General features: G+C 67.5%; 80 protein-coding genes and 1 pseudogene. 34 read left to right on the forward strand and 47 right to left on the reverse strand.

Translation table 11 applies throughout. The annotated features are described in order from the left end of the window. Nucleotides 1–212 precede the first annotated feature (212 nt). On the forward strand, nt 213–593 hold the full coding sequence (locus ACIGHN_RS25645) for a DUF779 domain-containing protein (RefSeq protein ID WP_056171337.1): 381 nt from the start codon (nt 213–215) through the stop codon (nt 591–593). A 56-nt stretch (nt 594–649) separates the two neighbouring features. Here ACIGHN_RS25645 and ACIGHN_RS25650 read toward each other — a convergent pair whose 3' ends face one another. Beyond that, the gene (locus ACIGHN_RS25650; protein WP_396506967.1) at nt 650–2,635 is read right to left on the reverse strand and encodes a methyl-accepting chemotaxis protein; all 1,986 of its coding nucleotides are present in this window, start codon (nt 2,633–2,635) and stop codon (nt 650–652) included. A 293-nt stretch (nt 2,636–2,928) separates the two neighbouring features. On the opposite strand from ACIGHN_RS25650, the gene ACIGHN_RS25655 reads away from it, so the two are divergent. Both ACIGHN_RS25655 and ACIGHN_RS25660 read left to right on the forward strand, forming a co-directional pair. Further along, nucleotides 2,929–3,369, forward strand: a complete 441-nt coding sequence (locus ACIGHN_RS25655) for an acyl-CoA thioesterase (RefSeq protein ID WP_056411072.1) — start codon at nt 2,929–2,931, stop codon at nt 3,367–3,369. Next, nucleotides 3,366–4,316 carry an EamA family transporter gene (locus ACIGHN_RS25660; RefSeq protein ID WP_396506969.1) on the forward strand — a complete coding sequence of 317 codons (951 nt, stop codon included), beginning with the start codon at nt 3,366–3,368 and terminating at the stop codon, nt 4,314–4,316. The genes ACIGHN_RS25655 and ACIGHN_RS25660 overlap by 4 nt, the downstream gene beginning before the upstream one ends. Nucleotides 4,317–4,430: 114 nt before the next feature. Here ACIGHN_RS25660 and ACIGHN_RS25665 read toward each other — a convergent pair whose 3' ends face one another. From ACIGHN_RS25665 to def, 13 genes are all read right to left on the reverse strand, one after another. Next, nucleotides 4,431–5,555: an ABC transporter substrate-binding protein gene (locus tag ACIGHN_RS25665; protein ID WP_396506970.1), complete on the reverse strand. Its 1,125-nt coding sequence runs from the start codon at nt 5,553–5,555 to the stop codon at nt 4,431–4,433. Nucleotides 5,556–5,806: 251 nt separating this feature from the next. After that, the gene (locus tag ACIGHN_RS25670; protein ID WP_396506971.1) at nt 5,807–6,817 is read right to left on the reverse strand and encodes a succinylglutamate desuccinylase/aspartoacylase family protein; all 1,011 of its coding nucleotides are present in this window, start codon (nt 6,815–6,817) and stop codon (nt 5,807–5,809) included. After that, complete coding sequence (locus tag ACIGHN_RS25675; protein ID WP_056411084.1) at nt 6,814–7,803, reverse strand: tripartite tricarboxylate transporter substrate binding protein; 990 nt, start codon at nt 7,801–7,803, stop codon at nt 6,814–6,816. The genes ACIGHN_RS25670 and ACIGHN_RS25675 overlap by 4 nt, the downstream gene beginning before the upstream one ends. Before the next feature lie 310 nt (nt 7,804–8,113). Beyond that, nucleotides 8,114–9,016, reverse strand: coding sequence for a LysR family transcriptional regulator (locus ACIGHN_RS25680; protein WP_396506973.1), 903 nt, complete (start codon nt 9,014–9,016; stop codon nt 8,114–8,116). A 69-nt stretch (nt 9,017–9,085) separates the two neighbouring features. After that, entirely contained in the window at nt 9,086–9,913 is an 828-nt protein-coding gene (gene pyrF, locus ACIGHN_RS25685) for an orotidine-5'-phosphate decarboxylase (protein ID WP_396506975.1), read from the reverse strand. Between the two features lie 147 nt (nt 9,914–10,060). After that, the gene (locus ACIGHN_RS25690) at nt 10,061–10,618 is read right to left on the reverse strand and encodes a FlgO family outer membrane protein (protein ID WP_056411090.1); all 558 of its coding nucleotides are present in this window, start codon (nt 10,616–10,618) and stop codon (nt 10,061–10,063) included. Beyond that, nucleotides 10,615–11,304: a hypothetical protein gene (locus tag ACIGHN_RS25695; RefSeq protein WP_056411093.1), complete on the reverse strand. Its 690-nt coding sequence runs from the start codon at nt 11,302–11,304 to the stop codon at nt 10,615–10,617. The genes ACIGHN_RS25690 and ACIGHN_RS25695 overlap by 4 nt, the downstream gene beginning before the upstream one ends. A 209-nt stretch (nt 11,305–11,513) precedes the next feature. After that, complete coding sequence (locus ACIGHN_RS25700; RefSeq protein ID WP_396506977.1) at nt 11,514–12,713, reverse strand: phosphoglycerate kinase; 1,200 nt, start codon at nt 12,711–12,713, stop codon at nt 11,514–11,516. 163 nt (nt 12,714–12,876) lie between these two features. After that, the gene (locus ACIGHN_RS25705; protein ID WP_056411097.1) at nt 12,877–13,212 is read right to left on the reverse strand and encodes an AzlD domain-containing protein; all 336 of its coding nucleotides are present in this window, start codon (nt 13,210–13,212) and stop codon (nt 12,877–12,879) included. After that, the gene (locus ACIGHN_RS25710; RefSeq protein WP_396507059.1) at nt 13,209–13,976 is read right to left on the reverse strand and encodes an AzlC family ABC transporter permease; all 768 of its coding nucleotides are present in this window, start codon (nt 13,974–13,976) and stop codon (nt 13,209–13,211) included. The genes ACIGHN_RS25705 and ACIGHN_RS25710 overlap by 4 nt, the downstream gene beginning before the upstream one ends. A gap of 53 nt (nt 13,977–14,029) precedes the next feature. Continuing rightward, nucleotides 14,030–15,025, reverse strand: a complete 996-nt coding sequence (gene fmt, locus ACIGHN_RS25715; RefSeq protein WP_396506979.1) for a methionyl-tRNA formyltransferase — start codon at nt 15,023–15,025, stop codon at nt 14,030–14,032. 41 nt (nt 15,026–15,066) lie between these two features. Next, a complete protein-coding gene (locus ACIGHN_RS25720) occupies nt 15,067–15,567 on the reverse strand; it encodes a hypothetical protein (protein WP_056411102.1) in 501 nt (166 codons plus the stop codon). After that, entirely contained in the window at nt 15,564–16,073 is a 510-nt protein-coding gene (gene def / locus ACIGHN_RS25725; protein WP_056411104.1) for a peptide deformylase, read from the reverse strand. The genes ACIGHN_RS25720 and def overlap by 4 nt, the downstream gene beginning before the upstream one ends. A 199-nt stretch (nt 16,074–16,272) precedes the next feature. Between def and ACIGHN_RS25730 the strand changes: the two genes are divergently transcribed. Together ACIGHN_RS25730 and dprA are read left to right on the forward strand one after the other, a co-directional pair. Continuing rightward, on the forward strand, nt 16,273–17,490 hold the full coding sequence (locus tag ACIGHN_RS25730) for a LysM peptidoglycan-binding domain-containing protein (RefSeq protein ID WP_396506981.1): 1,218 nt from the start codon (nt 16,273–16,275) through the stop codon (nt 17,488–17,490). A 78-nt stretch (nt 17,491–17,568) separates the two neighbouring features. Further along, complete coding sequence (gene dprA, locus ACIGHN_RS25735; protein WP_396506983.1) at nt 17,569–18,795, forward strand: DNA-processing protein DprA; 1,227 nt, start codon at nt 17,569–17,571, stop codon at nt 18,793–18,795. Between the two features lie 117 nt (nt 18,796–18,912). On the opposite strand, the gene ACIGHN_RS25740 is transcribed toward dprA, so the two are convergent. The 5 genes from ACIGHN_RS25740 to ACIGHN_RS25760 form a co-directional block, all read right to left on the reverse strand. Next, the gene (locus ACIGHN_RS25740; RefSeq protein WP_396506984.1) at nt 18,913–21,330 is read right to left on the reverse strand and encodes a DUF1631 family protein; all 2,418 of its coding nucleotides are present in this window, start codon (nt 21,328–21,330) and stop codon (nt 18,913–18,915) included. 17 nt (nt 21,331–21,347) lie between these two features. Next, nucleotides 21,348–22,298, reverse strand: a complete 951-nt coding sequence (gene secF, locus ACIGHN_RS25745) for a protein translocase subunit SecF (RefSeq protein WP_056411112.1) — start codon at nt 22,296–22,298, stop codon at nt 21,348–21,350. Between the two features lie 11 nt (nt 22,299–22,309). After that, the gene (secD, locus tag ACIGHN_RS25750; RefSeq protein ID WP_396506986.1) at nt 22,310–24,193 is read right to left on the reverse strand and encodes a protein translocase subunit SecD; all 1,884 of its coding nucleotides are present in this window, start codon (nt 24,191–24,193) and stop codon (nt 22,310–22,312) included. A gap of 185 nt (nt 24,194–24,378) precedes the next feature. Continuing rightward, nucleotides 24,379–24,714: a preprotein translocase subunit YajC gene (yajC, locus tag ACIGHN_RS25755; protein WP_056171299.1), complete on the reverse strand. Its 336-nt coding sequence runs from the start codon at nt 24,712–24,714 to the stop codon at nt 24,379–24,381. 299 nt (nt 24,715–25,013) lie between these two features. Beyond that, nucleotides 25,014–28,589, reverse strand: a complete 3,576-nt coding sequence (locus ACIGHN_RS25760; RefSeq protein WP_396506987.1) for an indolepyruvate ferredoxin oxidoreductase family protein — start codon at nt 28,587–28,589, stop codon at nt 25,014–25,016. A gap of 168 nt (nt 28,590–28,757) precedes the next feature. On the opposite strand from ACIGHN_RS25760, the gene ACIGHN_RS25765 reads away from it, so the two are divergent. From ACIGHN_RS25765 to ACIGHN_RS25790, 6 genes are all read left to right on the forward strand, one after another. Continuing rightward, nucleotides 28,758–29,240, forward strand: a complete 483-nt coding sequence (locus ACIGHN_RS25765; protein ID WP_056171295.1) for an Lrp/AsnC family transcriptional regulator — start codon at nt 28,758–28,760, stop codon at nt 29,238–29,240. Nucleotides 29,241–29,632: 392 nt separating this feature from the next. After that, a complete protein-coding gene (locus tag ACIGHN_RS25770) occupies nt 29,633–32,644 on the forward strand; it encodes a DUF2339 domain-containing protein (RefSeq protein WP_396506989.1) in 3,012 nt (1,003 codons plus the stop codon). Next, nucleotides 32,641–34,161, forward strand: a complete 1,521-nt coding sequence (locus ACIGHN_RS25775) for a DUF3999 domain-containing protein (RefSeq protein ID WP_396506991.1) — start codon at nt 32,641–32,643, stop codon at nt 34,159–34,161. The genes ACIGHN_RS25770 and ACIGHN_RS25775 overlap by 4 nt, the downstream gene beginning before the upstream one ends. Before the next feature lie 94 nt (nt 34,162–34,255). Beyond that, nucleotides 34,256–36,022, forward strand: a complete 1,767-nt coding sequence (locus ACIGHN_RS25780) for an MFS transporter (protein ID WP_396507061.1) — start codon at nt 34,256–34,258, stop codon at nt 36,020–36,022. Nucleotides 36,023–36,122: 100 nt separating this feature from the next. Further along, nucleotides 36,123–36,587, forward strand: a complete 465-nt coding sequence (locus tag ACIGHN_RS25785) for a bifunctional diaminohydroxyphosphoribosylaminopyrimidine deaminase/5-amino-6-(5-phosphoribosylamino)uracil reductase RibD (protein ID WP_396506993.1) — start codon at nt 36,123–36,125, stop codon at nt 36,585–36,587. Next, the gene (locus tag ACIGHN_RS25790; RefSeq protein ID WP_396506995.1) at nt 36,584–37,117 is read left to right on the forward strand and encodes a hypothetical protein; all 534 of its coding nucleotides are present in this window, start codon (nt 36,584–36,586) and stop codon (nt 37,115–37,117) included. Before ACIGHN_RS25785 ends, ACIGHN_RS25790 begins: the two co-directional genes overlap by 4 nt. 80 nt (nt 37,118–37,197) lie before the next feature. Here the strand turns inward: ACIGHN_RS25790 and ACIGHN_RS25795 are convergent, their stop codons facing one another. Beyond that, entirely contained in the window at nt 37,198–39,165 is a 1,968-nt protein-coding gene (locus tag ACIGHN_RS25795; RefSeq protein ID WP_396506996.1) for a DUF3482 domain-containing protein, read from the reverse strand. A gap of 63 nt (nt 39,166–39,228) precedes the next feature. Beyond that, nucleotides 39,229–40,461 carry a murein transglycosylase A gene (locus ACIGHN_RS25800; RefSeq protein ID WP_396507063.1) on the reverse strand — a complete coding sequence of 411 codons (1,233 nt, stop codon included), beginning with the start codon at nt 40,459–40,461 and terminating at the stop codon, nt 39,229–39,231. 319 nt (nt 40,462–40,780) lie between these two features. Here ACIGHN_RS25800 and ACIGHN_RS25805 point away from each other — a divergent pair, with 319 nt between their 5' ends. Continuing rightward, on the forward strand, nt 40,781–41,431 hold the full coding sequence (locus ACIGHN_RS25805) for an OmpA family protein (protein WP_056411136.1): 651 nt from the start codon (nt 40,781–40,783) through the stop codon (nt 41,429–41,431). 90 nt (nt 41,432–41,521) lie between these two features. Here the strand turns inward: ACIGHN_RS25805 and ACIGHN_RS25810 are convergent, their stop codons facing one another. From ACIGHN_RS25810 to ACIGHN_RS25825, 4 genes are read right to left on the reverse strand one after another with little or no spacing between them, the layout of a single operon-like run. After that, nucleotides 41,522–42,151 carry a response regulator transcription factor gene (locus tag ACIGHN_RS25810; RefSeq protein WP_056411138.1) on the reverse strand — a complete coding sequence of 210 codons (630 nt, stop codon included), beginning with the start codon at nt 42,149–42,151 and terminating at the stop codon, nt 41,522–41,524. After that, nucleotides 42,151–44,196 (reverse strand): nitrogen regulation protein NR(II), encoded by a 2,046-nt coding sequence (locus ACIGHN_RS25815; protein WP_396506998.1) that lies wholly within the window; start codon nt 44,194–44,196, stop codon nt 42,151–42,153. The genes ACIGHN_RS25810 and ACIGHN_RS25815 overlap by 1 nt, the downstream gene beginning before the upstream one ends. Beyond that, entirely contained in the window at nt 44,193–45,008 is an 816-nt protein-coding gene (locus ACIGHN_RS25820; protein WP_396507065.1) for a carbon-nitrogen hydrolase family protein, read from the reverse strand. The genes ACIGHN_RS25815 and ACIGHN_RS25820 overlap by 4 nt, the downstream gene beginning before the upstream one ends. Further along, nucleotides 45,008–49,246, reverse strand: coding sequence for a YhdP family protein (locus ACIGHN_RS25825; RefSeq protein WP_396507000.1), 4,239 nt, complete (start codon nt 49,244–49,246; stop codon nt 45,008–45,010). Before ACIGHN_RS25825 ends, ACIGHN_RS25820 begins: the two co-directional genes overlap by 1 nt. Before the next feature lie 98 nt (nt 49,247–49,344). Between ACIGHN_RS25825 and glnE the strand changes: the two genes are divergently transcribed. The 15 genes from glnE (at nt 49,345) to ACIGHN_RS25900 (ending at nt 68,515) form a co-directional block, all read left to right on the forward strand. Beyond that, nucleotides 49,345–52,104 carry a bifunctional [glutamate--ammonia ligase]-adenylyl-L-tyrosine phosphorylase/[glutamate--ammonia-ligase] adenylyltransferase gene (gene glnE, locus ACIGHN_RS25830; RefSeq protein WP_396507066.1) on the forward strand — a complete coding sequence of 920 codons (2,760 nt, stop codon included), beginning with the start codon at nt 49,345–49,347 and terminating at the stop codon, nt 52,102–52,104. Nucleotides 52,105–52,235: 131 nt separating this feature from the next. After that, nucleotides 52,236–52,985: a TetR/AcrR family transcriptional regulator gene (locus ACIGHN_RS25835; protein ID WP_396507002.1), complete on the forward strand. Its 750-nt coding sequence runs from the start codon at nt 52,236–52,238 to the stop codon at nt 52,983–52,985. Then, complete coding sequence (locus tag ACIGHN_RS25840) at nt 52,982–54,418, forward strand: efflux transporter outer membrane subunit (protein ID WP_396507004.1); 1,437 nt, start codon at nt 52,982–52,984, stop codon at nt 54,416–54,418. The genes ACIGHN_RS25835 and ACIGHN_RS25840 overlap by 4 nt, the downstream gene beginning before the upstream one ends. A gap of 76 nt (nt 54,419–54,494) precedes the next feature. Then, nucleotides 54,495–55,730 carry an efflux RND transporter periplasmic adaptor subunit gene (locus ACIGHN_RS25845; RefSeq protein WP_396507006.1) on the forward strand — a complete coding sequence of 412 codons (1,236 nt, stop codon included), beginning with the start codon at nt 54,495–54,497 and terminating at the stop codon, nt 55,728–55,730. 12 nt (nt 55,731–55,742) lie between these two features. After that, nucleotides 55,743–58,853, forward strand: a complete 3,111-nt coding sequence (locus ACIGHN_RS25850; RefSeq protein ID WP_396507008.1) for an efflux RND transporter permease subunit — start codon at nt 55,743–55,745, stop codon at nt 58,851–58,853. A gap of 108 nt (nt 58,854–58,961) precedes the next feature. Continuing rightward, nucleotides 58,962–60,167 (forward strand): HD-GYP domain-containing protein, encoded by a 1,206-nt coding sequence (locus ACIGHN_RS25855; RefSeq protein WP_056411150.1) that lies wholly within the window; start codon nt 58,962–58,964, stop codon nt 60,165–60,167. Between the two features lie 309 nt (nt 60,168–60,476). Further along, nucleotides 60,477–61,097, forward strand: a complete 621-nt coding sequence (locus ACIGHN_RS25860; protein ID WP_396507009.1) for a glutathione peroxidase — start codon at nt 60,477–60,479, stop codon at nt 61,095–61,097. 244 nt (nt 61,098–61,341) lie between these two features. Then, nucleotides 61,342–62,649 (forward strand): NAD(P)/FAD-dependent oxidoreductase, encoded by a 1,308-nt coding sequence (locus tag ACIGHN_RS25865; RefSeq protein WP_396507011.1) that lies wholly within the window; start codon nt 61,342–61,344, stop codon nt 62,647–62,649. Further along, nucleotides 62,649–63,482: a DUF1365 domain-containing protein gene (locus tag ACIGHN_RS25870; RefSeq protein ID WP_396507068.1), complete on the forward strand. Its 834-nt coding sequence runs from the start codon at nt 62,649–62,651 to the stop codon at nt 63,480–63,482. The genes ACIGHN_RS25865 and ACIGHN_RS25870 overlap by 1 nt, the downstream gene beginning before the upstream one ends. A gap of 81 nt (nt 63,483–63,563) precedes the next feature. Next, the gene (locus ACIGHN_RS25875; RefSeq protein WP_396507013.1) at nt 63,564–64,793 is read left to right on the forward strand and encodes a class I SAM-dependent methyltransferase; all 1,230 of its coding nucleotides are present in this window, start codon (nt 63,564–63,566) and stop codon (nt 64,791–64,793) included. A 24-nt stretch (nt 64,794–64,817) separates the two neighbouring features. Beyond that, nucleotides 64,818–65,387, forward strand: coding sequence for a chalcone isomerase family protein (locus tag ACIGHN_RS25880; protein WP_396507015.1), 570 nt, complete (start codon nt 64,818–64,820; stop codon nt 65,385–65,387). Beyond that, complete coding sequence (locus ACIGHN_RS25885) at nt 65,384–66,703, forward strand: MFS transporter (RefSeq protein WP_396507017.1); 1,320 nt, start codon at nt 65,384–65,386, stop codon at nt 66,701–66,703. The genes ACIGHN_RS25880 and ACIGHN_RS25885 overlap by 4 nt, the downstream gene beginning before the upstream one ends. Then, nucleotides 66,700–67,251 carry a DUF3833 domain-containing protein gene (locus ACIGHN_RS25890; RefSeq protein WP_396507019.1) on the forward strand — a complete coding sequence of 184 codons (552 nt, stop codon included), beginning with the start codon at nt 66,700–66,702 and terminating at the stop codon, nt 67,249–67,251. The genes ACIGHN_RS25885 and ACIGHN_RS25890 overlap by 4 nt, the downstream gene beginning before the upstream one ends. Beyond that, entirely contained in the window at nt 67,248–68,030 is a 783-nt protein-coding gene (locus tag ACIGHN_RS25895) for an SDR family NAD(P)-dependent oxidoreductase (protein WP_396507021.1), read from the forward strand. The genes ACIGHN_RS25890 and ACIGHN_RS25895 overlap by 4 nt, the downstream gene beginning before the upstream one ends. Next, the gene (locus ACIGHN_RS25900) at nt 68,027–68,515 is read left to right on the forward strand and encodes a nuclear transport factor 2 family protein (RefSeq protein WP_396507023.1); all 489 of its coding nucleotides are present in this window, start codon (nt 68,027–68,029) and stop codon (nt 68,513–68,515) included. Before ACIGHN_RS25895 ends, ACIGHN_RS25900 begins: the two co-directional genes overlap by 4 nt. Nucleotides 68,516–68,661: 146 nt before the next feature. On the opposite strand, the gene ACIGHN_RS25905 is transcribed toward ACIGHN_RS25900, so the two are convergent. The 8 genes from ACIGHN_RS25905 to ACIGHN_RS25940 all read right to left on the reverse strand — a co-directional run bounded on the left by ACIGHN_RS25905 (nt 68,662) and on the right by ACIGHN_RS25940 (nt 76,296). Continuing rightward, a complete protein-coding gene (locus tag ACIGHN_RS25905; protein ID WP_396507025.1) occupies nt 68,662–69,567 on the reverse strand; it encodes a sugar phosphate isomerase/epimerase family protein in 906 nt (301 codons plus the stop codon). Between the two features lie 23 nt (nt 69,568–69,590). Beyond that, entirely contained in the window at nt 69,591–70,502 is a 912-nt protein-coding gene (locus ACIGHN_RS25910) for a 4-hydroxyphenylpyruvate dioxygenase (RefSeq protein WP_396507027.1), read from the reverse strand. Between the two features lie 39 nt (nt 70,503–70,541). Next, nucleotides 70,542–71,450 (reverse strand): shikimate dehydrogenase, encoded by a 909-nt coding sequence (locus ACIGHN_RS25915; protein WP_396507029.1) that lies wholly within the window; start codon nt 71,448–71,450, stop codon nt 70,542–70,544. A gap of 58 nt (nt 71,451–71,508) precedes the next feature. Next, the gene (locus ACIGHN_RS25920) at nt 71,509–72,513 is read right to left on the reverse strand and encodes a TRAP transporter substrate-binding protein (RefSeq protein ID WP_396507031.1); all 1,005 of its coding nucleotides are present in this window, start codon (nt 72,511–72,513) and stop codon (nt 71,509–71,511) included. Between the two features lie 89 nt (nt 72,514–72,602). Further along, entirely contained in the window at nt 72,603–73,883 is a 1,281-nt protein-coding gene (locus ACIGHN_RS25925; protein ID WP_056411165.1) for a TRAP transporter large permease, read from the reverse strand. Nucleotides 73,884–73,929: 46 nt separating this feature from the next. After that, nucleotides 73,930–74,550, reverse strand: a complete 621-nt coding sequence (locus ACIGHN_RS25930; protein WP_056411168.1) for a TRAP transporter small permease — start codon at nt 74,548–74,550, stop codon at nt 73,930–73,932. Between the two features lie 305 nt (nt 74,551–74,855). After that, nucleotides 74,856–75,590 carry a TetR/AcrR family transcriptional regulator gene (locus ACIGHN_RS25935; RefSeq protein WP_056422241.1) on the reverse strand — a complete coding sequence of 245 codons (735 nt, stop codon included), beginning with the start codon at nt 75,588–75,590 and terminating at the stop codon, nt 74,856–74,858. 91 nt (nt 75,591–75,681) lie between these two features. Then, a complete protein-coding gene (locus ACIGHN_RS25940) occupies nt 75,682–76,296 on the reverse strand; it encodes a glutathione S-transferase N-terminal domain-containing protein (protein ID WP_396507034.1) in 615 nt (204 codons plus the stop codon). A gap of 132 nt (nt 76,297–76,428) precedes the next feature. Here ACIGHN_RS25940 and purB point away from each other — a divergent pair, with 132 nt between their 5' ends. From purB to ACIGHN_RS25955, 3 genes are read left to right on the forward strand one after another with little or no spacing between them, the layout of a single operon-like run. Next, complete coding sequence (purB, locus tag ACIGHN_RS25945) at nt 76,429–77,808, forward strand: adenylosuccinate lyase (protein WP_056411172.1); 1,380 nt, start codon at nt 76,429–76,431, stop codon at nt 77,806–77,808. A gap of 46 nt (nt 77,809–77,854) precedes the next feature. Further along, the gene (locus ACIGHN_RS25950) at nt 77,855–79,549 is read left to right on the forward strand and encodes a tetratricopeptide repeat protein (protein ID WP_396507036.1); all 1,695 of its coding nucleotides are present in this window, start codon (nt 77,855–77,857) and stop codon (nt 79,547–79,549) included. Between the two features lie 2 nt (nt 79,550–79,551). Beyond that, nucleotides 79,552–80,112 (forward strand): YaeQ family protein, encoded by a 561-nt coding sequence (locus ACIGHN_RS25955; RefSeq protein WP_396507038.1) that lies wholly within the window; start codon nt 79,552–79,554, stop codon nt 80,110–80,112. A gap of 144 nt (nt 80,113–80,256) precedes the next feature. Here ACIGHN_RS25955 and ACIGHN_RS25960 read toward each other — a convergent pair whose 3' ends face one another. Together ACIGHN_RS25960 and ACIGHN_RS25965 are read right to left on the reverse strand one after the other, a co-directional pair. Beyond that, the gene (locus ACIGHN_RS25960; RefSeq protein WP_396507040.1) at nt 80,257–80,562 is read right to left on the reverse strand and encodes a DUF2007 domain-containing protein; all 306 of its coding nucleotides are present in this window, start codon (nt 80,560–80,562) and stop codon (nt 80,257–80,259) included. A gap of 148 nt (nt 80,563–80,710) precedes the next feature. After that, a complete protein-coding gene (locus tag ACIGHN_RS25965; RefSeq protein ID WP_396507041.1) occupies nt 80,711–81,157 on the reverse strand; it encodes a DUF3717 domain-containing protein in 447 nt (148 codons plus the stop codon). A gap of 493 nt (nt 81,158–81,650) precedes the next feature. Here ACIGHN_RS25965 and ACIGHN_RS25970 point away from each other — a divergent pair, with 493 nt between their 5' ends. From ACIGHN_RS25970 to ACIGHN_RS25980, 3 genes are all read left to right on the forward strand, one after another. After that, nucleotides 81,651–82,385, forward strand: coding sequence for a TerC family protein (locus tag ACIGHN_RS25970; RefSeq protein ID WP_056411178.1), 735 nt, complete (start codon nt 81,651–81,653; stop codon nt 82,383–82,385). Nucleotides 82,386–82,475: 90 nt separating this feature from the next. After that, nucleotides 82,476–82,934: a hypothetical protein gene (locus ACIGHN_RS25975; protein ID WP_056411179.1), complete on the forward strand. Its 459-nt coding sequence runs from the start codon at nt 82,476–82,478 to the stop codon at nt 82,932–82,934. Nucleotides 82,935–83,034: 100 nt separating this feature from the next. Then, nucleotides 83,035–83,388, forward strand: coding sequence for a phage holin family protein (locus ACIGHN_RS25980; protein WP_396507043.1), 354 nt, complete (start codon nt 83,035–83,037; stop codon nt 83,386–83,388). On the opposite strand, the gene ACIGHN_RS25985 is transcribed toward ACIGHN_RS25980, so the two are convergent. Continuing rightward, entirely contained in the window at nt 83,356–84,888 is a 1,533-nt protein-coding gene (locus ACIGHN_RS25985; RefSeq protein ID WP_396507045.1) for a M48 family metalloprotease, read from the reverse strand. The genes ACIGHN_RS25980 and ACIGHN_RS25985 overlap by 33 nt on opposite strands. Before the next feature lie 10 nt (nt 84,889–84,898). Next, complete coding sequence (gene tfpZ / locus ACIGHN_RS25990; protein WP_396507047.1) at nt 84,899–85,657, reverse strand: TfpX/TfpZ family type IV pilin accessory protein; 759 nt, start codon at nt 85,655–85,657, stop codon at nt 84,899–84,901. A 59-nt stretch (nt 85,658–85,716) separates the two neighbouring features. Between tfpZ and moaC the strand changes: the two genes are divergently transcribed. Next, nucleotides 85,717–86,220 carry a cyclic pyranopterin monophosphate synthase MoaC gene (gene moaC / locus ACIGHN_RS25995; protein ID WP_396507049.1) on the forward strand — a complete coding sequence of 168 codons (504 nt, stop codon included), beginning with the start codon at nt 85,717–85,719 and terminating at the stop codon, nt 86,218–86,220. A 51-nt stretch (nt 86,221–86,271) separates the two neighbouring features. On the opposite strand, the gene ACIGHN_RS26000 is transcribed toward moaC, so the two are convergent. The 10 genes and pseudogenes from ACIGHN_RS26000 to sucC form a co-directional block, all read right to left on the reverse strand. Continuing rightward, entirely contained in the window at nt 86,272–87,993 is a 1,722-nt protein-coding gene (locus tag ACIGHN_RS26000; protein WP_396507051.1) for a Wzy polymerase domain-containing protein, read from the reverse strand. 111 nt (nt 87,994–88,104) lie between these two features. Next, nucleotides 88,105–88,602 carry a pilin gene (locus ACIGHN_RS26005; protein ID WP_396507052.1) on the reverse strand — a complete coding sequence of 166 codons (498 nt, stop codon included), beginning with the start codon at nt 88,600–88,602 and terminating at the stop codon, nt 88,105–88,107. A gap of 202 nt (nt 88,603–88,804) precedes the next feature. Next, complete coding sequence (locus tag ACIGHN_RS26010; protein ID WP_396507054.1) at nt 88,805–89,593, reverse strand: MBL fold metallo-hydrolase; 789 nt, start codon at nt 89,591–89,593, stop codon at nt 88,805–88,807. Nucleotides 89,594–89,603: 10 nt separating this feature from the next. After that, a complete protein-coding gene (locus ACIGHN_RS26015; protein ID WP_396507055.1) occupies nt 89,604–91,865 on the reverse strand; it encodes a CHASE2 domain-containing protein in 2,262 nt (753 codons plus the stop codon). Nucleotides 91,866–91,955: 90 nt separating this feature from the next. Continuing rightward, nucleotides 91,956–92,609, reverse strand: a complete 654-nt coding sequence (locus ACIGHN_RS26020; protein WP_056411189.1) for an FHA domain-containing protein — start codon at nt 92,607–92,609, stop codon at nt 91,956–91,958. 44 nt (nt 92,610–92,653) lie between these two features. Continuing rightward, nucleotides 92,654–93,442, reverse strand: a complete 789-nt coding sequence (locus ACIGHN_RS26025) for a Stp1/IreP family PP2C-type Ser/Thr phosphatase (protein WP_082485727.1) — start codon at nt 93,440–93,442, stop codon at nt 92,654–92,656. Between the two features lie 17 nt (nt 93,443–93,459). Next, nucleotides 93,460–96,060 carry a CHASE2 domain-containing serine/threonine-protein kinase gene (locus tag ACIGHN_RS26030; RefSeq protein ID WP_396507057.1) on the reverse strand — a complete coding sequence of 867 codons (2,601 nt, stop codon included), beginning with the start codon at nt 96,058–96,060 and terminating at the stop codon, nt 93,460–93,462. Between the two features lie 260 nt (nt 96,061–96,320). Further along, nucleotides 96,321–97,010 (reverse strand): TerC family protein, encoded by a 690-nt coding sequence (locus ACIGHN_RS26035; protein ID WP_056411194.1) that lies wholly within the window; start codon nt 97,008–97,010, stop codon nt 96,321–96,323. 152 nt (nt 97,011–97,162) lie between these two features. After that, nucleotides 97,163–98,059: a succinate--CoA ligase subunit alpha gene (gene sucD, locus ACIGHN_RS26040; RefSeq protein WP_056411196.1), complete on the reverse strand. Its 897-nt coding sequence runs from the start codon at nt 98,057–98,059 to the stop codon at nt 97,163–97,165. Nucleotides 98,060–98,074: 15 nt separating this feature from the next. After that, a pseudogene (sucC, locus tag ACIGHN_RS26045) lies at nt 98,075–98,195 on the reverse strand (succinate--CoA ligase subunit beta); the annotation flags it as partial.

Raw genomic sequence — 98,195 nt, forward strand, 5'->3', positions numbered from 1 at the left:
TGCGGCGTTGCAAATACTCGCAATAGCTACGGCTATTGCTGCGTTTTGCGCCTTGCACTCCATCCCGATCCGCAGCGCACACTTGGCAGCTCGATCCGTGCAGAGGATCCCTAGCCAGGAACGGTTTGTGAACCGCTGGAGGCGCTGCTGCCGGTCCGCTGTTCCAGCGGGCCGGATCACTGCCATTGATGCTTGTGAATCAGGAGACACCCATGGTCGACAAAGTCATCGCCACACCTGCCGCGCTGGAGCTGGTGGCCTTTCTGCAAGCCAAGCATGGGCCTGCGCTGATGTTCCACCAGTCGGGCGGCTGCTGTGACAACAGTGCGGCCAACTGCTATCTGCCCGGTGAGATCACGATGGGCGCGGGCGATGTGTATCTGGGCGATATCGGCGGCTGCCCTTTCTACATCGGCCGCGCGCAGTACGAGACCTGGAAGCACACGCAGCTCATCATCGACGTGATCGAGGGCACGGGCGGGACGTTTTCGCTGGAGGGGCCCGAGGGCAAGGCGTTCCATACGCGCTCTCGGGTGTTCAGCGATGCGGAGCTGGCTGCGCTGGGCATCGAGCGCGGCGTGGCAGGCGGTTGAGGGGGCGGATTTTAAGGTAAACCGACCTCTACCGCTTGTCTGTAAAGCGCTAGCAGCTATCGAATTCGTAGCGATGGATGTGTGGGCGAGGCGGCCTGCTGGCGCACGCTGTCTTCGTCCCCCAGGCGGAACACCGACACCACCTGCACCAGGTCTTCGGCCTGGAGCTGCAGGCTGCCGGCGGCCGCGGCCATCTCTTCGACCAGCGCGGCGTTCTGCTGCGTGACCTGGTCCATCTGCGTCACGGCCTCGCCCACCTGGGCCACGCCCAGGGACTGTTCGTGGCTGGCGGTGCTGATCTCGCCCACGATGTCCGTCACGCGGCGGATGGCGCTGACCACCTCGTTCATCGTGCTGCCTGCGCGGTCCACCAGGGCGGTGCCGTGCTCCACGCGCTCCACGCTGGCGCTGATGAGGGCCTTGATCTCGCGGGCGGCCCCGGCACTGCGGCCGGCCAGGCTGCGCACTTCGCTGGCCACCACGGCAAAGCCGCGGCCCTGCTCGCCGGCGCGGGCGGCCTCGACCGCGGCATTGAGCGCCAGGATGTTGGTCTGGAACGCGATCGAGTCGATCACGCCGATGATGTCCGAGATCTTCTGCGACGACGCGTTGATGCCCTGCATGGTGTGCACCACCTGGGCCACCACTTCGCCGCCCTGCGCCGCCACGGTACTGGCGCTGTCGGCCAGCTGGCTGGCCTGGCGGGCGCTGTCGGCGTTCTGCCGCACGGTGGAACTCAGCTGCTCCATCGACGCCGCGGTTTCCTCCAGCGCGCTGGCCTGGCTCTCGGTGCGGGCCGACAGGTCGGTGTTGCCCTGCGCGATCTGCACGCTGGCCGTGGCCACGCTTTCGGAGCCGCTGCGCACCTGGCGCACCACCCCGGTGAGCTGCGTGCGCATCTGCAGCAGCGCCTGCAGCAACTGGCCCACTTCGTTCGTGCCGTGGGCGATGGGCGCGCCGCCCAGGTCGCCCTGGGCCACCGCGCGCGCCAGGCCCACGGCCTGCTTCAGGGGCTGCGTCATCGAGCGCACGAACACCAGGGCCATCGCGCAGGTGGCCGACAGCGTCACCGCCAGCGCCACCGCCACCCACAGCAGGCTTTGCTGCAGCCGCGCCACGCGGTCCTGCAGCGCCTGGGCGAGGCTGGCCAACGACTGCGTGTTGAGCGTGTTGAGCGCATCGATGGTGCGCGTGAGCGCGTCGAAGTAGTCCTTGGAGGCCATCTTGAGTTCGGGCGCGTTGATCACCTCGCGCTCGGCCAGCTGCAGCGATTGCTGGATCTGCGCCCGGATGTCCTGCACGCCGCTGCCCAGGGCCTGCCGGAGCGCCGCATCGCCTTGCAGCGCGCGTTCCAGCCCGCCGAAGGTGTCGCCCTGCAGCTCGACCACGCGCTGCTGCAGCACCAGCATCTGGCCCTGGGCCTCGGGGCTGAGCTGGCCGCGGCCGAGCGCGCCCGCGCCCTGCGCGCGCAGCAGGCCCAGCTTTTCGCCGAGCAGCGGCGCCTGGATCAGCGACGACTGGATGAGCGCCTGCGTGGGCGCTTCGGGATCGATCTGCAGGCCGTAGGCGTGCACCAGCGACGCGCTCAGCTGCAGCAGCGAGCCGATGAGCTGCGTGTGCTGCGCCGTGCTCTGCGCGAGCTCGATGCCGCGCGCGGCCACTGCCTGCTCCAGCGCGCGCCAGACCTGCTGTGCGTCCGTCCAGGCCGCAGCCTGGGCCGCGGGCACCTGTGCGCTGGCAAAGCGCTCGGTCACGTCGCGCAGCGCGGCCTCGACCGCCTCGCGCGCAGCGGGGCGGCGTGCCGCCAGCGACTCATCGCCGCCCAGCATGCCGGCCGACAGGCCCCGGTGCACCTGCACCGCCTGCACCAGCCGCGTGACGGCCTGCGCAGGCGGCACGCCGCGGGCCTCCTGCCGGGCGTGGCCGATGCCGCGCAGGGCGTCGGCCACATAGACGTACGTGGGCAGCGCGCTCATCATCAGCCCGAGGGTTCCGAGGATCAGGAATTTTTCGAGCAGGTTCAGTCGGTGAAGCAGTGACATGGCAGGGCGGCACGCCGGGGCGTGCAAGGTGAAAGCCGGCTCTGGCGTGGTCGGCCATCGCCGGTGGGCGGCGCGGCAGGCCGGGGCCGCAGGGTTGCTACGCAATGTAGGCAAGTGCGGCCTGCAGGGTGTTGACTCAGGTCAAGCTGTGGCGCCGGCCCCGGGCCTGCGCACCACCGGCGCTGCACCTACGTTCGCGCGCGGGCTGCACTGACGCGGCGCCCCCTGCAGCGCGCCGGGTGGCTGGTGATAATGGCTTTACACCCCCTGCACCGTTTTGATGGAGCACCCGCATGCAATCGATCACCCTGCGTTTCCTGGCGTCCCAAAGCACCCTGCCGCAGGCCGGCCGCGTGCCCGGCGGGACCGTGCTGCGCTGGGTGGATGAAGCCGGCTTTGCCTGCGCCAGCGCCTGGGCCAAGGGGCCGTGCATCACCGAGTTCGTCGGCGGCGCGCAGTTCATGCACCCCATCCGGCCCGGAGACCTGGTCGAAGTGCATGCCCGCCTGGCGGCGACCACGGACACGGCCATGCAGCTGGCGGTGGAGGTGCGCAGCGGCGGCCTGCACGGCGAGCCGCAGCAAGAGGTGCTGCACTGCGTGGCGGTCTACACCGCGGTGGACTCCGACGAGCAGCCCCGCACCATCGACAAATGGAGCCCCGAGACCCCCGGCGACATCGCGCTGGCGCAGCGCGTGCAGGCCCACATCGACGCGGCCCGCAGCGCGCAGTGACCGCGCACGGCACGGCGCAGGCGGCGCCACCGCTGCGGGCGCGAGACCTGATCATCGCGCTGGTCGTGGTGGTGTTGTGGGGCGTGAACTTCGTGGCCATGAAATGGGGGCTGCGCAGCTTCAGCCCCTTTCAGCTGGGCGTGGCGCGCTATGTGTTTGCGGCGCTGCCGCTGCTGCTGATGATCCGGCCGCCGCGCGTGCACTGGCGCTGGGTGCTGTGGTTCGGTCTGTTCCAGGGCGTGGGGCAATTCGGGTTCTTGTTCATTGCGATGAAGGCGGGCATGACGGCCAGCCTGGCCAGCGTGCTGCTGCAGACCCAGATGTTCTTCACGGCCCTGTTCGCGTTTGCGCTGCTGCGCGAGAAGCCGGGGCGTCCGCTGCTGTGGGGCTTGGCGCTGGCGGCGCTGGGCCTGGCGTGTTTTGCGATGAACCACCTCGGTCACGGCACCGTAGTCAGCGCCGCACAGGCCACCACATTGGCAGGCCTGCTGCTGACGCTGTGCGCTGCTGCGATGTGGGCCGCATCGCACATCGTGGCGCGGCTGGCACAGAACGCGAGCCCGGGTTACGACCCGCTGGCCTTCGTGATCTGGAGCAGCGTGGTACCCATCGTGCCGTTCATCGCACTGTCGGCAGTGTTCGACCCCGACGCCGCGCGCTGGCTGCAGTGGGACACCCTCGCCAGCGTGCCGCTGTCGGGCTGGGCTGCCGTCGCTTACCTGGGCTGGGCGGCCAACACCGTCGGCAATGCGTTGTGGACGAACCTGCTGCAGCGCTACCCCGCCAACCGCGTGGCGCCGTTCAGCCTGGCGGTGCCCGTGGTCGGGCTCACCGCGGGGATGCTGCTGCTGGGCGAAGGCGTGGCGCCCTGGCAGTGGGCGGGCATTGCGCTGATCGTGGCGGCGCTTGCCTGTGTGGTGCTGGGGCCCAGGCTCCAGAGAAGATAGCCCGCTACCGATTCACCGCCCCATTGTTTGCTATTGAAATGGGCGTGCCGTCGTGCCGTCGTGCCGTCGTGCCGTCGTGCCGTCGTGGCGGCGCAACCTGCCCCCGTCCCCCGGTCAGTTGATCGGCCTGCCCTGGCGCCCGATCATGGTCATGTCCACGAAGTCCGAGCCGTTGTGGTTGCCGGGGCTGAAAGTCACTTCGAACCCGCCCACATCCACCTTCATCCGGGACAGCGTCTGCAAAAAGCCCGCGCGCGTCGGTGCCGGACCGGTGCGCTGCAGCGCTGCGCAGAACACCTTGGCGGCGATGAAGCCCTCCAGCGAGATGTAGTCGGGCTGGGCGCCGGCCCCGCTGCTTTTGAGCAGGCGGTTGTACTCCTTGCTCACCTCCACCACCTGCTTGAACGGGTTGGGCACCAGCTGGGTGACCGAGATGCCGAAAGCCTGGTCGCCCAGCTCCTGCGCCAGTTGCCGTGCGCCGACGAGGCTGCGGGCGTAGTACTGCGCCTTGCGGCCGGTGGCGGCCTCGTAGCCTTGGATGAAAGCCACGGCGTCGGTGCCGGACACGCCCAGCAGCACGGCCTGGGTCTCGACGGGCGCGAGCTGGCGGATGGCGTCTTTTGGCTGGGCAGAGTTGTTGGCCATGCTGCCGGTGCCCACCAGGGTGGCGCCGTATTGCTTGAGCAAAGGCTCCAGCTCGGCGAGCAGCTCGTCGCCCGTCTTGCTGGTGTAGCGCACGAACGCAATCCTGCGGATGCCCAGCGTGGTGACGTGCCGGATGATCGCCTCCAGCTCGGCATGGAAGCTCGCGCGCACGGTGAAGACCATGGGGCTGCTGGAGCGGTACACGTCGCTGGCGCCGGTGTACGGCGCAAAGAACGGGACGTTGTACTTCGTCGCCACCGGAATCACCGCGCGGGCCACCGGCGTCCAGGTGTAGTGGGTCAGCGCGAAGGCGCCGTGCTGCTCGATGAGCTGGAGGGTGTTCTCCACCGCCAGCTCGGGCTTGTACTGGTCGTCGAGCGACACCAGGCGGATCTTGCGCCCGTGGATGCCGCCGCGGCGATTCACCTCGTTCAGGTACAGCAGCGCGCCGTCGCGGTACGCCGCCGCCTGGCTGGCAAAACTGCCGGTGAAGGACGCCGACTGGCCCAGGACGATTTCGTCCTTGGACACCTCTTGGGCAGCAGCATTCAAGGGGGCCAGCAGCAGTGCCCAGATCAACAACCAGACTTTCATGGCGATGTCCTTGTATTCGTGGAAAACAGTGGTCCCCATGACGCCGGGCTGTTCATCACAGCGGGTCATGCAGCGGGCATGGGAGGGGGTGAGGTCGCCCGCAGCGTGGGCGCGTGCGGGTGGGTTGGCAGCCGTGCAGTGGGAAGCTGCACGGCGGGCGATGGCGCTGGCCCAGCGTTGCCAGGCGCCAGCCATGGGATGTGCGAGAGCGCCTGTGCGCCCAGGCGCACGGACGGCGCCAAAGGGGCTGGCTAGGTCAGTGCCTTGCGGCGCGCAAAGCGCACCACCGTCACGCCCGCGCGGGCCTGGCGCACCGAGGGCATCACCAGCACGCAGTCGTCGTACGGTGTGGTCACTGGCACGCCGTCGTTGTCGCCGATGACGGTGCCCGCTTTTTCAAACACCTCGAGGCCTGTGTAGGGCGCCACGAACCGGAACGCGCTGCTGGTGGCCACGACCGGGCCGGTCACCTCCAGCGCCCACTGGCGGGGTGCATCGGGCAGGCGCCAGCCGGGTAGCTGCGCTGCCAGCGCGGCGGGACTGATCACGCCGGACTGCTCCAGAAAGCGCACGCACTGGTCCTGCGCCACGGCGCGGCTGGCGGGGTCGCCATGAAAGCCGCATTCGACCAGCAGCGATCGGGTGTCGGCGGCCGCGCCCTCTCCATCGTTGTCGGGCAATCCGAAGCGGCCGTAGTCGCGCATGCGCACGCCGTCCTTGTGGCCCGCGTCGACCACGACGTGCTCGGGTGAGCGCATGGCGCGCGCCAGCGCCAGGTTGCGCGGCTGGATGCCGGTGAGCAGCAGCGGGGCCGAAGGCTCGTGCATGGAGTGGATGTCCAGCAGCCAGTCCGCGCGCGCCACGAAGGGCCGCAGGGCCCCGGCGCGGCGGCGTTCCGCGGTGTCGGCCGCGTCGATGCGCTCGTCGAGCCACTGGCGGTTGAGGTCTTCGTCGGTGAAGCGCGAGGCATCGTGGCTTGCGGCATCGAACCGGTCGAACGCGGCGAGGTTGCAGAACGCGAGCGTGAGCGAGCCGGACTCTGGCCGCACGCCGGCTTCGAGCAGGCCCTGGATCGCCCAGGCGCCGCACAGCTCGTTGCCGTGCACCAGCGCGCTGATCATCACGTGGCGCCCGGGCTGGCCCGAGTCGAAGTGCCACACCCCTTCGGTGCCGGTGTTGCCGGCGCGCCAGGCGCTGATGTCGGGCGCGGGCAGTTCGAACACCAGCGGCTCTGCGGCGGAATGGTTGGCGGTAGGGTTCATTCTTCGATCTTGGCGAATTCAACGATCTTCTTGTACTTGGCCACTTCGGCAGCAAGGTACTGGTCGATGTTCACGTTCGTGGCCGCCACCGTGGAGCCGGTGGCTTCCATCTTCTTTCGGAACTCGGGCGACTGCAGGCTGTCGTTCAGCGCCTTCTTCACCTTGTCGAACACGGGCTTGGGCAGGTTGGCCGGGGCCAGCAGCGCGAACCACACGCCGATGTCCACGTTCTTGAACTGGGGCGACTCGGCCAGGGCCGGGATGTCGGGCGTGGTGGGCGAGCGCTTGGCTTCGGTGGTGCCCAGGGCGATCACCTTGCCGCTCTTGATGTGCGGCAGGCCGCTGGAGAGCACGAACACGCCGAATTCCAGGTTGTTGCCCAAGAGGTCGTTGGTCAGCGGCGCCACGCCGCGGTAGGGTATGTGCGTCATGAACAGCTTGCCCTGCTCCTTGACCATCTCGCCGGCCAGGTGCAGCGACGTGCCCACGCCCGAGCTGCCGTAGCTGAACTTGCCGGGGTTCTTCGACACCTTCTGGGTGAACTCGGCCACGTTCTTCACGCCCGAGCCGGCGGACGCCACCAGCACCAGCGGCTGCGAGGCGATGAGGCCGATGGCGGTGAAGTCCTTCACGTCGTACTTCACCTTCTTGGTCACCAGCTTGTTGATGGCGATCTCGTTGCTGGCGCCCACCAGCAGCGTGTAGCCGTCCGGCGCCGCGCTGGCCACCTTCTGTGCGCCGATGGCACCGCCCGCGCCGCCGATGTTCTCGATCACCACCGGCACGCCCAGCTTGTTGCCCAGCTCGGTCGCCACGGTGCGCGCGGTCAGGTCGGTGCTGCCGCCCGGCGGGTAGCCCACGACGATGGTGATGGGCTTGGAGGGGTAGGCATCCTGCTGCGCCCAAGCCGGGGCGGCGGCCAGGGCCGCCAGGGCGCACAGCAGCGCGGTGCGGCGCAGGGGGGAGGACAAAGACGGATGGTGCATGGTGTGGGTCCGGGTCGGTGGTGTTGTGGGCTGCTGCAAGCCGCCACGGGGTCAGGATTACGCGGCCGCCCAGGGTTGGTGCGGGTGTCGTAAAACTTCCTGCGGCGTAACCCATTGTCGAAAATACGATCTGCTGTGTTGGTGCTGAAACGGCACCAACCGTTGCCAATCCGTACCGGTTGTGCAGGGAAAACCCCTGCGTGATGAATGAATCCACCAATGCATGTGTCGCATCCACGCCGGACCTGAGCAGTACCTGAGCGGCACCTAGGCCGCATCGATGCTGCATTCGTGCTGCATCGGCGGGGCATCACCGCTGTGACAGGGCCTTCCACAGTGCCTCGGCCAGCGGCCCCAGGCGGCGCTTGGGCCGGTACAGGCGCACATCGAAGCGCACCTCCATGCGCGCATCGCCCGCAGGCGCAAGGCGGCGCGCCTTGCAGTCGGCATGCACCATGGACCAGGGCAGCCAGGCCACGCCCAGGCCCTTTTGCACGTATTCGTAGTGCGCGTCGGCCGAGTCGCACTCCACCACCCGCTGCAGGCGCGGGGCGTGCGGGTTGTGCGCCAGGTGGTCCTCCACCAGCCGGCCCAGGGCCAACTGCGGTGCGTAGGCGAGGTAGGGCACGGCATCGGTGGTGCCCTGTGGGCCGAATCGGTACATGGCATGGCCCTGCGCGGTGGCGCGCGACACCGGCACCAGCCGGTCCGAGGCCACGGTCATGTGCAGGAACTGCCGCGCATCGAGCCGGATGGCGAGCGCCGGGTGGTGGTAGACCAGCGAGAAGTCGGCCTCGTTGCGCTCCAGCAGGGCCACGGTGTCGGCCAGCGCGCGGGTGCGGATGCACAGCTCGCCACCTTGCAGCAGCGGCTGCAGGCGCACCAGCCAGTCGGCCACCACGGTGCGCGCCAGCGTGCGGCCCGTGGCCAGCGTCACGGTGCGGGCCTGCCGGCCGGCCAGGCTTTGCAGTTCCTCGTGCGACTGGGCGAGGTTGCGGGCCAGCTGGCCTGCCGTCTCGAGAAAGCTGTGACCGGCCGGCGTGAGCGTGACCGGGCCGCCCGTGCGTTCGACCAGCGGCGTGCCCGCCCAGGCCTCCAGCGCCCGGATGCGGCGGCCGAAGGCCGGGTGGGTGACATGCCGCAGCTCGGCCGCGCGGGTGAAGCTGCGTTCCTGCGCGAGGACGATGAAGTCTTCAAGCCACTTGAGCTGCATGGCAGGAGGGGTGGGGGGCTGGCCGAACGGGTCGTGGCGTTGTGCGTCGGCTGGCGGTACCGCGCCGCCCTAGCGGCTGCGCGAGGCTTCGAGCACGGCGCGGGTGCGCTGCGCCTCGGTGCGCGCTGCGTCCGCAAAGTCGTCGCCCTTGGAGGCGTACAGGATGGAGCGCGACGAGTTCACGATGATCGGCCCGCCGTCGCGCAGCCCTGCACGCACGGTGGCTGCGGCGTCGCCGCCCTGCGCGCCCACGCCGGGGATCAGCAGCGGCAGCGTGGGCGCAATGGCGCGCACGCGCTCGATCTCCTGCGGGTAGGTCGCGCCCACCACCAGGCCGAGCTGGCCGTTCTTGTTCCAGGGCCCCTGCGCCAGGCGCGCCACATGTTCGTACATCAGCGGCTCGCCCTCCACGCTGGCCAGGCGCTGAGTCTGCAGGTCGTCGCCACCCGGGTTGGAGGTGCGGCACAGCAGGAACGCGCCCTTGCCGTGGTAGGCCAGGTAGGGCTCGATGGAGTCAAAGCCCATGAAGGGCGAGAGCGTGACCGCATCGGCGCCGTAGCGCTCGAAGGCCTCCTTGGCGTACTGCTCGGCTGTGGAGCCGATGTCGCCCCGCTTGGCATCCAGGATCACCGGCACGTGCGGTGCGTTGGCCCGCATGTGCTGCATCAGGCGCTCAAGCTGGTCTTCGGCGCCGTGCGCGGCAAAGTAGGCGATCTGTGGCTTGAAGGCGCAGACCAGGTCGGCCGTGGCGTCCACGATGGCGGCGCAAAAATCGTAGATCTTGTGCGCATCGCCCTGCATCCCCGCAGGAAACCGCGTGGGCTCCGGGTCCAGGCCCACGCACAGCAGGGAGTTGTTCTGCGCCGTGGCGTCGCGCAGCATGTCGGTGAAGGTCATGGGGCGTGATTTTAAGTGGGGGGCTGCCCGGTGCCTTCCGGTTTTCTGCTGCTGCAGTGCCTGGGCCGCTGGTGGCCAGCCATGACGGCCTTCGCCGGGGCAATAAAAAAGGCCGTCGAAACGGCCTTGGAGTCGGGAGACTGCAGCTCAGCGCTGCACGGTCAGCAGGCGCTGCACGTCGCGGTCGTTGGGCAGTGCGTAGTCGTAGCCGCGGATGATGCGGCTGTCTTCGGTGCGCACCAGCTTCAGGCTCACGTAGGTGTAGTTGGCGGCAGCCGAGTACGTGCCCACGAGCACCAGCGACGCGTTGTGGTTGCGTGCGATGTCCTTGATCTCGCGCGACAGCAGCAGCTCGCCCGCGCCTTCGCGCACGAACACGTCGCCGCGCAGCTTGATTTCCTTCACATCGAAGCCGGTGGCGGCCATGTGCGAGGCATATTGCTCGGACAAGGTGCGGCCCAGGGGTGCAGAGCGGCTCAGGTCGTTCACGTTGACCACGGTGGCCACGAGGACGGGGCCGGTGCCGGTGGCGGTCAGGTCAAAGCCCGCGGTCAGCTTCGACACAGCGTCGCGGCTGCTGTTGAGGAACTGGTTGTTCGAGGCTTCCTGGTAGGTCGGCTCGTTGCGGATGGTCGTGCCATTGTTGGCGCAGCCGGCCAGCAAAGCTGCTGCGGCCAGCGCGGTCAGAAGTGCAGCGGATTTCATTGCGAGACCACCTTCATGTTGACGTGCTTGTAGTAGGACGGACGCAGGAACAGCGGCGTGTCCGCATTCTCCAGGTAGTAGACGTCGGTCTTGCGGGCCACATACTGGCCGCCGCGCGTGACGGTGGTGGTCAGGATCAGCTCGGTATTGGTCGGGCCGCCCGAGTTGATGCTGGAGCCGTAATCTGCCAGGCCGGTGAAGCCCAGCGTAGCCAGCAGTTGCGTGTCGATGTGCTCGTGGCGCAGGCCATAGGCGGCCATCAGGCCCGCAGCGATCATGGTGAACTGGCCGGGGATGAAGTGGGGGCGTTCGCTGTTGTGACGCACCACCTGGGTGTTGTACGTGACGGTGAGCGTCTGGCCGGGGTCTTGCAGCACGGGCGCGCCGCTTTGCACGAGCTTGGTGATCAGGAAGTCACGGAAAGCCAGGTCGAAGGGGCTGGGGTTGGGCGGCTGGGCCACGAACAGCGCAGTGCCGGGGGCCGTGCCGGCCTTGTCGAGCGTGCTCAGCGTCTGGGCCACCACGTCGTTGGAGAGCAGTTCCCAGTGGCCTGCGGAGCGCACCTTGGGTTGGACCGTCAGCTCAAAGTTCTCTGCGAGAGGGATGGGCGAACGGTAGGCGCACCCTGCCAACGTTGCCACGGCGCCAGCGAGTACCGCCAAGCTGACTGCTTTTGAAAATTTCATGATTCCCTCCTACGGACTTTGAGAGGCGGGGACATGAACAGATACATCCCACGCGATTGAAAAATAATTCTGGGCGGGATACTCAACAAAAACAAGAAAAAATTGAGGTAACTGCGCCCAGCCGCTCGCAATTCGTTGTTTTTGGTCACAGTTGCATGTGACTGCTTACGCGCAGTCGCATGCGCTTGCGACTATATACGTAACAAATATCAACCGGCGGTAACCGCGCGTTTTTCGAGAATGTCGAATGCGGGCAGCGTCTTGCCCTCCAGCACCTCCAGGAAGGCGCCGCCGCCGGTGGAGATGTAACCCACCTGCTTTTCGATGCCGTACTTGGCGATGGCAGCCAGCGTGTCGCCGCCGCCGGCAATGCTGAAGGCGGGGGATTCGCCGATGGCCTTGGCGATCTCGCGGGTGCCGTTTTCAAAGGCCGCAAACTCGAACACGCCCACCGGGCCGTTCCAGACGATGGTGCCGGCCGATTTGAGCTGGGCGGCGAGCCGGGCGGCGGTCTCCGGGCCGATGTCCAGGATGAGGTCGTCCTCGGCCACGTCCTTGGCGGCCTTGACGGTCGCGGGTGCGTCGGCGGAGAACGCCTTGGCAGTGACCACGTCGGTGGGGATCGGCACGTCCGCGCCCCGGGCCTTCATCGCGGCGATCACTTCGCGCGCCGCGTCCAGCAGGTCGGGCTCGGCCAGGCTCTTGCCGATGGGCAGGCCGGCGGCCAGCATGAAGGTGTTGGCAATGCCGCCGCCCACGATGAGCTGGTCGACCTTGTCGGCCAGGCTCTTCAGGATGGTGAGCTTGGTCGATACCTTGGAGCCCGCGACGATGGCGGCCAGGGGGCGCTGGGGCTGCGCCAGGGCCTTGGTCAGGGCGTCGATCTCGGCCGACAGCAGCGGGCCTGCGCAGGCGATGGGCGCGAACTGGGCGATGCCGTAGGTGGTGCCCTCGGCGCGGTGGGCGGTGCCGAACGCGTCGTTCACGAAGATGTCGCACAGGGCGGCCAGCTTCCTGGCCAGGTCTTCCTTGTTCTTCTTTTCGCCCACGTTCAGGCGGCAGTTCTCCAGCAGCACGACCTGGCCGGGCGCCACGGTCACGCCGTCGACCCAGTCGGCCACCAGCGGGACCTCGCGGCCCAGCAGTTCGGACAGGCGTGCAGCCACCGGCGCCAGCGAGTCTTCGGGCTTGAACTCGCCTTCGGTCGGGCGGCCCAGGTGGCTCGTCACCATAACGGCGGCACCGGCGTCCAGCGCCATGCGGATGCAGGGGATCGAGGCGCGGATGCGGGTGTCTTCGGTGATGCGGCCGGCGTCATCCTGCGGCACGTTCATGTCGGCACGGATGAAGACGCGCTGGCCTTGGGCCTTGCCTTGGGCGCACAGATCGGAGAAGCGGAGGATGTTCATGGCAGAGAGGTAGAAGGAGAAAAAGGGCTCGCGGCGGCCATTTTAGTAACCGCGGTGAGGGCGTCAGCTCGCCCATGCCAGTGCACCCGTGGATCTGGCTTTGCCAGGCCACCGGGTGCGTCCCCCTAGGGGAAGTCGCGCAGCGACTCAGGGGGAGCCTATTTCACCAGCCCAACCCGATGTGCAGCGGCAGGTAGATCACCATGCCCACGACGATGGTCCCGAGGATGCCCCGCTTCCAGAAGTAGTAGCCACTGGCGCACAGCACGGCCGGCAGGCGGGCGTCCATGAACGTGTCGATGAACTCACCCTGGGTCATGAGGATCTCGGGCGCGATGACGGCGGCCAGCGCGGCCAGCGGCGCGTACTTGAGTCCGCGCTTGAGCCAGTCGGGCAGGGGCAGCTCGCGGTCCGGGATCATGAAGAATGCGCGCGAGACCAGGGTGATGACCGCAAGGCCCAGGATGGCGATGGCCGGCTCGATCCAGGCAAGGCTCATGGGTGGCGCTCCTCGCGCAGCGGCACGACGTCGCCCGCCTTCACGTGCTCGCGCTCTTCGGGCGGCAGCACGCTGTCGGCTGGCAACAGCACCACTTCGGGTTTGTGGCGGCGGCGGTCCACGGCTTCCATGAGCAGGCCGGCCGCCACGGCCGCCGCAATGGCCACCAGGATGTTGAGCTTGAGCGGCAGGGCGAATGCCGCCACGGCTGCGGTGGCCGCCACCCCTGTCGCCAGCCAGGTGGCGCGGTCGAACAGCAGCGACAACAGCACGCCCAGCAGTGCCAGCACGCCGGCAAACCCCAGGCCCCACGACAGCGGAACGGCGTTGGCCAGCAGGATGCCCGCAATGGACGGCACCTGCCAGGCCAGCCAGTTGGTGCTGGCCGCCCCCCAGAAGTACGGTACTTGCTCAGGTTGCGGGCGGGGCTCTGGAAAGCGCTTCATGAAGCCCACGTAGATCACGTCACCGCTGAAGTAGCCCACCGCCAGCCGCTGGCGCAGCGGCAGGTGGCCGAAGTAGCTGCGCCACATGCTGCTGAAGATCACGAAACGCAGGTTCACGCAGCTGGCCGTGAGCCACACCACCCACAGCGGCGCCCCCACGGCGATCAGCGGGATGACCGCCAGTTGCGCGCTGCCCGCGTAGACCACCAGCGACATGAACAGGGCCATGCCGACGGGCAGCCCGCTCTTGACCATGACGACGCCGGTGACCAGGCCCCAGGCGGCGATGCCCAGCGACGTGCCGGCCATGTCGACCATGGCCAGGCGGAAGGAGGGGTGGCGCAGCGTGTGGCGAATGCGCGCGATGCGGCTCATCCGGGTGCCGCTGCCGCAGCCGCCATAGGCGCCGCGCCCAGCACCATGCCCGGTGTCAATGCGAAACCGCGCAGGAAGTCTGCGGCGGCCAGCCGCTTGCCGCCTGCGCGCTGCAGGGTGGTCAGGCGCAGCGTGCCCTCTCCGCAGGCCACGGTCACACCGTCGTCGCTGACCGACAAAACCTCGCCATGGCGCGCATGGGGTGCGCCCTCGGTGCTATCAATTTTGTAGCCCCAGACCTTGATGGCCTCGCCTGCACAGTCGGTGCTGGCGCCGGGAAACGGGTCAAAGGCACGGATGCGCTGGCCGATCGCCGGCGCTGGCAGCGACCAGTCGATGGTGCTTTCGGATTTTTCGATCTTGTGCGCGTAAGTGACGCCCTCGGCAGGCTGGGGCTCGGCCTGCAGGCCGCCGCAGGCCGCCAGTTCCAGTGCCTCGACGATCATCCGCCCGCCCAGGGCCGCCAGCCGGTCGTGCAACACGGCGGTGGTGTCCGCCGCGCCGATGGGGGTGCGTTCGGTCAGCAGCATGTCGCCGGTGTCCAGGCCTGCGTCCATCTGCATGATGGTGACACCGGTTTCGGCATCGCCTGCCTCGATGGCGCGGTGGATGGGTGCCGCGCCGCGCCAGCGGGGCAGCAGGCTGGCGTGGATGTTGAGGCAGCCTTGGGGCGGAAGGTCCAGCGTCCACTGCGGCAGGATGAGTCCGTAGGCTGCCACCACCATGACATCGGCCCCCACAGCCAGCAGCGCCTCGCGCGCCGCCGCCGCTTCCTCAGGGTACTTGCCGTCGAGCCGCAGGCTGCGCGGCTGCGCCACGGCGATGCCATGCGTCTGGGCGCACTGCTTGACGGGCGAGGCCTGCAGCTTCATGCCGCGGCCGGCCGGGCGGTCCGGCTGGGTGAGGACGAGCGGCACCTGAAAGCCGGCCGCCAGAAGCTGCTCCAGCGCCACGCGGGCGAACTCGGGGGTGCCGGCAAAGATGACTCTCATGGAAACAAGGGTGTCGTGATCACGGGTGCCGCTGGGCGCCGTCAGTCGCGTGTGTTGTCGAAGTTGGGCAGTTCGTCGGTGAACATCACCATCCGCACCACACCCTGGCGGTCCAGGTGTACGTGGGCCAGGCGCGGGTCGGAGTTCTGCCGGAAGCGGTACGTCCAGATGTCGCCGTCAAAGCGTGCCACCCGCTCCACGCGCAGCGGCGGGCCGAAGGTGCCCTGCACATCGCGGACCGTCCAGATGCCGACGGGAATGGTCTCGAAACGCGTCTGCGTGAGGACCTGTTCATTGCGCACCAGCCTGCCGGACGCATCGAAGTCGAGGTTGTAAGCGGCAAATCCGGCGGGAAGCTCCGAGTACAGCAGCCGCTCGCCCGACGGCAACGCCACCACGGCGGTCGGTGGCCCTTGCCGGGCCATGACCTCCGCACGCAGCGCGCCGGGCTTTTCGCTGGCCACCAACGCGCAGCCCGCCACCAGCGCCGCCAGCGCCAGCACTCCGCCGCCCCGCAGGGCGCGAAGCGCCGTGCCCGTCACTCTCGGGCCCCCCGCTGCTGCTTGAGCATCTTGGTCTTGATCCGGTTGCGCTTGAGCGGTGAGAGGTACTCCACGAAGACCTTGCCCAGCAGGTGGTCCATCTCGTGCTGGATGCACACCGCCAGCAGGCCATCGGCCTCGATGACGCGCGACTGGCCATCGGCGTCGAGGGCGCGCACATGGACGGCATCGAAGCGCTCCACGCCGTCGTAGATGCCGGGCACCGACAGGCAGCCCTCGTCATTGAGGTGCTTTTCGGCGCTGGCCCAGACGATCTCGGGGTTGATCAGCACCAGAGGCTGGTCGCGCCCCTCGGAGACATCGATCACGACGAGGCGCTCGTGCACATCGACCTGCGTCGCCGCCAGGCCGATGCCCTGGGCGTCATACATGGTCGCCAGCATGTCGGCCACCAGGGCCCGGGTGCGGTCATCGACGGCCTCCACGGGGCGTGCGACCTTGTGGAGCCGGGGGTCCGGGTAACAGAGAATGGGAAGGATTGCCATGGATGCAGGTAAGAGATGTCGCTATTTTCGCCACTTTTGCCGCCCGCTGCAGTATTGCAAGCCAATAATCGTTGCCGAATCAAGGGCTTGAGCAGAGAATCTAAAAAGGTTTGTAACTTAGTTGCCTGGTTGTTCGCGTGGCGCGAAAGCTAAGGCGCCAGTGAGGGGGCGTTTCACAATGCATGAGAAAAGGAACAACATGACGGCATTCACCAGCGTGCGGCGGACCGCCATGGGCGCGCTCACCATCGTTGCTGGCGCTGTTTTGGTGACCCTGCCCGCTCAGGCGCAGAACTACCCCATCTCCGGAGAGCAGCGTGCCACTGCACAGCAGGTGTCCGAGCGGGGCATTCCGCTGGCCGAACTCGCCGCCAGCGCCCCCGACACCTACACCGTCAAGCGCGGCGACACGCTGTGGGGCATCTCGGGCATGTACCTCAAGCGGCCTTGGCGCTGGCCTGAGCTGTGGGGGATGAATCTCAAAGCCATTCCGAACCCGCACTTGATCTTTCCCGGGCAGACGCTGTATCTCGAGAGAGACGGTGGCTACGCTCGCCTGAGCACCACCCCGCGCGGCACGCAGTCGTCGGGCACCGAGACTGTGCGTGTGTCGCCACGCACCCGCTCAGACAGCTTGGCCGACACCGCGCTTCCCACCCTCAAGCCGCACCTGATAGAGCCTTTCCTTGTGGAGCCTTTGGTGGTTGACGCGCAGGAGTTGCAGCGCGCGCCCCGCATCGTGGCCACGACCGAAGACCGCGTGCTGATGGCCAGCGGTGACCGTGCGTATGTCAGGGGAGACGCAGCCTCCCCCGTCCGTCAGGAACCGGGCGAGCCGCGGTTCTTCCGCGTCTTCCGCGATGCGGTACCCATGAAGGACCCGGTGACGGGCGAGATCCTGGGGTATGAGGCCCAATACCTGGGCAAGGCCGAACTGGTGCGGGGCGAGTCCTTTGAGGAGACCCCCAACGGCAAGGGAGGCTTTGTCTCCGAATACGTGCCCGCCACAGTGGATTTGTCCTCTACCAAGGAAGAGATCCGTGCCGGTGACCGCCTGCTGCCAGCGCCCGAGCGCGTCTTCACCAGCTACACGCCCCGCGCCCCGCAAATGGATGTTGACGCCCGGGTGGTGTCCATCTACGCCAGTTTTGCTGCGGCCTACGCGGGGCAGAATCAGGTCGTTGCCATCAACCTGGGTTCCCAGGACGGCATCGAGTCCGGCCATGTGCTGACGCTCATGACCCGAGGCGAGCGAATCAAGGACAAGACCGACAGCGAACGCGCGACGATCAAGTTGCCGAGCGAGGTCAACGGAACGGCGATGGTGTTCCGTACCTTCGACCGCGTCTCCTATGCGCTTTTGCTGGAGATCAAGGGCGGTGTTCGTGTCGGGGATCGCCTCGTCAACCCCCGCTGATTGACTGACTGACGTCCCCGCCGCTGTCGTCTGCCCTCGCGCGTAGTCGATGCGCGGCAGCTGTGCCCAATCCCGTTCATGGACCGCGAAGAACTCGGCGCATGGTTGCGCCTGACCCTGAGCCAGGGCGTTGGCAACAGCACGGCGCGCGCCCTGCTGGCTCGGTTTGGCTTGCCGCAAGCGATCTTTCAGCAGCCTGAAGCCGAGCTTCGGCAGCACGTGACCGCACCCCAGGCCCGGGCTCTGTGCACGGTGCCGGGCACCTGGGACTCGCTGGTGGAGCTGACCTGGCGCTGGCTGCACGAGGCCGACCCGCAGGGGCCTGCGCGCGCCGTCATCACCCTGGGCGACACCCGTTATCCGCAGGGGCTGCTGGAGACCGAAGACCCCCCGCTTGTGCTGTACCTGTTGGGGCCCGCCCGCTTGCTGGCGCACGCCCCGTTCCCTGCCGGGCGTTGCCTGGCGGTGGTGGGCAGCCGCAATCCGACGGCCCAGGGCGCCGAGAATGCGCGGTTGTTTTCCAGGGCGCTGCATGGCGCCGGTTTGACCATCGTCTCGGGGCTGGCCCTCGGCGTGGATGCCGCCGCGCACGAAGGTGCGCTGGACGTGGCGACGGCGGAGGCCGCGGTGGCTTCCACCATCGCCGTGGTGGGCACGGGGCTGGATCGGGTCTACCCCCGCAGGAATCTCGATCTTGCGCACCGCATTGCGGCCCGCGGACTGCTGGTCAGCGAATACCCGCTGGGCACGCCGCCCCTGCCCGCCAATTTTCCCAAGCGCAACCGCATCATCTCCGGCGTGTCGCAAGGCACCCTGGTCGTGGAGGCCGCGCTGGCGTCCGGCTCCCTCATCACGGCGCGCATGGCCGTTGAACAGGGCCGTGAGGTTTTTGCCATTCCCGGCTCGATCCACGCACCGCAGTCGCGGGGTTGCCATGCCCTGATCCGCCAGGGCGCCAAGCTGGTGGAGTCGGCGCAGGATGTGCTGGAAGAGTTGCGCCTGCCGCCTTGCGCGCAGCAGTCGGCACCTCCACCCGCGCAGGCGGCCACCAATGGCATGACCGACATCGATGGCGTCGATCATGTCGATCATGTCGATGACGCTGGCAACGCAGAAGTGAACACCCCGGTGCCCGAGACCCCGCTGCTCCAGGCGCTGGGGTTTGATCCCATCAGTGCGGACGCGCTGGTGGCGCGCACGGGCATGGCGGCCGCGGCCTTGCAGGTGGGCTTGCTGGAGCTGGAACTGGACGGCCGGGTGGCACGCCTGCCGGGCGGCCTGTTTCAGCGCCTGGCATCCGCCTGAGCGCTGCGTTGGCGGGGGCGGGACCCGGCGACAAGGCCAGGCGCGAACGTTGAGGAGACCGGGCGCTACACCGCGCCGGCCGCCGCTGCCGCAGCAGCGCCCGCAGCGGACCGTGCTTCAGCCCAGCAACCGCTCCGGGTTCGCGTCCAGCTTGGCCAGTGCATCCCGCGTGGCGCGCACCGTCAGGCCTTCTTCGTCCTGCGGAACCAGCAGGCCCGCCTGCAGATAGGCCGCCAGCCGGCGCAACTGGATCAGGTAGCTGCTGCCATCCACGGCGGCGAACAGATGCAGCTGCTTGCGCTGGCTCTGCCACGCGTACTGCACCTGCGCCGACGCGCCGTTGTGGTCCAGCGTGTACCAGGTGCCGGGCTGCAGCTCCTGGGCCCAGGCCACCATGTTGTCTTCCACCGGGGCGCCGTTGTCGGCCACCACGTGGATGGACGATGCGTCGATGCCGAGCATCATCTCGATGTTGTCGGCATTGAGCGGCATCTCGCCCAGCGTCGCGTCGCCGATGAAATCTTCCAGGTTCGACAGCCGCTTGGCCATCGCATCGATGTGCGCCTGGGGGATCGATGCGGTCTTGGACAGGAAGGCGTCGGCCAGCGTATCGGTCAGGGTCTTGATCTGCGCATCCTGCGGGGCGCCGGTCACTCCCAGAAGCTCCAGACCCTGGCGCAGCCGCTGCAGCAGGCCCGGCAGGTTCTGGATGACCTGCGCGCGGTCGCTGCGGTGCGGCTTGGCGCTGGCGGCCCACACCAGGTCGGCGGCGGTGCGCTTGAACGCAATGGTGTCCACATGCTGGGCGCCATCGCGCACGGCTGACAGGGCCAGTACCTCGGCCCAGGTCTTGAAGAGAAACTCGCGGATCTCGTCGCGCACCGGCATGTCCTTGAGCATCGTGCGCAGCTCGATGGTGTACTGGATGGCCAGCGTTTCCTTCTGCTCCACCTGCTGGGCCACGCTCACCAGGCGCGATGTGGCCTGCTTCTCGGTCAGGAACTTGGACAGGAATTTCTCGAATTCGTCGTAGACCAGCTGGAACACGCGCCGGCCGGTCTCGGGGTACTGCTCGATCACCTGCACCACACGCCGGATCTCCGCCTCCAGTGCGCTGCCGTTGATGCTGGTCGCGTCAAAGCCCATCACGCAGGCGCCCATGCGGTCGATCAACTGGCGCGCGGGGTGGGTCAGGTTGCTGAAGAACTCGGGCTCGGCCAGCGCCACGCGCAGCACCGGCACCTGCAGCCGCGCAAACCACACACGCACGGCGGGGGGAATGCGGTCTTCTGCCAGGATGCTCTGGAACATCAGGGCCACGACTTCGATGATGGCTTTCTCGCCCGCGGACGATGCCTTCTTCTTGAGCTCGGTGGAACGCTCGCGCACGGCGCCTGCCACCTGCACCACGCCTGCGGGGCTGTAGTCTTCCATCAACGTGGCCACGCCACTGTAGTACGTGTCTGCCTGCACGCGGTGCGCCGTCAGTGCATGCGCCAGGGCGGCCGAGGCCGGGGGCGCGTTCACCATGTCAAAGCCGGTGGCCGGCTGCGTCAGCAGCCTGCGCAGCTGGCCCATCACGCCCTGGGCCCGTTGCCGCGCGCGTGCCAGCGGTGTCATGCCCGTGGCAAAGCCCGTGGGCATGCCATGCTGCGGATAGCCGGGGGGCTGCTGCTGCATGCGCTGCTGGGGGTATTGACCCATGGGACCCGCTGGTCCCATACCTCCCATGCCCGCCATGTGGCGGCCGGGCGGGGCCATCATGCCGCCGCGCGCCGCAGCGGCTGCCGCCATGGCGTCGCGTGTCTGCGCGAGTGCCTGGGAGGCCAGGCCGCCCGCGCCGGACTCGCCGCCCGCACCGGCCACACCACCGCTGGCCGTGCGGCGCACGCGGGATTTCAGGTCCGCCTGTGGCGTGACGCCCTGCTCCACATAAAAGACATTGACTGCCTGGTACTGCTTTTGCAGCAGGTTGGCGAGCTCCCGCTGCAGCGGGTCGACCACCACCTGCAGGTCGGTGCGCGGCATGCCGGCCTCCACCCACTGCTCCACCAGCAGCACGCAGACCGTTTCGGGCCGCAGGATGTCGTTGCTGTCCAGGTCCTGGCCTTCCAGCGACTGGGTGCGCTGGCGCAGGGTATCGAACTGCGGGCCGACCTGCTCGTTGAGCGTGAGCGCCATGCGGGAGGCGAGGATCTTGTTCTCGACCACGTCGTCGCTGAGCAGCTCGAACTGATTGCCCGGCCCGTTGGGTGTGAGCTGGCCGCGGTTGGTGCTGGTGTGCGGCGCCAGCGCCTCGCGCCAGGCCTTGGCGGCGCGGTCGGTCCAGACCGCATGCCGCTGCTGGTAGAGCATCCAGGTGTCGCGGTGGGCCTGCATCTCGCGGGCCGTACCCGTCTGGGTGATCAGCGTGGTGAGAAAGTCCAGAACGACCTTGTCCAGGTCGACCAGGCCGCTGCAGATGCCCTCCACGAACCGCTGGCGCGCCTGCCGGGCCAGGCGGCGCTGCGGGACGGACGACGGTGTGGGCTGCATGGACAGATATTAGCGGCTCAGACCGTGGCTCCGGCATGGGGATCGTTCGGATCCTCGTCCTTTTTGGCAGGCTTGATGAGGTCTTCGCGTTTCACACCCAGCCACATCGCGATGGCGGCCGCCACGAACACGGACGAGTAGATGCCGAACAGGATGCCGATGGTCAGCGCCAGCGCAAAGTAGTGCAGGCTGGGGCCGCCGAAGAAGAACATCGACAGCACCATCGCCTCGGTCGAGGCGTGGGTGATGATCGTGCGGCTCATCGTGCTGGTGATGGCGTGGTCGATCACCTCGTGGGTGGTCATCTTGCGGTACTTGCGGAAGGCCTCGCGGATCCGGTCGAAGATCACGACCGACTCGTTGACCGAGTAGCCCAGCACCGCCAGCACGCCCGCCAGCACGGCCAAAGAGAACTCCCACTGGAAGAACGCGAAGAAGCCCAGGATGATCACCACGTCGTGCAGGTTGGCGATGATGGCCGCGACCCCGTACTTCCACTCGAAGCGGAAAGCCAGGTAGATCACGATGCCGACCACCACCATGGCCAGCGCCATGAGGCCGCCGTGCACCAGTTCCTCGCCCACCTGCGGGCCGACGAACTCGGTGCGGCGCAGCGTGACTTCCGGGTTGGCGGCCTTCAGCGCCCCCAGCACCTGCTCGCTCTGCTGGGCGGACGTCACGCCCTTTTGCACGGGCAGGCGGATCATCACGTCGCGGGCGGTGCCGAAGTTCTGTACCTGCACGTCCGGGTAGCCCAGGCCCGACACGGTCTCGCGGACCTTGGCCAGTTCGGCCGGCTGGCTGTAGGCCACTTCCATGACCGTGCCACCGGTGAACTCCACCGACAGGTGCAGCCCGCGCGTGAGCAGGAAGAACACCGCCAGGGCAAAGGTGAGGAAGGAGATCGCGTTGAAGATCAACGCGTGCTTCATGAAAGGGATGTCTTTTCGGATGCGGAAGAATTCCATGTCTTCCTCCTTTAGTTCGTCTTGGCCACAGCGGTGTCAGGTTCAGGCTTCCACACCTGGCCGATCGACACGCTCTTGAGCTTCTTCTGGCGGCCGTACCAGAGGTTCACCAGGCCGCGCGAGAAGAACACGGCCGAGAACATGCTGGTCAGGATGCCGATGCAGTGCACCACGGCAAAGCCGCGCACCGGGCCGGAGCCGAAGGCCAGCAAGGCCAGGCCCGCGATCAGCGTGGTCACGTTCGAATCGAGAATCGTCGCCCAGGCGCGCTCGTAGCCCGCATGGATGGCCGCCTGCGGAGACACGCCCGCGCGCAGTTCTTCGCGGATGCGTTCGTTGATCAGCACGTTGGAGTCGATCGCAACGCCCAGCGCCAGCGCCATGGCGGCAATGCCAGGCAGTGTGAGCGTGGCCTGCAGCATCGACAAAATGGCCAGCAGCATCAGCACGTTCACGGCCAGCGATATCGTGGAGAACACGCCGAACAGCGCGTAGTAGATGCACATGAAGACGGCGATCGCCACCATGCCCCAGACCACGCTGTGGATGCCGCGCTCGATGTTGTCGGCGCCCAGGCTCGGGCCGATGGTGTATTCCTCGATGATTTCCATGGGCGCGGCCAGCGAGCCGGCACGCAGCAGCAGCGCGGTGTCGTTGGCTTCGGCCGTGGTCATGCGGCCGGAGATCTGCACCCGGCCGCCGCCGATTTCGCTGCGGATCACGGGGGCCGTGACGACTTCGCCCTTGCCCTTTTCGAAGAGCACGATGGCCATGCGCTTGCCCACGTTCTCGCGCGTGATGTCCTTGAAGATGCGCGAGCCCTTGGCGTCCAGCGTGAGGTTCACGGTGGGCTCCTGGGTCTGGCCGTCAAAGCCGGGCTGGGCGTCGGTGAGGTTCTCGCCGGTCAGCACGACCTGCTTCTTCACGATGATGGCCTGGCCGCTGCGCTCCAGGTAGCGCTCGGAGCCGAACGGCACCGGGCCGCGGCCGGTTTCCGCAGAGCGGGCCTCGGTGCCTTCGTCCACCATGCGCACTTCCAGCGTGGCGGTGCGGCCCAGGATGTCCTTGGCCTTGGCGGTGTCCTGCACGCCGGGCAACTGCACCACGATGCGGTCCAGGCCCTGCTGCTGGATCACCGGCTCGGCCACGCCCAGCTCGTTGATCCGGTTGTGCAGCGTGACCATGTTCTGCTTGAGCGCCTGCTCCTGCACCTTGCGGGTGGCTTCGGGCTTGATGGCGGCGCGCAGCTTGAATTCGCTGCCGTCCGGGGTGCTCGTGACCTGCAGGTCGGTGAACTGGTCCGTGATCAGGTTGCGCGTGGCCGTGAGCGTGGCCTCGTCGCGCACGCGGATGTCGATGTTCTGGCCGTCGCGGCTGATGCCGCCGTGGCGGATGTTCTTGTCGCGCAGCGCGGTGCGGATGTCACCGGCGTACGACTCTGCCTTCTTGGTCAGAGCCGCCTGCATGTCCACCTGCAGCATGAAGTGCACGCCGCCGCGCAGGTCCAGGCCGAGGTACATCGGGTTGGCGTGCAGCGCCTTGAGCCACAGTGGCGAGCGCGACACCAGGTTCAGCGCGACGATGTAGGACGGATCGTTGGCGTCGGGCACCAGCGCCTTTTGCAGCGCGTCCTTGGCCTTGAGCTGGTTGTCGGGCGTGTCGAAGCGCGCGCGCACCGAGTTGCCTTCCAGCGCCACGAAGTCGGGCGTCACGCCAGCGGCCTTGAGCGTCTCTTCCACCCGCTGCTGCATGGCGGCGTCCACCTTGATGGTGGCCTTGGCCGACGAGACCTGCACCGCAGGCGCCTCACCGAAGAAATTGGGCAGGGTGTACAGGGCCCCCACCAGCAGCACGATCACCAGGATCGCGTACTTCCAGACCGGATAACGGTTCATGATCGCGCTCTTACCTCAGTTGTCCATGGCGCCATGCGCGCCAGCAGCCCCGAGAGCCTGCGCCTGGCCATGCCAGACATGCCGTGGAGCTGGCTGGGCCAGACCACCGGCATCACCCACCTCTTTGCGCGCAGCGCGCAGGAAAAAGAGGGAGGCAGCGCAGTCGCTCAAGGGGTTGTTCTTCTTCACTTCACCGAGCCCTTGGGCAGGACTTGCACGACAGCGCTGCGCTGCAGTTGCACTTCCACGCCACTGGCGATCTCGATGTGCAGGAAACCTTCGGACAGGCGCGTCACCTTGCCGACGATGCCGCCCGAGGTGGCTACTTCGTCGCCCTTGGCGATGGCGTCGATCATGGCGCGGTGCTCCTTCTGGCGCTTCATCTGGGGCCGGATCATGACGAAGTACAAGACCACGAACATGAGAACCAGGGGCAGCATGCTCGTCAGCGAGGACATCATGCCGCCGCCGCCAGCGGCTGCGGCGGGTGCGGTCTGGGCAAAAGCGGAAGAAATAAACACGGGTGGCACTCCACAACGGATGGTCAAAATACACAAAAACCGCCCACGCAGGCGCCTGGGCGCCCGCCAAGGCGGAACAGGACATTGTATGCGGCCCCCTGCCTGCGCCCCAAGGGCGAAGACCCAAGCCCGCGCCGGGTGTTTGCTGCACAGGCGCTGCAGGCAGGGTGGTTGCATCCATATGAATAAAAATGGCCGCTAACGCTTGATGGGTAAGCGCTAGAAGCTCCTTAATTCATAGCAAAAGGCCCGCGGGGTGCGCGGGCCTCAGGTCACAGATGCAGCCCGCGGGCCGAACTTCAAGCCGCGCGGCGCTCGGTGGAGGCAGTCGCGCCGCCACGCCACTGCACCATCAACCCATCCCACTTCGGCCGCGCCGTCTTCAGATGGCGCTCCTTCACGTGGCCGTAGCCGCGGATCTCTTCGGGGATGCGCGCGATTTCCACCGCCAGGGCGTGGTTGTCGGCCGTCAGGCCCGCCAGCAGTTCTTCGATGCAGGCCCGGTACTCCACGATCAGCGCGCGTTCCATGCGGCGCTCTTCGGTCTTGCCGAACACGTCGAACGCCGTGCCGCGCAGGCCCTTGAGCTTGGCCAGCACGCCGAAGGCGCTGCGCATCCAGGGGCCGAAGGGCTGCTTGACCAGTTCGCCGCGGTCGTTCTTCTTGGCCGTCAGCGGGGGCGCCAGGTGGTGCACCAGCTTGTAGTCGCCTTCGAACATGTTGGCGATCTTGTCCGTGAAGGCTTTGTCGGTGTGCAGGCGCGCGACCTCGTACTCGTCCTTGTACGCCATGAGCTTGAACAGGTATCGGGCCACGGCCTCGCTCAGGCGCGTGCCGATGTTCAGGCGGGACTCGGCGGCTTTGACCTTCTCGACGAACGCGTGGTATTCGGCCGCATAGGCCGCGTTCTGGTAGCCGGTGAGGAAGTCCACGCGCTTGGCGATGGTCTCGGCCAGCGACGGCTTCTTGACGAACTGGATCACCTGCGCGGCCTGGAACAGTGCCTGCACCGACGCCAGGTCGTGCGCGCAGCGGCGGCCCCATTCGAAGGCGGCCTTGTTGTTGTCCACCTGCACGCCGTTCAATTCCATGGCGCGCATCAGCGATGCAAGGCTCAAAGGCACGCGGCCCTTTTGCCAGGCGTAGCCCAGCATTAGCGGGTTGGTGTAGATGCTGTCGCCCAGCAGCTGGGTGGCCACCTGCTCGGCGTCGAAGCTGCCCACGCCACCCGCACCGACTGCGGCGGCAATCGCGCTGTCGCAGTTGGCACCGGGGAACTGCCAGTCCGGGTTGGTCACGAAGGCCGCCGTGGGCGTGCCGTGCGTGTTCAGCGCCACGAAGGTGCGGCCCGGCTGCATGACGGCCAGCGTGTACTTGTGCGCGGCCACGATGGAGTCGCAGCCGATCACCAGGTCGGCCTTGGCGGTGTCGACCTTGGTGGTGTAGATGGCCTCAGGCCGGTTGGCGATCTGGATGTGGCTCCAGGTGGCACCGCCCTTTTGCGCCAGGCCGCCTGCGTCCTGCGTGATGACGCCCTTGCCGTCCAGGTGCGCGGCCATGCCCAGCAGCGATCCGATGGTGATCACGCCCGTGCCGCCCACGCCGCCGACCACGATGCCCCAGGCGGTTTCGGCCACCGGCAGCACGGGTTCAGGGAGGGACGGCAGCGCCGACAGGTCGCCCTTCTTTTCCTTCTTGGGCTTCTTGAGCTTGCCGCCTTCCACCGTGACGAAGCTCGGGCAAAAGCCGTTGACGCACGAGTAGTCCTTGTTGCAAGTGCTCTGGTTGATGCGGCGCTTGCGGCCGAATTCCGTTTCCACCGGCTCCACGGAAAGGCAGTTGGACTTGGTCGAGCAGTCGCCGCAGCCCTCGCACACCAGGTCGTTGATGACCACGGTCTTGTCGGGCGTGGCCAGGGTGCCGCGCTTCCTGCGCCGGCGCTTTTCGGTGGCGCAGGTCTGGTCGTAGATGATGACCGTGCAGCCCTTGATCTCGCGGAACTGGCGCTGCAGCGTGTCGAGCTCGTCGCGGTGGTGCACCGTCACGCCCTCGGCCAGTGCCACGCCGTCGTACTTCTGCGGCTCGTCGGTCACGATGATGAGCTTGGCCACGCCTTCGGACTTGAGGCTGTTCATGATCTGCAGCACCGAGTGGCCCTCGGGCCGCTCGCCCACCTGCTGGCCGCCGGTCATGGCCACGGCGTCGTTGTAGAGCACCTTGTAGGTGATGCTGGTGCCCGCGGCGATGCTCTGGCGAATCGCCAGCAGCCCGCTGTGGAAGTACGTGCCGTCGCCCAGGTTGGCGAACACATGCTGGTCGGTGGTGAACGGCGCCTGGCCCACCCAGGTCACGCCCTCGCCGCCCATCTGCGTGAAGGTCGACGTGTTGCGGTCGGGCATCCAGTTGGCCATGTAGTGGCAGCCGATGCCGGCCACGGCGCGCGAGCCTTCGGGCACGCGGGTGCTGGTGTTGTGCGGGCAGCCGCTGCAGAACCAGGGCGCGCGCTCGCCGGTGTCCACCTTCAGCTCGGTCATCGCGCGCTCGCTGGCCTCGATGACGGCGATGCGCGCATCCATGCGCGCGATGATGTCGCTCGACACGCCCAGCTTCTTCAGGCGCTTGGCAATCGCCTTGGCGATGATGGCGGGGGTCAGGTCGGCCTTGGCGCGCAGCAGCCAGTTCTGGCTGGGGTTGGGCATGGACCATTCGCCGCCGGTGGCATCACCTTCAGGTTCGTCGAACTTGCCCAGCACGTGGGGGCGCACGTCCGAGCGCCAGTTGTACAGCTCTTCTTTCAGCTGGTATTCGATGACCTGGCGCTTTTCCTCGACCACCAGGATCTCCTGCAGGCCCTGGGCGAAGTCGCGCGTGATGGTGGCTTCGAGCGGCCAGACCACGTTGACCTTGTGCACGCGGATGCCCAGCTGGCGGCAGGTGTCGTCGTCCAGGCCCAGGTCCACCAGGGCCTGGCGCGTGTCGTTGTAGGCCTTGCCGCTGGCGATGATGCCGAAGCGGTCGTTTTGGCCTTCGATCACGTTGTAATTGAGCTTGTTGGCGCGGATGTACGCCAGGGCCGCATACCACTTGTAGTCCATGAGGCGCGCTTCCTGCTCCAGCGGCGCGTCGGGCCAGCGGATGTGCAGGCCGCCGGGCGGCATCACGAAGTCCTCGGGCATGACGATCTTCACGCGGTCCGGGTCCACCGAGATGCTGCTCGACGACTCCACCACCTCCTGGATGGTCTTCATGCCAGACCACACGCCCGAAAAGCGGCTCATGGCAAAGGCGTGCAGGCCCATGTCCAGGATTTCCTGCACGCTGCTCGGGAAGAACACCGGCGTGCCGCAGGCCTTGAAGATGTGGTCGCTCTGGTGCGCGGCCGTGCTGCTCTTGCTGATGTGGTCGTCGCCCGCAATCGCGATCACGCCGCCGTGCTTGGCGGTGCCCGCCATGTTGGCGTGCTTGAACACGTCCGAGCAGCGGTCCACGCCCGGGCCCTTGCCGTACCAGATGCCGAAGACACCGTCGAACTTCTTGGACTGTGGGTACAGGTCCAGCTGCTGCGTGCCCCAGACGGCCGTGGCGCCGAGTTCCTCGTTCACCCCGGGCTGGAAGACGATGTTGTTGGCCGCCAGGTGCTTCTTGGCCGCCCACAAAGATTGGTCATACGTGCCCAGCGGCGAGCCGCGGTAGCCGCTGATGAAACCCGCCGTATTGAGGCCGGCCATCGCGTCGCGCTGGCGCTGCAGCATGGGCAGGCGCACGAGGGCCTGGACCCCGCTCATGAACGCCCGGCCACTGTCTAAAGAATATTTGTCATCGAGCGTGACGGTTTCCAGGGCCTTGCGAATGTGTTCGGGCAACGGGGCGTTCATGGGTAGTTCCTGTGGGGTGACGGCCTGCTGTCACCGCCTTGTGGGCAGCGCAGAGGGAGTTTCAACGGTTTGAAGCACAGTTTATGCACTCCGAAGGGATATGTCCTTTCGTTTTCATGCTAGGTTTACCCTTGATTTGGAAAGGATCTTTCTTAAAATAGCGCTGATATGAACAATTTGGATAAATTCGACATCGCCATCCTGAACGAGCTGCAGGTCGATGCCCGGCTGACCAACGCCGAACTGGCCCAGCGCGTGGGCTTGTCGGCGGCTCCGTGCTGGCGCCGGGTGCGGGCGCTGGAGGAGCAAGGCTTCATCAAGGGCTACCGCGCCGAGATCGACCGGCACAAGATCGGCCTGGGGGTGCTGGCCTTCGTGCGGCTCGATGCCGACCGCAGCACCGGCAACCTGACGCGCGAGATGGAGGCCGCGATCGCGCGCATCCCCGAGGTGGTCGCCTGCCACTACATCAGCGGCACCGGCACGTTCGAGCTGCAGGTGGTGGCGCGCGACCTGGACAGCTTTTCGCAGTTCGCGCGCGAGGTGCTGCTCAACCTGCCCAACGTGAAAGACATGCACACCAGCTTCTCGCTGGGCGAGGTCAAGGCCAGCAGCGCGCTGCCGCTCACGCACCTGGCGCGTGCCAAATGACGTTTGCTATGTATTTGATAGCTTCTGCCGCTTGCCAGACAGGCGGTAGGGGCAGTTTTGAGCCCGTACCGGCGTGCTGCGGCTGCGGCAGCGCTCCGGCCACGCGCGCAGCCGGTACCGCCCACGTAACAAGGCGTTAAGGCGCCCCCCCGCAGCATGGTGTGCTGTATAAGCCTGCTGAACCATCGCGAAGCCAGCCAGGCTTCGTGCGCGCTGCATCCACCACCACGCCCCGCCAGCGGCCTGCCCCGTGCCCACGGCCGGGGGCGCGGGGCCGTGGCACCGCAGTGACGGCGGTTTTTCCTGGTGGGTCCATCAATCAATAACTACGGCTCCCTTTGAGCACAGGCCGCCAGCCTGTCGACCGGGGCGCCAACGAGGGAGGGGTCGGCATGATCTTCTGGGGCGTTTTTTGGGGCGCGGTGCTGGGCTCCGTGCTGCCGGGCTACGGCTACGGTGAGCTGGGGCCGTACATCGGCGGCATCCTGGGCTTTTTTGCCGGGTTGTCGCTGCGCTGGGCCATCCGCGCTGCGATCCGCAGCGAGCTGCAGGCGCACGCCGCGAAGCCCGTCGTCAGCCCTGCGCCCCCAGCCACATCGGCGGCATCGGCTATCGCTGAGCTGGAGCGGGCGCCTGCTGCCACGGCAAGGGTGCCGGTCCCCGCGCCTGTTCCGTCGCAAATCCCCGTCCCGGTCGCGGCCGCCCCCACTGCGGACGACGAACTGCTGGAGGTGGACGACGCGCCCCGCAGGGGCGGTCTCACGCCGCAAGGCCTGCCCGCCAATCCGCCGCCTCTCGCGCAGCCCCCTTCACCTGCCGCCACCCGCCCCCGTCCTCCCGCGCCGCCCGCCCAGCCCAACCCGATCGAGCTGGCCGTGCTGGCCGCAAAGAACTGGTTCCTCGGCGGCAACACCATCGTGCGCGTCGGGCTGGTGATCCTGTTCATCGGCCTGTCCTTCCTGGCGCGGTACGCAGCCTCGGCGGGCCTGTTCCCGGTCGAATTCCGCCTGGCCGCGATTGCCGGCGTGGCCATCGCGCTGCTGGTGGTCGGTTTCCGCAAGCGCACCGACAAGCCCGCGTTCGCGCTGGCCCTGCAGGGTGGCGGCGTGGCGGTGATGTACCTCACCGTGTTCGCGGCGTTCCGGCTCTACGGGCTGCTGCCGCCCACGCTGGCCTTCGCGTTGATGATCGCGGTCTGCGCCACCAGCTGCGCGCTGGCGCTGCTGCAGGACTCGCGCTCGCTCGCGGTGGCGGCGTTTGCCGGCGGCTTCGCGGCGCCCATCCTGCTGTCCACGGGCCAAGGCAGCCACGTCGGCCTGTTCAGCTACTACACGCTGCTCAACCTGGCCATTCTGTTCATCGCCTACAAGCGCTCGTGGCGCGTGCTGAACGTGGTGGGCTTCGTGGCGACCTTCGGCGTGGCCTCGGCCTGGGGCGTGCTCAAGTACGTGCCCGACCAGTACGCCAGCACCCAGCCCTTCCTCGCGGTCTTCGTACTCATCTACCTGTTCGCCGCCATCCTGTACGCCCGCAATACGCCGACCAGGCTGGGCAATGCGGTCGACACCATGCTGGTGTTCGGCACGCCGCTGGTGGGCTTTGGCCTGCAGGCCGGGCTGGCGCAACCGTTCGAGCTGGGCGCCGCCTTCTCGGCGCTGGCCTTCGCGGCGCTGTACCTGATCGCGGCGATGGTGCTGGTGCGCCGCGTGCAGAGCAGCTACCGCCTGCTGATCGAATGCTTCATCGCCATCGGTGTGGGCTTTGCCACGCTGGCCGTGCCGCTGGCGCTGGACGCGCAATGGACGTCGGCGGTGTGGGCGCTGGAGGGCGCTGGCGCCTTCTGGGTCGGCATGCGCCAGGCCCGCTGGATGCCGCGCGCTTTCGGCCTGGTGCTGCAGGGCGTGGCGATGCTGGCCTTCATGGACGGCGTCTCCAGCGTCTCGCGCCTCGCTCTGGTCAACCCGGCCTTCCTGGGTGCCTTGCTGATCGCGCTGCCAGCGCTGCTGCTGGCCTGGTGGCTGCGCAAGCCGCTGCCGCACAGCGGCTCGACCTGGGCCAAGGGCTATGCGGGTGTGGAAGCGCGGCTGTCCAGCCCGGCGTACCTCTACGGCTTTGCCTTCTGGTGCCTGGCCTGGCTGCTTGAGATCACGCGGCGCGTGCCCGGCCTGGAGGCGGGCCAGTGGCCCGTGCCGGTGTTCTCCGAACGCATCATCGAACTGCTGGCCATGCTGGCCATCGTGCTCAGCGCCGCGCTGTCGATGGTGCTGGGCCTGCGCACGCGCTGGCCCGTGGCCACCTGGCCGGCGCGCGGCACCATCGCCGTGCTGGCACTGGGTTTTGTCGCGCAGGTGGGCGACGGCTACCGCGTGCTGGCTACGCCCGCCTGGGCCGTGTGGATCGTCGTGCTGGCGCTGCATGTGTGGATGCTGCGGCAGACCGACCGCCTGCAGGCAGCGGCCGCTCGGGACGGCAAGCCCGCTGCGCGCATGTCGGCCTTCGGCTGGTTCCATGCCGCCACGGCGTGGCTGGTGACCTTTCTGCTGGCCGACTGCCTGTGGTCCGGCATCGGCAAGGCCGAGCTGTGGCGCACCTCGTGGGCTGGCGTGGTCATGCTGGTCAGCGCCATTGCGGTGCTGATGGCGCTGGCGCTGTGGGCCGGCCGCGGCAACCGGCCTGCGGCGCGCGCAGCGCTGCCCTGGCCGCTGAACCCGCATGCCGAGGCCTACTACTGGCTGGCAGCGCTGCCGCTGGCGGTGCTGGTGTTCTGGGGCTCGCTGCTGGCCGCGGTGCATTCGTCGGGCCACACCGCGCCACTGCCCTACATCCCGCTGCTCAACCCCACGGACCTGACCCTGGCGCTCGCGCTGGGCGGCCTGGTGTTCTGGCGGCGGGTGCTGGTGTCGGCGCAGCCGCAGCCTGCCCACGCGGGCTGGGTCGTCGGCCGCCATGCGCTGGTGGCGCTGGCGCTGCTGGTGTTCATCGCGATCAACACGGTGTGGCTGCGCGTGGCCCACCACTTCTTCGGCGTGCGCTGGGATGCCTCGGCGCTGTTCGACAGCTTCGTCGTGCAGACCGGCTACGCCATCCTGTGGACGCTGCTGGCGCTCAGCATGATGGTGCTGGCGCACCGCCGCGCGCAGCGGCCGCTGTGGCTGGTGGGCGCAGGCCTGCTGGGGCTGGTGGTGGTCAAGCTGCTGCTGATCGACCTGTCCAACGCCGGGGGGGCCGAACGCATCATTGCCTTCATCGCGGTGGGTGTGCTGATGCTGGTGGTGGGCTACTTCGCGCCGCTGCCGCCCAAGGCCGCGCCCCGTGCGGCGCCCGATGCTCCGCCGGTCCCCTCGGTCCCCCCGGTCCCCCCTGCGGCGCCTGTGGCCCCGGCGCAAGAGGAATCACTGTCATGAAGTCTCCCCGTCACCACCTGCCGCGGCCCGTAGCCGCCTGGCTGGCCGCTGCCGCCCTGTCCCTGGCCGCCGGGGGTGCCCAGGCGGCGGCCGATGCCAACAGCCCGGCCGCCTACGCCATCCGCATCCCTGTCACGCTGGCGGCCGATGCGCCGCTGCAGCGCGTGATGCTGCCCGCCGAGGTGCTGGTGCGCCTGCAGAGCCCAGGCTATGCCGACGTGCGCCTCTTCAACGGCGCAGGCCAGCCGGTGCCCATGGCGCTGGCCGGCGTGGCGGCCGCCAGTGCGCCGGAGGAATCGGTGGTGCTGCCGGCCTATCCCATCCTGGGCGGGCCCGGCACGCCAGGGCAGGCCGGGCTGGAAGGCCTGTCGCTGCGCATCGAGGAGCAGCAGGGCCGGCGCGTGGTGCAGATCGACACGGCGGGAACAGCCGCCCCTGGCGGCGCGCAATCCGTGCGCGGCGCGCTGCTGGACGCACGCAGCATCCCACTGCCCGTGGCGCGCATGGCGCTGGACGCCGATCTGCCCGCCGGCCAACCGGTGACCTTCACGGTGCAGGCCAGCCGGGACCTGAAGAACTGGCGGCCGCTAGCCGAGACGGTGCTGTACCGCGCCGACGCGGCGGGCACGACCCCATCCCCAGCGGCACCGGGCCGCCTGGGCAGCGAGCACATCGACCTGCAACGGGCCGACCTCAAGGACCACTACCTGCGCGTGACCTGGGGCGATGCCGCCGTGACATTCCGCGGTGCGACGCTGGTCACCTCGCGCGGCGCGGGCCCGCGCGAGCGCGTCAGCGCCAGCATGGCCGTGCCGCCGCTGGGCAACAACCCGCGCGAGCTGGTGTTCGCCCTGCCGTTCGCCACACCGGTCGCTGCGCTCAAGATCACGCCGCAGGGCAGCAACGTGCTGGTGCCGGTGCGCGTGCTGGGCCGCAACGACCGCGAACGGCCCTGGGCGCACCTGGCCAGCGCCACGGTCTACCGCATGTCCACGGGCGGCAAGGAGCAGACCAACGCCCCGGTCGAGCTGGGCGGCGCTTCGGTGCGCGAGGTCAAGATCGAGGCCGACGCCAGGTCGGCCGGCTTTGCCGCCGCGCCCGACATCGCGCTGCAGTTCGAGCCGGCCCAGCTGGTGTTCCTGGCCAGCGGGCAGGGCCCCTTCACCCTGGCGGCCGGCTTGCCCGGCGCCGGTGCGGCGGCGAGCGCCTTCCTGCCCCTGGCCAGCCTGGTGCCGGGCTACCAGCCCCTGCAGGAGAACACCCTGCCCCCGGCGCTGGCCGATGTGGCCCGGGCCGACATCACCGGCGGCAAGCCCGCGGACGGCCCTCTGGTGGCCGCCGCCGCTGCCAGCGACGGGCTGTCCACGCGCAGCTGGGTGCTCTGGGGTGTGCTGCTGGCCGGCGTCGGCGCGCTGGGGCTCATGGCCTGGCTGCTGATGCGGCAGACCAAACCGGCGAGCCAACCGGCGATGGAGCCCGCGAGCAGTGCGCCGGATTCACCGCGCGATGCGGTGTGACCGTGCCGTGTGGTGATGGTGCGGCGCTCCGCCAAGGTGGCTATTCGGTGCCGCACGCAGCATGGCCGCGCCAACCGTCGCACAATGGCAGGACATGCCACCTTTGCCGTCCCACGAAAGCACGCGCAGCACTGCGCCCACCCCTGCTCCTGACCTGACCCCCGCTGCCGATGCCGCAGCGCGCGGGCCGACCGACGACGCGGCCGCCGCAGACCGCGCCGCGACCGCGCAGGGCACCGAAGAATCCGTTGCCGCCCAGCTCGACCAGAGCGCCGCCGCGCAGCTGAGCCAGGCGGCCTCGCTGTCGCCCCTGGCGCCGCTGTCGGTGCCGGTGTTCCGCATGCTGTGGCTCACCTGGGTGGCGGCCAACACCTGCATGTGGATGAACGACGTGGCGGCCGCCTGGCTCATGACCACGCTCACCACCTCGCCCATCCTCGTGGCGCTGGTGCAGTCGGCCTCCACCCTGCCCGTGTTCCTGCTGGGCCTGCCCAGCGGCGCGTTGGCCGACATCCTGGACCGGCGGCGCTACTTCATCGCCACGCAGTTCTGGGTGGCGGCCGTGGCGCTGGTGCTTTGCGTGTTCGTCATGGCCGGCGGCATGACGGCGCCGCTGCTGCTGATGCTCACCTTTGCCAACGGCATCGGCCTGGCCATGCGCTGGCCGGTGTTCGCGGCCATCGTGCCCGAGCTGGTCAGCCGCCCGCAGCTGCCCGCCGCGCTGGCCCTCAACGGCGTGGCGATGAACGCATCGCGCATCATCGGGCCGCTCTTGGCCGGCGCCATCATCGCCAGCGCGGGCAGCGCCTGGGTGTTCGTGCTCAACGCGGTGCTGTCGGTCATCTCGGGCCTGGTCATCATGCGCTGGAAGCGCACCCACGTGCCCAGCCCGCTGGGCCGCGAAAGGCTGCCCAGCGCCATGCGCGTGGGGCTGCAGTTCGTGCGCCAGTCGCCGCGCATGCGCGCCGTGCTGTGGCGCATCTCCATCTTCTTCTTGCACGCCACCGCGCTGCTGGCCCTGCTGCCGCTGCTGGCGCGCGGCCTGGAGGGCGGCGGTGCGGGCACCTTCACGCTGCTGCTGGCCAGCATGGGCGCGGGCGCCATCACCGCCGCGATGTTCTTGCCGCGCCTGCGCCAGGCCATGGCGCGCGATGTGCTGGTGATCCGCGGCACGGCCCTGCAGGCCGTGGCCACGGGCGTGATGGCCGTGGCGCCCAATGTGTACGTGGCCGTGCCCGCGATGTTCGTGGCCGGCATGGCGTGGATCACCACGGCCAATTCGTTGAGCGTATCGGCCCAGCTCGCACTGCCCAACTGGGTGCGCGCACGCGGCATGTCGATCTACCAGATGGCCATCATGGGCTCCACCGCCCTCGGGGCCGCGGTGTGGGGCCAGGTGGCCACCCTCAGCGACGTGCACGTGAGCCTGGGCATTGCCGCGGGCACCGGCGTGGTGGCCATGCTGCTGGTGCAGCGCCTGGTGGCCGACCGCAGCATGGAGGAGGACCTGAGCCCCTCCCGTGCCTTCAAGGCCCCGGTGGCCGATGCGCCGCCCAGTACCGGGCATGTGGTGGTCACCATCGAGTATTTCATCGACCCCGCGCGTGCCACCGAATTCCGCGCGGTGATGCAAGAGAGCCGCCGCAGCCGCCTGCGCCAGGGCGCGCTGGCCTGGCAGCTGCTGCACGACATCAGCCAGCCCGCGCGCTATGTGGAGCGCATCGAGGACGAGTCGTGGACGGAGCACCTGCGGCGCTTCGACCGCGTGACGGCGTCCGACGTGGCGCTGCGCGACCGCAAGCTCGCGTTCCATGTGGGCGACGCACCGCCGCGGGTGACGCGGTGGGCGGTCGAGTCATGACGGCTCGGCAAGGCCCGAACCGCGGCTGACTCACAATACCCACCCTGAGCGGCGCGGCCCCGGCATGCGGGCCCGCCTTCCTTGTCCAACGCTTTCGACCATGTCCGCATCCGACGAAGATTTCATGCGCCTTGCCCTGGCCGAGGGCCGCAAAGCCCTGCCAGCCTGCCTGCCCAACCCGCCGGTGGGTTGCGTGTTCGTGAAGGACGGAGCGGTGATGGCGAGCGGGTTCACCCAGCCGCCCGGCCAGCACCACGCCGAGGCCATGGCGCTGGCCCAGTGGCCCGGCGATCTGGCCGGCGTGACCGCCTACGTCACGCTGGAGCCGTGCTCGTTCCATGGCCGCACGCCGTCGTGCGCGAAGGCGCTGGTGGCGCGCGGCATTCAGCGGGTGGTGGTGGCCATGCTCGACCCCGACCCGCGCAACGCCGGCGCAGGCATCGAGATCCTGAAGGCCGCTGGTGTGGAGGTGTCGGTCGGCGTGCTGGAGCGCAGCGCCGTGGACGACATGGGTGCGTACCTGGCGCTCAGCGCCAATGCCGCGACCCCGGGGAGCGCCGCATGACGCGCTTCACGCCCAGCCTGCTGCTGTGCCTGGTCGGTGCTGCATCGTGCGCGCATGCCGTCCAAGCGCCTCAAGTGCCTCAAGCGCTTCAAGCGCCCCAGGCCGTGAGCGCTGCAAGTGCTGCAAGTGCCGCCAGTTCGGAGAGCGCCCCCAGCGCCGCCGGCCTGCTCGGCTGCTGGCGTGCCACCAAGATCGTGCTGTACGTGCAGGACGGCACCCAGGCCGAGGACACCTCGGGCCGCTGCACCCTGCAGTTCAAGCAGACCCTGTTCGAGTCCACCTGCAAGACCTCCACCGGCAGCTCCACCACCGCGTACCGCTACCAGGTCGTGCGGCCCCAGGTGTATGCGGCCACCATGGCCAGCAGCACCTTCAAGACGGACATGATCGGCTCCACCCGCGAGTACGAATACCGCATCGACGGTGACCGGCTGCGCACCGTGAGCGTGCCGCCCGCCAAGCCGCCCGAGCCGCCGGCCGTGGCGGCACCGCGCGTGGAGACCGAGGCGGCCAGGACGCCATGCCCGTGAGGCTTGCGGTTGGTTTGCTATTGAATTAATAGCTGCTGGCGCTTGCCTATCCAGCGGTAGCGGCCCAAAAGGCTTGGATTTCAGGCCGCGTCGGCCGGTGCTGCCGTGGCCGTAGCCGCAAAGCTGCGCCGCAGTATCCCGGTCAGCATGGTGTGCAGCAGCGCCTGCACCGCTTGGATCGCGTCATCCCCCGGCCCCGTGCGTCGCAGCGCCGCGGCCAACGCATCGCCGTGCGCAGCCACCGTGCCGGTGACCTCGGCGCGCCAGCGCTCGGCCAGCCGGGCGGCATCGGCCGGTGGCACCCGCTCCAGGTGCGCGATGACGAGGTAGTGCGTGCAGGCCGCCTCCACCGCGTGGCGCAGCAGCGCGTCCCCATCGTCCCTCTTCTGCAGGGACCGCAGCACCCAGGCGGTGGTGCCGCCCAGCAGCGCGCCCAGGGCGGTGCCCGCGCCCAGCGTCAGGCCGCCGGTGCCGATGTCGATCAGCGCACCGGCCTTGGCGCCTGCCGCCGCGCCCGCGGCGGCGCCGGCGGATGTGCCCACGGCCAGGGCGGCGGTGCTGGTACGGCGCATGGCGGGCAGCAGCGCGTTGGATTCGTGCAGCAAGGGCGCAGGTGGCTGGCCGTGCAGCGTGCGCAGCGCGGCGTCCAGCGTCTGCACCTGCTGGGCGTAGCGCGCGGACTGGGCGTTGGCGTCGCCCGTCTCACCGCTGGGTGAGGGTTGCGCCACCTCGCGCAGGTGCCGGGCCAGGGCTTGCAGCGACTGGTGAAAGCGCAGCTCGTTGCGCTCCACCCAGGCTGCGCGCAGGCGGCCCAGGGCGTGTTGATGCGCGGGCAGCGCCACGGTTAGCCGGTCAAACAGTGCGGGCTCCAGCACCCAGCTGGCGCCAAAGTCTTCCCACCGCAGTGCCATCAGGGGCGCGCCCTGCCAGGCGGGCGGTGGGGCGTCGGTGGTCCATGCCAGCACGGCGTCCACCGGCTGGCGGGCATCGCCGAACTGCAGGCGGTCGCCCTGCGGGGTCTGCACCGCGGCGTTGTGCAGCACGTCCGCCAACGGCCCGTGCAGGCCGATCAGCAGGTCGCCTGGCAGGGCGGCGCGCAGCGCGTCGAATGCGGCATCGCCCGGGTCGATGCGGGCTTGCCAGCGGGCCTCGCGCCAGCGCGCCCAGGCCGCCAGCGCCAGGCGCGGCAGCACCACCACCAGCGCCAGCAGGCCCACGTACATCCACACCCAGCGGCTGCCGCCCGCGCCCTCGCCGGCAAAGTTCTGCGTGGCCGCGATCTCCTGCAGCGTGAAGGGGGCCGTGCCGAACAGCACGGCCAGCGGCCAGAACAGCACCGACACGATGGCGTGCACCTGCGCGGCGTCGAGGAAGGTGCTCTCCCACCCGAACTGGTAGCGCACCACCAGCCCGCGCAGCAGCAGCGACAGCGCGATGCCCGCGCCCCAGGCCGCCGCGCACAGGTGCAGCACGCGGGCCGCGCGCTGCACCTGCAGGTCGGCCGTGTGGGCCCACCACCGTGCATGGAAGTCCGCCGCGATGCGCGCCGCCAGCCCGCGCCCCCGGCCGGTGCCCAGGCGGCGGGTGAGGTGCCGCAGGCCCTGCAGCAGCGGCAGCCCCGTGGCCGGCGGGCGCCAGGCACGCCAGGCCATCAGCAGGTACACGCACAGGTTCCAGGCCAGCACGATCAGCAGCGGTGGCGACAGCAGGTCCACCCGGTGGGCGTTGGCGATGCGGTCGATGGCCAGGCCCATCGCCAGGGCCAGCAGCGGCAGGCCGCGCGCCAGCCAGCGCCAGGCGGCACCGGGCTCGTGCAGGGCGGCGATGGTGGTGTCCCGGCCGCTGGCGCGCCGGGCGACGGTGTCGGCACGCTCCAGCACCACGTCGCCCGCACCCACGCGCTGCGCACCGCGCTGGCGGGCGGCTGCCACGGCCGTGCGCGTGGCCTCGTCCCAGTCGGCCTGGCTGACCAGGGTGCGCCCGGCATCCACCTGCTCGATGGACTGGGCGAGCAGCACGGTCCGCAGCTGGGGCAGGGTCACGCGCACGGATGCTCCTGTTTTAATAGCTGTTGGCGCTTGTCAGACAAGCGGGAGAGGCATTTTCGACCATTATTTGGGCCACAGCGCCCACAGCCGCAGGTTCTGCTTCAGGCGCCCGGCAATATCCCCGGCCTCCGGGCCCCAGCCCGTGAAGAAGTCGGCCCGCACTGCGCCCAGGATCGCGCTGCCGGTGTCCTGCGCCATCACCATGCGGTTGAGCTGCACCTGGGGGCCGCTGGAGGCCAGCCACACCGGCGTGCCGTACGGGATGCTCTGGCGGTCTACGGCGATGGAGCGGCCGGGCGTGAGCGGCACGCCCTGCGCGCCGCGCGGGCCGAAGCCCGCGTCCAGCGGGTTGAGCGGCTCCTCGCGGAAGAACACGTACCGCGGGTTGGTCCACATCAACTCGTTGGTGCGCTGCGGGTTGGCCGCCAGCCAGGCGCGGATGCCGGGCCAGGTCGCGTCGCGCGTGTAGCCCTGGTCCAGCAGCCAGCGGCCGATGCTCTGGTAGGGCTGGTCGTTGGTGCCCGCGTAGGCCACGCGCACCAGCGACACCGACCCGTCGGCCTCGGTGATGCGCAAGCGGCCCGAGCCCTGGATGTGCAGCACCATCGATTCGACCGGGTCGCGCAGCCAGGCGATGGCCCGCCCGGCCAGCGCGGCCTGTGCCTCTGGCAGCGACTCGATCTGCTGGCGGGTGTACCAGGGCTTGCGGGCGCCCAGCCCGGCGGGCGTGCGGTAGATGGGCACGTTGAAGCCGTTGCCCGGCTGGCGCGCGCCGTCCATCATCGGCTCGTAGTAGGCCGTGAGCAGGCCGTCAGGGTTGCCGTCGGTCGCCTCCACGCGGTAGGGCTGCAGCCGCGCGATGAGCCACGCACGCTGCTCTTCGGCGGTGGCGATGCTCAGCTGGCGCACGTCGCTGCACAGCGCGGTGAAGGGCGGCGCGGGCCGTTCGCAGCTCTTGATCCAGGCGTTCCAGGCCTCGTGCAGCGCGTCCTCGGTAAAGCCGGGCAACTCGGACCAGCGCACGGGCACCCAGCGGCTCTTGGGCTGGGCCATCGGCGCAGGCAACGGGCCGGTGTCGCCCGGCAGCACCACCGCGCCAGGCGGCAGGGACGGAAAGGGCGCCGGGATGGCCGGGGTGCGGGAGGGGCTTGCGGGCGGAGGGCTGGAGCAGGCCACCAGCGTTCCTACAATCAGCGCCGTCGATACAAGGCGCAGGAGTGTCAATGTCATGGGGCTGATTTTGCTTGAAGCGCTGCTTGCGCTGGTGCTGCTGGGGGCAATTGTGTGGTGGACGATGTTTTCGGGGCGCAAGGGGGGCGAGCTCAAGCCGCCCAGCCAGGACACGCCTGCACCTGCACCGCCTGAGGCGCCCGGCCCCAAGCCTCCTGCGCCGCCGCCCGGTTCTTCCTGACCTTCTGCGCTTGACCGCTCCCGGGAGCCAGGCGACGCAGTCCTACAGCCGAGGGGCCCCTGTGCCGATGGCGTTGCTGGGCATGCCACACCAAGATGGCGGATCAGCTGGGCGCTACCGAGGCTGCCGCCAAAAACAGGCTGCAGCCCGCGACCGGAACTCCCGCAGCGCCCAGCTCCCGTTGATCATTCAAGGAGCACACACATGCGCAGAAACATTCTTTGGGGCGCCACCGCCGCCGTCGTCATCCTGGCCACCGGCTGCGCCAACATGGACGATACCCAGCGCCGCACCGCCACGGGCGCTGGCGTGGGGGCACTGGCCGGCGCCGTGATCGGCTCGGCCACCGGTGGCAATGCCGGTACCGGCGCCGTGGTGGGCGCGGGCGTGGGCGCCCTGGGCACCTACATCTGGTCGCAGAACATGGAGCGGCAAAAGCGCGAGATGGAGCGTGCGACCCAGGGCACCGGCATCGCCGTGACCCAGACCGCCGACAACCAGCTCATGCTCAACATCCCGAGCGACATTTCGTTCGCGGTGGGCCGCTCGGACATCCAGCCCAACTTCGCGCCGGTGCTCGACCAGTTCGCCGCCGGGCTGCGCAACAACCCCAACACGGACGTGCGCATCGTGGGCCACACGGACAACACCGGCAGCGATGCCATCAACAACCCGCTGTCGGTGGACCGCGCCGCCAGCACGCGCAGCTATCTGGCTGCGCGGGGCGTGGACGGCCGCCGCATCGCCATCGACGGCATGGGCGAGCGTTACCCCATCGCCAACAACGACTCGGCCGACGGCCGCGCCCGCAACCGGCGCGTCGAGATCTTCGTGGGCGAACGCCCCCGCGGTTGATTCTCGGGGCTGACAGCCCCAGGCGCAACGACCCAGGCTCGCCAGCCTGGGTTGCGCACGCCGCAGCGGCTCCGTGCAGAGCCGGCGGCTTCATTGACCTGCGCGCAGCAGGTTGGCCAGCTCGACCGCTGACTTCACCTGCATCTTGTCGAACACGCGCGAGCGGTGCACTTCCACCGTGCGCACGCTGATGTCGAGCTGGTCGGCGATCAGCTTGTTCGGCAGGCCCGCCACCACCAGGTCCATCACATCGCGTTCCCGCTCCGTCAGGTCGGCCAGCCGCACCTGCAGGTCGCTGCGTTCGCGCAGCTGCGCCAGGTGCGCGGCCGACTGGGCGAGCGCCTGCTCGATGCGGTCGACCAGGGCATTGTCGGAAAACGGCTTTTCGCAGAAGTCGAACGCACCGCGCTTGACCGTGTCCACCGCCGTGGGCACGTCGGCGTGGCCGGTGAGAAAGATCACCGGCATGGTGGCCAGGTCGCCCCGCACCGCCAGCAGGTCGAACAGCGCCAGCCCGCTCATGCCGGGCATGCGCACGTCCAGCAGCAGGCAGCAGGGCTGGCGCTGCGCAGGGCGGGTCTTGAGCATCGCGTCGAAGGCTTCGGCACTGTCGAACGACTCGCTGGGCAGCCTGCGCGAGCGCAGCAGCCAGGCCAGGGCCTCGCGCACGCTGGCGTCGTCGTCCACGATGTACACGGTGGCGTTGGTGATGGGTTCCATCAGGGTGGGGGCGCGGGTTGGGAGACAGGGAGCGTGAAGGTGAATACCGTACCACGCGGCTCATGGGGGGCAAAGCCGAGAAAACCACCGTGCTGCTCGATCACCGTGCGGCACAGCGACAGGCCCAGGCCCATGCCTTCGGGCCGCGTCGTGAAGAACGGCGTGAACAACCGGGCCGCGACATCGGGCGGAATGCCCGTGCCCACGTCCGTGACCGCGAATTCGACCCAGCCGCTGTGCTGGTTGGAGGCCGCGCGGCGCACGCGGATGTCCAGCACGCGGTGGCGGATCTCGGGGTCGTCCATGGCCTGCATGGCGTTGCGCGCGAGGTTGAGCAACACCTGCTCGACCATGGTGCGGTCGCACAGCACCGGCGGCAGGCCGGGCTCCACCGTGGTGTTCACCCGCACGGCCAGCTTGCGGGCCTGCAGGATGGCCAGCGGCAGGATGGCGTCGATCAGCTGCTGGGCCGACACGGCCTCGCGCGCCTGGTCGCGGCGGCGCACGAAGTCGTGCACGCTCTTGATCACCTTGCCGGCCCGCTCGGCCTGGCGGGCGATCTGCTGCATGGCCATGCGCACGTCCTGCAGGCTGTCGGGCGCAGGCATACTGCCGGCCCCGGCGGGCGCTTCCAGCAGGTTCATCGAGCCGGTCGCATAGCTCGATATGGCGGCCAGCGGCTGGTTGAGCTCGTGGCTCAGCAGCGAGGCCATCTCGCCCACGGTGGCCAGGCGGGCCGTGGCCTGCAGGCGCTCCTGCGATGCGCGCGAGAGCTCTTCCACCCGCCGCTGCTCGCTGATATCGAGGAACGCGCTCATCCAGCCGGTGTGCTGGCCCTGCGCGTTGATGAGCGGCGCCTCGATGATGAGCACCGGGAAGCGCGTACCGTCCTTGCGCATGAAGACCGACTCGAACCCCTCGCGCGGCGGTATGTGCTGGCCCGACAGGCGGATGGCCTGGCGCTGGCGGTACTCGTCCACCAGCTCGGGCGGCCAGTAGGGGGCGGACACGCTCTGGCCCAGCAGCTCCTGCGCGCTGAACCCCACCATGGCGCAGAACGCGGGGTTCACGTAGGTGATGCGGCCCTCCAGGTCGCGCGCGCGCAGGCCGGTGACGAGCGAGTCCTCCATCGCCTTGCGGAACGCCAGCGCATCGGCCAGGTCGCGCTCGGCGCGCAGCCGCCGGCGGTTGTCGCGCACCAGCACCACCATCACCGTGACCAGCGCGATGGACATGGCCGTGACCAGCGCCGTGAGCACGTTGGGGAACAGGCTGGGCGCGCTGTGCCAGGTGTCCATGCGCAGCACGAGCGTGGTGCCGGGCAAGTCGAGCAGGTGCTGCGCGGTGAACATGCGCGAGCCCCTGCGCGCCGCACCCAGCACCGCCAGGCGCGTGCCGTCGGCCTCGGTGAACGATGCCTCCTGGCTGCGCGTGAGGTTGTGCGCCACCAGGTTCACCAGCACGTCCTGCAGCGAATACGTGGCCACCAGAAAGCCGGTGTGCCTGCCCCCGCCGGTCAGCGGCAGGCACAGCTCCATCATTTCCGAACCCAGGCCGTCGCCGTGGGGCTGGAAGTAGCTGCTGGAGTACGAAGGGCTGCTCAGGCGGCGCGCGTTGGTGCAGGCGATGGCAGCGTCGGACTGGTGGCCTTCGCGGATGCGCGCATCCCAGGCCACGGGCCGGTAGGGCGACTGCGCATGGGTGCGCATCCGCAGGTTGGCGTCGCGCCATTCGATGCGCACCAGCTCGCGCCGGCTGCGCAGCAGCTCGGCCGCATCCACCTCCCAGGCCAGCTGGCCCGGTTCGCCCGCGTGCAGGGCCTGCAGGCTCTGCAGGTTGCGCGTGAGCGCCACGCGGATGTCCGACACCGCGTCGGCCGTGTCGCGCTCCAGCCGGCTCTGCACCTGGCTGGCCTCATAGCGCCCCGCCAGCCACACCATGGTGGCCAGCATGGAGATCACCAGCAGCACCAGCAGCGTCCACAGCGACCAGCGCCGCCAGGCGCCCCGCCAGCGCCGCAACAGGGTGCGTGGCCCCAGCTTCACAGGACGCGGTGCGACAGGGAGGGCAGCTGCAGCCGCACGTTGCGCAGGCGCTCAGGGTCCAGCGTGCCCTGCACCACGCCCGCGCCTTGGTCCTGTTCGGCCAGCACCACGCCCCAGGGGTCCACCAGCATGGTGTGGCCCCAGGTGTGGCGTCCGTTCTCGTGCACGCCGCCCTGCGCGGGGGCCAGCACATAAGCCAGGTTCTCCACCGCGCGGGCGCGCAGCAGCACCTCCCAGTGCGCCTGGCCCGTGGTGTGGGTGAAGGCGCTGGGCACCAGCAGCAGGTCGGCCCCGGCGCTGGCATGCGCGCGGTACAGCTCCGGAAACCGCAGGTCGTAGCACACCGACAGCCCCACGCGCCAGGTGTGGCCGCCGCGCGATGGCAGGTCGAACTGCACGGGCGTGTCGCCCGCTTCGATCACGCGGCCTTCGTGGTACTGCTCGCGTCCGTTGTCGAAATAGAAAAGGTGGATCTTGTCGTAGCGCGCCACACAGGCGCCGCTGGGGTCGAACACCAGCGTGGTGTTGCGCACGCGCTCAGGGGTGCTGGTCTGCAGGGGCAGCGTGCCGCCCACCACCCACAGCTTCAGCTCGCGCGCCGCAGTGGCCAGGAACCGCTGGATCAGGCCTTCACCGGCGGCTTCGCCCAGGGCCAGCTTGTCGGTGTCCTTGTGGCCCATCACGCAGAAGTATTCGGGCAGCACGGCCAGCTCGGCACCGCCGTGCGCCGCCTGCTCCAGCAGGGCGCGCGCGGCGGCCAGGTTGTCCTCGAGCCGGGTGCCGGACACCATCTGAATCGCTGCAACTTGCATCATGACACTTCTCCTGGTTTTGCCGGGGGGCTGCTGCGCGGCGGGGCCTCCGCACCGGGCAAGGCATCGCGCGCGCGGCGCGGCACGCGCACCACGCGCGGGTCGGACCAGGTGCCGTCGATGCGGAACTCCTGCGTGGCGGCCTCGATGAGCGGCCCGCGCAGGAACACCTGCGCGAGGAAGCTTCCGAGGCCGATCACCGGGTTGATGGCGGTGGCCACCAGCGACGCTGTCATGGCGTTGATCTCGGGCACCACCACCACGCGCAGGTCCTGCGTCTCGTGGTCGATGTTGGCGCTGCCTTCCATCAGCACGGCGGCGTTCACGCCCTTCATCTGCAGGTTGTTGGTGGTGGCCACGCCCTGCTCGATGCGCACGTCGCCGCGCACGAAGTCGAACGCGAAGCCCTCGCTGAACACATCGCGGAAGTCGAGCGTCAGGCGCCGCGGCAGCGACTGCAGGCTCAGCACGCTCAGCAGCTTGGCCAGCCCCGGGTCGGCCTTGAGGAACTGGCCGGTTTCGATATTCACGTTGATCAGGCCGGTCATGGAGCGGTAGTCGGGGCTGAAAGGCGCGCCCACCCAGGCGACCTGGCCCTCCAGCCGCCCCTTGCCGCGCCGGATCACGCCGGGCATGCTCATGCGGGTCAGCAGGTCGCCCGAGTCGCGGATGTCCAGCCGGAAGTTGAGCACCGTGCGCCGATCGGCCTCGCGCGGGCCCGAGCCCGCCGCGTTGAGCACCGCCCAGTTGCCGCTGGCGGTCAGGACGGCCTCGGGCGCGGTGATGTTGAACTTGGACAGGCGCCATTCGCGCTGCGAACCATCGCCGCCGCGGTTCTGCGCCTCGATCTCCACCCGCCCGAGCCGCTTGCCGCGCAGGTCGAAGTCGTCCACCACGATGTCGAGCGCCGGCAGGGCGCCGGGCTGCTCGTCCAGCAGCGACTCCACCTGGTTCACGTCGCTTTGCGGCATGTTCACCCGCGACAGCCGCGCGAACAGGCGGCCGTTGGGGTGGTCGGCGGAGCCGGGCTGGCGGTACTCCAGGTAGCCGTTGAGTTCGGTGGCGTCCAGGTTGGCGCGCCAGGTGGTGCCGTCGCGCAGCGCCCCGGCCACGATGTTGTGCAACGTGCGCCCTTGCAGCGTGATTTCGCGCGCGCGCAGCGCGAGCGTGGTGGGCATGTAGTCCTGCGTCAGGGTCTGCGTGCCCGGGGCCGCTGCTGCCGTGGCACCAGCGGCAGAGGCCGGTGCCCGTGCCGCGGCGCCGGTGCCGGACGTGGCCTGGCTCAGCACGTCCTCCCACGCATCCACGTCCAGCCGGCCCTGATTGATGTTGGCGGCCACGCCCTGCGCCGGCATGGGGGAGGATTCGCCGCCCGTCAGGCCGACGCCGATGGTGCCGCGCAGCACCCGCGGCTGGGGGCCGCTGATGTCGCGCACATACATGGCCGAGCCCACCGAGCCCAGGTCCACGGTGATCTGGTCGCGCAGCGGCGGGGCCTCCGCGCCGTTGCCGTTGCCATTGCCATTGCCACTACCCGCGCCGGTGCCCGTGCCGTTGGTGCCCTGGCCGTGGCTGCCGTGCGTCAGGCCCGCCAGCGACTCGCGCAGCACCTGGTTTTCAAAGCGCAGGGGCAGGCTGGTCTCGGCGGTCTTGCCCAGCGGCGGCGGCAGTGCCAGCGCCAGGCCCTGCAGGCTGGTGGTCACCTGCACCTCGGGCACGCCGCGGCGAAACGACAGCGCCATCGAGTACGGCGCGCTGCCGGTGGCGCGCCGCGCCAGCTGCGAGAGCATGCCCAGTTGCGGCGTCTGCTGCAGCCCTTCGGCGGTGGCGGTGCCCTGCGCGCGCAGTTGCACGGCGGATTCGGTGGCCGGCGCGTTGGCCGGCAACGCACGCATGCCGCCTTCCAGCTTGACGCTGCCGCCCAGCGCCGTCGCCTGCACGCCCTGCAATGCAAAGCCGGCCTCGGTGAACTGCACCACGCCGCGTGCGCGGCTCAGGGGCGGGGTGTCGGGCGTGATGCGCACATCGTTGCCCGCCAGCGTGACACTGCCCTGCACCTTGGACTTGTTGATCTCGCTGATGGGCAGCGACAGCCGCAGCTGCAGGTCCGCAGTGCCCGTGCCGCTGGCCTGGTCGAGCGCGCCGCCGGTCATGCGGCCGAGCGGCGAGGTGGCCATGAGGGCCAGCATCTCGGGCAAGGGGCCGCGCGCGTCGGCGCTGACACCGACCACGGTATGGGCCAGGTCCGGAATCCTGGCATCCACCTTCGACAGCTTCAGGCCCTGGCGCCCCGCAAACGTGCCGGTGGCGCTGCGCACCTGCATGGACGAGCGCTCGAAGATCAGCTCACCCGACAGGTCGGTCAGCGCCGGCCAGGGCAGGGTGCCGGCGGGCTGCAGGCTGGGCGGCACGTAGGCGTACGTCACGTCCTTCACCCGGGCGGCGATGCGGAACTCGCCCAGCTTGGGGTCGTTGAAGGGCAGGTGGTGCAGGTCGCCCTTCACGCGGAACTGCACGTTGCTCGCACTGCCCGCCACCACTGCATCGCGCACATAGTGGCGCGAGTCCGGGGGGATGGACAGCGGCAGGTAGCGGTGCACGCGCGTGCCGTCGGCGCGGTGCAGCGTGCCGCTCAGGTCCAGCACGCCCGGAAAGCGCGACTGGTGCGAGACCTTGGCCGCGTCGCTGGTGTGCCAGGTGGCGCGGGCCTCGCCCTGCGCGTCGGCGTTGGCGAACTGCACGTCGTTGGCCTGCACCGCAATGCGGCTGCCCTCGAGCTGCCAGCGCACGTCGGCGCTCAGGCGGTCCAGCGGCAGCACCGGGTCTTCGAACACGCCGGGCAGCAGCAGCGCGCCCGAGGCAATGGTCAGCGCCGCCTTGCCGCCGCCCTGCGTCATGTCGACATCCACCGTGGCGCCGCGCAGGCCCAGGTGGGTGGGCGCGCCGCCACCGGTGTCGCCCGCCAGGGCCAGGCCGCGGATGCGGCCGCGCACCTGGTACTGCTGCAGGCTGTCGAGCGGGCCCCGCCAGGTGGCGTTGATCTCGTCCACCAGGCCCTGCGGCGCATAGGTGCGCACAGCCTCGTGCGCGGTGTTGCCCAGGGGCAGGCGGCTGGCGATCTGCGCCAGGGCCGCCAGGTCCAGCCGGTCCGCGCGGAACTCGCCCTGGGCCGGTGCCTTGGCCGTGGCATCGGTGTAGACCAGCCGCAGGTTGCCGCCGGGCCAGGCCAGGCCGTCGTCGGTCTCAAACTGCAGGGACTGGGTGGAAAACTCGAACCCGCCGTTGAGCCGGCGCCCACCCATCCGGCCCTGGATCGAGGGCAGCACCAGCGCCTGCAACTGCGGGCCCAGCGTGGCGTTGACGTCGGCAAGGGCCAGGTCGGCCGTGCCGCCCACGATCTGCCCGCGCTGCACATCCGCCCAGGCGCGCAGCGCCCCGCGGCCCTGCGCCACCTCGATGCCCACATCGGCATAGTGGCGCAGCCGCGACGCATCGACCCGCGCAAATTGGGCATACACCTGCCCGTTCCAGTGTTTCCAGTTGCCGTCGCGGGCGCTCAGCAGCGGCGCGCGGAACAGGCCGACCACCGTGAACCGCTCGCCCCAGGCTTCGGGCGGGGTGGCATCCAGGCGCATGTGGTGGTGCCAGTTGCCATTGCGCAGCACCAGGTCCACCTTCTCCAGCGCCAGTTCGGGGGCGCCGCGCTGCTCGTCCGTCCAGCGCACCGTGCCGCCCTGGATGAACACCTCGCCCTGCGAGAAGATCCAGTCGGCCGCGGCGCTGCTGTCGCCTTGCTCCTGCGTAAAGTCCAGGCCCGCCACATGGATACGGCCCTGGGTGTCGCGCCGCACATCGAGCTCGGGTCGTTCGACATAGAGCTGCTCGAAACCGCCCTTGAGCAGCGACCGCGGCGACAGCGCCACCACCACCCGCGGCAGGCGCAGCGCGGTGCGGCCGGCGGCATCGAGCAGGGCCAGGTCCGACAGCTCGATGGACGGGATCAGCCCCTCGGTCTTGGCAGAGATCGCGCCGATCTTGACCGGAACCCCCAGAGCCCGTGCGGCATGCGCCTCCAGCTGCGGGCGGAATTCGCCGATTCGCGGCACAATCCAGCCATGAAGTGCGCCCCACGCGATGGTCACCAGCAGCCAGAAGGCCAGCAGCAAACCGAGTGACCACCGTGCGAGACCTGCCATAAATTTGAGCAGGCGTGTGGGGTGCGTGGTGGGAGCAATCATGGTCGAATTGAATGTGGCTGGAATTATGACCCGCGGCTCCGGCGCGGGTTCACTACCAACGAGTGTCCTTATGTATGTGGTCCCCGGCCATGTCTGCCATGCCATCGCCCGCCGCTGACCTGTGCTGCCTGGCCCGGCCCGAGGGGCTGCTGGCCAGCCATTCCCGCTTCTACCAGCGCCTGCACCGCCGCTACGCCGACGACCTGCCCCTGCTGCCCCCCGGCCCGCCGGTGCTGGCCACGATGGAGCAGGCCTACGAGGCCTTGCGCGCGCGCGGCGCGGACACCGGTACCGCCTTGCGCGTGGTGCGCCAACTGGTCATGGAGCGGCTGATCCAGCTCGATTGCGATGAGGAGGCCTCCCTGGCCGACGTCACCCGCGCGGTGACCGAGCTGGCCGAACTGGCGCTCGACCGCGCCTGCCACCAGGCGCGCCAGGAGCTCGACGAGCGCCACGGCGCGCCGCGCGGGCCCGAGGGCCAGCCGGTGCAGCTGTGGATCATCGGCATGGGCAAGCTGGGAGCGCGCGAGCTCAATGTGTCGAGCGACATCGACCTGATCTACGTGTACGAGCACGACGGCGACACCGCCGGCACGGCCGAGGGCCGCGGGCGCATCTCCAACCACGAATACTTCGCGCGGGCCGTCAAGTCCATCTACAGCCTGGTGGGCGACACCACCGAGCACGGCTTCGTCTTCCGCGTGGACCTGGCCCTGCGGCCCAACGGCAACTCGGGGCCGTCGGCGGTCTCGCTGCCGGCGCTGGAGGAATACCTGCAACTGCATGGCCGCGAATGGGAGCGCTTTGCCTGGCTCAAGAGCCGTGTGGTCGCGCCGCGCGACTGTATCGGGGGCTCGGAGGTGCAGGCGCTGCGCGGCGTGGTGCTGCCCTTCGTGTTCCGCCGCTACCTCGACTACAGCGTGTTCGATGCGCTGCGGTCCCTGCACCGCCAGATCCGCGACCACGCCGCCAAGCGCAGCGCCGGCCACCCCGAGCGCGCCAACGACGTCAAGCTCTCGCGCGGCGGCATCCGCGAGATCGAATTCACCGTGCAGCTGCTGCAGGTGGTGCGCGGCGGGCAGTTCCCCGAGCTGCGCCGCCGGCCCACGCTCGACGCGCTGCCGCGCATCGCGCAGGCCGGCCTCATGCCGCAGGAGACCGCCGAGGCACTCGCCCGCGCCTATGTCTTTCTGCGCCGCGTGGAGCACCGCATCCAGTACCTGGACGACCAGCAGACGCACGTGCTGCCCACGCGCGACGACGACCTGGCCTGGATCGCCTACACCATGGGCTACCCCGACTGCTGCGCCTTTCTTCACGAGCTCGACGCGCACCGCGAGCTGGTGGCCCAGGAGTTCGACACCCTGCTGGGCGGCAGTGGCAAGAAGCAATGCAGCGGTGGCGGTTGCGGCGGGCCCCGGGCGGCCGCGCCGCCCCCGCCCGAGCTGGAGAGCCTGCTCGAACAACTGCCCCCCGGCTTTCGGGAGCGCGTGGCCGAATGGCGCAACCACCCGCGGGTCGAGGGCCTGCGCGATGAAGCGCGCACGCGCCTGTTCCGCCTGGTGCAGCGCACCGCGCGCTGGCTGGCCGAAGGCAAGGTGAACGAGGACGCGGCGGTGCGCCTGGTCGGCTGGCTGGAGCCACTGCTGCGGCGCGAAAGCTACCTTGCTTTGCTGCTGGAGCGCCCGTCGGTACACGAGCACCTGCTGCACCTGCTGGGCGCCGCCAAATGGCCCGCCCGCTACATGCTGCAGCACCCCGGCGTGATCGACGAGCTGGCGGGCGATGCGCTGCTGTCCGAGCGCTTCGTGGTGGAAGACTTCGAGCGCGAGCTGGCCGTGCGCCTGGCCTCGCTGCAGTCCACCGGCGAAGACGACGACGAGACCCTGCTGAACCTGCTGCGCCGCGCCCAGCACGCCGAAACCTTCCGCACCCTGGCGCGCGACGTGGAGCGGCGCATCACCGTGGAGCAGGTGGCGGACGACCTGTCTGCGCTGGCCGACAGCGTGCTGCGCATCACCGCCGACTGGTGCTGGAGCCGGGTCAAGAACCGCCACCGCGAGAGCCCGCAGTTCGGCATCATCGGCTACGGCAAGCTGGGCGGCAAGGAACTGGGCTACGGCAGCGACCTGGACATCGTCTTCGTGTTCGATGACGACGACGATCGCGCCCCCGAGGTCTACGCCGCCTTCGTGCGCAAGCTCATCAACTGGCTCACCGTGAAGACCAGCGAAGGCGATTTGTACGAGATCGACACCGCGCTGCGCCCCAACGGCAGCTCGGGCCTGCTGGTCACGAGCTTCGAGGCCTACGCCAACTACCAGCAGCGCCGCGGCAGCAACACCGCCTGGACCTGGGAGCACCAGGCCATGACGCGCGCGCGCTTCGTGATGGGCAGCGACGCGCTGCGCGAGCGCTTCGACACGGTGCGCGAGGCCGTCATCACCTCCGAGCGCGACCCGGTGGCCCTGCGCGACGAGATCGTGCTGATGCGCGAGCGCGTGCGCTCGGCCCACCCCACGCGCGACGGCCGCTTCGACGTGAAGCACAGCCCCGGCGGCATGGTGGACGCGGAGTTCGCGGTGCAGTACCTGGTGCTGTCGCAGTCGGCTGCGCACCCCGAGCTGCGCGGCAATGTGGGCAACATCGCGCTGCTGCAGCGCGCCGAGCAGGTGGGGCTGCTGCCCCCCGGTGTGGGCACCGCCGCGGCCGACGCCTACCGCGAACTGCGCCGCGTCCAGCACGTGGCGCGCCTGGACGAGGCGCCCACGCAGGTCGCGCCGCCTGCGCTGCAGGCCGAGCGCGACGCCGTGTTCGCCCTCTGGCTCGCCGTGTTCGGCGCGGGCCTGGGGATGTAGACCGCCGACGCCGGCGTTGCCGCTGCGAGAGCAGGCGGTGACAAATGGTTGCAAGTTGCCGGGGCGCTGCCGGCCTAAAAAATTCGTTAATTCAAACAACTGTTTGAATTCTGGTGGTTTAATCCGGGGCCATGAGTTTTGGTGCCCATTTCATTCCTGCCGCCCAGCGCACCGCCCGCAGCGACGGCGAAGACACGCGTGCGCGCCTGCTGCGCGCGGCCCTGCAGCTGTTCTCCGAAAAGGGCTTTGCCCAGACCTCGGTGCGCGCCATTGCCGAGGCCGCCGGCACCAACGTCGCCGCCATCGCCTACCACTTCGGTGACAAGGCGCAGCTGTACACCGCCACCTTCTACGAACCCTTTGGCAGCGGCAGCGACCTGATCCCGGTGTTCGCCGACCCCGCGCTGGACCTGGGCGAGGCCCTGAGCCGCTACTTCGCAGGGTTTCTGGAGCCGCTCAAGCACGACGATCTGGTCACCCAGTCGGTGCGCCTGCACATCCGCGAGCTGCTGGACCCGACCCACGTCTGGCCCGAGCTGTTCGAGCGCGAGTGCCGCGCGCCCCACCTGGCCCTGGTGCAGGTGCTGCGCCGCCACATGGGCGTGACCGAGGTGGACGACGACATCCACCGGCTCGCTTTTTCGCTGGCCGGCCTGGTGATGCAGATGTGGACGCAGCGCGACGCCTTGCAGGGCATCACGCCGCAGCTGGCCACGGAGGCGGCCGTCGAGCAGTGGGTGGAGCGGCTGACCGGCTACGCCCTGGACATGGTGCGCGGCGACATCGCACGGCGACAGGCCGAGGCACCCCCGGTGCGCCCTGCACGCCGCGGTGCTTCACAGACTCCGAAGACTTCGCACAAGAAGGCATCCAACACATGACCACCAGCAAGACCCGACTTTTATGGGCCGCCTGCCTGCCCCTGGCCCTGGGCGCCTGTGCCATCTCGCCACCGCCGGCGCAAGTGCCCGCACCGCCCCCTGTGGCGTGGCAGGCCCCGTTGCCGCACCAGGGCTCGCTTGGGGACCTGGCGCAGTGGTGGACGCAGCTGGGCGACCCGCTGCTGGTCGAGCTGATCGACGCGGCACAGGCCATCAGCCCGGGCGTCGCGCAGGCCCAGTCGCGCATCGCGCAGGCCCGTGCCACGCAGGTCAGCAGCCGCGCTGCGCTGCTGCCGTCGCTCGACGGCCAGGGCAATGCCAGCCGGGGCTTCAATGAACAGCTCGCGGGCATTGCCACCACGGCGCAGGCCGGGCTGCAGGCGAGCTGGGAGATCGACGTGTTTGGCGCCAACCGCGCCACCAAGGCTGCGGCCGACCAGCGGCTGGCGGGTGCCCAGGCGCTGTGGCACGAGGCCCGCGTGAGCGTGGCCGCCGAGGTCGCGCTGCAGGCGAGCAGCCTGCGCACCTGCCTGGAGCAGTTGCGCGTGGCCGAGCGCGACGCGCAGTCGCGCGGCGAGACCTCGCGCCTGTCCGACCTGAGCGAGCGCGCGGGCTTCACCGCCCCCGCCACCGCAGCGCTGGCCCGCGCCAGCGCCGCCGAAGCCCAGGCCCGCGCATCGCAGCAGCGCATGCTGTGCGATGTGGACGTGAAGACCCTGGTGGCCCTGACCGGCTGGGAAGAGCCCGCGCTGCGCGCACGCCTGTCCACCGCCGCGCCTGCGGCGCCCGACACGTTGTTCAGCATCGCGGCCCTGCCCGCGCAGGTGCTGGCCCAGCGGCCCGACGTGTACAACGCCGAGCGCGAAGTGGCGGCCGCCAGCGCCGAGGTGGGCAGCGCGCAGGCGCAGCGTTACCCGCGTTTGTCGCTCAGCGGCTCCGTGGGCACGGCCTGGGTGCGCACCGGCGGCGTGACCACCGACCTGAACACCTGGACCATCGGCCCGCTGGCGCTGAGCGTGCCGCTGTTCGACGGCGGCCGGCGTGGCGCGCAGGTCGATGCGGCGCAAGCCCGCTACGACGAAGCCGCAGCGCTGTACCGCGCCAAGGTGCGCCAGGCCGTGAGCGAGGTGGAGCAGGCGCTGGTGCGGCTGCAGAGCACGGCCGAGCGCAACACCAGCGCACGCACGGCGGCGGCGGGCTACCGCACCTCGTTCGATGCGACCGAGGCGCGCTGGCGCGGCGGGCTGGCCAGCCTGGTGGAGCTGGAGGATGCGCGGCGCACGTCGCTCGCGGCCGAGAACGCGCTGGTCGCGCTGCAGCACGAACGCCAGGCGGCCTGGATAGCGCTGTACCGCGCCGCAGGCGGCGGCTGGAACGGGCAGACCGCCCTCGCCGTAGCCCCACCAGTCGCTGCGGCCACCGCCGCGCGCTGAGTGATTGAAACCGTGGGAGCCGGCCGATCGCCAGCCTCCTTTTCCTGACACCGACTGGATGAACGGACAGACAAAAATGACAACTCCAACGCAACGTTTCAAGTTCTCTCCCACTGCCTTCGCCGTGATCGCCGCCTGCGTGCTGGCCACGGGCGCCGCCCTGGTTTTCTCGGGCGCGTCGCGCGCGGCCGATGAGCCCAAGGCCAACCAGCCCCGCCCCGCGCTCACCGTGAGCACGGCCCAGCCGCAGCGCACCTCCGTGCCGGTGCGCCTGTCGGCCAACGGCAATGTGGCCGCGTGGCAGGAGGCCAGCATCGGCGCCGAAAGCAACGGCCTGCGCCTGACCGATGTGCGCGTGAACGTGGGCGACGTGGTCAAGGCCGGCCAGGTGCTGGCCACCTTCTCGGCCGAGACGGTGCAGGCCGACGTGGCCCAGATGCGCGCAAGCCTGCTCGAAGCCCAGGCCAATGCGGCCGAGGCGGCGGCCAATGCCGACCGCGCCCGCTCGCTGCAGGCCACGGGCGCGTTGAGCCAGCAGCAGATCCAGCAATACACGACGGCCGAGAAGACCGCGCAGGCCCGGGTGGAGGCCGCCAAGGCCACGCTGAACGCGCAGCAGCTGCGCCTGAAGTACACGCAGGTGGTGGCGCCCGACAGCGGCGTGATCTCGGCCCGCACGGCCACGGTGGGTGCGGTGGTGGGTGCGGGCACCGAGCTGTTCCGCATGGTGCGCAAGGGCCGCCTGGAGTGGCGGGCCGAGGTCACCTCGACCGAGCTGCGCCGCATCGCGCCGGGCGCCAAGGTCAGCGTGACCGCGGCCAGCGGCGCCACGGCCGAAGGCACGGTGCGCATGGTCGCACCCACCGTGGACCCGCAGACGCGCAATGCGCTGGTGTACGTCGATTTGCCGGCGAACAGCGATTTCCGCGCAGGCATGTTCGCGCGCGGCGAGTTCGCGCTGGGCCAGAGCGATGCGCTCACCGTGCCGCAGGAGGCCCTGGTCGTGCGCGACGGGTTCTCCTACGTGTTCGTGGTGGGGGCCGAGCAGCGCGTGCAGATGCGCAAGGTACAGACCGGCCGCCGCGTGGCGGACCGGGTCGAGGTGGTGTCGGGCCTGGAGGCCAATGCGTCGGTGGCCGTGCGCGGGGCGGGTTTCCTGAACGACGGCGACCTGGTGCGCGTGGCGGCCCCGGCGGCTGCGCCGTCTTCGCCCGCGGCACCTGCACAGCCCGCGCGCACCTCCTCGGCGCGGGAATTCAAGCCAAAAATGCACCTGGCGCTTGCCGATCAAGCGCCAGCAGCTATCAATTAAGGAGCGTTCTTCATGAATGTATCCACTTGGTCGATCAAGAACCCGATACCGGCGCTGATGCTGTTCGTGCTGCTGACGTTCGGCGGCCTGCTGTCGTTCAACGCCATGAAGGTGCAGAACTTTCCGGACATCGACCTGCCCACGATCTCCGTGACCGTGGCGCTGCCGGGCGCCTCGCCCGCGCAGCTCGAAAACGACGTGGCGCGCAAGATCGAGAACAGCATCGCCACGCTGCAGGACTTGAAGCACATCTACACCAAGGTGCAGGACGGCGGCGCCACCATCACGGCCGAGTTCCGCCTGGAAAAGCCCACGCAGGAGGCGCTCGACGACGTGCGCTCCGCCGTGGCCCGCGTGCGCGGCGACCTGCCCGGCGACGTGCGCGACCCCATCGTGACCAAGATGGACCTGGCCGCGCAGCCGGTGCTGGCGTTCACCATCGCCTCCAACCGCATGGACGACGAGGCGCTGTCGTGGTTCGTGGACGATGCCGTCGCCAAGAAGCTCCTGGCCGTGCGCGGGGTGGGCGCGGTCAACCGCGTGGGCGGCGTGCAGCGCCAGGTCCATGTGGAACTGGACCCGGTGAAGCTGCAGGCGCTCAACGCGTCGGCCGCCGACATATCGCGCCAGCTGCGGCTGGTGCAGACCGAAAGCGCCGGCGGCCGCACCGACCTGGGCGGCAGCGAGCAGCCCGTGCGCACGCTGGCCACCGTGCAGTCGGCGCAGGAACTCGCGGGCCTCACGCTCGCGCTGTCCGATGGCCGCCATGTGCGGCTCGACCAGGTGGCCACGGTCTCCGACACCATCGCCGAGCCGCGCGCGCTGGCCATGCTCAACGGCAAGCCCGTGGTGGGCTTCGAGGTGGCGCGCAGCAAGGGCGCGAGCGAGGTGGAAGTGGGCGGCGCGGTGCAGGCTGCGCTCAAGGAGCTGCGTGAGCAGCACCCCGACCTCGAGATCACCGAGGCCTTCAACTTCGTGCAGCCGGTGCAGGAGGAATACGACGGCTCCATGCACCTGCTGTACGAAGGCGCCCTGTTGGCCGTGCTGGTGGTGTGGCTGTTCCTGCGCGACTGGCGCGCCACGTTCGTGTCGGCCGTGGCGCTGCCGCTGTCGGTGATCCCGGCGTTCATCGGCATGCACCTGCTGGGCTTTTCGATCAACGTGATCACGCTGCTGGCGATGTCGCTGGTGGTGGGCATTCTGGTGGACGATGCCATCGTGGAGGTGGAGAACATCGTGCGCCACCTGCGCATGGGCAAGACGCCTTACCAGGCGGCCATGGAGGCGGCCGACGAGATCGGCCTGGCGGTGGTGGCCACCACCTTCACGCTGATCGCGGTGTTTTTGCCCACGGCCTTCATGAGCGGCATCGCGGGCAAGTTCTTCAAGCAGTTCGGCTGGACGGCGTCGCTCGCGGTGTTCGCCAGCCTGGTGGTGGCCCGGGTGCTCACGCCCATGATGGCGGCGTACATCCTCAAACCCATCGTGGACGAGCACAAGGACCCGCGCTGGATGACGGTGTACCTGCGCTGGGCGTCCTGGTGCGTCAAGCACCGCTGGATCACCTTCCTGGCCACCGGCGCGTTCTTCATCGGCTCGCTCGCGCTGATCCCGCTGCTGCCCACGGGCTTCATCCCGCCGGACGACAACTCGCAGACCCAGGTGTACCTGGAGCTGCCGCCCGGCGCCACGCTGGCGCAGACCCGCGCCGTGTCCGAAGACGCGCGCGCGCGCATCGCCAAGGTCGAGCATGTCAAAAGCGTCTACACCACCATCGGCGGCGGCTCGGCGGGTGCCGACCCCTTCATGGGCGGCGCTGGTGCCGAGACGCGCAAGGCCACGCTCACCATCTTGCTGGCCGAGCGCGGCGACCGGCCGCGCAAGCAGGGCATCGAGAACCACATCCGCGCTGCGCTGGAGACGCTGCCCGGCGTTCGCAGCAAGGTGGGCCTCGGTGGCTCGGGCGAGAAGTACGTGCTGGTGCTCTCGGGCGACGACCCGCAGGCGCTGACCACGGCGGCCCTCGCGGTCGAGAAGGACCTGCGCACCATCCCGGGCCTGGGCAGCATCTCGTCCACCGCCAGCCTGGTGCGCTCCGAGATCGCGGTGCGCCCGGACTTCGCGCGCGCCGCCGACCTGGGCGTGACCAGCAGCGCCATCGCCGAGACCCTGCGCATCGCCACCGTGGGCGACTACGACGTATCGCTGCCCAAGCTCAACCTGGCCTCGCGCCAGGTCCCCATCGTTGTCAAGCTGCAGGACGACGCGCGCCAGGACCTGTCGCTGCTCGAGCGTCTGGCCGTGCCCGGCAGCAAGGGCCCGGTGATGCTCGGCCAGGTGGCCACGCTGGAGTTCAGCGGCGGCCCGGCCGTGGTGGACCGCTACGACCGCGCGCGCAACGTGAACTTCGAGATCGAGCTGTCGGGCCAGCCGCTGGGCGACGTGACCAAGGCGGTGGAGGCGCTGCCCTCCATCAAGAACCTGCCGGCCGGCGTGCGCCAGATCACCATCGGCGATGCCGAGATGATGGGCGAGCTGTTCGCCAGCTTCGGCCTGGCCATGCTCACCGGCGTGCTGTGCATCTACATCGTGCTGGTGCTGCTGTTCAAGGACTTCCTGCACCCGGTGACCATTCTGGCGGCGCTGCCGCTGTCGCTGGGCGGTGCGTTCGTGGGCCTGCTGATCGCGCAAAAGAGCTTCTCCATGCCCTCGCTCATCGGGCTGATCATGCTCATGGGCATCGCCACCAAGAACTCCATCCTGCTGGTGGAGTACGCCATCCTGGCGCGGCGCGAGCACGGCATGACGCGCTTCGAGGCGCTGATCGACGCGTGCCACAAGCGCGCGCGGCCCATCATCATGACCACGCTGGCCATGGGCGCGGGCATGATGCCCATCGCCCTCGGTATCGGCGCTGCGGACGCGAGCTTCCGCTCGCCGATGGCGGTGGCCGTGATCGGCGGCCTGATCACCTCGACGCTGCTGAGCCTGCTGGTCATCCCGGCGGTGTTCACCGGCGTGGATGACGTGGGCCAGTGGTTCGGGCGCACGATGCGCCGGCTGCGGGGCGGGCACCATGAGCACCCGCCTGCGGCACCGCAAACTCCGCCAGCCACGCATTGATAGCACGCACTTACATTTCGGGGGGCTCTTTCGGCAGAAAAGCCGGGAAATCACCCGGCAGCCGATGGGTTTGGTGGGGGGCGGGCGTTAGATAATGTAACGAGCACCATGAACCTCGTCAGCCTCAACATCGAATCGATCCAGCTCGGCCAGCCGCTGCCTTTTGTGCTGCGCGGCGCCGACGGCACCCTGCTGGCGCAAAAGGGGTACATCATCCGCACCCGCGAAGAGCTGGCCAAGATGGTGTCCCGGGGCCGCCAGCTGTGCGTGGACACCGACGAGTCCGGCGGCAGCCACCGCGCCTACCTGGCGCAGCTGCAGCGCATGCTGAACGCCGACACCAACCTGGGCGAGATCGCGGCGATGAAGATGACGGCGGCCGAGGACTCGGCCGCGCGCGCCCGCGGCGGCCGGCTACTGCCCGACTGGCCCGAGCTGCAGTTGCGGGCCACGCAGCTGCTGCGGTCGCCGTCGGCCACCGACTTCGGCGGCCGGTTCCAGGCCCTGCACGACGAGCTATCGCGCCACTGCGAACAGACGCCGGACGCGACGCTGCTGGCCATGATCTACCTGTCGGCGCAGGAAACCCACATGTACAGCGGCACCCATTCGATGCTGGTGAGCTGCGTGTGCATGGTGGTCGCGCGCGAGATGCTGCGCTGGCCCGAAGTGCGCGTGCAGCAGCTAGGCCAGGCGGCGCTGAGCATGAACATCGCGATGACCGAGCTGCAGGACCAGCTCGCCCAGCAGACCCACCCGCTCACCGCCGAACAGATCTCTGCGGTGGAGGACCACGCGGCGCGTTCCGAGGCCCTGCTGCGCAGCCTGGGCGTGTCCGACCCGCTGTGGCTGGAAGCGGTGCGCTGCCACCACCACCGCACCCCCGGCCCCCTGGCCAAGAAGACCGAAGCCCAGCAGATGGCGCGCCTGCTGCAGCGCGCCGACATCTTCGGCGCGCGCATGGCGCCGCGTGCGGCCCGCCCGCCCATGCCGGCCACCGCCGCCATGCAGGCGAGCTACTACGACGAGGAGCACCAGGTCGACGAAGCCGGCGCGGCCCTCGTCAAGACCCTGGGCGTGTACCCCCCCGGTGCCTTCGTGCGCCTGGCCAGCCAGGAGGTGGGCGTCGTCATCCGCCGCGGCGCCACGGCCACCACGCCCAAGGTGGCCGTGGTGACCAACCGCGAAGGCATGCCCACGGGCGAGCCCATCCCCCGCGACACCGGCATGCCACCCTGGAAGGTCACGGGCGTGGTGGCCTTCAAGGATGTGCGGGTCAAGCTCTCGCTCGACCGGCTGCTGAGCCTGGGCTGACCCGCCGGCGCCGACGGACGGACAGATACACCTGCGGCCTGCGCCATCGGCCAGCATCCCTCGTGCTCATGCGGTGCGGCGCCGGTACGCCGCGGTGCGCGGCGCCCTCTCCACAGACTTTGATCCCCTTGCGGCATGGTGGCCGCATCCATGGGGTCGGCTGCTGCGTACATGATGCAGGTGCCGCGTGATCCACACCGATTCCGGGATCCGCACCCAGACGTAACCAATCGGTATAAATAAAAACTCATGTGGACAAAAAATAATGGAGCGGTTAAATTGGCCACACCGACCTGTGCTGGAAGTCCTATGACCACCTTTTTGCTACGACCCGTCCCTGCCGCCGCCCTGGTGCTGGCCGCTGCCTTCGGGCCCGGGGCCTGGGCCCAGCCAGCGGCGCAGCCGGTGCCCGGTGCGGCTGCAGCGGCGGCGCCGGCCGCCTGTCCCGCCACGCTGCAGCACACCTTCCTGCGCCTGCAGGACGAAAAGCCGCAATCCCTGTGCCAGTACAGCGGCAAGGTCGTGCTCGTGGTCAACACCGCCAGCTTCTGCGGATTCACCGGCCAGTACAAGGGGCTTGAAGAGCTGTATGCGCGCTACAAGGACAAGGGCCTCGTCGTGCTGGGCTTTCCGTCCAACGACTTCTCGCAGGAGTCCGGCAGCAACCAGCAGATCGCGGACTTCTGCGAAAGCACCTTCGGCGTGAAATTCCCCATGTTCGCCAAGAGCAGCGTGAAGGGCGCCGACGCCTCGCCGCTGTTTCGCCAACTGGCCCAGCTCTCGGGCACCGCCCCGCGCTGGAACTTCCACAAATACCTGCTGGGCCGCGACGGCAAGCTGGTCGACCAGTACTCCAGCCTGACCGCGCCCGACAACCAGGGCCTGGTGCGCGCCATCGAGCAGCAACTGGCGGTTGCCCCCGCACGGTGATTGACATGCTTTCTTTACGTTTCTTTAAAAAAAACCTGTCCGAAGGCTGGAACTTCGGCGGGACAGCCCCACTCTATTTCTTGCGCAACACGATTGCGCGACGTACAGTTTTAGTGTTGCGAAGCCTTTCGGGCCCCCGGGTTCCGACTGACCTCCTGGAGCGCTTCTCCTCCCTCCCTCTCTTATTCGTTTCGGGACGCTTCGCAACCTTTTTATTCCGTGACCCGGCCAGAGGGAGCCGGCCATGAATATCGCCATCATCGGCTCCGGCATCTCCGGGCTGGCTGTCGCGCACCAGCTGCGAGGGCATGCGGACATCACCCTTTTTGAGGCCGGCGACTACTTCGGCGGCCACACCCACACGGTGGACGTGACGCTGCCCGATGCCTGGGGCAACCCGGTCACGCACGGCGTGGACACGGGCTTTCTGGTCTTCAACGAGCGCACCTACCCGGGCTTGATCCGCCTGCTGGCCGAGCTGGGGGTCGAGACCTCCAAGTCCGACATGTCGTTCTCGGTGCAGGTGCCCGGCGCGCTGCGCGGGCGCACGCTCGAGTGGAGCGGCACCGACCTGTCCACCGTGTTCGCGCAGCGGTCCAACCTGCTGAACCCGCGCTTTTGGGGCATGCTGCGCGACCTGCTGCGCTTCAACCAGCTGTGCACCGGCATCGCACAGGCCAATGCCGAGGCCGCGATGACGCAGCCGCTGGGCGACTTCCTGAAGGAGCACCGCTTTGGCGACGCGTTCCGCGACTGGTACTTCCTGCCGATGCTCGGCTGCATCTGGAGCTGCCCGACCGACCAGATGCTGAAGTTTCCCGTGGCTACCATGATCCGGTTCTGCCACAACCACGGCCTGATCCAGGTGAGCCAGCGGCCGCAGTGGTGGACGGTGTCGGGCGGTGCCTGGCACTACGTCGAGAAAATCGTGGCGGGCATTGCCGACAAGCGCCTGTCCACCCCCGTGCGCCGTGTGGAGCGCGACGCGGCCGGCGTGCGCGTGGTCACCGACCGGCACACCGAGCACTTCGACAAGGTCGTGCTGGCCACGCATTCGGACCAGTCGCTTGCGCTGCTGGCCGAGCCCAGCGCGCAGGAGCGTGCAGTGCTGGGCGCCATCCGCTACCAGGCCAACCGCGCCGTGCTGCACACCGACACGGCCGTGCTGCCACGCCTGCGCAGCGCCTGGGCCGCCTGGAACTACGAGCGCGCCGCCGAGGGCCACCGCGAGTCGGCCCGCGTGTGCCTGCACTACCTCATCAACCAGCTGCAGCCCGTGCCGTTCGCGCAGCCCGTGGTCGTGTCGCTCAACCCGCTGCGCGAGATCGCGCCGGAGCATGTGATCGGCAGCTACGACTACGCCCACCCGGTGTTCGACCTCGCGGCCATCCAGGCCCAGCGCGGCGTGGCCCAGCTGCAGGGCCAGGCCCACACCTGGTTCTGCGGCGCCTGGACGGGCTACGGCTTCCACGAAGACGGCCTGCAGTCGGGCCTGGCGGTGGCCGAGCAGCTGCGCGCCACCCTGCCCACCGCGTGGGCGAAGGCCGCCTGATGACCACGCCGGGCGCTGCCGCACCCCTGATCGGCTTCGGCCAGGTGCGCCACACCCGGCTGCGCCCACAGCGGCACGCGTTCGCCTACCCCACGTTCTTCCTGATGCTGCCGCTGCGCAGCCTGGCGGGCGGGGCCGGCGCGGCTGCGGGCGCACCCGGCCCGCTCGCGGTCAACCGCCGGGGCCTCATCAGCTTTCACGATGCCGACCACGGCGACGGCCGCAGTGCCGCGCAGGGCGGTGCGCTCGCCTGGGTGCAGGAGTTGCTGCGCGCCGAGGGCATCGCAGACGCGGACGGCGAGGTCTGGCTGCACTGCTACCCGCGCGTGCTGGGCTACACCTTCAAGCCCGTGAGCTTCTGGTACTGCCACCGCGCCGACGGCAGCCTGCGCGCCATCGTGGTCGAGGTCAACAACACCTTCGGCGAGCGCCACTGCTACCTGCTCGATGCGCCGCGCTACGGCGTGGAGCTTGCAGCGCGCAAGGTGTTCCACGTGTCGCCGTTCTGCGAGGTGAGCGGCGGCTACCGGTTCCGCTTCATGCGCACCCTGGCCGCGGGGGCCGGAGCGCCCGCCGACACCGATTCCGTTGCCGCGGGCCGCACCGTGGTGCGCATCGACTACGACGACGCGGCCGGCCCGCTGCTGCAGACCAGCGTGAGCGGCACCCTGCACCCCATCACCGACAAGACGCTGCGCCGGGCCCTGTGGGGCTACCCGGCCATGACGCTGGCCGTGATCGCCCGCATCCACTGGCAGGCGCTGCAGCTGTGGCTCAAGCGCGTGCGCTTTCACAGCAAGCCCGCAGCGCCGGCCTCCACCGTGACCCGCTGAACTGCTGAAACGTTGACCACCGAACCATCGAATCGCCGGCCCTTGGAACGCACCCACCGCAAACCGCACGAGATGACCGCCATGAACACCTCCAGCACCACCGCCCGCCGCCCGGCCATCGACCTGCCCCAGGGCACGCCCGCCGCCGCCCGCACGGCCCTGAAGCTCTTGCAGCGGCTGCAGCACGGCAGCCTGACGGTGCAGCTGCCCGACGGCACGCTGCAGCACTTCGGCCACGGGGGCGGGCCCACCGCCGCCATCACGCTCAAGAACTGGAACGTGTGCAGCGCCGCGCTCAAGTCCGGCGACATCGGCTTTGCCGAGAGCTACATCGCCGGCGACTGGACCACGCCGCACCTCACCGACCTGCTCAAGGTCTTCATCGCCAACCGCCAGCAGGTCGAAGGCGTGATCTACGGCACCTGGGCCGGGCGGCTGCTGTACCGCATCAAGCACCTGCTCAACCGCAACACCCGCGCCAACAGCCAGAAGAACATCCACGCCCACTACGACCTGGGCAACGCGTTCTACCAGCTGTGGCTGGACGACACCATGAACTACTCGTCCGCCTGGTTCGAAGGGCAGGCCGGCGGCGACATGCGTGCCGCCCAGCACGCCAAGGTGCGCCGCGCGCTGCGCATGGCCGGCGTGCAGCCCGGCGACCGCGTGCTGGAGATCGGCTGCGGCTGGGGGGCGCTGGCCGAGATGGCGGTGACCGAGTTCGACGCGTCGGTCACCGGGGTCACGCTGTCCACGGAGCAACTGGCCTTCGCCCAGGACCGCATGGCGCAATGCGACCGCGCGCAGCGGGCGGACCTGCGCCTGCAGGATTACCGCGACATCACCGACGGCCCCTACGACGCGGTGTGCTCCATCGAGATGATCGAGGCCGTGGGCCGCGAGTACTGGCCCACGTACTTCCAGGCCGTGCAGCGCCTGCTCAAGCCCGGCGGACGGGCCTGCGTGCAGAGCATCGTCATCGACGACAGCCTGTTTGCGCGCTACATCAGCTCCACCGACTTCATCCAGCAGTACATCTTCCCGGGCGGCTGCCTGCCCTGCCCGCGCGAGTTCCGCCGCGAGGCGGAGGCCGCCGGCCTGCGCGTGGTGGACGAATTCGCGTTCGGGCAGGACTACGCCGAGACGCTCAAGCGCTGGCGCGAACGCTTCCTGGCCCAGCGCACGCAGATCCTGCAGCTCGGGTTCGACCAGCGCTTCATGCACATCTGGGAGTTCTACCTGGCCTACTGCGAAGCCGCCTTTGCGATGGGCAACATCGACCTGGTGCAGTACACGCTGGTCAAGGACTGACCGGCCAGCCCCGGAGGCACACCGATGAATGCTATTAAAAACATAGTTATTGCCGCTTGCCTGGCAAGCGGTACGGCCATTTTTTATGCGCAACCCCTGTTCGCGCTGGAAGCCGAGGCGGCCGGCCCGCTCTCTGGCGCCCGCCTGGTGGGCCAGGGCACGTTGAGCTTCCTGGGGTTCGATGTGTACCGTGCGCGCCTGTGGGCCGCGCCCGGGTTCGACGCCAGCGACTACGCCGCCCACCCGCTGGCGCTGGAGCTGACCTACCACCGCGGCTTCTCGGCCGATGCCATCGCCAAGCGCTCGCTCGACGAGATGCGCCGTGTGGGCAGCTTCACCCCCGAGCAGGCCGCGCGCTGGCAGCAGGCGCTGCAGGCCGCTCTGCCGGACGTCAAGCCCGGCGACCGCCTGCTGGGCGTCTACCAGCCCGGTGCGGGCGCGGTGTTCCGCATGGGCGGGCGTGTGGTGGGCGAGGTGCCCGACGCCGAGTTCGCGCGCCTGTTCTTCGGCATCTGGCTGTCGCCCAAGACGTCGGAGCCGGCGCTGCGCCAGGCACTCATCGCCTCGCCCCGCAACGCAGGGTCGCCCCCGTGACCCCGCAGGCCCTGCAGTCGCCGCTGCGCGCCGGGCAGGGCCTGGCGTATGGCCTGCTGGGCCTGCCGCTCGCGTTCGTCGCGCTGCCGCTGTACGTGCTGCTGCCCAACCACTATGCGCGCGAGTTCGGCATGCCGCTGGCCACGCTGGGCGGGCTGCTGCTGGCGGCGCGGCTGCTCGATGCCGTGTCCGACCCGCTGCTGGGGCGGCTCTCCGACCACCTGTTCGGCCGCTCCGCGCGCGCCGTGCTGGCGGTGGGCGCCGTGTCGGCGGTCGTGATGGCGCTGGGGCTCACGGGGCTTTTCTTTCCGCCGGTGCAGGGGGTGCGTGCGCTCACCGCCTGGGCGTTTGCGGCACTGGTGGTGACCTACCTGGCCTACAGCCAGCTGGGCATCGCGCACCAGTCCTGGGGCGCGCGCCTGGGTGGCGACGAGCTGCAGCGCAGCCGCATCGTGGCCTGGCGCGAAGGCGCGGCCCTGGTGGGCGTGGTGCTGGCCTCGCTGCTGCCCGCGCTGGCGGGGCTGCCGGCCATGCTGGGCGTGTTCGCGCTGACGCTGGGCCTGGGCTGGTGGGCCTGGAGCCGGGCGCCCCGGCCGGCCACCCACGCCGCTGCGGCGTGGCAGCCGGCGCACGCAGCACCACAGCCCGCGCTGTGGCGCCCGTGGCAGCGCCCGGCGTTTCGGCGCCTGCTGGCCGTGTTCGTGCTCAACGGCATTGCCAGCGCCATCCCGGCCACGCTGGTGCTGTTCTTCATCCAGGACCTGCTGCAGGCCCCGCCCGCGCAGGAGCCCCTGTTCCTGGGCATCTATTTCGTGTGCGCCGCGGTGTCGATACCGCTGTGGCTGCGCGCCGTGGCGCGCTTCGGGCTGGCACGCACCTGGCTGGCGGGCATGCTGCTGGCCATCGCGGCGTTCAGCGGCACGGCGCTGCTGGGCGCGGGCGATGTGTGGCCGTTTGCGCTGGTGTGCGCGCTCTCGGGCGTGGCGCTGGGCACCGACCTGGCCCTGCCCAGTGCGCTGCTGGCCGGCGTGATCGCGGCCGAAGGCGACAGCGGCCGCCACGAGGGCGCGTACTTCGGCTGGTGGAACCTGGCCACCAAGCTCAATCTGGCCCTGGCCGCGGGCCTGGCGCTGCCGCTGCTCGGCGCGCTGGGCTACGCGCCCGGTACCCGCAGCGAGGCCGGCCTGCAGACCCTGAGCCTGGCCTACGCAGTCCTGCCCTGCGCGCTCAAGCTGATGGCCGCCGTGGCCCTGTATGCCCTGATCCTGCGCCGCCTCCCGGCGGGCGCAGCCCTTCCCCTGCGAGGTACCCCATGACACTGAACCGACGCCACCTCCTCGCCGCCGCCGCGGCCGCCGCCAGCCCCGTGCTGCTGGCGGGCTGCGCCAGCCAGAACCTCGAGGGCTACGCCAGCGAAAAGCCGGTGCTCGACCTGGCCCGCTACTTCAACGGCACCATCGACGCCCACGGCATCTTCCAGGACCGCAGCGGGCAGATCGTCCGCCGCTTCACCGTGGTCATGGTCTGCAGCTGGACGGGCGACCAGGGCGTGCTGGACGAGGCCTTCACCTATTCGGACGGCACCACGCAGCGGCGCGTCTGGCGCCTCACGCGGCTTGCCGACGGGCGCTACACCGGCACGGCGGACGACGTGATCGGCGAGGCAAAAGGCCAGACGCGCGGCAACGCCTTCCGTTGGAACTACACGCTGGCCCTGCCCGTGGACGGCAAGGTCTACCACGTGGACCTGGACGACTGGATGTACCTCATGGACGACCGCGTCATGCTCAACCGCGCCACCATGAGCAAGTTCGGCGTGCGCCTGGGTGAGATCACCTTGTCCTTCACCAAGCGCGCGCCATGAGCCTGAACCCGCCCCAGCGCGACTGGCACGGCTGCCGCGCCTGGCTCATCGGCGCCTCCACCGGCATCGGCCGGGCCACGGCGTCGGCCCTGCATGCGCGGGGTGCGCGCGTGGTGGTCTCGGCCCGCGATGGCCAGGCGCTGCAGGAGTTCGTGCGCGAGCACCCCGGCAGCGAGGCGTGGCCCCTGGACGTGGCCGCGCCCGAGCAGGTGCAGGAGGTGGCCGCGCAGGTGCTGGCCGGCGGCGCAGTGGACCTGGTGTGCTACTGCGCAGGCACCTACCGCGAGATGCGCGCCACCGAGTTCGACCTGGCCGACATGCTGCGCCACCAGCAGACCAACTACACCGGCGTGCTCCACGTGCTGGGCGCCGTGCTGCCGGCCATGCTGGCCGCCGCCGCACGCGGCCAGCCCGGGCACCTGAGCGTCATCAGCAGCGTGGCGGGCTTTCGGGGCCTGCCCAAGAGCCTGGCCTACGGGCCCACCAAGGCCGCGCTGATCAACCTGGCGGAGGCGCTGTACCTGGACCTGCACGACCTGGGGATCGGCGTGAGCGTGATCAACCCCGGGTTCGTGTCCACGCCGCTCACCGCGGGCAACGACTTTCGCATGCCCGCACTCATCACGCCCGACGCGGCGGCCGCGGCCATCCTGCAGGGGTGGGGAGAGGGCCAGTTCGACATCCACTTCCCCAAGCGCTTTACGCGCGTGATGAAGGCGCTGCGGCTGCTGCCGTATGGTTGCTACTTTCCGGCGGTGCGCCGCTTCACGGGACTATGACCACCAGTTTCTCGCCCCCTCCACCGCCCGTCACCACCGGCGGCGCGCCCGCGGCAACGCCCGAGGCCGTGGCCCGCGTCGTGGCGTTCTTCGAGCAGCTGTCCCCCGCCGATGTCGCGCACATCGGCCGCCTGTACGCACCGGCTGCGCGGTTCAAGGACCCGTTCAACGATGTGCAGGGCGTGCCCGCCATCCAGGGCATCTTCGAGCACATGTTCACGTCGCTGCAGGCGCCGCGCTTCGTCGTCACCGGCCAGGTGGTGCAGGGCGACCAGTGCTTTCTCACCTGGGACTTCGTGTTCGCGTTCCGCAATTTCCACCAGGGCGTGCAGCAGACGGTGCGGGGCGCGTCGCACCTGGTGTTCGACAGCCGGGGGCTGGTCACGCTGCACCGCGACTACTGGGATGCGGCCGAAGAGCTGTACGAGAAGCTGCCCGTGGTGGGTGGGCTGATGCGCTGGCTCAAGCGGCGCGTGAACAGCTGATGGCTTCCGCTTGCAACAACACCCATCGTTCACCGTTCGCGCAGTGCCCGCCCGCACGCAGCGCAGGGCTTCGACAGGCTCAGCCCGAACGGCCGGGGTTGAACGGCCCTATGCAGACCCCCTTGCACGGCCGGGGCTGATAGCGGTCAGCCCCGCGCCCGCAGCCGCGAGTGGCCGGGCAGCGGCACCGCGCGCTGCAGCACGCCTTCGGCCAGCCACACTGCGCTGTCCCACGCACGCTGCGCCACGAAGGGCAGCGGCAACTGCTGGTAGTCGTCGTTGAAGACCTCGAAGCTGTAGTCGCCCTGGTAGCCCATGCCGTCGAGCGTGCGCACCAGCTCGGCCAGCGCCTGGCTGTGCACGCCCTCGCCGGGGAACACCCGGAAGTGCCGCGCGGTGTCGATGCGCTCCTGCACCGTGCGCGTCTCCTGCCACATGAAGTCCGACAGCTGCACCAGGTAGATCTTCTCCGGGTCCACGTCGCTCAATGCCGACAGCGGCGTGCTGGTGGCGAACTGGTGGTACGAGTCGATGGCCAGACCCAGGTTGGGACAGTCGGCCTGCTCGACCGCGGCCCAGGCCTGGTGCACCTCGTTGATGTGCCGGCCCCACGACAGGCCCTCGAAAGCGATGCGGATGCCGTGCGGCAGTGCCAGCAGGGCGAGCTTGCGCAGGTCGCGCGCAATCGCGTCGGTATCCGCCGTGGCGTGCGACGAGGTGGAGCTGCAGGCCAGCAGCACCGGCGCGCCCAGGTCGCGCGCCATCAGGATCATCTGCTTGGCGATGTCCACCTTGTAGCTGTGCAGGTGGCCCGACAGGCCCTCGAAGTCGCGCAGCACCTGAAAGCCGGTGACGCGTAGCCCGCTGCTGCGCACCGCGTTCACGGCGGCCTCGATGCCCTGGGGGTGGCCCACGATGTCGCGGGCGGCCAGCATGATCTGGCCAAAGCCTGCGGCTTGGATGGCGGCGAGCTTGGCCTCCAGCGGGCCGGCCAGGCTGATGGTGTCCATGCCGAAATCGGCGACGTTGCGTTGCATGGTGGATGTGCGCATGGCGGCTCGGCTCCGGTGCGGGGTCAGCGCTGGTCCAGCACCAGCTCGAAGCTGGGCGCTCCAGCCTCGGCCCGCGTGAGCGCGCCACGGGTCTCGGTGTGCACGCCGGTGGGCGACTCCACGAAGTCCACACCGCGTGCGCGCAGCGCGTTCACCGTGGCCAGCACGTCGGGCGTGCCGAAGGCCACGCGCTGCAGCAGCTCCTCGGGGTCGGCGTCCAGCGCATCCACCAGCGGCTCGATCAACTGCCAGTGCAGCGTGCCGCAGGGGCTGGCCAGGATGCGGCCGTGCGTGAGCACGCCAAACGATGTGTCGGGCGACAGCTCTGCAAAGCCGAACAGCTCGCCGTAGAAATGCGCCCAGTCCTGCGCGCGGCCCAGGCCGATGTACTGCACCACGCCGAACAGGTGCAGGCCCTGCATCGCAGGCGACAGGCCAGACGGTGAGGGCTGCACCGTGGGGATGGACACGAAGTCCACGTCGTAGATCGAAAAATCCTTCCAGCGGTCCACGAAGTAGATGCGGCTGGCGCCCACGCCATGGATGGCAGGGATGTTGAGCTCCATCACCTCGACCTCGGTGTGCACGGCCCACGCGCCCAGCGCGAGCACGCGGCGGTAGGCCGCGGCGGCATTGCCCACGCGGAACGCCACGGCGGTGAGCACCGGGTGCTCGGTCAGCGCTGCGGGTGCGTGCACGCCGGTGCGCTCCTCGTCCTGGTGCGCGTTCACGATGATGTTCATATCCCCCTGGCGGTACAGCAGCACCTCGCGCGAACGGTGGCGTGCCACGGGCTGAAAGCCCATGCGTTCGAGGGCCTGGCCCAGCGCCTGCGGGCGGCTGGTGGCGTATTCGATGAACTCGACGCCCTGCAGGCCCAGGGGGTTGGGCATGTCGCCCAGCGCTTCGCGGGCGGCCATCATCGGGGTGCTCATGGGTTCAACTCCTTGTGTTGTGCCGCGCGCGCGTGGGTGTCAGCGGGCGCTGACGAGGCGGCGGAAATGCGCGTCCATGCGCGCGGCGTCGGGGGCTTCGCCGGTGAACAGTTCGAACGCGCCCACGGCCTGGCCCACGGCCATGCCGCCGCCGTCCGACACGCGGCAGCCCAGCGCGCGTGCGGCCTGCACCAGCGCGGTGTCGAGCGGGAAGTACACCACCTCGGACACCCACATCGCGGGGCGCAGCAGGCCCACGTCCAGCGGCAGGCCGGGCAGCTTGTCCATGCCCGTGGGCGTGGCGTGGATGAGGCCGCTGGCGCTGGCCATGGCGGTGGGCAGGTCTGCAGCCTGTGCCCGTGCGCCATACAGGGCGTTCACGTCGGCGGCCAGCTGCGCTGCGCGTTCGGGCTGGGCATCGACGATGCTCAGGCGCTGCGCGCCCAGGCGCAGCACGGCGTGGGCGATGGCAGCGCCTGCGCCGCCCGCGCCCAGCAGCAACACGTGCGACAGGTCGGCCTGGGGCAGTGCGCGGGTAAAACCCCACGCCCAGCCCGAGCCGTCGGTGTTGTGCCCCACCAATTGGCCATCGCGGATCACGACCGTATTGACCGCGCCCATGGCCTGGGCTTCTTCGGAGAGTCTGTCCAGGTACGGGATCACCGCCTGCTTGCAGGGGTAGGTGACGTTGCAGCCCGCGTAGCCCATGATGCGCGCGGCGGACAGCAGCGTGGGCAGTTCCGCGGCCGACGAGGCCGAGCGGTCCAGGTCGATGAGCTGGTAGTGCAGGCGCATGCCGTGGTGCCGCGCTTCTTCTTCATGCAGCGCGGGCGACAGCGACTTCTGGATGCCGGCGCCGATCAGTCCGATCAGTACCTTGCGGGGGCTCAGGGGCGGCATGGCAGTCTTTGCGGGAGCGGTCGGGGGATCGGAGAGCAGGGTGCTCATGGGGGATAGGCTTGGGTGCGCTGCGCCAGCGCGCAGCGCACGGGGTGGAGGTAGCGTGTTACTTGGTACCGCGCAGCTTGGCCAGCGTCGAATAGACCTCTTTCACGGTCTCGGCGCCCACCTTTTCGCTGTGCTTCTCGACCACGGGCTTGACCTTGGCGCGCAGCTTGTCGAGCTCTGCAGCGGGGAACTCGGTGACCTGCATGCCGGCCTTCTTGAGGTCTTCCAGCGCCACGTTGGCCTGCACGCGCGAGACGCCGCGCTGGAACGTGGTGGCCTCGGCCATGGCTTCGGTCACGGCCTTCTGGTCCGCGGGGCTCAGGCTGTCCCAGAACTTCTTGCTCACGATGACGGCCTGCGGGTTGTACATGTGGCGCGTGATGGTCAGGTACTTCTGCACCTCGGCGAACTTGGACGACAGGATGGTGGAGACCGGGTTCTCCTGGCCGTCCACGGCCTTTTGCTCCATGGCGGTGTAGAGCTCGGGGAAGGGCATGGGCACGGCGTTGGCGCCCAGCGCGTTGAACATGTCGATGTAGATCGGCGACTGGATCACGCGGATCTTCAGGCCCGCGATGTCCTCGGCCTTGGTGATGGGCCGCTTGCTGTTGGTCACGTTGCGAAAGCCCAGCTCCCAGTAGCCCAGGCCCACCAGGTTCTTGGCCTGCAGTTTGTCCAGCAGCTTCTTGCCGAAGGGGCCATCGGTCACGGCATCGGCTTCTTGCGGCGAGGCGAACAGGAAGGGGAAGTCATAGATGCCGAACTCCTTGGCCTGGGCCGAGAGGATGCCGGCGTTGAGCACCGTCATCTCCACCGTGCCGCCCTGCAGGGCCGAGACGGTCTGCAGGTCGCCGCCCAGCGTGCCGCCGGGGAACAGCTTCACCGCGATGCGGTTGTTGGTCTTGGCCGCGACGAGGTCGGCGAACTTCTGTGCGCCCTGCGCCTGCGGGTGGTCCTTCTGGTTCTGGAACGCGAACTTGATGGTGCGCTCCTGCGCGTGTGCGGCGGGCAGCAGCGATGCGGCGACGAGGGCGGTGGCCAGCAGGGTCTTCAAGAGTTTCATGGATGTCTCCTTGGGTTTTTGGGCGGTGCAGAAACGACGACGGAAAAGGGTTGCTCGGTGTGCGTGGAATGCTCGGATTGGCGGGCGTATCAGCCGCCCAGCCAGCGCATGGGCACGGTGACGAGCGAGGGGAACAGCACCATGAGGAACATCACGATGAACTGCGCCAGCATGAACGGCATGACGCCGCGCGTGACCTGGCCCATCGAGATGCGGCCCACGCCGGCCACCACGTTGAGCACGGTGCCCACGGGCGGCGTGATGAGGCCGATGGAGTTGTTGATGATGAACAGCACGCCGAAGTACACGGGGTCGATGCCTGCGGCCTTGACCACCGGCATGAGCACGGGCGTCATGATGAGGATGGTGGGCGTCATGTCCATGGCCGTGCCGACCACCATCACGAGCACCATGATGGCGATCAGCAGCAGCGTGGGGTTGCCCATGAAGGGCTCCAGCATGCCGATGACCTTGGCAGGCAGGTCTGCCACGGTGATGAGCCAGGCCGACACCATGGCCGCAGCCACCAGGAACATGATCACGGCGCTGGTGCGGGCCGCCGTCTTGAAGATGACGATGAGCTGGCGCCAGGAGAGTTCGCGGTACACCACCATCGAGACGACGAGCGCGTACATCGCGGCCACCACGGCGGCCTCGGTGGGGGTGAACACGCCCATGCGCAGGCCCACCAGGATGATGATCGGCAGGCCCAGCGCCCAGCCAGCCTCGCGCAGGGCGACCTTCAGTTCAGCCCGCGTGGCGCGCGGCGGCGGGGTGACGTGTTCGCGTCGGCCCACCCACCACCAGGTGAAGGCCAGCGACAGTGCCAGCAACAGGCCCGGGAAGATGCCCGCGAGGAACAGCTTGCTGATGGACACGTTGGCGGCCACGCCGAAGATCACGAAGCCGATGGACGGCGGGATGATGGGGCCGATGACGCCGGCCGAGGCGATGAGGCCCGCAGAGCGCTCCTTGCTGTGGCCTGCGACCACCATCATCGGCAGCAGCAGCGAGGTCAGCGCCGCCGCGTCGGCCACGGCCGAGCCCGACACGGCCGACAAAATCACGGCGGCCATGATGACCACGTAGCCCAGGCCGCCCGGGATGTGGCCGACCAGGGCCAGCGCGAGCTTGACGATGCGGCGCGACAGGCCGCCCACGTTCATGATCTCGCCGGCCAGCATGAAGAACGGCACGGCCAGCAGCGGAAAGCTGTCGGCACCGTTGATCACGTTCTGCGCCAGGATCTGGGCATCGAACAGGTCCAGGTGCCACATCAGCGCCACGCCGCTGAGCAGCAGCGCATACGCAATGGGGATGCCGATGGCCATGGCCACCAGCAGAGAGCCGAGGAAGATTGCGACGGTCATGGAAAGAGTGCTCCGGGCGGTTTGTTCTCAGGGCGTGAACACGTATTCAGGGCTTGCCCGAGCCCGGCGCGCTGCGGCCGTCCAGGCTCTGCGCCATGGCAGCGGCATCGGCTTGCTGTACGTCGCGCTGGATCTGCTCGAGCGCGGCGGCTTCTTCGCTTTCCTGCACCATGACCAGTTCGCGGTCGGTCAGCGGCAGGAACAGCGTGCGCAGCAGGTCGCGCAGCAGGATGGCAATCGCCGAGGCGCCCATGAGCACGCCGCTGGCGTAGAAGATGCCCACCGACGCGCCGGTGACCGGGGCCTCGGTCTCCCAGTTGATGACCGTCTGCGCCCAGCTGCCCGTGAGCAGCAGCCACGATACGTAGATCATGGCCACCTGGGCCAGCACGAGGCAGATCTTCTTGCCCAGGCGCGGCAGCCGGGCCACCATCGCGTCCACGCCCAGGTGGCCGTGTTCGCGCAGCGCCACCACGGCGCCCATGAAGGTCAGCCAGACGAAGAGCCAGCGCGACAGCTCCTCGGACACGGTGATGCCCGAGTTGAAGGTGTAGCGCAGCACCACGTTGCCGAAGACGAGCACCACCATGATGGCCAGGCACAGGCCGGAGAGGGCGTCGAGGGCGCGGGTGTAGCCCCGCAGAACGCGGTCGGCCAGTGCAAACATGGTGTCTCCATTCTTGTCGTTGATGCGCTGGAAATTATTTTGTACGAACTGGTTAGTATTTGATCTAGGTGCAAACCCTGGACCGGGGAGTGCGATAAAGAATGAGGAACGGGAACGGGAACGGGAACGGGAACGGGAACGGGAACGGGAACGGGAACGGGAACGGGAACGGGAACGGGAACGGGAACGGGAACGGGAACCGAGGGCGGGGGCAGCCTGAGCGGGCCGCACGGCCTGCGCAACCGCCGCCACGCCGCGCCGGGAGCGTCCCCCCGCGGGGATGGCGCGCAGCGCCTCAGGGGGGCTTACTTCACGAAGCGCACGATCATCTCGATGATCGAATCGCGGCGCGCCGCCGTGGCGTCGGCGGAGTCCAGCGAGCGCTTGAAGATCGCGCCGAAGGTGTGGCGGTTGGCCACGTTGAAGAAGCACAGCGCCGAGATGGACATGTGCAGGTCCAGCGGGTCCACGCCCGGGCGGAACACGCCGCTGGCCACGCCGCGCTGGTAGACGTCCCGCACCGCGTGGATCACCGGGATGTTGAGCTCCTGGATGGTGGTGGAGCGGCTGATGAACTCGCCCCGGTGCATGTTCTCGTTCATCACCAGGCGGATGAAGTCGGGGTTGGCCAGCTGGTAGTCGACCGTGAAACCCACCAGCGTGCGCAGGGCTTCCTCAGGTGCCAGGTCTTCGAGGTGCAGCTCCGCCTCGATGCGCCGGATGCGGCGGTAGGCGTCTTCCAGCACCGCCACGTACAAGCCTTCCTTGCTACCGAAGTAGTAGTAGATCATGCGCTTGCTGGTGCTGGTGAGCGCCGCGATCTCGTCGATGCGGGCGCCGGCCAGCCCCTTGTCCGCGAACTCCGCCGTGGCCACCTGCAGGATGTTAGCCATGGTGCGGTCGGGGTCGTTCACGCGCACACGGTCGGCGCCGGGCGTGGCGGCGGCGTCGCGCGCCGCGCGCTGCCGGCCGGCACGGGTGGTGGCGGCGGCCTTGACGGTCTTGGCGGGCTTGTTCGGGTTTTGAACCATTTCGTTCATAAGCTTCGTAGCATACGGCACGCCATGGATACCCTCGGAGTGGCGCGGCCGCTGCGCCGGTGCCCGGCGGCGGCCCCCAACGCAGGCAGGCTCAGGACGGCCGGGTGTCCGCGAAGCTCGGGCGCAGCATGAGCTTGTCGAGCAGCTTGGCGAGGTTGGGGTACCCGCCGCGCCAGGCGATCTCGGGGAAGCGGAACTCGAGCCAGCCCAGGGCGCAGCCGACGGCGATGTCCGACAGGCTCAGGTGGATGCCGCTGCAAAACGGCTTGTCGCCCAGGCCCTGGCTCATGGACTTCAAGCTGTCGTTCACCTTGCGCAGCTGGCGGTCGATCCAGGCCTGGCTGCGCTCGCTGTCCTTGCGGTGGGCCCAGGTGGCTTCTAGGCGCGCCAGGATGGCGGCGTCCACCAGGCCATCGGCCAGGGCTTCCCAGGTCTTGACCTCGGCGCGCTCGCGGCCCTGGCTGGGGATGAGCTTGCCCACGGGCGAGAGGGTGTCGAGGTACTCCACGATCACGCGGGAGTCGAAGACGGCTTCTCCGCCTTCCATGACCAGGCAGGGCACCTTGCCCAGCGGGTTGGAGGTGGCAATGGTGGTGTCGTCCGCCCAGACGTTCTCTTGCACGAACTGGTAGTCGAGCTTTTTTTCCGCCATCACGACGCGCACCTTGCGGACATAAGGGCTGGCAGTGGCTCCGATCAATTTCATGGTGTGGCTTCCAGTGCGCGGTAGTCTGAACAATCGAGTTTGATTCTATCGGCTGCGACTTGGCACCATCGCCGGGCGGGCGGCAGGTGTGGCAAAGCCGTGACACTGGCCCAACACCTACAATGGCGCGCCATGAGCCTGTCCACCATCACCGCCCTGTCGCCGCTTGACGGCCGTTACGCCAGCAAACTTGCCGCCCTGCGCCCGATCATGAGCGAGCACGGCTACATGCACCGCCGTGTGCAGGTGGAGGTGGCCTGGTTCATCGCCCTGTCCGACGCGGGCTTTGCCGAGTTCAAGCCCCTGACCACCGGCGCTCGCGCCTACCTGCTGGGCCTGATCAAGAACTTCTCCGAAGCCGACGCCGCGGCGATCAAGGAGATCGAGAAAACCACCAACCACGACGTGAAGGCCGTGGAGTACTGGATCAAGAGCAAGTTCGAAGCGCGCCCAGAACTGGAGAAAGCCTCCGAGTTCGTGCACTTCGCCTGCACCAGCGAAGACATCAACAACACCAGCCACGCGCTGCAGCTGCGCTCGGGCCGCGACCAGGTCGTGCTGCCGGGCCTGGACCGCATTGTGCTCAAGCTGCGCGAGATGTCGCACGCCTACGCCGACGTGCCCATGCTCAGCCGCACCCACGGCCAGACGGCCAGCCCCACCACGGTGGGCAAGGAGATGGCCAACGTGGTCATGCGCCTGCAGGCCGCCAGCGAGCGCATCGCCAGCGTCAAGATCATGGGCAAGATGAACGGCGCCGTGGGCAACTATAACGCCCACCTGTCCGCCTGGCCCGATTTCGACTGGGAGGCCTTCAGCAAGAAGGTCATCGAGACCCCCGAGCCGCTGGGCCTGGGCCTGACCTTCCAGCCGTACTCCATCCAGATCGAGCCGCACGACTACATGGCCGAGCTGTTCGACGCCGTGGCGCGCGCCAACACCATCCTGATCGACCTGTCGCGCGACATCTGGGGCTATGTGAGCCTGGGCTACTTCAAGCAGCGCCTGAAGGCCGGCGAGATCGGCTCGAGCACCATGCCGCACAAGGTCAACCCCATCGACTTCGAGAACGCCGAAGGCAACCTGGGCCTGGCCAACGCGCTGCTGCGCCACCTGTCGGAAAAGCTGCCGATCAGCCGCTGGCAGCGCGACCTGACCGACAGCACGGTGCTGCGCAACATGGGCGTGGCGCTGGGCTATGCGGCGCTGGCGTACGCCTCGCTGCTGGCGGGCCTGAACAAGCTCGAGTTGAACGAAGAAAACCTGGCCGACGACCTCGACGCGGCCTGGGAAGTGCTGGCCGAGCCCATCCAGACGGTGATGCGCCGCTTTGGCGTGCAGGGCGCGTATGAAAAGCTCAAGGAAGTCACGCGCGGCAAGACGGTGACGGCCGAGGCCCTGCACGGCCTGATCCGTTCGCTGGAGATTCCCGAGGCGGAGAAGGAACGCCTGCTGGCCATGACGCCGGGCAGCTACACAGGCAAGGCGGCGGAGCTGGCCCGCAGAGTGTAGTGACGGGTTGTATGCGGCAGAGCAGTTCCAGCGAGCGCACGACTTTATGACTATGCCTTTTGTGGGGGGGCGTTGGTCTAAAGAATCAGTTTTTACGCTTCTTGTCATTCTTGCTATTTCGGGCGTCGGGTCAGCTTTGTACGGCCCGTATCTTCAGAATCCGTTCGTCTTTGACGACGGTAACCTGTTCTTTTCGTCGAGACTCACAACTGCGGCCATAGAGCCTTGGGAGCTAGTTACACGCTCGTTGCCGTATTTCACCCTCGGTTGGGTGCAAACGCAATATGGAAGCATGGAGGCGCATCGGCTGATCAGCTTGGTGTTGCATATTCTGGTCGCTTGGCAGCTCTATCGGCTGATCAAGCAGATGCTTATTCTGGATATGAATCGAGCGGTGCCTATCGTCGCCGCCCGTCACCAAGCCTGCGCGGTTGCAGCAGGACTGGCCGTTGTATTCATTGTGCACCCGGTGGCTGTGTACGCCGCCGGTTATCTGATTCAGCGCACCACGGTCATGGCCACGCTGTTCTCATTGGTCAGTTTGCGCTACTTGCTTACTGCACTGCAAGAGGGCAGTTTAGTGATGGCTATGCGGTCGGCATTGATGTCATCCCTGGCAATGCTTTGCAAAGAACATTCTGTGACTGTTCCATTTGCAGCGTTGTCTCTTGTTCTGCTCTTGGACCGGATAGATCGGCGAACAGTGTATATCTGTGCCGCATTTGTATGTGCAAATTTACCTGCAGTGGCACTGGTGCTCAGCGTTGGGATAGGATTTGTTGGTCAGCCCTATGAGCCTAAACTGAGCGACTTGCAAGGGGAAATCTACGGAATTCCCGTATTCAAAGGAAGATGGGATCGTTGGCTATTTTCTGCATATACGCAGGCGCAACTTTATTTCCAATATTGGGTGCAGTGGCTGGTGCCCTCCACCACTCGAATGTCGGTGGACTTGAGGGTCGATTTTCTCGAGCCTTGGACTCCCCTGCGCGCTTGGCTGCAACTTGCGGTGTTTGCGGCGATTCCTTCTGGGGCTATTGCGCTCTCCCTTTTGACTGGGAAGTACCGCTTGTTTACGTTTGGTCTCGCATTCAGCGCGTTGCTGTTCATGGTTGAGTTCAGCCTTGTGCGTTTCCAAGAACCTTATGTGCTTTACCGTAGCTACATCTGGGCCATCGGATATGCAGCCACAATTGCCGCACTGGCCCGGCACCTCGCGCGGCGCTGGATATTTGCAGTGGCAGTGGTTGCAATACCTCTGCTATTTGTGCAATCTCAAGATAGGCTTGAAAGTTTTTCTTCGCGTGCTGCACTTTGGGAAGACGCTGCGGCAAAGCTACCAACGAATGCAGTTGCAGGAGCGAGTCGCATCTTTTTCAACCGCGGCAACGAGCGGTTTCAAACCGGTGATGTCGAAGGAGCGCTGTCGGACATCGGCAAGGCGATTGAGCTGAGTCCAAAAAACTCCAGCTTCTACATTGCACGCGCTTCAACCTTGACCAGGGCAGGTCGTGCCGGCGATGCAATTCATGATCTGGATTCTGCTGAACGCCTCAGCCCCGACGAAGCACCCCGAATCTGGTTTGAGCGATTTCGCGCGCTTCATGCCCTGAATCACCCTGAAGCAGAACAAGCACTGCAAAATGCTGCGCGTTTGGGGAGTTTCCCCGCACGATACTTCATTGAGAAGCGTCGGAGCAACGGGGCTGATGTGAAAGTATTTATTGAAGGAACCCGCTGAGAATGGCCATCAAATCAACAATATTCAAAGCGAATCTTCAACTTGCCGACATCGACCACGGCTACTACGCCGACCACGCGCTCACCCTGGCCCGCCACCCCAGCGAAACCGACGAGCGCATGATGATCCGTCTGGTGGCCCTGGCCATCCAGGCCCACCAGCTCAACGACCTGTGCAAGGGCGACGGCACGCTGACCTTTGGCGCGGGGCTGTCCGACCCGGACGATCCCGATGCGTCGCTGACCGACTTCACCGGCCGCAAGCGCGTGTGGATCGAAGTGGGCCAGCCGGAGGACAAGCCGCTGACCAAGGCCTGCAGCAAGTCGGACGCGGTGATCGTCTACTGCTTTCACCATGCGGCCGAGGTGTGGTGGCGGGGCATCGAGACCAAGCTCTCCCGCCTGGACAAGCTGCAGGTCTGGCGCATCCCCAGCGAGGCATCCCAGGCGCTGGCCCAGTTGGCCGAGCGCAGCATGCAGCTGCAGGCCACGGTGCAGGAGGGCGCGATCACCCTGAGCAGCAACCAGGGCAGCGTGCACGTGGAGCCCGTGCGCTGGAAGTGATGCCGGATTCCAGGATTCAGCGTTCAGCAATAGGGAAAAAGGCAGCTACCGCATGATAGGTGGGCGCTAGCAGCTATTAATTTGATAGTGATTGCATCGCATCGCATTCAGCTGCGCTGAATTGCTTCGCTCTGGCGGTGCCGGTCATTCGCGCGGCATGAGCGCGCCGCATTGCCAGCACTGCTCGAAACCGCCCTCCACCATCTCGCCGCAGCGGCAGTCCCAGCGGCGCTGGGGCAGGTCCTCCAGTGCCTGGAGCAGACTGCGGGCAGGGGTGGCGTGTTCGTCGTACTCCAGCCAGATCTCGGGCAGGCACTGGTCGGGCGGCAGGTGGCCCGCTGCCGCCCCCAGGTACTGGCGCTGTACCGACGCCGCCATGCCCGCCTCGCACAGCAGGTCTGCCCAGAGCGTGGCAATCGCGATGTTCGGGGCTTGGGTCAGGCGCAGCATGGGCCCACCATAGCGGTTTGCTCCCGTGGCGTACAGCCCTGCGGCCTCTTCCGTTGCCCCTGCCGCTCCTGTTCCCCTGCGTGTTGCACGTTCAGCGGGTCGTGCAGGACTGACAGCCAGGGTGACAGCAGCCGACCGCCAGCCTTCTTCAGGAGGCGGCCTCGGCAGCAGCAGCGGACCGGGTTGACGCGCCTTCGGCCGCACGCTCCGCGTACCGGTTGAAGCGCCAGGCCGAGTGCTCCAGCGTGATGCGCCGCCACACTACGCGCTTTTGCGCCGGCGTGAATGCGGGCCAGAACTGCACTTCGTCAAACGTGCGCCCGCAACCTTTGCACAGGTCATCGCCCTGGCTGGTGGAGCAGATGGCAATGCACGGCGTATCGGGCGTGGTGTCGTACCAGGCCTGCCATGCGGCATGGGCCTCGGTGGTCACGGCCGCTTCGTCGACCTCGTCCTCGCGCCGGAACACCATGAGCGCGTACAGCTCGCCCAGGGCGCGGATCTCCGGCGCCAGGCTCACGCCATCGGGCGACGGGCGGCACCTCCGCCAATGGTTGATCGCAGCTTCGATGTCGGTGATGTGGAGAACGGCCATGGAGAAAGATCAGAAGGGGCTGGATCATAGCTGCCCGCCCCCGGGCCTCCTGCCAGCGGTGTTATTTGCCTGCCGCGGGCGCACTGGCAGAGATTCCGGGGTACCGCTGTACGCATTAACCACAACGAGCCGCCCTTGCGCGCAAGCGCTGGCGATGTTCCAATCGCAGCTTCGAAGGGGAGTAGCTCCCGACTTGCCACCCGGCACGGCCAGACACCTGGTCCTGGGGGTGGCGAGGCATCGGAACCGTCGTCAGTACGAAGCGCGCACCGCGCTTCCGGCGGTCCGGGCCAGGCGCACTCACCATGCTCCGGGCTGAGCAAGACCTTTGATGGGCCCTGCACAGGGCTGATCAAGGCCGTCCTTCGCATATCCATGCCCTTCTCGGGCGCGCCCTTGATCCTCTCATCGCAGGCCCTCTATCCCTTGGACGGACTCGGCGCTACAGTGGCACCGGGATCCTCCTTTCGCGCGCATTGATACAGAGGAATTTATGGACTTTTTGGCTTCGCCCGAATTCTGGATCGCCCTGGGGCAGATCATCATCATCGACATCCTGCTCGGGGGCGACAACGCGGTGGTCATTGCGCTGGCCTGCCGCAAGCTGCCGCCCGCCCAGCGCACCAAGGGCATCATCTGGGGCACCGCCGGTGCCATCATCCTGCGCGTGATCCTGATCGCCTTCGCGATGACACTGCTGGCGCTGCCGTTCCTCAAGTTCGTGGGCGCGCTGCTGCTGGTCTGGATCGGCATCAAGCTGCTGGCCCCCGATGAAGACGGCCACGGCGACGTGCAGGGCAGCGACAAGCTGCTGGCCGCCATCAAGACCATCATCGTGGCCGACCTGGTCATGAGCGTCGACAACGTCATCGCCATCGCCGGCGCCGCCCAGAATGCGGGCGAACACTCGTTCCTGCTCGTGGTGCTGGGCCTGCTCATCTCCATCCCGATCATCGTCTGGGGCAGCCAGCTGGTCATCAAGCTCATGGAGCGCTTCCCCCTGATCATCACGGCCGGCGGCATGCTGCTGGGCTGGATCGCCGGCGGCATGCTGGTCACCGACCCCGTGTTCGCCAACCCCGACAAGTGGCAGTGGATGGTCAAGCTGCCGCAGACGGACCTGATCCGCTATGGTGCGAGCGTGGCAGGTGCACTGCTCGTCCTGGCAGCCGGCAAGTTCGTCCTGTCGCGCCGCGCAGCCGCCGCTCCTGCCGAGCAGCAAGGCTGATCGCCAGGCGCTATCGGGCGCTCTTTGGAATCGACCCGGGGCCTGGGGGCATGTCGCCCTCCGGGCCTTTGGCTCTCAACAGGAGATGGTATGGACAGAGTCATCGTGTATGTGGACGACGCGGCATACGCCGAACAGGTACTGGCGCCGTTGTTTGCCCGGGATGCCACGAAGCATACCCAGTGGGTGCTGGTCGCCTGCGCTCCCCGCATGACCCACCGCATCAGCAAATGGGTGAGCCACAGCGCGCGCGAGAACTGGCGCGCCAAGTGGGCCGACAAATTGTTCTCGCAGATCCTGCCCGCGCTGCGGGCGCCCGCGAGCAGCGTGACCACCGTGGTGGCCAAGGGCCCGCTGGTGGAGCTGACCGAGCAGCTGCAGGCAGCCCAGCCGTCCGCGGCCCAGGTGGTGGACGCCCGCCGGCCCAAGTCCGACACCCCCGAAGCGCAGGCCGCCGCAGGCCGCCGCTGGTCGTCGCCGCGGCCGGGCACGCTGCTGGGCAGCCTGCTCACCGGCTTTGGCGCCCTGTGGGTGCTGGCACTGGAGTAAAAAAAGTGCTGGACAGCCCGCTTCATGGCGCGGGTTGGCATGCTGAAAGGGCCCTCACGGGCCCTTTTTCGTTGTGGCTGGCCGGTGCTATTCTTTGGCCATGAAACTTCTTCTCAAATGGCTGCTGAGCGCAGCGTCGCTGCTGTTCGTGGCCTACATCTACAGCGGGGTCGAGGTGAAAAGCTTCACGTCGGCCCTGATCGCGGCTTTCGTCATCGGGCTGTTCAACGTGGTCCTGCGGCCCGTGCTGGTGGTGCTGACCCTGCCGGTCACCATCGTCACGCTGGGGCTCTTCCTGTTCGTCATCAACGCGCTGATGTTCTGGGCCGCCGCGGCCGTGCTGGACGGCTTCCACGTGCAGGGCTTTGCAGCCGCCCTCATCGGGTCGCTGATCTACACCGTCCTGGGTGTTCTGATCGAGTCAGCGCTCGGCGGCCTGTTCTCGAAGAAGTAGCTCCACCGCGCGCAGCCGCGTGTCGACGATGGACGCTTCGATGTGGTCCACCTGCGGCCCGCCGCGCCGTGCCAGATCCTGCCCGGCCTTGAACCGGTCCACCGCCGCCGCATAGTCATAGCGGGCGGCGTGGGCCTCGGCTTCGGCACGCACGGCGCGCAGCGGCTGGCCCTGGGCCTGCCAGCTGGACGCCAGCAACTGCCACACCGTCGCATCCCGGGGGTGCGTCGCCACCCAGGTCTGCAGCGCCCCCGTGCCCTCGGCAGCGCGCCCGAGCCGCAGCAGGGCCTGGGTGCGCAGGGCCAGGTCCGGGCGGCGTGGCGCGCCTTGCTCTGCAGGCAGCGCATTCAATGCCGCGGCGGCGTCGCCCGCGGCCAGTTCGATTTCAGCGCTCAGCAAGCGGGCCAGTCGATGGGCAGCGGGGTCGTTGCGGGCCAGTTCGCCCAGCTTCCTGGCCGCCGAGCGCGCACCCTGCGCATCCCGCAGTTGGTTGCTGCCGAGGGCTGCCGCATACAGCACGGCAGCGCGGCGGTTGGCCGGCAGCGAGGCAAATCCCGTGCCCTGAGGCTCGGCCACCCACTGGCGCAGCGTGTCGACCCCGGGGTTGGACAGCACCCGCGCACGCGCTGCCACCATCGCGTGCTCCATCGTGCCCGCCGGCGCCGCTGTGGGCGCAGCCGCCGCGCCGGGCGGCATGCGCGAGTGCATGTCTGCCATGCGCTCGCTGGTCAGCGGATGGCTGCGCAGATAGGGCCAGGAACCGTTGTCGTTCAAGCGGTTGGCCTGCTGGAGCTTCTCGAACATGCTCACGAAACCCTGGGGCGCAAACCCGGCCGGCGCCATCAGTCCGTAGCCGATCCGGTCCGCCTCGCGCTCCATGTCGCGCGAGAAATTCAGCTGGTTCTGCATGGCCAGCGCCTGCCCGCCGACCACCAGGGCCTGCGTCGCGCCCGGGTTCTTGCTGGCCGCCAGCGCGCCCAGGATCATCGCCCCCAGGAGCAGGGGCGTCTGCTTGCTTTGCTGAGTGATCAGGCGGGAGATATGGCGCTGCGTGACATGGCTGAGCTCATGGGCCAGCACCGAAGCCAGCTCGTCGCGCGTGGTGACCACCCCGATGAGGCCCAGGTGGACCCCCAGATAGCCGCCGGGCAGCGCAAACGCATTCACCGTCCGGTCACGCCCGAGCAGAATCTCCCACGCAAAGCGCTCGTCCAGCTCCGGCGAGAGCTCGCCACGGGCTTTGGCAGCTGCCACCAGCGGCTGCCAGATGCCCTGGACATAGTCGCCCACGACGGGGTCGTCGATGTAGTCGGGGTCGCGGTAAAGCTCGCGGATGATGCGGTCACCCAGCCGGCGCTCGGCGCTGGTGGTGAGGTCGCTGGAGTCGCCGAGGGTGGGGAGGGACGACTGTGCATTTACCGAAACCAAACCGGCGAGTAGATTTGCTCCAAAAACAGCAATCAGCGCTTTGTGAAGGGTGGCCCGGCTCATTGAATGCATAGTTCTTGTTTCAGAAGGAATCGAGGGGTAAAAATCCAACTGGATCTGCGGTAGTCGCGTCTAACAGGACAGTCCAGGCGTTTTCGCGACCCACCAAAGGAAGGTAGCGTACTTGATCCATAGACCTACCGGTCTTGCCAACGGCCGCATCAATGAGCGCCGCGTGAGTGGCAAATCGCGCATTCAGCTCGGATGCTGGCCTGGATTCCTTGAGTATTTCTGCCCGGCTTTGAGCGTATGGCTGCCACAGATCACCACGTGCGGCCAGGGGGGCTCCTCCCAGAGCAGCCATAGTGGCGTCAAACTGCTCCGCTGCGTTCTTGAACGGACGAAGGGCGATAGGGGTAGGGCCAGTAATGGGCAGGTTCTGCATCGATGCAGGTGCCATGGTCAGCAGTTTTGGATCGACATCGGCGGCATGAACCACGCTCATGCGGGAGTATTCGAAAACAAGGTGAACTGGGCGTGCTGTGAATACGGTCCACAAGCCGTAGCTCAACGCTGCCATCTGCAGCACACCGACAATTGCAAGGTCCGTCACCAGTTCTCGCCGTGGCTTGGCTTGGTTGAAAATAATCAACGTTAGCAGAGGGCCCATGACGGCATCTACACTTGCGACCAATAAAAAAAGGTTGCGGCCGCCCGAGATGTCCCCGTAAGGATACGGATACCACAGGACAAACACTAGAACGCCAGCAAGAATCGCAACGAAAAGGCTGATGCCTGCATGAATCCCACTGGCGCGCAGACGCCTTTTCCAGTTTTGCATGGTCTTATGATCCTTTTTGTTTGATGATTGTTCAACCTTAGCACTCAGCTTTTTACTGTATGTCCAAACTAACCCACTTCGATGATCAAGGGCTGGCTCACATGGTAAATGTGACCGCCAAACCGGTCACCCACCGTTCCGCGGTAGCCCATGGCCGTATCGCGATGTTGCCGCAAACACTAGCTTTGATTGAAGCCGGGACGGCGAGAAAAGGTGACGTGCTGGGTATTGCTCGCATTGCGGGCATCCAAGCAGCCAAAAAAACCAGTGATCTGATTCCGCTGTGCCATCCGCTTGCGCTGACGCGTGTTGCTATTGAATTTACAGCTGTCGAAACTCACCCATCGAACTCCATAGGCATAGTTTGCACGGCCACTGTTGAAACAGTGGGGCCCACCGGTGTGGAAATGGAGGCACTTACAGCTGTGCAAATTTCTTTACTCACCATCTATGACATGTGTAAAGCCGTCGACAGGAGGATGTCCATCCACGACGTTTGTGTCTTAGAAAAGCAAGGTGGGACGTCAGGGCGTTTCGTTGCGGACTCCAACTATCCAGTATGAACAATCGTCTTGTCTCTTCACTGTTCAAAGTACCTTGTCGCTTGTCGCTTATCAATTTGCTAGACTCGGGGTCGTGAATATTATTTTCGATAATTCGGGATGTGTGCTAAGTGCTAGTCGTTCCCATTCTTTTTTTGCACTCCGACATACGCTATCCGGCTGTATAGAGCACATTTTTCTCAAGGTTGTAAGGGCATTTTCCGGCTGATGATTGAGTGCCTGAGCCAATGCATACTTGAACATGGGCGCTGCATAGGCGAATCTCTCGGAATTGCGGCGCATCGTTTCCAAATCTTTTTCGGACATGCCAGGGCGAGCTTCGCTGCGAGAAAACCGCAAAAAATTCTGAAGACTAGTAAGTAAGACTACAGATGGAGGGTCGAATTTTTCAAGATTTCCAATTTTTGCTTGTTGAAATCGCATTAGCTCCCAATCCGTCTCAATGGGGAAGTAATCAATGACAGCCAATGTGGTCAATCCACCCACATAAAGCGTACAAGCGATGATCATCCCGTGGAGTTTTTTCATGGGTGGCAATGGACTGATCGAGATGGGTCTTAGTATCGCCTGTGCAGATAATGAGCCCATGAGGAATCCAACGGGAAGCAAGAAATAAATGTAGTTCAAAGGAAATTCAACCATGGCATGATTGAAAACCACTGCTACTCCCGCAAGAGTAGTCCATCTCAATGGATCATTGCAGTACCGCACTTGATGGTAAAACCAATATGCCAAACTAGAAATGATTGCCAGCGCAACAGGTAACCCGTTCCAAAGCGCTAAATCAAAGAGCAGGTTATGCGCGCTTTCCAATAGCAAGTGCGTTGCTGGATGGTCAAGAGTTACAGCGAGCTGCGCTAGACTTACTTGCCCCCAGCCATAGCCAAATAAAGGCTCTCGTGCTATTGCGTCTAGCATGGAAAGCCAGATAACACTGCGAATGCCTGTATTGCCCATTCGTTCTAGTGCGGTACTTGTACTTGCGTTTAAAAGAAGTAAATTGTCTAAAATTGGCCACAACCACATTGCCAAAAAGAAAAATGCCACTCCCGTGATAAAGGCTGCTGGCGTTGTTCGAAGTTTGCATCGTTTACGCAAAAAAGCATAAGCCGGCACCAACCAAACAAGGGCGAGCAGAGCTGATCGTGATCCGGTCATGACTAGTGCCCACAGCAACATGAATGCAGCAACAATCGCCAAAGAAGCGCGCACTCGGCGGGCCTCCCACAGAAATGCTAGGCCGGCAATGCCTAATAGTAATAGCGTGGCCAACTGGTTGGGTTGTGCTAGATTCGCAAAGGGGCGGGCGGTTGGTGGGATCTCCGCAATGTATATTCCCTGATAATTAGGCATCAACCATTGATGAACGGCGATGCCAGCGGATAGAAGTGCTGACACCAGCAAAGCTGACCACAATATTTCGATAGGGCCGTTTGTTTTTTTATTGCCGTGTTTGACATTTTCCGTTGATAGCGCGCCAGCACGGGCAGTTAATGCAAAGCCCATTAAGTAAAGGCTCGCCATCCAAGCATCTGTGGCGAAGTAAATCTGCCCTGCCATGAACTGTATGAGAGGGACCATTGCCAATGCTCCAACTGCGTAGGTTGGCGCTGGGATCGGCCCTGATCGTGTGCTACTCCACGCTATTATGGGAGCAAATGCCAATGCTGCCACGAATTCTTGATGAAAGCTAAACCAAGGTGAAGAGTGATTGGGCAGCAAGTAGGCCAAGCACAGCATTGCGCCAGCCCAAATAAACACTTTTTCTTTCACGTAATTCCTTGGCTCGAAAGTTGCATATGCAAAAAAAGCGGCGTGCCAATGGCACGCCGCTTTTCTGGAAATTCTGCTTTGCAAGCAGAATCTTGGAGCGCGCTTAATTAATTAACCGCGGCAAGACCCAGGCAAAAACTTAGCAGGCATAGGATCGGCACCGCCAGGGCCGCAAACCCATTTGTATACCACAACATTAATGTTGCCATTGGCGATCTTGGTGGTCTCATTCAGATACGGAGTCATTTGGACAGTCTTGCTCTTGGCATCTTTAAGGCTGGTATCATCTGACGATGTAATGGTCACCATGCCGGTATTATCGGTTCTGACAGACTGGACGTATTTTGTGACTTTGCTGGCAGCCGTATTTGCAGTATTTTGCTCGCAACCCCATGTATCTGCCGCTGGAAGTACAGAGCTAGAAATACTCTGAATAGTTTCGGTAATGCTGGTACGGCACGATGAGCCTGCTAGGATAATTTCCGAAACCTTCGCGCGGATTGTGTAATCCTGATAGGCAGGAAGTGCCACAGCAGCCAAAATACCAATGATCGCGACCACGATCATCAATTCGATCAAGGTAAAACCCTTTTGAATAGAACGCTTCATAAATTTCTCCTGGGAGTAGGTTGCATCGATACACCTGTCGAAAGTTCTCCAGGCTGAGCAAAGAGTTGCAGTTTTTGTGCCAGGTGGCCAATAGTAAAATTGCAGCTAGGCAGATCAATGAAACACGCGTCAAAAAGTCAATTTTGTAAGAAATGTCTGCTTTTGGTACGAATTTGACAATTTTGTTCTTTCGGGGGTGACGCTAAAGTTCAAACGACTGGCCGGCCTGCAACCACTGGATGTCGTGGGCAACTAGCAATCTATGCATCATGATCCCTGCGGTTCCAATTTCGCTCATGATCAGAGCAGTCTCCGAGGGCTTCGTATGCGTTATGAAAATTGGATATGTACGGTCCTGCGCAATACACGCCAACTCCGCCGCCAGCGTGGCTGGTGAAAGATGCAAGCTCCGCTTTGCCAGCTCCTGCTCCCGGTTGCTGAAAGCAGTCTCAATAACGAGTAGCGCGACTGGAAGCTGGTTGACGCGTGCCCAGAAAGCGGGGTTGCGCTCCGTATCCCCACTGAAGACCCACCATCCCGTGTTGCCCTTGATGGCATAACCCACTGCAGGCACGGAGTGCACTGCGGGCAGCGCCTCCACCGCAAGATCTGCCACCTGCAAAACTTCGCCTTCGGCAATTTGCTGGTAGGTCAAAAAGGGGTTTGACGCGCTCGGGATACGGCTGAAATCCGGCCAGATGACGTTGTTAAAGATGTGAGTTTGCAGTGCGTCGATGGTTTCGGAGGGCGCATAAACCGTGACAGGCGCAGTGCGTAGCGACGACACGGCGTCCAGCATCAATGGCAATGCCGCGATGTGGTCCAGATGCGAATGGGTGAGGAGCACATGGTCGATCTTGCGCATTTCGTCCAGGGTCAGGTCACCCACCCCGGTACCTGCATCCACAAGAACGCTCTCGTTGATGAGGAATGAAGTAGTCCTGCAGCCCTTGGCAATGGCCCCGGAGCAACCCAGCACGCGAACCTTCATGCCGACCTTACTATTTAGTTTCGAAATTCGTGGCGTAGTCCCACGCGGGATCAAATGCTCGGCCGTGCGAATCCTTTACCCGTTCCATGTAAAGGTCAAGGATAGGGGATGCACCTTGAGTGTGCTTAAACCGTGCCAGCAGCTCGCCGCATTGTGCCCAGTTCTGAGCGCGATAGGCATCAAGAGCCTCACGCCAGATCAATAGACTTTCTAAAGCGGCCTCGGATTGCCACTCCAATGCACCCGTTGGCGAGTAAATTGATACAGCCTGTGCCTTGCCTTTGACACGAACCCTATCAAGTTCCAACCACGCAAATTGCGGCGCTTGCGCACACGTGGTTTCACTTACCACGGTGCGTACGCCGTAGTGCTTCGACAAGCCTTCCAGTCGCGAGCCAAGATTGACGGCATCTCCGATCACCGTGTAGCTGCGCCTAATATCCGAACCCATGTCACCCACGCACATGATGCCAGTATTGAGGCCAATACCGATCCCAATCTGAGGCAGTCCGCGCTCGCGGTGGAGCACATTTACCTCTTCCACCGCATCTGCCATGTCCAACGCAGCCTGAACGGCCAATCGGGCATGGTCAGGAGTCGGCACCGGCGCGCCCCAAAACGCCATTACGCAGTCCCCCATGTACTTGTCGATGGTTCCCCGATGACTGCGGATAATGTGGGTCAGCCTGCTGAACACGTCGTTGAGCAACGCCTGCAATTGCAACGGCTCCATCTGTTCTGACATGGCTGTGAAGCCTCGCATGTCGCAGAACATGACCGTGAGCTCCTGGTTGCTGGCCTGCATGCTGTAGTTGTCGGGCTGCTTGACCATCTCGTCCACCAGTTCTGGCGGGACGTAAGTGCCGAACAGCGCGGCCAGTTCCCGTTTGGAGCGGCTTTCCACAAAGTAGCCGTAGACCATGTTCAGCGTGAACGCCAAAACAACCATCACGACCGCGCTGGCCAGGGGCAGTGCCAGCCCGTGGCTGAGGTAGAGCCACAGGTTGAGGGCCGTCAAGCCGCTCACCAGTCCCACGCTCATCAAGACCGCCCATGCCGCTGACAGCGCAGGCAAAGCGAATGCCAGCAACAGGCCCGCGCACAGCAATTGCAAGGCGTCAAATCCGGCGGCGTAGTCCGGTCGCACAATGTTCTTGCCGTCCAGAAACGCGGACAGGACATTGGCATGCGTTTCGACGCCCGGGTAGGCGCGACCCACGGGCGTGACCCTCAAATCCAGCAAGCCGGGTGCTGTGGAGCCGACCAGGATCAGCCGGTCCTTGAGTTCGTTCGCAGCGAGCCTGCCTTCCAGAACGTCTGATGCGGAAAGATAGCGGAAGGATCCACCGCCAACATCGCCGGGGCCGCGAAAGGGAATGAGGGTGGCCAGCCGGTCATCCACCGGAAGCGCCAGCGCACGCCCGTCCTGCACCAGTGCAACGCTGTGCAGCGTGTCATAGGTGCCGTCCGGCGCAGGGTTTGCAAAGCCGGGGTGGATTTCGGGCAGGCCCAACGCGGTGCGAAACATCGCAAGGGCAAGCGACTCATAGTACTTGCCCTGGTACTCTGCGAGCAAAGGCAGTGCCCGCACCACCCCGTCCTCATCGGTCACGGAGTTGAAGAAGCCGGCGATGGGCACTGCACCAGCGAGAACGCCGATGTTGCTGCCGTACCCTCCCCATGAATAGGCCTTGAGGGGCAGGCCACGCAAGCGCTCTGCCGGAAGTGCGGGAGGCGGCAGGACGCCCTTGGTCCGGCCCTCCTTGTCACTGGTGAGGTAGTAGCCCAGCACGGCCGGGCGCCCCTTCAATGATTCAGCGAAGAGCGTGTCGAAGTCCAGGGATGGCGCCAGGCGCTCCAGCTGCGCCTTGAATGCGGGTTGGTCGCTCAGCGCACCCTGGGCCAGTTGCTGCAGGTTGCGGAGTCCGGAGCTTCCATCGGTCTCCGCAAAAAGAACATCGAAGCCCACCACCGCCACCTGTTGCCGCTCGAACAGCTCTTGGGCCAGGGTGGCCATCTTGTCCCGGCCCCAGGGCCAGTGGCCTACCCGCTCCAGGCTTTTTTCGTCGATGTCGACGATGACGATGCGCTCGTCCAGCGTGCGCGGCATCGTGGCGCGCAATCGGATGTCATAAAAGATGTTGTCCAGCCGCTCCAGCATCTGCAGGGGGAGAATGCCTGACAGGTGCAGCAGCGCAAAGACAAGAGGGATCAGCGTCACCGCCGTGCGCCGCCAGCGTCGGCGAGCCAGCTGTGCGATGTGCTTCCACATGACTTCCGTCCGGCGTGGGTGGTGCGGGGATCGGAAGTCCGGGCCGATGGCTCAGGCTGTGCTGCTCGGCCCGTTCATTCAGCCTGCGCGTCAGGTCTGCTCGAACTGCATTTCCGTCCCGGCCAGCTCCAGCCGGTCACCGTTCTTCAGGGGCACGGGCGCACTGCCGATGGATGTGCCGTTGAGCAGCGGCATGTCCGGCCCTTCCACATGGGCCAGCACGAACCCCTGGTGGCGTTTGGTGATGGAGGCAACCGCCACGCCGGGCTTGCCGATGGTGGTGACGACCTTTTGCAGGGAGACTTCACGCCCGGCCGCAGCGCCGGACATCACGCGGATGACTGCCGAAATCGGCGCCACGGGTGCCGCGCCCAGGGGCGCTGGCCGGGAGGCTGTGCCCAAGGGCGGCACCATCCCCGGCTTGAAGATCATCGTCTTCTCGAAGTTCTGGCCCTCGGCCTCGTGCAGGAAGCGGATCTTGTACTTGCCCACCTCGATGGTGTCGCCGTTGCGCAGCTCCTGGCGCTTCACGGCCTTGGCGTTCACATAGGTGCCGTTGGTGCTGCCCAGGTCCTCGATCTCGACATCCTGCTCCAGCATGTGAATGACCGCGTGCTCGCCACTGACCGCAAGGTTGTCGATCACGATGTCGTTGTACGGGCGACGGCCGAGCGTGGTGCGCTCTTTGGTCAGCTGGACTTCCTTGATGACGACGCCGTCGATTGAAACGATCATTTTGGGCATGATCCACTCCTGATGTGATGAGTAATTGTTGTATTGGGAGCCAGTCACGAGGCTCCGAGCAATCGGGACACAAGGCTGCGTTTTTTGCCCCCTGCCGCAGCCTGCACCAGCAGTACGCTCACGTTATCACGCCCGCCGTTCGCGTTGGCGGTGTCGACGAGCAGTGTGGCTTTTTCTTCCAGCGGTATCGGTGCACGCACCAGCTCGGCCAGGTCCGCGTCGGCCACCATGTCGGTCAGGCCATCCGAGCACATGAGGAACAGGTCGTTGGGCGCCACCTGGAACTCGTTGACTTCCATCATCACGTTCGGCTCCACGCCCAGTGCGCGGGTGACGAGGTTGCGGTTGGTGGACAAGGCGGCCTGCTGGGCCGTGAGCAAGCCGGCATCGACCTGCTCCTGCAGCCAGGAATGGTCCCGTGTAATCTGCTGCAATGCACCATCGCGCAGGCGGTAGCAGCGGGAATCGCCGATGTGGCCCAGGATCAGCCGGCTGCCGTGAAACACACCCACCACCAGCGTGGTGCCCATGCCCGCATACTGGGGGTTCGACAGCGACGCCCCCAGGATGGCGTGGTTGGCGTTTTCCACGCAGATCTCCAGCGCCCGGCGGACATCGGTGGTCTGCGGCGTGGTGCCCGCCTGGCCGAGCCATCGGGCCATTTCCGTGCGGATGAAAGTGGTCGCCATGCCGCTGGCGACTTCGCCGGCGTTATAGCCCCCCATGCCATCGGCCAGGATGGCGACCTGTGCATCGCGGTCGACGGCTACCGCGTCTTCATTGTTCGTACGCACGCGACCCTTGTCAGTCCGCGCGAAAAATTCGTAGGTCATGGATGTTGGGGCGAGCGTCATCGGGCGCTTGAAATCGGCGGGGACGCCGCGGCCCGCCCCGCGGGTGTCTCCGTCACGGTTTCCTGAAAATCCACCATCTCATGCCCTGTTGCATCGCGGTCCGCATCATAGACGACTGCCCCGGCCTCCGGTGCACCCGTCTGTCCGGCCTGGGCGCCCGCCTGCCGCAGAGCGTCTGCAAACTGCCGGCCCGTTTGGTACCGCGCCTCCGGGCGCTTTTGAAGGGCTGTGGCCACCACCTGGGCCACGGCCGGCGAGAGCTCGAGCCGCAGCTGGCGAATGTCCGGCGCATCCACGTTCGCGATCTTGTGCATGAGCTCCGTCATCGACTCGCCACGCAGCGGCAGCGAACCCGTCAACAGCTGAAACAGCGTGACGCCCAGCGAATAAAGATCAGATCTGCCGTCCACCTTCTTGCCCGCCAGCTGCTCGGGCGACATGAAGCTGGGCGTGCCCAGCACGAGGCCCGTGCGCGTCTTGCTGGAGTCCGTGATGCGGGCGATGCCGAAATCCGTGACCTTCACGGTATCCGTCGCGCGGTCGAACATGATGTTGGCTGGCTTGATGTCGCGGTGCACCACCTGGTGGGCATGGGCATAGTCCAGGGCCTGGGCGACCCGCGATGCGATGGACAGCACGGTGGCCACCGGCAACAGCTGGTCGGCGCGGCACGCTGGCGCCAGGTCCGCGCCTTGAAGGAACTCCATGGCGATGTAGGCCAGGTCGTGCTCCTCGCCGGCATCGAAGATCGTCACGATGTGCGGGTGCTGCAGGCGCCCCGCGGTCTCGGCCTCCCGAAAGAAGCGGGTTCGCGCGTCCACCAGCGCATCGCCTTCGAACTCATCGCTCAAGGCCAGCGTCTTGATCGCCACCACGCGGCCGATCTTCGGATCGCGGCCCTGGTACACGATGCCCATGGCGCCTTTGCCGAGTTCCTTGTCGATGTGATAGCGGCCCAGCATCGGAATCGCAACGCCCGCATCCCCCGGCAAATGCGGCAGCTGCGACAACGGCGATGGGAGTGACGACGGTGTGCTGGGCGGCGCATCGGCGGCCTGCAGCTGGGCGCGGATCCGCTTGTAGCGGCTGCGGGCATCCTTGTAGTCGCGGTTGTGCTGGAGGATGTGCTTGTAGACCGCCTTGGCCTTGGCCAGGTTGCGCTTGCGTTCGAAGTCCTGGGCCAGGTGGTAGAGGTTGTCCAGCACCGCGTCGCTGGCGGGCACCTTGCGCAGGCGTTCGAACGCCATGTCCAGCTGCCCCTGGCCCTGCAGTGCCAAGGCCATCATGCGATCGGTTTCCGCGGCATCCGCCGACGGGGCCTGGCTGGCCGTGCTGCGCAGCGACAGGGCCGTGACGGCAAGCCACCCGGCGATCAGGGCGACCACGCCTGCGACCAGCGGTATCCACAGGCCCGCGTGGCGCAGCAGGGCCCACTCCAGGCCCGCCAGCACGACGACCACGGTCGCGGTGGCCACCCAGCCCGCGGCACGGGAGAGTTTGGGAAGCACCAGCGCTGCGAACACCAGTGCCAGTAGCGCGGCACCCCAGGACGCTGCGGGAGCCCACGAAGGACGCAGCACGCCTTGGCCCAGCCGGATGGAGGACACGGTGTGCGCCAGCACCTCCACCGGGTATGCGGCCTGCCCGCCTGGCAGGGCCTGCGGTGCGGCCAGGGAGTCGCTCAGGGCGCCCACCAGCACCAGCTTGCCGCGGAAGGTCTGCGGCGGCACCTTGCCCTGCAGCACGCTGGCAGATGGCGTCACGGCAAACGCCGGCGCGGCGTTCTCTGCCGGCGCATGAAACCGCGGGCGCAGCACCGCGGAGGCGTCGGTGGCGACATGCAGGCCGCCCAGGCGCAGGCCCCGGGACGCCTCTTCCACGCGCAACTCGCCGGGGCCGAGGTGCAGGCTGTGGCGCACTGCGAGCAACGCGAGTGACGGCAGGCCGATGTTGTCGTGGCGCACCAGCAAAGGTATCTGCCGCACGACCCCATCCGCGTCGGTGTCGGCGACCCAGTGGCCCACGCCCGCTGCGGCGGCGCCCAGGCCGGCGGTGGGGTACTGGATGGAGGGGGGCGCGATGGCGAACGCGCCAGGGTCTGGCAGCGCGCCGCGGTGTGCGTAGGAGGGCAGTGGCAGCGACGCGCCGCTCGGCGCATACCGGGAGGCCAGCAGGACGTTGCCCGCACGCTGGAGGCTGGCCGCCAGGCGCGCGTCGGTGTCCAGGTCGTTTTCCGCTGCGGCGGCCAGCTGGGCCAGTTCGGTCGATGTGGCCGATGTGTCCCCGGAGCGCGCCAGCGTTTCGCGGATCTTGCGGATCTGGGCGAGGCCGCGATCGGATTGCGGCTCGAACAACGGGCCCGTCAGGACGATGGTCTTGGCGCCCGCCGCCGCCAGTTGGTCGACCAGCCTGGCGTCCAGGTCGCGTCCCCAGGGTCGGTTGCCCAGCGCCTGGAGGCTCGCGTCGTCGATGCCGACGATGGCGATGTCGGGCAGCGGAGCAGGTGCCGTGATGCTGGCAGCAGCGTCATAGACGAAGTTTTCCGCCCGCTGAACGGCGCCGCTGGCCACCAGCAACGCCGTCACCCCAGCAGCCATCACAGCGGCCAGGACACCGTCGGTACGCCATTGGCCACGCTGCCGTCCCGAGGTTGTTCGTCCCACTTGCTATCGTTCCGCTCTGAGTTTGAAGTGGGTTCGAAGCAATATCTGCGCCCAGCGCCAACCCCTGCCCAGAGCGGCCCGGCAGCCGCAGGATGCCCAGTGGCCCGGCATGGGCCCTGTCGTTCTTGTCGCGCTGCAGGCCCCTGGCAGCATGGCTGCTGCCATTTTTGTCACATGCGGAGGGCCTGCGGCGTTCAGGCGGCGGCGCTGGCTCGGCGCGAGCGGTAAGCCCAGAACTTGCCGGCGCCCACCACGAGGGCCGCGCCCAGGGCCGCTGCCACGTAGTGGAGTGACGGGTGCGCTGCCACGTAGCCGTGCAGCGCCGCATCGTTGGCGATGGTTTCGCCGCCCACCCAGCCGATCAATGCAGCACCCAGCAACACGATGACGGGAAAGCGCTCCATCAGCTTGATCATCAGCGTGCTGCCGAAGATCACCAGCGGAATGCTGATGGCCAGGCCCAGCACCAGCAGCACCACGTTGCCGTGGGCGGCTGCCGCCACGGCGATCACGTTGTCGAGACTCATCACCAGGTCGGCAATCAGGATCGTGCGCACGGCGGCCATGAGGCTGCCGTAGGTCTTGGACTCGCCTTCGTCTTCCTCGTCATCGCTCAGCAGCTGAAAGCCGATCCACAGCAGCAGGCAGCCGCCGATGATCTGCAGGAACGACAGCTCCAGCAGCTTGGCCGCCACGACGGTGAGCAAGATCCGCAGTACCACGGCGGCGCCGGAGCCCCAGAAGACGGCTTTTCTCTGCTGATGGGGGGGAAGCGAGCGGGCCGCCAGGGCGATGACCACGGCGTTGTCGCCCGAAAGAATGATGTTGATCCAGACGATCTTCATCAGGCCGATCCAGAAATCGGCACTTTGCACAAACTCCATACTGAACTCCACTGTTATGAATGCAAGAAGCGCCGGGAACCAGGGTTCCGAGCGCTTCTCTTTTTATTGGAGCGGCCAGTTTATCTGGCCTGGCGGTCGCGGGCGTCCGTAATTGTGCTTACGAATGCCCGTGCCGCAGTGTGGCAGGCAGCTTACTTGAGCTGGGCCTTGAGCAGCTTGCCCAATTCCGAAGGGTTGCGGGTGATGATGAAGCCCGACTCTTCCATGATGGCCAGCTTGGCATCGGCCGTGTCGGCGCCACCGGAGATCAGCGCGCCGGCGTGGCCCATGCGCTTGCCGGGAGGGGCGGTCACGCCAGCGATGAAGCCCACGATAGGCTTCTTCATGTTGGCCTTGCACCACTGGGCGGCTTCGGCTTCGTCAGGTCCGCCGATTTCGCCGATCATGATCACGGCGTCGGTGTCCGGATCGTCGTTGAAAGCCTTCATCACGTCGATGTGCTTGAGGCCGTTGATGGGGTCGCCACCAATGCCCACGGCGCTCGACTGGCCCAGGCCCACTTCGGTCAGCATGGCCACGGCTTCGTACGTCAGCGTGCCGGAACGGCTCACGACGCCGATGCGGCCCTTGCGGTGGATGTGGCCGGGCATGATGCCGATCTTGATTTCGTCGGGCGTGATCAGGCCGGGGCAGTTGGGGCCCAGCAGCAGCGTCTTCTTGCCGCCGGCGGCTTCCTTGGCCTTCATCTTGTTGCGCACTTCCAGCATGTCGCGCACGGGGATGCCTTCGGTGATGCAGATGGCCATGTCCAGGTCGGCCTCGACGGCCTCCCAGATGGCGGCGGCAGCGCCTGCGGGCGGCACGTAGATCACCGACACGGTCGCGCCGGTCTGCGATGCGGCTTCCTTGACGGAGGCGTAGATCGGGATGTTGAAGATCGACTCACCGGCCTTCTTCGGGTTCACGCCTGCCACGAAGGCGTTCTTGCCGTTCGCGTATTCCTGGCACTTCTCGGTGTGGAACTGGCCCGTCTTGCCCGTGATGCCCTGGGTGATGACCTTGGTGTCTTTGTTGATGTAGATCGACATGTGTGTTCTCCGGGCTTACTTGACGGCAGCAAAGATCTTGTTAGAAGCTTCGGCAATTGTGTCTGCGGCGATGATGTGCAGGCCGGACTCTGCCAGCATCTTCTTGCCCAGTTCTTCGTTCGTACCCTTCATGCGC

The sequence above is a fragment of the Acidovorax sp. NPDC077693 genome (genome assembly GCF_044542805.1).
Classification (GTDB): domain Bacteria; phylum Pseudomonadota; class Gammaproteobacteria; order Burkholderiales; family Burkholderiaceae_C; genus Acidovorax.

Coding starts and splice junctions, on each gene's coding strand:
- ACIGHN_RS25775 (WP_396506991.1), top strand. CDS start 32,641: ATGAAGTCTCCCCGTCACCACCTGCCGCGGCCCGTAGCCGCCTGGCTG.
- ACIGHN_RS26015 (WP_396507055.1), bottom strand. CDS start 91,865: ATGTGGAAGCACATCGCACAGCTGGCTCGCCGACGCTGGCGGCGCACG.
- ACIGHN_RS25820 (WP_396507065.1), bottom strand. CDS start 45,008: ATGCAAGTTGCAGCGATTCAGATGGTGTCCGGCACCCGGCTCGAGGAC.
- ACIGHN_RS25670 (WP_396506971.1), bottom strand. CDS start 6,817: ATGAACCCTACCGCCAACCATTCCGCCGCAGAGCCGCTGGTGTTCGAA.
- ACIGHN_RS25970 (WP_056411178.1), top strand. CDS start 81,651: ATGGACTTTTTGGCTTCGCCCGAATTCTGGATCGCCCTGGGGCAGATC.
- ACIGHN_RS25650 (WP_396506967.1), bottom strand. CDS start 2,635: ATGTCACTGCTTCACCGACTGAACCTGCTCGAAAAATTCCTGATCCTC.
- ACIGHN_RS25980 (WP_396507043.1), top strand. CDS start 83,035: ATGAAACTTCTTCTCAAATGGCTGCTGAGCGCAGCGTCGCTGCTGTTC.
- ACIGHN_RS26030 (WP_396507057.1), bottom strand. CDS start 96,060: ATGGCTGCTGGGGTGACGGCGTTGCTGGTGGCCAGCGGCGCCGTTCAG.
- ACIGHN_RS25780 (WP_396507061.1), top strand. CDS start 34,256: ATGCCACCTTTGCCGTCCCACGAAAGCACGCGCAGCACTGCGCCCACC.
- ACIGHN_RS26020 (WP_056411189.1), bottom strand. CDS start 92,609: ATGCCCAAAATGATCGTTTCAATCGACGGCGTCGTCATCAAGGAAGTC.
- dprA (WP_396506983.1), top strand. CDS start 17,569: ATGGACCGCGAAGAACTCGGCGCATGGTTGCGCCTGACCCTGAGCCAG.
- tfpZ (WP_396507047.1), bottom strand. CDS start 85,657: ATGCAAAACTGGAAAAGGCGTCTGCGCGCCAGTGGGATTCATGCAGGC.
- ACIGHN_RS25785 (WP_396506993.1), top strand. CDS start 36,123: ATGTCCGCATCCGACGAAGATTTCATGCGCCTTGCCCTGGCCGAGGGC.
- ACIGHN_RS25840 (WP_396507004.1), top strand. CDS start 52,982: ATGACCACCAGCAAGACCCGACTTTTATGGGCCGCCTGCCTGCCCCTG.
- ACIGHN_RS26005 (WP_396507052.1), bottom strand. CDS start 88,602: ATGAAGCGTTCTATTCAAAAGGGTTTTACCTTGATCGAATTGATGATC.
- fmt (WP_396506979.1), bottom strand. CDS start 15,025: ATGAGAGTCATCTTTGCCGGCACCCCCGAGTTCGCCCGCGTGGCGCTG.
- ACIGHN_RS25915 (WP_396507029.1), bottom strand. CDS start 71,450: ATGAGCACCCTGCTCTCCGATCCCCCGACCGCTCCCGCAAAGACTGCC.
- ACIGHN_RS25890 (WP_396507019.1), top strand. CDS start 66,700: ATGACACTGAACCGACGCCACCTCCTCGCCGCCGCCGCGGCCGCCGCC.
- ACIGHN_RS25870 (WP_396507068.1), top strand. CDS start 62,649: ATGACCACGCCGGGCGCTGCCGCACCCCTGATCGGCTTCGGCCAGGTG.
- ACIGHN_RS25790 (WP_396506995.1), top strand. CDS start 36,584: ATGACGCGCTTCACGCCCAGCCTGCTGCTGTGCCTGGTCGGTGCTGCA.
- ACIGHN_RS25955 (WP_396507038.1), top strand. CDS start 79,552: ATGGCCATCAAATCAACAATATTCAAAGCGAATCTTCAACTTGCCGAC.
- ACIGHN_RS25925 (WP_056411165.1), bottom strand. CDS start 73,883: ATGACCGTCGCAATCTTCCTCGGCTCTCTGCTGGTGGCCATGGCCATC.
- ACIGHN_RS25680 (WP_396506973.1), bottom strand. CDS start 9,016: ATGCAGCTCAAGTGGCTTGAAGACTTCATCGTCCTCGCGCAGGAACGC.
- ACIGHN_RS25805 (WP_056411136.1), top strand. CDS start 40,781: ATGCGCAGAAACATTCTTTGGGGCGCCACCGCCGCCGTCGTCATCCTG.
- ACIGHN_RS26035 (WP_056411194.1), bottom strand. CDS start 97,010: ATGGAGTTTGTGCAAAGTGCCGATTTCTGGATCGGCCTGATGAAGATC.
- ACIGHN_RS25770 (WP_396506989.1), top strand. CDS start 29,633: ATGATCTTCTGGGGCGTTTTTTGGGGCGCGGTGCTGGGCTCCGTGCTG.
- ACIGHN_RS25645 (WP_056171337.1), top strand. CDS start 213: ATGGTCGACAAAGTCATCGCCACACCTGCCGCGCTGGAGCTGGTGGCC.
- ACIGHN_RS25760 (WP_396506987.1), bottom strand. CDS start 28,589: ATGAACGCCCCGTTGCCCGAACACATTCGCAAGGCCCTGGAAACCGTC.
- ACIGHN_RS25975 (WP_056411179.1), top strand. CDS start 82,476: ATGGACAGAGTCATCGTGTATGTGGACGACGCGGCATACGCCGAACAG.
- moaC (WP_396507049.1), top strand. CDS start 85,717: ATGTCCAAACTAACCCACTTCGATGATCAAGGGCTGGCTCACATGGTA.
- glnE (WP_396507066.1), top strand. CDS start 49,345: ATGCCATCGCCCGCCGCTGACCTGTGCTGCCTGGCCCGGCCCGAGGGG.
- ACIGHN_RS25835 (WP_396507002.1), top strand. CDS start 52,236: ATGAGTTTTGGTGCCCATTTCATTCCTGCCGCCCAGCGCACCGCCCGC.
- ACIGHN_RS25985 (WP_396507045.1), bottom strand. CDS start 84,888: ATGCATTCAATGAGCCGGGCCACCCTTCACAAAGCGCTGATTGCTGTT.
- ACIGHN_RS25920 (WP_396507031.1), bottom strand. CDS start 72,513: ATGAAACTCTTGAAGACCCTGCTGGCCACCGCCCTCGTCGCCGCATCG.
- ACIGHN_RS25895 (WP_396507021.1), top strand. CDS start 67,248: ATGAGCCTGAACCCGCCCCAGCGCGACTGGCACGGCTGCCGCGCCTGG.
- pyrF (WP_396506975.1), bottom strand. CDS start 9,913: ATGACCTTCACCGACATGCTGCGCGACGCCACGGCGCAGAACAACTCC.
- ACIGHN_RS25860 (WP_396507009.1), top strand. CDS start 60,477: ATGACCACCTTTTTGCTACGACCCGTCCCTGCCGCCGCCCTGGTGCTG.
- ACIGHN_RS25910 (WP_396507027.1), bottom strand. CDS start 70,502: ATGAGCACCCCGATGATGGCCGCCCGCGAAGCGCTGGGCGACATGCCC.
- ACIGHN_RS25765 (WP_056171295.1), top strand. CDS start 28,758: ATGAACAATTTGGATAAATTCGACATCGCCATCCTGAACGAGCTGCAG.
- ACIGHN_RS25710 (WP_396507059.1), bottom strand. CDS start 13,976: ATGGTCGACATGGCCGGCACGTCGCTGGGCATCGCCGCCTGGGGCCTG.
- secD (WP_396506986.1), bottom strand. CDS start 24,193: ATGAACCGTTATCCGGTCTGGAAGTACGCGATCCTGGTGATCGTGCTG.
- ACIGHN_RS25905 (WP_396507025.1), bottom strand. CDS start 69,567: ATGCGCACATCCACCATGCAACGCAACGTCGCCGATTTCGGCATGGAC.
- ACIGHN_RS25875 (WP_396507013.1), top strand. CDS start 63,564: ATGAACACCTCCAGCACCACCGCCCGCCGCCCGGCCATCGACCTGCCC.
- purB (WP_056411172.1), top strand. CDS start 76,429: ATGAGCCTGTCCACCATCACCGCCCTGTCGCCGCTTGACGGCCGTTAC.
- ACIGHN_RS25850 (WP_396507008.1), top strand. CDS start 55,743: ATGAATGTATCCACTTGGTCGATCAAGAACCCGATACCGGCGCTGATG.
- ACIGHN_RS25700 (WP_396506977.1), bottom strand. CDS start 12,713: ATGAACATCCTCCGCTTCTCCGATCTGTGCGCCCAAGGCAAGGCCCAA.
- ACIGHN_RS25730 (WP_396506981.1), top strand. CDS start 16,273: ATGACGGCATTCACCAGCGTGCGGCGGACCGCCATGGGCGCGCTCACC.
- ACIGHN_RS25655 (WP_056411072.1), top strand. CDS start 2,929: ATGCAATCGATCACCCTGCGTTTCCTGGCGTCCCAAAGCACCCTGCCG.
- def (WP_056411104.1), bottom strand. CDS start 16,073: ATGGCAATCCTTCCCATTCTCTGTTACCCGGACCCCCGGCTCCACAAG.
- ACIGHN_RS25965 (WP_396507041.1), bottom strand. CDS start 81,157: ATGGCCGTTCTCCACATCACCGACATCGAAGCTGCGATCAACCATTGG.
- ACIGHN_RS25880 (WP_396507015.1), top strand. CDS start 64,818: ATGAATGCTATTAAAAACATAGTTATTGCCGCTTGCCTGGCAAGCGGT.
- ACIGHN_RS25845 (WP_396507006.1), top strand. CDS start 54,495: ATGACAACTCCAACGCAACGTTTCAAGTTCTCTCCCACTGCCTTCGCC.
- ACIGHN_RS25930 (WP_056411168.1), bottom strand. CDS start 74,550: ATGTTTGCACTGGCCGACCGCGTTCTGCGGGGCTACACCCGCGCCCTC.
- ACIGHN_RS25690 (WP_056411090.1), bottom strand. CDS start 10,618: ATGAAATCCGCTGCACTTCTGACCGCGCTGGCCGCAGCAGCTTTGCTG.
- ACIGHN_RS25855 (WP_056411150.1), top strand. CDS start 58,962: ATGAACCTCGTCAGCCTCAACATCGAATCGATCCAGCTCGGCCAGCCG.
- sucD (WP_056411196.1), bottom strand. CDS start 98,059: ATGTCGATCTACATCAACAAAGACACCAAGGTCATCACCCAGGGCATC.
- ACIGHN_RS25740 (WP_396506984.1), bottom strand. CDS start 21,330: ATGCAGCCCACACCGTCGTCCGTCCCGCAGCGCCGCCTGGCCCGGCAG.
- ACIGHN_RS25825 (WP_396507000.1), bottom strand. CDS start 49,246: ATGATTGCTCCCACCACGCACCCCACACGCCTGCTCAAATTTATGGCA.
- ACIGHN_RS25935 (WP_056422241.1), bottom strand. CDS start 75,590: ATGAACGAAATGGTTCAAAACCCGAACAAGCCCGCCAAGACCGTCAAG.
- ACIGHN_RS25900 (WP_396507023.1), top strand. CDS start 68,027: ATGACCACCAGTTTCTCGCCCCCTCCACCGCCCGTCACCACCGGCGGC.
- ACIGHN_RS25865 (WP_396507011.1), top strand. CDS start 61,342: ATGAATATCGCCATCATCGGCTCCGGCATCTCCGGGCTGGCTGTCGCG.
- ACIGHN_RS26010 (WP_396507054.1), bottom strand. CDS start 89,593: ATGAAGGTTCGCGTGCTGGGTTGCTCCGGGGCCATTGCCAAGGGCTGC.
- secF (WP_056411112.1), bottom strand. CDS start 22,298: ATGGAATTCTTCCGCATCCGAAAAGACATCCCTTTCATGAAGCACGCG.
- ACIGHN_RS25705 (WP_056411097.1), bottom strand. CDS start 13,212: ATGAGCCTTGCCTGGATCGAGCCGGCCATCGCCATCCTGGGCCTTGCG.
- ACIGHN_RS25960 (WP_396507040.1), bottom strand. CDS start 80,562: ATGCTGCGCCTGACCCAAGCCCCGAACATCGCGATTGCCACGCTCTGG.
- ACIGHN_RS25695 (WP_056411093.1), bottom strand. CDS start 11,304: ATGAAATTTTCAAAAGCAGTCAGCTTGGCGGTACTCGCTGGCGCCGTG.
- ACIGHN_RS25675 (WP_056411084.1), bottom strand. CDS start 7,803: ATGCACCATCCGTCTTTGTCCTCCCCCCTGCGCCGCACCGCGCTGCTG.
- ACIGHN_RS25940 (WP_396507034.1), bottom strand. CDS start 76,296: ATGAAATTGATCGGAGCCACTGCCAGCCCTTATGTCCGCAAGGTGCGC.
- ACIGHN_RS25665 (WP_396506970.1), bottom strand. CDS start 5,555: ATGAAAGTCTGGTTGTTGATCTGGGCACTGCTGCTGGCCCCCTTGAAT.
- ACIGHN_RS25950 (WP_396507036.1), top strand. CDS start 77,855: ATGACTATGCCTTTTGTGGGGGGGCGTTGGTCTAAAGAATCAGTTTTT.
- ACIGHN_RS25810 (WP_056411138.1), bottom strand. CDS start 42,151: ATGGAACCCATCACCAACGCCACCGTGTACATCGTGGACGACGACGCC.
- ACIGHN_RS26025 (WP_082485727.1), bottom strand. CDS start 93,442: ATGACCTACGAATTTTTCGCGCGGACTGACAAGGGTCGCGTGCGTACG.